This is a genomic window from Pseudobutyrivibrio xylanivorans DSM 14809, from assembly GCF_900141825.1.
In the GTDB taxonomy this organism is placed as follows: Bacteria; Bacillota; Clostridia; order Lachnospirales; family Lachnospiraceae; genus Pseudobutyrivibrio; species Pseudobutyrivibrio xylanivorans.
In genome coordinates this window covers 1-90,659 of the sequence record NZ_FQYQ01000011.1, presented here as the reverse complement: position 1 = coordinate 90,659, position 90,659 = coordinate 1, and the positions used below count along the sequence as shown (strand labels likewise).

Below are 90,659 nucleotides of genomic sequence, written 5' to 3'. Positions count from 1 at the left end.
CAATGTCATTAAGTTAAGATGAATCAATTGAGATCTCTATACCAGAAATGGTATAGGGGTCTTCTTTTTTATAAATATATGTTGACATAACAAGAGAAATATGTGGCCGCTTTCGCTACTGATGTTTTTAAGGTAGCGAAAGCGGCCCTTGTAATTAAGGGAAAACTTGATTACGAGGAGGTAACATATGAAACCTAAACATGTCAAAAAAATTTTAATTTCAGAGATTGAATCTACCGCTAAGAGTATGTGTAACTATGTAAATAATAAAGAAACTGACTTCATAAGAAATAGGAAATTACCATTCCTGACGATTATCAAATCCATTATTGGTATGGAAAGTAAAAGTCTTACAAATGAACTAATAGATATTTTCCCAAATGTTGAATCTTTGCCGTCTGCATCTGCTTTTGTGCAGCAACGACAAAAGATTAAGGCAGAAGCATTTAAAGCTATTTTTAATGGTTTTACTAATAAGTTGATGTCGGAAGATAGTAACGATATGGTAATTCTTGCGGTTGATGGTTCTGATATACAAATACCGACCAATTATGATGATAAAAGCTCGTATTATCCAGGTGCTAATGGGCAAAAGCCATATAATCTTCTGCATTTGAATGCGCTGTATGATTTAAATAAGCACATATATGCAGATGCATTAATACAGGGAAAACGAAATCTAAATGAACATTTAGCATTACAACAAATGGTAGATAAATCAAATATAGATTGTGCTCTCATCATAGCTGACAGAGGATATGAATCTTATAACAGCATGGCACATATACAGGAAAAGGGATGGTTCTTTCTAATTCGTATAAGAGATGGAATATGTGGAATAAAAGCAGGTTTTGAATTACCTGAAGAGCCTGAATATGATGTTAGTATTGAATTAAACCTCACTCGCAAGCAAACGATTGAAACAAAAAAATTGTTTAAAGACAGAAATCATTACAGGGCACTTCCTGCAACCACACCGTTTGACTATCTTCCTTCTATATCTAGGAAAAGTGACCCTACTAGATTTTATAAGCTTTATTTTAGACTTGTACGTTTTGAAATTAGTGATGGAATATATGAGAGTGTTGTAACAAACTTAGATTCATTGAAATATCCGCCATCAAAACTTAAAGAATTGTACGCAGAACGCTGGGGAATAGAAAGCTCATTTAGAGACTTAAAATACACAATAGGAATGCTTAATTTTCATTCAAAAAAGGTGATGTGTATTCATCAGGAAATCTATGCCCATTTGATAATGTATAACTTTGCAGAAATGATTACCTCGCACGTAGTCATTGAAAAAAAGCAAAGAAAATATACATACAAGGCGAACTTCTCAGTCGCTGCTCATGTATGTAGACAATTTTTTCAAGGAAAAACAACATCACCTAATTTAGAAACCATTATTGCTAGAAATACAATCCCAATTAGAACTGGAAGGCACCGAGAAAGAAACCTCACAGCAAAAGTATTTCGTGGTTTCTTATATAGAGTAGCATAAAAATAATAATTTAAAAACGCTTTGCTGGCAGATTTATCATCTGTCTATTTGTTATGCTTAAAATGAAAAAACGAGATTGAAGTTTATAGCTCCAATCTCGTTTTCTTTATTTTAGTCTCCACTGCAATGTTAACTTAATGACATTGGGCGTTTGCCAGGCCCTTTTTTAATGTATAAGTATCAGTATTGAATATTAGTTGATATTTCTTTTGCGTTTTAAAGTGCTAACGCATTGTATTTTCACTGTTTTATATAACGAAATTATAGAGAATTCTCCTATTGCGTGATATAATAATTGAGTTTTCGCCCTGCGGAAATTAAATAGAGAATATATTTTATAAATAAGGAAGTTAGTAATGAAAGAAAAGAAATTAGGGCTTATGTCCCTCATTCTGATGATTTTTACATCAGTTTACGGTTTTAACAACATTCCACGTTCTTATTACTTAATGGGATATGCTGCGATTCCTTGGTTCGTAATTGCAGGTATTTTATTCTTCATCCCATTTGCCTTCATGGTTGCAGAGTTCGGTTCTGCATTCAAGGATGAGACAGGTGGAATGTATTCATGGATGTGTAAGTCAGTAGGACCAAAGTATGCATTCATCGGTACATTTATGTGGTACACATCTTACGTTCTTTGGATGGTAAATGTTTCTTCAGGTATCTGGGTACCAGTTTCAAACGTCATCTTTGGTGAAGATACAACATCAACATGGTCATTATTTGGAATCGAGTTTTTATCTGGTTCAAGACTTCTTGGTCTTATGGCTGTATTGTTCTTCATTTTCATCACATACTTTGATTCAAAGGGTATTGATAAGATTAGTAAGGTAACATCTATTGGTGGTACAGCAGTTCTTACTATTAATATCATGGTAGTAGTTGGTTCAATCGTTATGATTATCGCTCGTGGTGGCCAGCTTGAGCAGCCATTTGCAGGTATGGAATCACTTAGAGTTCCTCTTAATGTTGCTTATCAGGGTAGCCCAATCATGATTCTCTCATTTATCGTATATGCGTTATTTGCATATGGCGGAATCGAGGCTGTTGGTGGTCTTGTTGATAAGACAGAGAATCCTAAGAAAAACTTCCCTAAGGGAATCATCATTGCAGCTATGGTTATCGTAGTAGGTTATGCATCACTTATTATGCTTGTTGGTTCATTTACAAATTACAGCGAGGTTCTTGGTGCTGATACAATCACACTTGGAAATGTTTCATATGTAATTATGTCAAACTTTGCAGCAGCATTTGGTAAGGTGTTTGGTGCAACTGCAGCTACACAGGTTGCTCTTGCTCACGGCTTTGCTCGTGTTTACGCGCTTATTATGCTTCTTGCACTTGCAGGTGCTTTATTCACACTTGTTTATTCACCACTTAAGCAGATTATCGAAGGCACTCCAAAGGAACTTTGGCCAGGTAAGATGGGTGAAATCGAGGCAGACGGAATGCCAAAGAATGCAATGTGGGTACAGTGTACTATCGTTAGTGTAATGATTCTTCTTGTATCATTCGGTGGCGATTCGATGCAGAAGTTCTTCGTTATTCTTACAGCAATGGTTAACGTTGGAATGACAGTACCTTACATGTTCATTTCATTCGCGTTCCCTAAGTTCAAGAAGCTTGATGGAATCGATAGAAGCTTTGTAATTTTCAAGACACAGAAGTCAGCAAACATTTGGGGATATGTAGTTACATTAACACTTCTTTTTGCTAATGTATTCGCTATTATCCAGCCAGCACTTGATGGTGATTTCAAGACTACATTCTGGTCACTTAGCGGCCCTGTAGTATTTGGTCTTGCTGCTTGGATTATCTACACAAGATATGAGAAGCGTGTTGCTGAAGGCAAGATTGAAAAAGAGGAGACTGAGACAGTAGCTCAGCCAGAATAATAGATATTCTTTTTATCAGAATAGTTCAATGCAGATATTCATTAAGAGTATCTGCATTTTTTATTAAAAAAACAAATGTGATATTTGCAAAGCAAAATCTATACGGTTATAGTATATGAAAGATTAAGCACAATGATTTTTAGAAGAGGTACATAATGAAGCTTATAAAACGATTTATTCCCTATTACAAACCATACATTGGAGTATTTATTTTAGATTTGATATGCGCTACAGTACTTTCAATCATAGATTTGACATTCCCTCAGTTCCTGAGAATCCTGAGAGCTACACTTTTCCTTGAGGCACCAGAGGTCATCCTCAGCAGGCTTGGAATTATAGCTGCGCTCTTACTTGCAATGTATATAGTAAGAAGTGCTTGCAGATATTATGTCAGCTACCAAGGACATATGATGGGGGCAAAGATGGAGTCGGGAATGAGACGGGAGCTCTTCGAACGTTATGAGGCATTCTCATTTTCATATTATGACAATCACAACACTGGCGAGATGATGAGCAAGCTGGTATCAGATTTGTTTGATATTTCAGAGCTGGCACATCACGGACCTGAGAACATTTTCATATCTGTAATAAAGATAATAGGTTCGCTGATTCTTCTTATGAGAATTAACGTTCCAATGACTAGCTGCCTGATGGTAGTAGTATTCTTTATGGCGATATTCGCTGTGAAGCAGAATAAAAAGATGCGAGCAACATTCGCGGATAACCGTAAGAAGATTGCTGGAATTAATTCGTCACTACAAGATACTCTCGGTGGAATCAGAGTGGTAAAATCATTTGCTGGTGAGGATATTGAAAGAGAGAAATTTGATAAGAGCAATATATCTTTCCTTTCATCTAAGAAGCAGAATTACATCCTCATGGGAACCTTCAATGCTGGTAACAGCCTCTTTGAAGGACTAATGTTTATAACCGTTTTAGTTGCAGGAGGATACTTCATTGCAAAGGGACAGCTAACAGGTGAGGATTTGGCAATCTACGCCCTCTATATAAATATCTTTATCAATCCTGTAAATGTTCTTGTGGAATTCACGGAGCAGCTACAGAAGGGACTGGCAGGATTCGAACGATTCATACAGGTTATGGATACAATGCCAGAGATTGTCGATAGCAAAGATGCTAAAGAGCTTAAAGATGTAACAGGTGTCATTGACTTTAAGAACGTATCCTTCTCATATGAGGAAGAGGAAACAGTTCTTGAAAATATCGACCTTCATGTGGATGCAGGAAAATCAGTGGCTATCGTAGGCCCATCAGGCGGAGGAAAGACTACACTCTGTGCACTAATACCAAGATTCTATGATGTTACAGGCGGACAGGTGTGCATCGATGGAGTGGATGTAAAGACCGTTACACAGAAATCACTTCGTTCATATATTGGTATCGTGCAGCAGGATGTTTATCTGTTTAATGGAACCATCAAAGAGAACATCGCCTACGGAAAGCCTGACGCTACAATGGAAGAAATCATAGAGGCGGCAAAGAACGCTGACCTTTTAAACTTCATCGAAAGCCTTCCAAATGGATTTGATACAGAGGTAGGCGAGCGAGGTACACGACTTTCAGGAGGACAGAAGCAGCGTATCTCTATATCACGAGTATTCCTTAAGAATCCACCTATTCTTATTTTGGATGAGGCAACAAGCGCCCTTGATAATGAAAGCGAGCGCTACATTCAGGAGAGCTTGGATAAGCTGGCAGTGGGAAGAACCACTATCACAATCGCCCATCGTCTATCTACAATCCTTGGAGCAGATGAAATCATCGTATTAGATGGTGATGGAATCAAGGAAAGAGGAACTCATAAAGAGCTCATCAAAGAGGGTGGCATTTACGAGAAATATTACAGGATGCAGCTAGGTGCAATATAGAAGCCGTGCGCAACAAAAGTTGCTCAAACACTAATAAAAAACTTTGTGTATTAACTGAAATAAGATATTGAAAAATGGGTATAATCTATTGTATTACACCCTGTTTTATTATAAAATTTTTGGTTAGAAAACGTTTTAGCTATTTTCAAGAGAGCAAAAGTATTTCACATTATAAAGGAGTAAGAAAATGGTAGCATGGAATAATTTTGATAAGCTTGAATCTTACAAGACTCTTCAGGGGTTGAAGAATCAGGTAGAGCTTAAGTCAGTTATGGCTGGAGCAAACGGTGCAAAGCGTGTTGCAGAGTACTCAGTTCCAATGTCAAATGGTATGGCATACAACTTCGCTGCAAAGCAGGTTGATGATACTGTTCTTGAAGCACTTCAGGGACTTGCTGACGAAGCAGAGCTTATCGACAAATACTCAGCACTTTTCAATGGAGAGGTTATTAATACAGGGGAAAAGAGATTAGTTCTTCACCAGCTTACACGTGGTCAGCTTGGCGGGGATGTTATTGCTGATGGGGTTAACAAAAGGGAGTTCTATGTTAAGCAGCAGGAGCGTATCGCAGAGTTCGCTAACAAGGTTCACAATGGTGAAATCGTTAACGAGAAGGGCGAGAAGTTCACTACAGCTGTTCAGATTGGTATCGGCGGATCAGACCTTGGTCCTCGCGCTATGTATCTTGCTCTTGAGAATTGGGCAAAGGTAACAGGCACATTCAAGATGGAAGCTCGTTTCATTTCAAACGTAGATCCAGACGATGCTGCATCAGTTCTTGCTGGTGTTGATGTTGCTCACTCAATTTTCATCCTCGTTTCTAAGTCAGGTACTACACTTGAGACACTTACAAACGAGTCATTCGTTAAGGACGCTTTAAAGAAGGCTGGACTTGATGCATCTAAGCACATGATTGCTGTTACATCAGATGCTTCACCACTTGCAAAGTCAGCTGATTACCTTGATGCATTCTTCATGGATGATTACATCGGTGGACGTTACTCATCTACATCTTCAGTAGGTGGCGCAATCCTTTCACTTGCATTTGGTCCAGATGTATTCGCTAGATTCTTAAATGGTGCAGCAGAAGAAGATAAGCTTGCTCGCAATGTAGACGTTCGCAAGAACCCTGCAATGCTTGATGCTCTTATCGGTGTTTATGAGAGAAACATTCTCGGTTATGAGACTACAGCAGTTCTTCCATACTCACAGGCACTTAGCCGTTTCCCTGCTCACTTACAGCAGCTTGATATGGAGTCAAACGGAAAGAGTGTAAACCGTTTCGGCGAGCCTGTTGATTATGTTACTGGCCCAGTTATCTTTGGTGAGCCAGGTACAAACGGACAGCACAGCTTCTATCAGCTTCTTCACCAGGGAACAGATATCATTCCACTTCAGTTCGTTGGCTTCAAGAAGAGCCAGATGGCTACAGATGTTGTTATCGAGGATAGCACATCACAGCAGAAGCTCTGCGCTAACGTAGCAGCTCAGATTATGGCCTTCGCTTGTGGTAAGGATGATGATAATAGAAACAAGTACTTCGAGGGTAACCGCCCATCATCAATCATCGTTGGTGATCAGCTTACACCTGAGACACTTGGTGCACTCCTTGCACACTTCGAGAACAAGGTTATGTTCCAGGGATTTGTATGGAACCTTAACTCATTCGATCAGGAAGGTGTTCAGCTTGGTAAGACACTTGCAAAGAAGGTTCTTTCAGGTGATACATCAGATGCTCTTGCAGCTTATGCAAAGCTTCTCGATATCTAATATTCGAAGTTATTAAATATTGCTAAAATTTGGCTACTTCTTCTTGAAGTAGCCCTTTTTTTTAGATACTATATTTCAAGAGTAAAAAATAGCTGTAGCCAGCAGTAAGATTGTTAGCATAACAGCGAGAGGTAAAAGATGGAATATGTAGATAAAGAACAAGAGCAGGTCACCAAGACCTTAAAGGGTGAGAAAAAGAAGCTTTCCCAAATGTCCTTTGGACAGAAGCTGGAATATATATGGGAGTACTACAAGCTACATATATTAGTGACATTATTAATAATCGGAGCTATCACCTGGGGTGTTCATCACGCACTTACCTATGTTCAGTACAAGTTTTATGGAATGGTTATTAATTCCAGTCAGTATGATGAAAAGGTTGCCAAGGAAATGCATGATGTGCTGAAAATGGAAAAACACGATGGCTTCAGCCTTTCAGGAGATTTTTATACATATGACGATGTAAATATGGGCGGCTATGGAAATAAGCTTGATATTTATATTATGACTGGTCAGCTTGATTTTGCTTTTACTGACGAAGTGGGAGTTAAATATCTAGTAGATATGGGTGTTGTTCGAGATTTAAAAACAACGGCACCAGATAAGCTTTTGGATTTGTGGACCAGTGAAGGTCGATTATACAATGTAGATGTTACAGATGATGACGGCATAACAGGTAATTATGATGTGGCCGTAGATATCACAGGTACGGGAATTCAGGAATACTTTGGACTTGATGAAAAGATGAAGTATTTGATGATAGCAGATTTGAGTGGAAGCGAAGAATACTTACAGAACTTCTACGATCTTATATATAAAATAGAAAAAGGAGAATAATTTTGGGTAGATTTTTTAATAGTAGATTTTTTGACAGCATTACAAAAATTACAGATATGCTGATTATAGGCTTTTATTTTTTGATTTGTTCTATTCCTATTTTTACAATTGGAGCCAGCCTTACAGCACTTTATTATGCGATTCACAAATGTGTTTATAGGGGCAGAGGCTACACATTAGAGTTCTTTCATTCATTTAAGGAAAACTTCAAGCAGTCTACATTATCATGGCTTATCTTTATGGTGATGTTTGGAATCCTTTCAGGAGATATTTATATCACCAAAAATGTTATCAGTCACGATAGCCCATTTGCTGGAATGTTTATTTTCTTTACAGTGTTGCTAGTGGTTACTATTATTTGGGCGATTTATCATTTTGCTTACATTGCACGATTTGCGAATGGATTTAAAGAATCCTTTAAGGTATCAGCAATATTCATGATACTTAATATTGGTTGGAGTATCGCTATACTTGGAGTTTTGGTACTTCTTGGTCTATTAGTATATCGATTCCCAATTTTCCTGTTATTCCTTCCAGGCATGATTGCGTCATCAGTTCATCCTATTCTTGAAAGAGTATTTCGCAAGTATATGTCTCTTGAGGATATAGCAAAAGAAGATGAATATTAGAGTAATATTATAAACAAGCAGTTCTAAAGATATTGCCAAAAATAGACAGTTCTTGCCAAACATATGAAAACTAATTGACCTTATATAGTTTTCATGTTAAATTACCTCCTGTTGAAAAACGTTATATAAAATAATTATTTATATAACATATAGATTAGGAAGGTTTAATTGATGCAGGCAAAAGAAAAACTAGAAGGCTTTATCGAGAATATTTCAGATTCCGAGAAGGAGGCTTTATATAGAGCATTATTAAAATATAAAGCTAAGAAGGACGTATATAAACTGCTTCAAGATAGATTACCAGCTATGATTGAGGGCGCAGAAAATGAAATGCTATTGACATTCTGCGAAAAAATTGCTGATATATATGCATACAGTAATCACACAGAGGAGGAGGCAAGCTACTGGCTTAGCCTTGAGGATTTAATCCGAAATCACTGTGATGAGTTATTTGAGGTATGTAACGCAGCATAGAACATCATAGACGGAGGGCTTTTATGGAAGATAAGGTTACTTTTACTATTGGGAGACAGAAAAACATCGCTTTAATTGCTCACGATGGAAAGAAACAGACTCTTGTAAATTGGTGCGAGTCAAACAAAGATATTTTAAAAAATCATTTTCTTTGTGGTACAGGTACAACAGCCCGCTTGGTATCCGAGAGGACAGGTCTTACTGTAAGAGGCTATAATTCAGGCCCTCTTGGAGGAGATCAGCAAATCGGAGCAAAGGTAGTGGAGGGAAGAATAGATTTAATCGTATTTTTCTCGGATCCACTTACAGCACAGCCACATGATCCTGATGTTAAGGCTCTTATGAGAATTGCACAGGTTTATGATATTCCAATCGCCGTTAACAAGGCATCGGCAGATTTCATTATTAAGTCAATACTCATGGATGAACCATATGACCATGACGTAATAAATATGCAGAAGCATATTTCTGACAGAGTAAATTTCCTATAATCTCAATACGACTGCAAGACTGAAAGGTTTTGCAGTTTTTTTACTTTATAGGAAATTACTCTGTAATATCCTATAAAGTAAAAAACAAGCTTCGCTTGAAAGATGTGTCTCGCCGGCATAGGAAGATAATTGCTTTCAGCAATTGCCGGCTCGCACTACTGGAGTTTTGCAAAGCAAAACTCTTTCTTGTTTATAAAAATAATGAGCAAAAAAATTTATTGACACTAAAAATACACCGTGCTATAACTGTATTAGAACAGCTGATACAGTTATAGCAAACACTGTGAGGAGGTACTAGCTTGATTCAACTAAATTATAGGGATTCCAAGCCTATATATGAGCAAATAAAGGATGGCCTTAGACGCCTGGTTGTGTCAGGGGCAGTTCGAACTGATGAGAAGCTGCCAAGTGTCAGGGAATTAGCCACCAGCTTATCCATCAATCCAAATACCATCCAGAAGGCTTATAGAGAGCTGGAGCAGGAAGGGTACATTTACACAATAGCAGGTAAAGGCAGCTATGCCGCAGAAAGAGCGGACGTTGCAACTGGGAGGAATGAAGAACTTATGAAAGAATTCGATGAGATAGTAAAAGAACTTCTGTATCTGTGCCAGGATAAGGATATCCTTATCAGAAGAATTGAAGAGATAGCGAAGGGAGGGGCAGCGAGTGATTCAGGTAAGTAATGTTACTAAGAAATTTGGAGACTTCATTGCCCTTGACGATTTAAATATGCATGTAGAGAAGGGTGCCATTTATGGTTTGGTAGGGCCTAATGGTGCAGGTAAGTCTACAATAATTCGACACCTTTGTGGTGTGTATAAGCAGGATGCTGGTCAGGTTCTTATTGATGGACAGCCTGTATATGAAAACCAGGCAATCAAGAGTAGATATGCGGTTATTCCAGATGATGTCTTCTTTTTTACACAGGCCAACACCTTGGATATGATGAAATTTTATAAAAACATGTATCCACGTTTTGACGAGGCACTTTTTAAGAAGATTATGGATTGCTTTCCAGCAATTAATCCTAAGAAGATGGTTCGTAGCCTTTCAAAGGGTATGCAGAAGCAGGTAGCATTTATGCTTTCTATTGCAGCAAGACCAGAGCTTATGATTTTGGATGAGCCAGTGGATGGTCTTGATCCTGTTATGCGCCGTCAGATTTGGAGCCTTATTATGTCCGATGTTGCGGAGAATGGTCTTACAGTTCTTGTTAGCTCACATAACCTCAGAGAGCTTGAGGATGTATGTGACCATGTGGGTATTATGAACAATGGAAAAATCCTTATCGAGCGTTCACTTGATGAGCTTCAGACTTCCATTACAAAGATTCAGATTGCATTTGAAGGCGACATGCCAAAGCTTCCAGATGATATTACTGTTTTAAAGAAGATTAGTAACGGACGAGTACATACACTTATAGTCAAGGGAGAACCTAGAGCTGCAGAGCAGGCTATCGGTCAGATGAATCCTCTTCTGATGGATGTGCTTCCACTTACCCTTGAAGAGATATTTATTTATGAGCTGGGAGGTGAGAACTATGCAGTCAAAGACATCATTTTTTAATATGGCTTTGTTCAAAAAGAATATAAGCAGAACATGGATTGCAGGACTGTTATATTTCGTCCTCCTACTGTTGATGCTTCCAGTATTTTTCGTAATCAACACAGCCAATATAAATGGAGATGATTGGTACACAAGACTGGGCTACACAATGGAAATGCGTCTTTATGAGCATATGAGTAGTATTCCAACCACCTTTCTAGCTATCATTATTTCCATCATTGTTACAGGAATTACATTTTGGTACCTGTTTAATAGAAGAGATAACTACATGATGCATTCGTTCCCAGTAAGCAGAAGAAGCTTATTTTTTACAGGTATTTTATCTAGTCTTACTGTCAGCTTACTGCCAGTTGTTTTGGTATCCGTTATCATGACGATTGCAGCAGCTGCGCGAGGATGTGATGGACTAGCCTGTATTTGGTACTGGGCACTTATAGTAGCAGTATCCACTTTACTATTTACAGCAATAGCGATTTTTTCATTGATGATTTCAGGGCAGATTATAACGGGAATTATCTTTTATTTTATATTTAATTTCCTTTACCTTATGATGGAAATCGCATTTAGACTTACAGCAAGTATTCTCATTTGGGGACTTTCAGAGGCCATGAATGGTATACAGTATAGAATATGGACTCCAGTACTGTATATCTCAGAAAAAGTAAGAGTCGTATCAGAGGTAGTAACAGATGATAATTATGAGAGAGTAATAAATTTCCAGCATAGCTTCTCAGGTAGTCATCTTCTTGCAATTTATGCAGTGGCAGCGCTAGTTATCACAATTGTAAGCTATCAGTTATATAGATTTAAGAAGCTTGAGACGGTACTCGATTTCATTGCTGTTCCATTTATGAAACCAGTGTTCTCTGTTGGAATGTCTTTCTTTATTTCGATGGTAGCAGGAGCTTTCATTTCAGGAATGGTAGAGGCACTTACATCTCTTTCCTATGACATGAAATATGGAATAGCCATTGTATCAGCTTTGATTTTGGGAGTGATTATATATTTTGCTACACAAATGCTTATAGAGAAGACTTTGAGAGTTTTCTGTGCAAAGAAAGCCTTTGCCTGTGCAATATATTCCCTTGCTGCACTTGGAGTGCTTCTATGCATGAGACTTGATGTGCTTGGTATTGAAAACAGAGTTCCTGCTTTAAAGGACATTGAGTGGGCAGGCATCGAAAACGAGTACGCCATGGTATTTACAGATGAGATGGAGATCGAAGCCTTCAGACAGATGCACCAGAATTTCCTTACAGATAAGAAGGAACTTAGAAATATTAATTACAATTATCCAGATGTGGATGGAAAAACATTCTCTATTCGCTACAAGCTAAAAAATGGAGATATAATCATTCGAAGCTATCCTGTAATCAACACAGAGGCATCAGTGGTATCTTCCGAGTATGTGGCAGCTACACAGCCTATACTTGATTTTATAAATAATCCGGGAAGAATTAAGGAACATATCATTGGAAATATCTGGAATGACTGTGAGATTAAGAGCATGGAATTTAGTACTATAGTAGATGCTCAAGAAAACAATGATTATTACATGGAATACAACGAGTTTGATGAACTATCTACTAGCGAGAAAAAAGCAAAGTACAAAAGGGTATATGAAGCATTCCTAAAGGATATCGAAGCTGGAAAGGTATTCCAGCAGGATTTTGCAGGCTACGAATATAGATACGAGGAAAACCAAAAGGAAATTTTATATAACACCTTTGATTTCGTAATTAGAAACCCGGATGTAGATTATTTCTCTGACCAGGAGACATTCTATGATTCACCTAATGGTTTTTACAGAGAGAATCTACATGAACAGGATATATATGCAAATTTAACTATCAATTGCACAAATACTCTGAAGGCATTGAAGGATGAAGGCTTCTACAACGATGAAAATGAATTAATGACAAATTATGAATTTTCAAAGAAGTATGAAAACTATGGTTACGATTCAGAAGCTATAGAACCAGAAGCAATAGATGCTGAAAGAGCAGAATATATATTCGAAGACCCTGATGGAGATTTAGATCCATTAGAGGCAGTAATGAATTAGCTTATTTCATATTTCTCTATCCGATACAATTCTCAGACCGACCCCGAGGACCTCTCACCCTCGGGGTCAATTTTTTATATTTGGTGCCGATATAAAATGTAACAGAACATTATTCACCAAGAAATTTTGAAAATTTTGTTAAATTTTTTTATTATAGGTATAAAGTTTTACTAAATTGTTCCGATAAATGGAATGTAAGAAGAATAAAAATGGTTCTACAAAAAAGAATAGGGAGGAAAGGAGTGTGGCGATATGCGTATAGAGGCTTACAATCAGGTAGCTCAGCTCTATCAGACATCAAACACTAAAAACACTACACAGGCTGCAAAGACAAATGGAATGGGCCGTGACCAGGTTCAGATTTCATCAACAGGTAAAGACTACCATGTTGCAAAGGCAGCAGTATCTGAGGCGGCAGATATCAGAGAGGATCTAGTTGCGGATATCAAGGCTAGAATCAAGGATGGTACTTACGAAGTCAGCACAGAGGATTTCGCAGAGAAGCTATTGTCTCAGTTCGGAAAAATTTAGTTTAGTGAGGATGAATGCGTGGCTAGTTTAATGGATGAATTGCTCTTAACTATGGATGGTGAAACAGAGCAGTATGAAAAGTTAATTAGTCTTAATGGAGAAAAGAAGGATTCTATTATCCATAAGAAGCTTGACGTACTGGAAGCTATTACCTCTCAGGAGCAAGCCATAGCAGACTCCTTGTTGGAGTTGGAGAAGCGACGCGCCGAATTACTGCGCCATATAGCAGCAGTAATGGGACATGATGGGGAGCAGATTACCGTTTCATGGATGATCGATAATTTGGCGAACCAGCCTGTAGAAAGAAAACAGCTCATAACTGCCAAGGGCAAACTTATGGAAGCAGCTGGCAATGCTCAGATGCTTAATGTTCAGACTCAAAATCTCCTGCGACAGGCGCTTGAGATGGTTGAATTTGATATTACCCTTATCAAAAGTGCAAGACAGGCACCACAGACGTCAAACTATGGCAGGGATGCAGAGACTACAGGAGATTTGTTAGGTAAATCGGGATTTGATGCTAAACAATAGGAAACGGATGTCCTTAAAGATTAGCAAGCTTTAAGGAGGACCTATGGCTAATAGTTTTGGAAGCTTATATGTTGGAGCATCTGGCCTACAGTCAGCATCACATGGATTAAATACAACAGCTAACAACCTTTCGAACGTAAACACCGAAGGTTATGTTCGTGAGCAGGTTGTTTATGAAGATAGAAATTATCAAAAAATAGGTGAAGCCGCAGTGAGTACACAGTATCGTGGACTCGGTGTGGAAGTAGGAACGATCGTCCACGCTCGCGATATCTTTTTAGACAAAGCATATCGAAGTGAGAATGGGCGACATTCTTTTTATGACGCTAGTTCAGAAGCAGTGCAGGAGGTTATCACTCATCTGCAGGAATCTGACGGACAAGCATTCAGGGACGCCATCAAAGATTTTGAGGAGGCCTTTGAAGAGTTTGCCAAAGATCCTTCAGATACTGTTAACCAGAACCTGGTATTGCAGAAGGCTAGCCTTTTTTTATCCCGCGCTACAGCGGTTGAAGATGGATTTGAAGATTATCAGACCATTATCAATTCCAAAATCAGTGAGAAACTTAATCGCATCAATGAGATTGGAAAAGAGATGGTTGAGTTAAATTTAAAAATACAGGCAATTGAGTCAGCAGGTGTCGAGAAGGCTATGGATCTTCGAGATAAGAGGGACCTGCTGATTGATGAGCTTTCAGGACTTGCAAGAATCTCATATCGAGAGGACAACATGGGTGTTGTTCATGTGGAACTGGAGCAGGTGGAATTTATTGATGAGGTAACCTATCATCCAGTTGGAAATCTTACAGATAGAAAGACTGGCTTTGTTACACCTTACTGGCCACATATGTCAGAAATAATTGACCCTGACGATCCAAGTAAGAATTACTACTACCCAATATATGATTTGACTAATGTCAGCGCCGAGAATGACTCAGATATTGGTGAGGTAAAGGCGCTCCTTATGGCACGAGGCGAGACTTGGAGTGATTATAGAAATTTCTATGACGAGGATGGTAACTACATTGGACCGGATGAATATAAAAAGGGTATTGCCAACTCGATTATGATGAATTCAGAGGCAGAGCTCGACACTCTGATTCATCAGATAGTAACCGAAATCAATAATATATACAGCCCAATTATTGCAGTTACAGATGTATACGAAGGCGCTCTTACAGCTACATATGTAGATGAGAATGGCGAGACCGTTACACTTGATGCAAGCAAGGTGCATATTTTAGATAAAGAAAATTGCTCGTTAGGTAGCGACTTGGAATATCCTCCAAGAGAGCTTTTTGTAAGAAGCGCTTACGATAGATTTAAAAACAATTCTCTTATGGATGTAACGCTTACTTATGATGATGGTAACGGTGGTATCCGTGAGGAAGTGGTTCAGGTCTATGTATACAATGAAGAGGATTTAGATGATGCCAACACCTGCTACACATTGAAGAACCTTAGAATGAATGAAGTGTTGGAAAAACAGGAAGCATATCTTCCTCACCTTATGTATAAGGAAAACAAGATAGCAGTCAATCATAATTTGGGCGCAGCCTTAAGTGCTATCTGGAATTCACAGACCTTCAATCTAAATCCTAGTGATACTACACCATGTGGTTACTCAGGATTTTATGTAAAGTGGATTGGAGAAATTGGAAATACAGGTAACGTATATAAGACTACAGCTCAATCACTTTTAGGCACTAAGGAAGAAATCGAGTTTAGTCGTCAGGGCGTTATCGGTGTATCTTCTGATGAAGAGCTTACAATAATGATTAAATATCAGTCAGCTTACAATGCAGCTAGCCGATATATAAATGTAGTAAACGAAATGATTGAACATCTTGTCACATCTCTTGGACATGTTTAATCGATAAATGGCAGGAGGATTTAGCCTATGTCATCAACATTCTTTGGATTAACAATTGCAGCATCTGGTCTCAACACATCGCAGGCGCAGATTAATACCACTGCAAACAATATTTCTAACGTAAATACGGATGGGTATAGCCGTCAGGTTGTAAACACCGTAGCCTCATCAGCCCTTCGCTGTTACCAGAGCTGGGGTACCACCGGTACTGGTGTAGAGGCTGAGTCGGTTACACAGCGTAGAGATTTTTACTATGATGAGAAATATTGGAATAATTCTGCCGCATTAGGTTTCTACGAAAAGAAAGAATACTACATGAAGCAGATTGAAAACTACTTTAATGAGACCAATCTTGATACAGGATTTACCACTATTTATACAAAGATGTTTAATGCTATGAGCACACTTCAGGGAAATCCTGGTGATGAGACAGTAAGAAAGCAGTTTACATCTACGGCAAAGCAGCTTACTGAGTACTTTAACCAATTGGCAACAAAGCTTGATGATTTGCAGAACTCGATTAATGATGAGATTAAAACTGCTGTAGATGATATTAATTCTATTGCAGAAAAAGTGGCTATCCTGAATAAACAGATAAATGTTATCGAGCAGGGTGGTGGACGTGCAAACGAGCTTCGCGACCAGCGCGCGGTTCTGGTCGATAAGCTTTCAAAGATAGTTGATGTAAAGGCAACTGAGGCAAAGGTTCAGAATTCCAATTATCCTGATATGGATACTGGTGCAACCTACTATCAGGTATATATCAATGGTCAGATTTTAGTAGATACATATGAGCACAACACTCTTACGGTACAGTCTAGAGAGCTGGATCAGAATCACAACCAATCTGATATTGATGGATTGTATGAAATTGTTTGGACAGTTGATGGTAACAAATTCAACGCTACGCCTAGTGGATATGGCGGAGAATTGAAGGCAATGTTTGAGGTTCGCGATGGTAATAACAACGAGAATCTTCATGCTGTAGTATCAGGAACTACTGGAGATACTATCACCATCAATAATCCTACAATCACAGATATTAATGAACTGAACATGCCAACACGTGGTTCTCTTGATGTAAATAATAAGGAATACACATACAATGGCTTCTCTTACAATACGGATGAGAATGGAAAGATCACTAACATTACATTTTATCTGAATCAGACACTTACATTGGAGGAGCAGGGCAATCTGATTTCCAAGAAGCTCCAGGTAGGTGATGATGTGGATTACATGGGCATTCCTTATTACCACAATCAGATGAATCTATTCCTGAGAAACTTCTGCGAGGCATTTAACAAAATTGAAATTGGTACAGAAGTTTATGATGCAAATGGAAATGCTATAACAAACATCAATGAAATGATAGCTGGAGCAGTATATGATGCAGCAGGAACTCTTATTGATGATCAGGAGACACTCAACAGCATTATTAATCAGATGGGTGTAGACATTAATGGAGATTTGATGAATGCGTTCTTTATTGCAAGAGATAAGATTGACCTGAGTGTTGAGCATCAGATGAGAGATGACGTTACATCATCTACGATTTACAGTGGCGTTGATGTAAATGACTCTACAAAGAATTATGAATCATATTATCTGCTGACAGCAAAGAATGTTACCATCGCAAAGAAAACTGATAAGGATGCAGGAATATTTGCTACAACAACAAAGGGAAACTACACAGATGGTGTAGATGCAGCTCATCTTGTGACAGATTTGCAGAGATTAAAGGGTGAGACAAAGCTATTCAGAGGCGGTGGCGGTGATTCATTCCTTCAGTGTATATACGCAGATGTCACGGTAGATACACAGGAGTGCAATATTTTCACAAAAAACTTTACCAACATTAAGACACAGATATCTGAACAGAGAATGTCAGTATCAGGTGTTGATGAAGATGAAGAGGCTTTGGATTTGATGAAATTCCAAAATGCATACAATCTGGCATCTAAATGTATATCGGTGTTCGCCGAAATATATGATAGATTGATACTCCAGACTGGAGTCTAGTAATAAGTAGCCTTCCCCTTGAGGGGAAGGGGGACCGCTTTAGCGGTGGATGAGGTGTCACTATGAGAGTTACAAACAAAATGATAATGAACAACGCGTCTTCAAACATTAATAGCACTAAGGAGATAGTCAACACACGAAACAAACAAATGACTTCCCAGAAGAAGATTGACCGTCCTTCTGATGATCCTGTAGTTGCTGTTCGTTCCCTCAGATTGTCTACGACTCTCTCTCAGGTCACACAGTACTATAGCAAGAATATTCCTGATGCCAGCAGTTGGCTTGATGTTACGGAAACATCTCTTATCAACATCAGAAATCTTATGACAGACTGTCGTACACTTGCTGTAAAGGGTTCTACAGATACATATAATGCAGAAGATAGAAGTACAATGATTACTCAGCTTGAAGCTCTCCAGAAGCAGGTGTTTGCTGAAGGAAATGCAGACTATGCGAAGCGTACTGTTTTCACAGGTTATAGAACAAACTGTAATCTTGTGTTTACAGAAGATGAGAATGAGACTAAATATCGAATCAATCAGACACTTACAGCCGAGACAGAAATGGAAGAGCACAGGTACTATGAAGGTGTAACTAAAGTGCCTACTACTACAGGTGGTGTTAAGAATCCATTCCTAGATCCTGCAGACCCTGATTATGATCCGAACATAAAAATTAATGATATGGCTCAGACCAATTTCTATAGAATGCGTCTGAATTATGGAGATATTGAGTCTATCAATAAAATTACGATTAAAGACGCCAAGAATAATGAGATGGCAAGCTTTTCATATTATTCCGGTGCTGGAGTAATAGATGAAGATGAGATAGATGACGTATATAACAGGGATCCAGCTACAGAAGATTTGGTTGAATTACCAGCAAGTGGAGGATTTAATCTAATTTCTTTTGAGGATGAAACCGCTTGGGCAAACACAATTATCACTATTGGCGGTGCTGAAGTGAAGGCCGAAGGTGAAAAGACTGTTCCAGATAATGGAATAATTGTCATTAAAGAAACCGGCGATATTATTTTTGGAAAAGATGTGGCTGCTTCATTGAAAAATAACAATGCTACTGTCGAGGTTCAGTATGATAAGACAGGATTTAAAGAGGGCGAGCTGAGACCTGAATATTACTACAATTGTCAGAAGCGCTACGACCCAAATGATGTGGATAAGAACATTCCATATACAAAATTTAATGAGAATGGCGAGCGAATTTATTTCGATATCGAATATACAGTAGCAGCAAATCAGACTATTAACATTAATACTGAGGCATGTGATGTATTTACAAGTGATATCCAGCGTGATTTAGCAGAGATGATCGATGCTGTAAAACGCACAATAAGTGCCCATGATAAGCTTGATGAAATCACAAAGATGAAGGATGAAACACAATATGCCAGTGATGAATATCAAGAGTATTTAGCTAGTTGGTATGATGCTGTTAAGAAGGAATGTGATTACTTCGAGGATAATTTACAGAAACTATTTAAGACAGAACTTGGCAAAATAGATACATATTATGCTACAATAAGTTTAGGTATTACTGATTTGGGATGTAAGAAGGACTCGCTGAAGCTTACACAGAAACGTGTGGGTGATCAGCAAGAAACTGTACAAGGTCTTCAGTCTACAAACGATGATTTAGATTTATCCCAGATAATCATCGATTATACAGCTGCTTACACCGCATATCAGGCATCGCTTACAGCCGCTGGAAAGCTGGGCGATTCTACGTTGTTGAATTACTTGTAACCAATTATTTCACAAAGGAGAAAGGATAATGCGCGTAAAAACCAGACTATTCGGCGAAATTGAAATTGCTGATGAAAAAATCATCAATCTCATTCATGGGCTTATAGGTTTTCCAGACATGAAGAGATATACTCTCATTTTCGACGAAGAAAAGAAGGACAGAGGCAATATCATGTGGCTGCAATCTCTGGATGAAACAGATTTTGCTATGCCAGTTATGCTTCCACACGTTGTTAAGCCGGACTATGCACCAGCTTTAAACGAGGATTCCTTAGAGCAGCTTGGTGATTTGACAGAAGATAATACTTATGTGCTTGTTACTGTAAGAGTACCTAAGAATCCGAAGGAAGCATCTATCAACTTAAAGGCTCCTATCGTAATCAATACAGACACAAACGTAGGTGACCAAATAATTATTGACGGAAATGAGCCGGTACGATACCTTATTCATGACGCAATACATGGAAAGGATGGTGAGTAGCGATGTTGGCATTAACTAGAAAAACGGGCGACGCTATTATGATCAACAACAACATCGAGATTACAGTCCTTGAAGTTCGCGGTGATCAAGTCAAAATAGGTATTTCAGCTCCAAAGGATATATCAATTTATCGCAAGGAAGTTTACCTTGAGATTCAGAAAGAGAACGAGGCAGCTCAGCAGATTTCAATGGATGATGTTGAAGCACTCAAGAATTTATTATAACCCGCTAGTTACGGCAACAAGCCTTAGTGTTTCTTCGCTCAGCTGAAGAAAGCTTCGCTTAAGAAACCTAAGAGCTTGTTTCCTACTAGCTCATCTAATAAGTTAGTCTTTTGACTAGCTTATTTTTTTTAATATTTTTTGAAATTTGCTATAAACTTTCGCTGGCCTCTGTACGATATAGGAGTTAGAAGACTATAAACCTTTTTATATATATAAAGAAGTTTTAAAGGAGGAGTACCATGAAAATAGGCGAAGTAAGTAGTGCAGTTAGCAACTACCAGGGACAAGGAAGTTCAGCAAAAGCAGCGCCAGTTCAAGCTACACAGCAGAGTACACCAGTAGATTTCGCAACAGCAGCAAAGGAAATACGCGCTAGCGAACCTGAATATAAAGCCCCACAGAATTCAAATCCAGAAGCCGAAGAAGCTGAAGAAAAACAGGTGCAGGCTACTTCATCTTTGAAGGAAGCCATCAGTAAAATTAATTCTGCTCGAGGCAATGCTGAAGCGGTGTTTGGTATCCATGAGGGTACAAACCGTGTAACCATCAAGATGGTTGATAAGCAGACAAGAAAGGTTATCAAGGAATTTCCAGCAGAGGAAACCTTAGACCTTATTGCAAAGGCTTGGGAGCTTGCAGGAATTATGGTGGATGAAAAGAGATAGAAAATAATAGGAGGGATTTTTATGCCTATTAGAATTTCAGGACTAACTTCGGGTCTTGATACCGAGTCCATTGTAGGGGCTCTTGTATCTGCCTACAGTTTCAAGAAAGAAAAATACGAAAAGGCTCAGACTAAGCTCTCTTGGAAACAGGATGCCTGGAAGGATCTGAATAGTAAGGTGTATAGCTTCTATACATCTGTTAGTAATCTGCGCTATAGTTCCAGCTATGTAACCAAGAAAGCCAGTGTTAGCAATTCAAATAAAGCTAAGGTTTCTGCAGGTGGTGAAGCGATCAACGGCACCCAGACTCTGAAGGTTAATTCACTTGCAAAGACTGCCTATATCACAGGTGGTAAGCTTGCAAGTAATATTAGCTCAGACTCTACACTTGCGGCTTTAGGAATTAAAACTGGTACTGATGAGAAAGCGACTATTCAGGTTAAAACTAATAGTGGTGGTACAACCAAAATTGATATAGAAAGCAGCATGACTGTAAATCAGTTTATTTCTAAGTTGAATGAAGCTGGAGTACAGGCTAATTATGATTCCAAGAATCACAGAATATTCGTAAGTGGAAAGCAGTCTGGTGAAGCAGGAGAATTTTCTCTTCAGGCAGATAATGCACTTGGTTTGGATGCGCTTTCAAAATTAGGACTTCTTACAGATTCAGAGCTTAACTCCATCGGAACCACAAGTACCGAAGGTGCAGATTTAATAAAGAAGCAGTATGGTGCTGGAGTTGCTACAGCCAGTGGATTTGCAGAATGGATTAAATACGCAAAGACATATAAAGATATTATCAATAGTGATACTGCTACGGATGAGGAGAAGGAGCAGGCTGAAAACAATCTGAATCTTGAACCAGCTGCCAGAGATGTTGCAAAATATCTTGATGATAAGGGTGTGGACTGGTCTACTTTGACTGATGAGCAGATTACAGCTTACGGCAAGGAAATATATGACAAAGGTGAAATAAATTCAGATTCATTAGCGGCAACAAGAAGTGGATTAGTTGTATCCATTAATGCAGTCAGAGATGCATATGTTAAGTTGGAAAAAGCTAATGCTATGCCTAACGAGACGGCTGCAGAGCAAACAGCTAGAGCAGCAGCCATTGCAGAAGCACAGGCAGAAGTTGATACCGCTCTTGAAGATCCAACAAGTGCAAAATGGGCTGAGTATATTCAGAATACCTTTGGTAGTAAAAATAGTGACACTGATGAAAGCTACAGTAAATTCTGGTCACAGAGTGATAACCTTGCACTTGCAGACAGTGTAATGTACAGAATCGACCTGGCACAGAAGATAGAGTCAGGGGCGATGGACCTGACAAAGGTTAACACAGGTACAAAGGTTGATGGTACTGACGCAGAGATTGTTCTCAACGGTGTTACATACACCAGCAGCACCAATTCAATTACTGTAAATGGCCTTACTGTTGAAGCCCTTGGCGAGACAGCGGAGGACGAAGTATTGTCAGTAACTGTATCCAACGATACAGACGCTTTATATGACAAGATTAAGGATTTCCTTAGTCAGTACAACAGCTTAATGAACGAAATGCAGAAGCTCTACAATGCAGATTCTGCCAAAGACTACGAGCCTCTTACAGATGATGAGAAGAACGAGATGTCCGAAAGCGAAATCGAGAAGTGGGAGCAGAAGATTAAAGATTCCCTTCTTCGTAGAGATACAAGCTTAAGCAGCATCATCTCCACAATGACTATGTCCATGATGAAAACATATGAGATTAATGGAAAGACCTGGTCATTAAGTGGAACACTTGGTATACACACACTTGGAAGCCTGAATGCTGAAAAGAATGAAGGCTATGCATACCATATTGATGGTGATTCAGAGGATTCCAAGACCTCAGGAAAGCAGGATAAGCTGAGAGAAGCTTTGGCAGATGATCCTGATGCTGTTATCGATTTCCTGAAACAGCTTACATCAGGACTCTATAATGATTTGGATGCGAAGATGAAGTCCACATCTGTTAAATCCGTATATACGGTTTATAACGACAAGGAAATGGCTTCGGAATATTCAAATTATTCAAAGCTTATCAAAACCTGGGCTGACAGAGTTACCGACATGGAGGACGCATACTATAAGAAGTTTGCGCAGATGGAGTCAGCGTTGGCTAAGCTGCAGAACAATTCATCTTCAATTACATCAATGCTTGGTGGATGATGAGACTAGTAAGTAAAGGCAGCAAAAAGGATTTACGAGGAGGCGGTTTATATGACACCAATGAATGGGTATGATGCTTACGCAAAAAACAGAATATTAACAGCTAGTCCCGCAGAGCTGACATTGATGCTTTATGAAGGCGCAATTAAGTTTTGTAATATAGCAATTGTGGCATGTGAAAATAAGGATATTGAGAAGGCTCACATTAATATTCGTAAGACTGACAGAATTATCGAGGAGTTTGAACTCACCCTTGATGAAAAATATCCTGTTGCAAAGGATTTCCATGCTGTGTATTCTTATCTTAGGAGCTGTTTAAGACATGCTATGATAGATAAGGATCCAGAAACCTTACAGGAGGTGCTTAAGCACCTGCGCACCATGCGCGACACCTGGAAGGATGTTATGAAGCTCACAGCCAATGGTAAAAAGCTGGATGGGCAGCAGGCTGGATAACACGTAAACGTAACGTGGCTCCTCGTACTACGGGGAGCTATTTTTTTGAAACATTTGTAGCTATCAAGCTCTTAGTGTTACTCAAGCGAAGCTTTCTTCAGCTGAGCGGAGTAATATCTAAGGCTTGAGAGCGTAACAAATGTATGGAGGGGCTTATGGAAAATATGGATTATGTAGTGATGCTACGTGAATCGCTGGAGAAAAAGGTGGACATTTTGGAGGTGCTTCTTATAAGAAATAAGGAGCAGGCAGCCATCCTTCAGGATCCAAATACGTCTCCAGATGATTTGGAGAAGAATATGAATATGAAGGCCGAGCTCATCGACAGGATTGTGATGTTGGATGATGGCTTCGAGCAGCTGTTCAATCGTGTGAAGGCTATTTTAGACGAAGACAGAGATAGTTATGCCGATGAAATTCGACTTATGCAGGATTTAATAAGAAGAATTACAGAGCTTACTGCAGATGTGGAGGCTACAGAATATAAGAATAAGGAATATGCCAAGACCCGCTTCTCAAATATCAAAAAAGATTTAAGGGAAGTGAAGAAGTCAGGTGATGTTGTTTCATCATATTATAAGAATATGATGGCTAATAATAAGGTGGATGAACCAGCTTTTTGGGATAAAAAGAAGTAAATTCAGGGTGATTTGGCTGCATTTAACCCTTTTTAATAAAAATTTAGCACTTTTTTTGTTACTTTTTTTAACGTATTTACGAATACCGCAAATCCTTTATTTTCAAGGCTTTGCGGTATTTTTGTGTCACAGTAAATATAGTGGGAATTATTAGACAATTTAAAGTTTTTTCAAAATAGGGGTAAAGTTTTGTGCAATGGTATCGATAAATAAGGTGTAAGGAACAATTGCAAACAGCAAAAACCTTACAAAATCGAATTCGAATCTTATTAGAAAACAAATTAAATAACCAGGGCCGGACACGGATGTTGGGCTATCAGCAAAAACGGATTTAAATGCTAAAAGGATTTAGCAGAATCTCATGGAGGAATTATTATGGTAGTACAACATAACATGCAGGCAGCTAATGCTTCAAGAACATTGAACATTACAACAGACTCTCAGTCAAAGAGTACTGAAAAGCTTTCAAGTGGTTATAAGATTAACCGAGCAGCAGATGATGCAGCAGGTCTTTCAATTTCTGAGAAGATGAGAAAACAGATTCGTGGTTTGACCCAGGCATCTACAAACGCTTCAGACGGTGTTTCTTCAGTACAGACAGCTGAAGGTGCCCTCACAGAAGTTCATGACATGCTCCAGAGAATGAATGAGTTAGCAGTACAGGCAGCTAACGGAACAAACTCAGAGTCAGATCGTGATGATATCCAGAACGAAATTAATCAGCTTACACAGGAAATCGATCGTATCGCATCTACAACAAAGTTCAACGAGACATTCTTATTAAAGGGCGATATCGGATTAAAGAGAATGTATATCAACGCTCATGATGCAGGTCTTGATGGAACTCTCATTCAGAATACAACAAAGGCTACATTCACAATGGAGTCCCTCGAAGCTGGTGAGAAATATAGAATCGGTGGTATCCAGTACACAATCGGCGCTACAACAAATGAAGAAGCAGCGAAAGCTCTTCATCTTGAAAGCTACTATAAGAAAGGCGCTACAGATACAGATCCAGGTACATGGAGCATTCCAGCCGGCGATACAATTTCAATCGATGGAAAGACCTACACAATCAATCCTGATGGAGTTGGAACAGACGTAGCAAATGCAAAGGTTACAAACGGATATCTCAACAAGCTCATTACTGAAGGCTCAGTTATTAAATACAACGGTAATGAAGTACAGAGATTCTCTACATCATACAACAAAGCAACAGGTATCGACGATGCTAACGTAACACTTATCAAGGCTACAGCAGCATATAACATGATTGCTACTGAGCTTAAGGCAGCATCTTCAGTTGGTGCAACTGATGGAGCAGCACAGCTTGTAGATATGGATGATGCAAATGAAAACGGCGGTGGTGCAGAGTCAGTTTGGGAGAAGGCAGTTATTTCAAAGATTATCGGTGGCGATAGAAAACCTACTAAGGTTACATCAATCAGCTTCACACTTATGAAGGGCTACGTAAATATTCAGAACGCACTTACACTTAACCTTCACGTAGGTGCAGACGCAGCCATGACAAATAAGATTAATGTTACACTTGAAGCTATGAACGCAAAGTCAATCGGTATCAACGGACTTAACGTATCAGATGCAACAGGTAAGGCTGCAACATACGCAATCGACGCAATCGCCGATGCAATCCAGAGAGTATCAGCTCAGAGAGCAGAACTTGGTGCTATCCAGAACAGATTAGAGCACTCAATCCGCAACCTCGACAACGTAGTTGAGAACACAGAAGCTGCAGAGTCTCGTATCCGTGATACAGATATGGCTGATACAATGGTTGAGTACAGCAAGAACAACATCTTACAGCAGGCAGGACAGTCAATGCTGGCTCAGGCTAACCAGGCAACACAGGGTGTTATGAATCTCCTACAGTAACACCTGTTTACAAATACCATAATCTCACTCCCCACCTCATCGAGGTGGGGAAATTACTAAGAAGGACAAATAACTAAGAAAACAATTCTTTCTAATGACACCTCATCAGTCACCTCCGGTGACAGCTTCCCCTCAAGGGGAAGCCTTAGGGGGAAAGAAAGATTTATAGATAGAAAAGAGGTAAGGCTTATGGCATATTTCACAAGAAACAAGATGTTAACAATGGTTTTGGAGCTTTACACAGCGAACACAAGATTCGCACAGGGCGGCACAGGGGATGATGCAGAAGACTTAAAAGTCCTCATCGCCTGCCAGCAGAAAGCATTAGTACTTGGTGAGTACTTAGAATCAATGGGCATGGATTACTCGGACATCGTAGAAAAATTTGAAAACTACTGCAACATGGTTTACGATATAAGTGAAAACCTTAGTGATACAGTTTTAGTAATGGACAGAAAAGCTAGAATCGATCACAAGATTTGCGACATCATTAGTGAGATAGAAAACAGAATAGTAGAAATTAGAAGTATTGATATTTACGACTTTAGAGGATTGGTAGAAGCTCCCGGAGAGAAGCGCATCGTTAGCAATGAAATCAATCGATTGATTGATTCCTGCTTAAGCAGTGCAGGACCACTTGAAGAAGGAGAAGAAATGTACAGACCACTAGTAATCGGAACATACTAATAAATGAACAGTAAGGCTCGTCACAAGACGAGCCTTTATCACTTTAAGGGTGATGAGGTGGAAAAAATGAACAACAAGCCTAAAACCAAATTACTTACAATTTCTTTATTATGCTGTGGCAGACCTGATACAACAGAGCGCTGCCTTAAATCTTTGATGCCTATTCGTGAGGCTATCGACTCAGAGATTCAGGTTGTTGATACTGGATGCTCAAAGGAAACAAGGAAGATTATTGAAAAATATGCTGATGAAATCTTTGAATTTACATGGGTAAAGGATTTTGCAGCAGCCAGAAATTTCCAGTTGGACCAGGCCAATGGAAAGATGTTCTTGTATATAGATGATGACGAGTGGTTCCTTGATACAAAGTATATCATCGAATTTTTCCAGGACCCTAGATGTACCTCCTATAACGTGGGAGGGTATTTCCAGAGAAACTATCTGGATTTTGAAGGTAAGGAGTACGAGGACATCGAGGTTATGAGAATGTGCCGCGTGGATCCTGACGTATGCTTCAAAGGAAAAATCCATGAGTATATATATCCAGGCTGTGGAAACACAATGTTTATGGACGCCAGAGCTGGGCATTTTGGATACGTGTATGAGTCTGAGGAGGAGAATGTAAAACATTCTCTCAGAAATATACCGCTATTGATTGAGATGATGGAGGAGGAGCCAAAGGAGCTGCGCTGGCCATATCAGCTGGCACAGGAGTATAAGGCTATCAAATATAACAAAGAGCTTTTAGATCTTTGTACGGAAACCTATAACAAGATAGCCGATTCGGCAGATGAGGTAGATAAGAAATACCGCGGTAGTTTTGCTTGTGGCATTGTTATTGCTATGGCTAGGCTTGAAATGCTGGATGAGCTGTTGGCATTCTATAAGGAAGTCCAGGAGAAGAAGAACCTGTATCCGCTTCCTATGGCGAAGATTGCATTCTATGCATCGAAAATATATTTCATCAGAGATGAGAACGATAAGTGTGAGGCGGAGATTAAATATTACTTTGACGTATATGAGAAGGTGGGCAATGACCGAGGACTTATGTTTATTCAGGGCGGTATTTTCTCCAACGATACCTTCAATGAGACAAATATGAACCTGATGTACTGCTATGCTATGACCTGTGGCCTGAGAAAAGGCGACTATGGCCCTATGGTTCATTATTACAGAAGAATCTCATGGAATGCAAAGGTGGTCAGACTTAATCGTGGCTTTGTCATGACTCTTATAGCAGAGGCAGCTAAGGTTGGATATAAAAAAGAAATCAGAGATGTTTTGAATAAATTCTTCTCCAGCGAAGGCTTCAGAAATCTACTTGAAAAGTTGATTGATGAGGCTACAAGAGAATTTGATGAGGAAGGACTGCAGAACATAAAGAATGCCTTCAAGACAACAGAAGGTGAGAAGGAAATGAACCTTTACATGGATGTAAGAATCCTGGAGTATCAGATATCATGCATAGAAAACTGGGATAACTTCAAACAGCTTACAGATATTTTGGAAGCATATGCACAGCTGGCTGTAAAGTGGCAAAAGGTGCACGATTTAATGTTTCCATCAGAAAATCCTTCATTCACATTGGCACAGGAAACCAAGCTGGCATGTGATATAAACGATTTCATCGAGTGTGAAGGTACGGACATTCCAAAGGCATTATCATACATTAAGGATATGATTGGAAGACGACCAATTATGAACGCAGCAATAGGTGAGCTTGCGGACATGTACGGTAGAAAGCAGATGCTAGATGCATTGCGAGCCAAAGATCCAGTCAAATTCCAGGAAATGTACAACCTTGAAGATGCTATCCTTCGCCAGATTGCAGAGCTGGATGAAGCAGGGCAGGTGGACGAGGCCGTCGCAACGTACCAAGAGCTTATCATGGCGATTAAGAATACATATGGAGTAGAAACGCTTCACGTATAAATCATTATGCTTGTTAGTGTAACTGGTGGCGCAAAGTATGAAAATTTTAATGTACCGCTGGAAGGCGTATAACTACAAAGATATAAAGTATACCTTCATAAAGTTTGGGTATGAAGTGGAGGAGGTCTATCAGGACCTCCTCAATTATGATGTGGATGAAGAGTTTGCAGAAAAGCTAAAAGGCATAATTCGTAAAGACGTATATGAATTTTTCTTCACAGTAAATTACTTTCCACTGATATCCAATGTGTGTCAGGAACTGGGTTTACTTTATGTATGCTGGAGCTGCGATAATCCGCTGATTTCCATGTACCATAAATCTGTTTTCAATGATGTTAACCGAATCTTTTTATTCGATTTAACTAATGTTGAAGAGTTCAAAGGAATGGGGGCAGACCATATCTATCACCTTCCGCTGGCTGTGGATACGCAGCGCTTGGATTATCTTTTTACAAATGCTACAGGCCTTGATTTATACAAAAATGAGATAAGCTTTGTGGGCTCTCTCTATGAGAAAAATTCCTACGATAAAATGGAGTTTACGTTGCCGGATTACCTTAGGGGATACTTTGAAGCAACCATGGAAGCACAGAAGGATTTGCAGGGAATCAACATCATAGACAGAATGCTTACGCCTGAAATTCTCATGGAGTTGCAGCAGTATTTCGAGCTTGAAAAGTCTGAGGATTCTCTGTCAGATTTGAATTTGATTTTTTCTGTGACGACCCTTGGATTTAAGATTGCTGAAAAGCAGCGAAGAAGTATATTAATAGAATTATCAAAGCACCATGATGTAAGCATCTACACTAATTCCAATGTACATGATTTAATAAGAGTAAACTACAGGGGAAGCGTGGACTATTGGGAGGAAATGCCTAAGGTATTTCGTGAATCCAAAATCAACCTGAATATGACAATTCCAAACATCAAAAGTGGAGTTCCACTTCGTGTATACGATATTCTGGGGGCAGGAGGTTTCTGCATTACAAACTTTCAGGCAGAACTTCCTATGTTTTTTGAAAACGAGAAGCACATGGTATGGTACTACAATCAAAGAGACCTTTTTGAAAAAGTGGATTACTACCTGTGCCATGATGCTGAAAGAGAGCAGATTGCCCGAGCTGGATATGAGTATGTTAAGGCGCACTGCTCTTACGAAGCAAGAATTAATGAGATTCTAGATACCCTTTTCCCTGCTCGTAAAAATTAATTGGTAGTGGATGCTGGGTTTCGTTAAACATTCTGAACTGAGAAGGTGTGTAACCAGTGCTTTTTTTGAAGGCACGGGTAAATGCAGTACTGCTGGCAAAGCCAGATTGGAAGGATATATCTGTAATTGACAGCTCAGGGTTTGACAGAAGAGTTTGGGCATAATTTACCCGTATTTGTTGCAGGTATTGATAAAAGGTGGTCCCTGTATAATCAGTAAATATTCGTTCAAAATGATATTTGCTAAAGCCTGCATATGTAGAGACACTTTCAAGAGTCAGGTTCTCTGTGAAGTGTTCAGAAATATAAGTGCAAACATTACTGAGGGAGATAGCGTTCTTATATGTGGTGTTGGATACGTAATCTGTCTCCTTAAAAAGGTTAATGTTTTTGGCACAGAAGGAGATTAATTTCAACAGTATGGAGTAAATCTCCAACTCATCATATGGATCTAGTTCCGTATATGCGATAACGCTGTCATCCTCTTCGTTATCAGTTGTATAAATTGATGGATCTTTACCGAAATAGAGCTCCATAATCATTTCTAAATATTTACATACCTGGTCATATATTTCTGTAGGGCAGGTGCTTTTCTTTATGTGAATAGCAGGTGCCATCAGATTGAAGGCTTTCTCAATTTCTTTAAGGGAATTAATTCCAGAAAAATCAGCCTGGATATATACTCTGGAGCCAGGAGTCGGCGAAAATATCTCGTGAAGCACAGCAGGACAGATTAGTAGAATATCATCTATATCCACATTATAGGTTTGCGAAGAACAAACTACTTTGTATGGAGCATCCTTTGGCCATATGATTTCTATGTCTGTATGCCAGTGAGGCGGAAAATCTGCATGCAAGCGATTTATAAACATTCGTAGATTGGTATTTATTTTGTGCTGTACCAATTCCTTTGCGCTAGCCGCTAATACTAAATCACTTCTCATATGTAAAAACTCTCCCTTAATAAATGACGAAAATTGCTATATTCTCGCCTGATAATTATAGACATTATAACATAATAGAGTGGTTAAACAACACAAATTGACAGCATTATGACGAAGAAGTGTGTAAAATATATGAACATTAGAAGAATAGTTAGTCAATAATAGCAATTTTTGTAGGGTAAGTAGCAATTATTTATTGGCGGAAAAGCAATAATCATTATACATTTATATTTAAGAGAAACATATCAATGTTTCAGGAACGTGAATACTGTCAGAAAACGTACAACTTATAGTCGAAGGAGGAGGGTATTGTATGAAAAACAGAATCTTGGCAGTTTTATCTGTAGCAGTATTAACTGTTACAACACTTGTTGGTTGTGGAAGCAGTGCCTCAATTGATTCAGCAGAGGTACCTGCTACAGGTCCAGATGAATCCACTACAGGAAAGCAGACAGATGGAAAGAATCTTCCAGAACTTACAACAGAAGAGATGACAATTACATTGTGGGATATTGCTACAGAAGAGCCAGGCAGACCTACACAGGAAGCTGCAGTTGCGCGCTTTATGAAGGATTATCCAAATATTCATGTTGAGCAGGTTCATCAGCAGAATGATAACTATAAGCAGCAGCTTGTTGTTGCCATGAGTTCCGGTCAGTGTCCTGATATGTACGTATCATGGGGCGGTGGTCCAATGGCTGAGTATTATAAGTCAGGCTTTGCAGATGATATCACAGATTTATACAACAAATATGATCATCCTGATTTTATTGATGCAGCTATTGCACAGGGATCGTACAAAGATAAGATTCTTGGAATTCCATTCGGAAGCCTTTCAGGTTGCGATATTTTCTATAACAAGACAATCTTTAAGGACTTAGGTCTTGAGGTTCCAGAAACTATAGATGAGCTTGAGGATGTATGTGCAAAGCTTAAAGAAAATGGTATTACTCCATTTGCTTTAGCAAACTCAGCAAAGTGGACAGGCTCTATGTACTATATGTACCTTGTAGCACGTCATTCTGGAAATGATGAGTTTGATGCTGCTTATACACAGGAAGGTTCATTTGGTTCAGAGGCATTCCTTTTTGCAAGTGATAAGATTCAGGATTGGGTAAAGAAGGGATATTTCCCAGATGGTGTTAACTCACTTTCTCCAGATGATGGACAGGACAAACAGTTACTTTATGATGGCAGCTGCGCAATGATGTTACATGGTTCATGGATGGCAGGAAGCATGTCATCTGATAATGCAGAGTGGTATCAGGAAAATATCGGTGTATTCCGCTTCCCAGAAGATTCAGAAGCTAAGGCTAAGGGCGTTCCACAGGATGTAGAAATTGGTACAGCTATTGGTAACTGCTTCAACTTCAACAGCAAGGGTGATCAGGCTAAGCTTGAGGCAATGTATGTTCTTGCTACACAGTATTACAACGATGATACATACAATCAGATGCAGATGGATAGCTTCCAGACTCCTTCAATCAAAGGATTTGAGAATCAGGTTACAGATCCTAACATGAAGATAATCACAGATGTATTCTTCCAGGCATCAAATGTTCAGCTTTGGTATGATCAGTATCTTCCAGCTTCAGTTACTGAAGTACACAAGAACAGCATGTCAGCTCTATTTGGACTTGAAAAGAATGGCGCTGAAATAGGAGCAGACCAGGATGCAGCAATGAAAGCAGCTATTGAAGAACAATAGAAATGAAAATGCCTTGCCACATAAACAGGCATGAGAATGACTGTCTGCCAGCCATAAGTTGGCAGACAGTTTTTAGATACAGGAGGATATGGCTTTGAAAAATGAGAGTAATACTAGTCTTGCAAATGTGAAGAGAAAGAAGACTGCAGTGGCGGCAGGCGTTTTCCTTCTTCCTGCATTTTTGTTAATCGCAATCTATTTTATTTATCCAATTATTGATACTTTCGTTATTAGTGCCTATAAATGGAACGGAATTTCATCAGCACGTACCTTTGTAGGATTGGAAAATTGGAAAACGCTGATACATGATAAGAATTTTTGGGATGCTTTCGAGCATAACATAATCATTATGGTGTTTTCCATCATGCTTCAGATTCCTATAGGAATGTTGCTTGCAACCTTCCTGGATGCAGGTGGTAAGAAGTTCAATGCATTCAAAATCATATGGTTCTTACCATATCTTATGAGCTCAGTAGCGATAGCGTTTTTGTTTACATATGCACTGGCTACTAACGGTGGTATATTTTCTTCCCTTGCCTCTATTATCAAGGGGACAAAGGTTACCATAGATTTATTGGGAAGATCGCCACATGCACTATTTGCTGTAATTGGTGTAATGGCATGGCAGTATACACCGTTCTATATGGTTTATTTTATGGCAGGTTACGGAAATATTGATACCACTATTTATGAGGCAGCAATTATCGATGGAGCTACAAGAGGTCAGTATGTGAGACTGATTGCAATACCATTACTTGGACCTATCTTTAAGACAGCTTGCACAATGTCGCTTATTGGTTCACTCAAGTACTTCGATTTGATTTGGAATTTAACTCAGGGAGGTCCTGTCAATTCAACAGAGTTGATGGCAACCTATATGTATAAGCTGTCATTCCAGCAGTTTAATATGGGCTATGGTTCTTGCGTGGCTGCAGGAATGTTTATTTTGATTACAGTCATTGCGCTATTATTCCAAAAGGTATTCGTAGTTAAGGAGGATTACTGATATGCAGACTAAGACAGTTGATTACAAAAAAGAAAAAAGAAAATCAGTAATAGCATGGACAATTGCAATCATAATGGCATGTTTTTGGTTGGTTCTCACACTAACACCATTTGTGTTTATGGTATTGAATTCCTTCCGTAAACAGTTTGATATGCTTCAGCAGGGAGTTTTTCATCTTCCTGATCCATGGTACTTTCTAAACTACGTTGAAGTTGTAACCCATGGATTCTTTGGATACTTTTTTAGAAGTGTGATTGTAGTGGCGATTTCACTGGTGCTTATGCTTTTGATTTCAGCATTTGCAGCATACCCACTTGCTAGAATGAAGTTCCGCTTTCGTGGGATTATTTATGCTGGTATTGTGGCGCTGATGTCAGTACCTATGCACGTTACACTTATTCCAGTATTCAAATTGACTACAGATATGGGACTTTACGATAATTTATTCTCGTTGATTGGACCATATGTTACATTTGCGTTGCCTATGTCGGTATTTATTTTGACAGCATTTATGATGACTATTCCTAAGGAGTTGGAGGAGTCGGCTGAGATTGATGGATGCGGCCGCTTCCGTAATTTCTTCAGTATTATTTTGCCTCTTTCAAAGCCGGGACTATCTACATTGGCAATATACAATGGTGTTGCTACATGGAATGAATTTGCTTTTGCCAATACACTTCTTCAGACAGCGTCCCACAAGACATTGCCGCTTGCTTTAGGACAGTTCAAGGGCGAGCATGCGCTGGATATTCCAATCATACTTGCTGTTTTGACACTTTCAGTTTTACCTATGATAATCCTGTTCATCGTTTTCCAGGACAAGCTTGTAAAGGGTATGATGGCAGGTGCGGTTAAGGGCTAGATCATAAATGACATTATAAGAAAGAGGGAAATAATTTTATGATAATTTATGTAGATGCTAATGCAAAACACGATGGCAATGGAACAAAGCAGTTGCCTTTTCGCAGGATAAATGAGGCGGCTAAGATAGCAAAGCCTGGTGATGAGGTAATTGTTGCACCAGGAACATACAGAGAGTATGTAAACCCTGTAAATGCGGGCACTGAAGATAATAGAATAGTATATAAAAGTGAAAAACCTTTGGGTGCTATTATTACAGGTGCTGAGAGATTGACAGGATGGGTTCAGTACAAGGGTGATGTATGGACAGCAACAGTTAAGAATAGTGTCTTTAACGGTTATAATCCATACACCACATTAGTATATGGTGACTGGTATTTTGCTACACCAAACAAGCACACAGGCTGTGTATGGTTAAATGACATGGCACTTTACGAGGCATTAAGTGTGGAGGAATGTCTGGAAGCAAAAGTTTATGAGTGCTCATGGGATCCTGAAAACTCAAAGAAAAAATGGTTTGCAAAACAGGACGATGAAAAAGATGAGACAGTATTCTATGCTAATTTTGGTGGTGCAAATCCTAATAATGAAAATGTAGAAATTACAGTGAGACGTGAGTGCTTCATGCCTCAGGAGGAGGGCGTAGGCTTCATTACAGTCAGCGGCTTTAATATTAACAAGGCAGCAACTACATGGGCACCACCTGCTGCTTATCAGGATGGTATGATAAGCCCTCACTGGAGCAAGGGCTGGATAATAGAAGATTGCGAGATTTGGGGAAGTAAGTGTGCAGGAATTTGCGTAGGAAGATACTTTGATCCAGAAAATAGCAATTACTATACCACAAAGCATGTGAAGAGTCCTACTCAAATGGAAAGAGATTCTGTCTGCCGCGGTCAGTATTATGGATGGTTAAAAGAAAAAATTGGTGGCCACATCATACGTCGAAACAATATTCACCATTGTGAGCAGGGTGGAATAATTGGTCGTATGGGCGGCGTATTTTCTATAATTGAAGACAACCATATTCATCACATTAATAACATGATGGAGCTTGGTGGTGCTGAGATTGCTGGAATAAAAATGCATGCGGCAATTGATGTTATTATGAGAAGAAATCATATACATCATTGTACTATGGGTATCTGGTGTGATTGGGAAGCTCAGGGCACACGAATCACTCAGAATCTACTACATGACAATCAACGTCCGGAATTTGCAGAGCAGCTTGAGGGTGGCATGACCTGCCAGGATATATTTGTGGAAGTCAGCCATGGACCTACACTTATTGATAACAACGTGTTGTTATCTGATGTATCACTTCGTATTGCAACCCAGGGTGTGGCTATGGTTCATAACCTTTGTGCTGGCGCTTTTACCATGGTTGGCGATGGCACTACCTGGAGATATACACCATATCACATGCCTCACAGAACTGAGGTTATGGGATTTATGACTATACTCCACGGAGACGACCGTATTTACAATAATATTTTCATTCAAAAATGGCCTTCAGATGACCTTGTTCTTTTGAATGATTCACAGCCAGATAAAAAGTATGTGGAGAACAGAAAGGTAGGAACAGATTGTTTTGACGAGTATCCTACGTATGATGAATGGTTGCCACAGTTTGATATGGAAGAAGAGCATCCTAACATGATGAAGCATGATCCATATCATTTCTCACATCTTCCGGTATGGATTGATGGAAACGCTTATTTTGAAGGAGCAAAGAGCTGGAAAAAGGAGAAGAATTTCTTTGTTGATGATTCAAAGAAGGTGCATGTAGATGTTGTGGAAAAGGATGGAAGCTATTTCCTTGATACAAATATTTATGAAGTTTTGGGCGACTTCAGCGCTGGAATGATATCTTCAGATGTTTTGGGAAAAGCATTTGAACCTCAACAGAGATTTGAAAATGCTGACGGAACGCCTATCACATTCGATAGTGATTACCTTGGAAATCATCGCAGCTTAAATGTGATTCCAGGACCATTCGCAACAAAAGAAGCTGCCAAGGGGCAGCTCTATAGCAAACTAACAATAGAATAAAAACAATAAAATAAAAGTAATAAAAAGGGGCCGTTCCGATGTGAAGTGAACGCCCCTTTTTATAATCCATAGTTCATTAACATTCCTGAGTAAGCGCTTGTGGCATATGGTGCCGACAGGCTCTTTCCAGGATTCTTATATTCTACAATAGCTTTATCAACGTAAGCCATCGGATTAATGGAAGCCTTTGAGGCTGCCCTGCTGATGGCTGCTTTTAATTCATTGAGAACTGTGAAGGCTTCAGCTCTGTCTTCACTGTTTATAATCTCTGAAAGCTGAGCTTCGTTAAGAATGAGGTGCCCAACTTCGTCGATGTGGATACCTGCATACTCAAGGCTGCTTTGCATACCCTTTGCAATAGAAGAAATCTCATTTAAAAGAGTACGATTCTGATGAATGCCGTTGTATTTCAAGCCTATGTTAATCATTCCGTTGTAGCTGGTAAGCAGCTGGCTGACACCATCGGTAAGGGCTTCTGTATCGTTCATAAGTCCTACTGTGACCTCTCCATTGGAAGGTGCTTTTAGTGTGAGCTCATAAGCTTTGTTAACGGTGAAGGTATTGGACATAGATGAGTGGTCAACACCGTTTAATGTAAAGTCGGAATTAACTGGCTCCTGAATAGTTCTGTCTATACCAAGTAGATTCAGCTCTTTCCAAGAAATATTAGATGAAATATTGAAGAGAGTAGTGTTGCCTTCTGGAAGGCCTGTGGCCTTGGATGTAATCTGTATAGCATTCTCTCCATTGCTGCTGGTCATCAGTGATGCGTTTAATCCAACATCAGAGCTGTTAATCAGACGGATAATCTTTTGCTGAACTGACTGGTTAGGCTCGCCAGCATTAACGTTGAACTGGAATTCATAAGAATGATTCTTAATATCCAAATCAAATGAATACTGACCTTCCTCGAAGTTATGCCCATCTGCAGGAAGGAAGTTGCCCATGTTAACCTGTGGAGTGGCTAGTGACCTAACGTCTATCGTGAAATCATCTGCTGGGGTAGATTCGTCACCGACAAATTTTGCGTCGACTGAACCTGGATTAGAAGATGAAGCGATTCGCTTGTTAAGGATATCTTCGATGCTATCGCCGGCAGAAGAGAGATTAGAAACAGACATCGACATAGAGTTAGCGTTCTCTTTGATATCAATCGCAAACTGACCCATGTCCTCTGTGTCCTTTATCTTGTACAGAGGAGCGTCCTTATTGGCTTTCACTATTTTATTGTATGTGTCGCGTAACTCACTTTTCTTATGGGATTCATAACGAGAGCCTATGTTTTGGCCATAGGTAGTCATGAAATAGTTGTACGCTGCGTCGATGCGTGCCATGAGACGTCCCTCCTTTCTTCCTTGATAAAATAACCTTCGACAATCCTTTGCCTAAGCCGGGACATAGATATCGATACTTATAGCTACTATCATAATACCATACAAATAAAAATCTGTAAACATACTAGATTCTGTAATATTTTCAGACAATTACGCTAGATATAGAAATAGAAAAAGTTGGTTACGCTCTCAAGCCTTAGATAATAAAAGGCTAGTTACGGTCTCAATCCTAAGATAATACTCCGCTCGGCTGAAGAAAGCCTCGCTTAAGTATTACTTAGAGATTGATACCTACTAGCCTATCGTAATTTCTTGTATAAAGATAAAATGTTTTCTAGATAACTTGATAAGTTATCAAACGTTGAGGATTTGATAATCGCAGATTCTGATTTGGAGCTATATAACGACGAATCGGAGAGTAACGAGCTAATCGCATCTACGTATTCTGATGTTTCGTTACATATGTAGCCGCAGGTGTCGTTTACGATGCCTGGGAGGCCGCCGACTCCGGAGCAGACAACAGGGATGCCGAGGGTCATGGATTCAAGAGCTACTAGCCCGAAGCCTTCGAAGATAGATGGCATCAGAAGAACCTTAGTGTTCTTCATGTATTTGTAAACGTTGTCCTGGAAGCCTTCAAAGCTTATGGATAAACCGTGACTTGCGGCGTATTCCTTACATTCATCGAGAAGCTCTCCGTTGCCTACCATTCTAAAGATGAGATTATCTCTATTAGGAAGGGCTTCGAAAATCTTGATGGCGCCAAGAGGATTCTTGGCTGGATTGAAGCGTCCTACATAAAGCAAATCTGAAACAAATTCATCATCAGAATCGCCAGCTGCATCCAAAACAGTCTGTGCAGAAAATGGATTGCCAAGCACATTTACAGGACACTTCAATTTAGAAGAATAGCAATATTCCTTCTCAACAGCCTCTGAAACAGTGATAATCTGGCTGAACCATCTGCTTGCAAACAGATATGAAATTGTATTTGGATGTAATGGATTTTTAAGCCATAGCGGATTGCAGTGTAGATGTGAAATCACTGGAATCTTGCCCTTTACAGCAAGGCCGCAAAGAACGCTGGCGGTGAAATCGTGAGCGTGGAGTGCTGTAGGATGAAACTTATCTACAGCTGCTTTGATAGTAGCTACATCAAGCTTATCGATGCCGTAGTAGCAATCATAGAGACCGATAGATTTGAGCTTGTCTTCAATAGGGCCGTGAGGAGCCATATAAATGAACTCCTCCTTGTCTGAAAGCCCGTTGATTATTTTACATACAACATTTTCCGCACCGGAATAAATGTTGGATTTGATTACATGTAAAATCATGAATTATTCTTCCCCCGAAGCCTGATATCTTGTTGTGGTGCTGCCGTACTCATAAGTATCAATGAATTCGTTAATCTCCTTGAATGACTTTGGAAATTCCATCTCGAACTTCTCTGCGATAGCTCCATTGTAGAGCTTTACAGCGTCATCAGAATCACCTGAACCAATCTTAATAGAAGAAATCTCATCACCGTTAAACACCTTAACAGCCTTCTTACCTGCGGCATAGCCTAGTGTGTAAGGATCCTGGAAAAGTGTAACAAGTGTATTTTTCCCAACTTCTGTATCACCAGCAACTACAGTGACACCAGCTTTTGTTGTAATATCTCCGATAATATCCATCTCGCCTGAAAGCGAGCTGCCGAAAGGAATATAGATGGCAGAACACTCACTGCAAACTTCTGTAATAAGCTCTTCAAGAGTAGGAGCAGCTTCCTCCTCATCCTCTGAAGCCTTTGAAGTCTTGTTATCTTTTGAAGCCTTTTCTTCGGTAGCGTTAGATGCATCATCTTCCTCAGCTTCTGTTTCAGTAGCTGGAAGAACCTTGCCGCCTGTCCAGAATTCAGAAACTAAAGCAACTCGTGTAGATGAAGTAGAGTTAAGACCTGGATCCTCATCAGTCTCTCCAAGAGACACAACCATGTTGTCCATACCCTGCTTAGCTGAGAATGCAACATATTTGCTGGCTGAGAGAGCAGTGGAATTCTGGTCCTCGTTGTTGACAGTGGTGTCCGCAGGAGAAGGGATTAAATACTCCTTCCAAGGGATACCTGCCTGGTTTAAGTATGCTTCGAAGATTTCGTTCTGGTAAATGGCATCTGTATCCTCAGCTGAGAAAAGAATACCAACAGTCTGTAAATCCTTAGTGGCCTCAATCATGAGTGAAACCTGATCGACAATGCTAGGCTTGCTGCTGACACCAGTAACATTTGTGCCAGTAGTCTTGTCCCAAGACTTACCATTAAGGCTGGCGATTCGAAGGGTACCCTTGAAATCGATGATGCCTGTGGCAACGATTGGAATAATATCTGTACCTGATTTAGCAGAAAGAAGAGTGGATTTACCGGCTGTGAAAATCATATCTGGTGATTTTGAAATAGCACGGGCTGTAAGCATATCACTGGTGTTCTCTTCATCAACAGTAGCAGTGGAAATTTTGAAATGCTGCTGGCCAAGGTAGTCTGTAAGGCAATCTGTAAAGCCCTGTAATAAAACCTGATTATAGGTATTGTCTTCTGATAAAAGTGCTGATATATTATAGCAATACGAATCATTATCTGATTCATCTTTTACCTCATTAGCAGGCTGCGAGTCAGTCTTTTTTCCACATGCGGTCATGGAAAATGCCATGGTTGCTATTAAAATCAAACTTAAAAATCGTTTCTTCATATTAAAATTCCTTTTTTTAATTGTTGTTACTATTCACAGTAACATCTTGATTATATATGCAGTAATTTATTTTTTTCAAGGAGTATTGAATGTATTTACATATAAAAGGTATTATAGCCCCCTTGTTAGGTGTATTGTATCCAAAACGATGCGTGGCTTGTGACAAAGTTTTATTAAAAATAGAAAAAGAAATGGGTTTTTGCGCCTCCTGCAGTAAAAAAGTGAAGCTGGTGGGGCCAGTGTTCTGTATGAAATGTGGCACGCCACTGGCGGATGACAGGGTAGAATATTGTAAGGACTGTCAGGGCGCGACCAGGGCTTTTATTCAAAACAGGGCAATCTATCAGTATGCGGGAGATATGAAGGATGCCATGTATCGATTTAAATATGGAAATAGAAGATGCTATGCAATGACCTTTGCTGCCCACGCCCTTCATTATTATAGAAACTGGATTAACGAAAAGGGGATAGAGGCAATTGTTCCCGTTCCTATGTATAAGCCAAAGGAAAAACGCCGTGGATATAACCAGGCGGCAGTGTTTGCCCAGGCTTTAAGTCAGGTTACAGGGATTCCGGTGGCAGAAGAAATTGTGCAACGAGATAAAGATACTGAGGCAATGAAACAGTTAAATGCTTTAAAAAGAAAGAAAAATCTGTTAAAAGCTTTTAGTTTGACGAAAAATGATGTACAATTTAGAAAAGTGCTATTAGTTGATGATATTTACACAACTGGAACAACAATGGATGAGGTCGCTAAAGTGCTTAAGCAAGGGGGAATAGACCAGGTTTATGGCATGTGTGTCTGCATCGGAGAGGTGCAGTAAATTAGGAGGTATCATCTATGGAGGTGCGTAACTGTAAAACTTGTGGAAGGTTATATAATTATTTAGGCGGCCCTAATATTTGCGAGGCTTGCCGCGCGGATCTTGAGAAAAAGTTCCAGAATACAAAGGAATACATCAGAGAGAATCCTCGTGCCAATATTCAGGAAATTTCTGAAGCTAATGAAGTAACACCACAGCAGATTCGCCAGTGGATTCGTGAAGAGCGCCTTCAGTTTGCCGATGATTCTCCAGTTGGTATCGAGTGTGAGATTTGCGGAGCAACTATCAGAACGGGTAAGTATTGTGAGAACTGTAAGAATAAGACGGCTGACGCTTTGGCTAAGTCTATTGAAAAACCACAGGCTCCACCACCTGTACAGAAACCTAAAAAAGAAAATAAGATGCGTTTTATCCAGTAATAAACTAAAACTATACATACACCTGCCGGCATTCGCCGGTAGGTGTTTTTTTTAGAAACTGTTTATGCTATACTGATTCTGAATTACTAGGTGTAGAAGACAGAGGATAATTGTTTATGATAAATGAAGAGCGCGTTAGGCATATGACTGTCATGGCCATTTTCGAGAAGGAAATGGGCCCTGAATACCAGCCAATGCTTCGCTATTCGAAAAAAGAATATATTGCACTTCACGGCTGGGGAGGCTTCATTGCAGGCACTCTCTTCTACGGTGTTATATATGCAGCCATTGTTTTATATCTGGTTAGCAACGTTCTTGAGAATATCACAACTATGTACATATTAATGATAGCTTTGGCAGGGCTGTTAGTTTACGCGGCCTACATAATTATTCATGTGCATTCGGCCAGAGCACGGGCAAGCAAGCGTTACAAACGCGGCAAACGCCTTATCAAGGAGCTTGGAGTTAAATACTCAAAGCTTAATCATATGTACGAGGCAGAGATGCAGCAGACTAAGCCATTTCTTGCCAGAGATTACGACGATAAAAAAGGACTAGAGGAATTCTAAATGAACGCTTTTATTAGATTACGAGATGATATACGAAGATTTGTACTTTCTCGCGAAATGCTTTTCTTAAAAATATGGAGTGCCCTTGTGGCATTTGTAGGTCTCATGTGTATCAGAGCCAATTTTGGTCATAACAAGCATGTGAGTCAGCTTTGGGTTTCTATTATTATCGCTATCATCTGCGCATTTTTCCCTATTCAGGGTGTGTCGCTCGTTCTTACAATTGTATTACTTATAGATTTAGTCTCACTTTCACCAATGGTTGCTGTTGTGGCGCTTGGTATGGTGGTAGTGGGTTACCTTGTTTGTGCTTATTTTAGAAGCAAAGTTACGTCTAATATGGTTACAGTGCCAATCTGCTATTCCTTTGGCGCGCCATATGTCATGTCGTTGGGCGCAGGCCTGATGTCAAATATTAACGAGCTCACATCGGTTATTTGTGGCTCAGTTATCGCGTTTTATCTCCATGTTATTAAGGATAATACTACTGCGATTGTGGATGAGACTTCCGATGTTTCAGTATTTTCACTGATTCAGGAGCAGATGTTGCAGAACCGCCTGTTCTGGTTCTTCATCATCGCCATGGTTGCCATGTTTTTGGTGGTTTATATGCTACGCCAGGCCAGCATAAATATGTCCTGGATGATAGCAAATGCAGCTGGTGTTGCTGTTGAATTTATCATCATGCTTGCAGGATATCTTCTCGCCAGCCAGAAGGGCGCAATTCCAGGGCTCATCTTAGGAAACATTATCGTATTTGCGGTAGGTTTTATCTTGAATTATTTTGTATTGGATTTGGACTACTCAAGAATTGAGAAGGTTCAGTTTGAGGATGACGATTATTACTACTATGTTACAGCGGTTCCAAAGATTCGAATTGCAGAAGAAGACAAAGAAGTAAAGAAAATATAAAACATCCCGTATAGGGTAGAAGGAAGGAATTCGGTGGTTGATTTTGTAAACGCTGTAGATGCATTCATCGATGACTATTTCAATGTAAATATTCCAGATGTTTCCATCACAGATGTAATCGAGGTTTTTATAATTGCATATTTTATGTACCACCTGTTGGTTTGGGTTAAGAACAGCCGCGTCTGGATGCTTATCCGAGGTGTGCTGATTATCATGCTGTTTTTCCTGGTGGCAGCTGTTTTCCAGATGAACACCATTTTGTGGTTAGGCGAGAAGCTGGTTTCAGTTGCAGTGACGGTGCTTATCGTGGTATTCCAACCAGAGCTTCGTCGAGCACTGGAGCAGATTGGTCGTCGTAAGATCACATCTCTGTTCACGTGGAATATTTTAAAGACTGGTGCCAAGAAATTTGACGATTCTACTATCGTTGGTCTTGTTACAGCCTGCTATGAAATGGGGGCAGTTAAGACAGGTGCACTTATCGTTGTAGAAAAGGATATGCAGCTTACAGAGTTTGAGCGTACAGGTATTGGCATTGATGCAGTAGTCAGCAGACAGCTGCTTATCAATATATTTGAAAAGAACACTCCTCTTCATGATGGAGCGGTTATCGTCCGCGGAGACAGAGTTGTTTCAGCTACATGCTATCTGCCACTTTCTGATAACATGGCCCTTTCAAAGGACCTTGGAACCAGACACAGAGCGGCAGTTGGTATCAGTGAGGTATCTGATTCACTCACCATTGTTGTTTCCGAAGAGACTGGAACAGTTTCTTATGCTCGTGAAGGACGCATCGTTCGTGATGTAAAGGAAGACGAGCTTATTGCAGAGCTTAAGCGTCTCCAGAATCCTGAAGAAGCAGTTGAGGCTTTCACAAAAACTGAAAAGGAGGGCAAATAAATGCAGCAGAAAATAATTAATGCCCTCACCAAGGACGTAGGATTAAAAATTTTAGCTATCATATTCTCATTCCTGCTATGGCTTGTTGTGGTAAACATCGATGATCCTAAGCAGACAAGAACATTCACGTCGGTTGTTACAGTTACCAACGAGGATGTGCTTACTCAGGCTGGTAAGCTTTACGAAATCAAGGATGGCGTTAATACAGTCAGCTTCCGAGTTACGGCAAAGCGTTCTATCATTGAAAAGCTTTCGCCTTCAGATTTCTCTGCTGTAGCTGATATGAACAATCTGGAAAACAGTGAGCGTGTGCCTGTTACAATTGCAGCGAAGTCATATGTTAACTACATTACTATTTCCAGCCGTCAGAATTATCTCTATGTAAATCTTAAGGATCTTACTACAGAGAGATTCCTAATTAACGCACAGACTACTGGTGATTTGGAGCCTGAGCTTGCAGTAGAAGAAGTGACCTGCAGCCCTACAGTCATTACTGTTACGGGTCCACAGGATATTGTTAATAAGATAGAATCTGTTGTTGCTTCTGCAAACATCACAGGTGTTACAAGCAACTTCACAGAAAACGTTATTCCGAAGTTTTACGATGCAAAGGGCGAAGTAGTAGATACATCTTCACTTAATATGTCAGTATCTACAGTCAGCGTCAGTGTTTCATTCGTAAATACGAAGGCAGCAGACATAGTGGTTAAGACCAGCGGCATCCTGTCGCCTGAGCTTACCCTTGGAAGTATAAAGACAGATCCAGCATCTGTAATGATTATTGGTGAACCTAGCGCACTTAATGAAGTGAGCAACATCACCATTCCAGAAACAGTTATCAATCTGTCGAACCTTACAGGCTCATTCACCACATCAGTAGATATTTCAGCTTATCTACCGGATGGTGTTCAGCTGGCAGAGGGCACCTCTTCTAAGGTTGCTATCTATGTCACTATGGCTAATGAAACAGCGTCTACGATTACTGTGCCGGCAGAGAACATAGAACTTAGAAATGTTCCTGAGGGACTGGCAGTTTCGTTGGATGTAGAAAAAATTACTGTTGATGTATTTGGAAGTGAAAGTGCTTTAGCCGGTCTAAAGGCTGAGGATGTTAAGGGCTACATTGATTGCTCTAATCTCAGCGTTGGCGAAGGTCAGAATGCAGTTTTACAATTTGAGAACCTTGAGGGAATCACCGTACAGAATACATCAGTTACAGTCACAGTAATCGAAGCAAAGAAAGAATAATATTTGATTACAGTGAAGAAAAAGAAATGAGGATTAATAATAATGGGAAGATTATTTGGAACAGACGGAGTCAGAGGAGTAGCTGGCTCTGAGCTTACAATAGAGCTTGCTCGCTCACTTGGACAGGCAGGAGCTTATGTGCTTACTAAGGAGGCAAGCCACCAGCCTACAATCATCGTAGGATGCGACACACGTATTTCTGGTACAATGCTTGCATCTGCACTTATGGCAGGTATCTGCTCAGTAGGCGCTAACGCAGTTTATGTTGGAGTACTTCCAACACCTGCAATTGCTTACCTTACTCGTAAGCACAAGGTTGATGCGGGAGTTGTTATTTCAGCCAGCCATAACCCAATGGAGTTTAACGGAATCAAGTTCTTCAATGGAGATGGCTTCAAGCTTTCAGATGAGCTTGAGGATGAAATTCAGGCTCTTATTGAAGCAGATATGAAGGGCGTAAGCCTTCCTACTGGCGCAGAGATTGGAAAGATTGAGTATCGTTTCGACCTTGGTCGCGAGTATGTAGATTTCCTTAAGAAGACAGTTCCACTTGATTTATCAGGATTAAAGATTGTTATCGACTGTGCAGAGGGTGCTTCTTATCGCACAAGCGTTGCTTGTCTTTCAGAGATGGGCGCAGAGCTTATTACTCTTCACAACAATCCAGATGGAACAAACATCAACAGCAACTGCGGAAGTACTCACATGGACGAGCTTAGAGCTCGCGTTGTTGCTGAGAATGCACAGATCGGTCTCGCCTTCGATGGTGATGCCGACAGAATGCTTGCGGTAGATGAGAAGGGACGCCTTGTAGATGGCGACCAGATTATGGCTATCTGCGCCAAGCATATGAAGGACAAGGGTACTCTTAAGAAGGATACCTGCGTTGTTACAGTAATGACAAACCTTGGTTTCACACTTATGGCAAAGGAACAGGGCATCAATGTAGAGGTGACTAAGGTAGGCGATAGATATGTATTAGAGAACATGCTTGCTAAGGGTTACAATATCGGAGGCGAGCAGAGTGGTCACGTTATCTTCTTAGACGACAACACCACAGGTGATGGACTTCTTTCAGCACTTCACCTTCTTCGTGTTCTTGTGGAGACAAAGAAGTCACTTTCAGAGCTTGCATCTATCATGGATGTATTGCCACAGGCACTTGTAAATGCAAAGGTGCCAAACCACAAGAAGGAAAGCTACATGGAGTATCCTGAGATTGCAGCAGCAATCGCAGAGCTTGAAAAAAAGTTCGCAGGAGAAGGTCGTGTACTTATCCGCCCATCAGGCACAGAGCCACTTGTTCGTGTTATGATTGAGGGCAAGGATCAGGCAGAGATTGAGAACGATGCTAAAGCGTTAGCGGAGTTAATCACAAGCACAATGTTGTAATTGGGGATTTTTGGGATTTTAGAGAATAGATATGGTTTCACAAAAAGTAAAGATTAAGAATGCCACAGGTTTGCACCTGAGACCAGCGGGACTACTTTGCGAGATAGCCATGAAATATGGGTGTAAAGTCACTTTTCACACAAGTGACAACTACGAAGCAAATGCAAAGTCAGTATTAAGTGTACTTGGTGCATGTGTTAAGAGTGGTGAAGAAGTTGAGATATGCTGCGATGGGGCAGACGAGATAGATGCTTTAGCAGATCTCGTTAGTTCAATTGAAGCAGGATTAGGAGAGTAGTAAAAATAGCCTGTAGGAGACAAGCTCATATATTTCTTAAGCGAAGCTTTCTATAGCTGAGTGTAGAAATCATATGGCTTGTTACCGTAACAGGCGAGAGATATATTAGGAGGACAGAATAATGTTGAACTACAAGCGTTACAAAGCGAACCCAGTGTTACAGTTTCCAGAGCGTACATGGCCTGAAAAGCAGATCACAAAAGCTCCAATTTGGTGCTCAGTTGACCTACGTGACGGTAATCAGGCTCTCGTCGAACCAATGTCGGTTGACGAAAAAATGGAACTATTCGACCTCCTAATTAAGCTAGGCTTTAAAGAGATTGAAATTGGCTTTCCCGCAGCCAGCCAGATAGAATTTGACTTTTTAAGACAGCTTGTCGCTGAGAATAAGATTCCTGATGATGTAAAGGTTCAGGTACTTTCTCAGTGTAGAGAAGAATTAATTGACCGTACCTTTGAGGCAATCAAGGGTATCAAAAATGTAATTTTCCATATTTACAATTCCACATCTACTCTTCAGCGTGATGTTGTTTTCAATGCTGAAAAGGAAGAGATCATTGAGATTGCAAAGAAGGGTACACAGATGGTAAAAGACCGTCTGGACCGCTTCGATGGAAATTTACAGTTGGAGTATTCACCAGAATCATTTACAGGTACAGAGGTTGAGTTTGCACTTGATATTTGTACAGCAGTGCAGGATACATGGAACAAAGCAACAGATGCACCAATCATCTTTAATCTTCCTGCAACTGTTGAGATGAATACACCAAATGTTTACGCAGACCAGATTGAGTGGATGAGCACACACTTCAAGGACAGAGAAAACATCATCCTTTCAATTCATCCACATAACGACAGAGGTACAGGTGTTGCTATTACAGAGCTTGGACTTCTTGCAGGCGCAGACCGTGTAGAGGGAACACTTCTTGGAAACGGTGAGCGTACTGGTAACGTAGATATTCTTACAATCGCTTACAATATGTTCTCACAGGGTGTTAACCCAGAGCTTCACCTTGAGGATATTAAAGAAATCGTTGAGGTTTGTGAGCGAGTTACCAAAATGCCTACAGATGCAAGACACCCATATGCAGGTGAGCTTGTGTTTACAGCATTCTCTGGTTCACACCAGGATGCTATAAATAAGGGCGTCCGCGCTATGAAGGATCGTCAGAACATGTACTGGGAGGTTCCATATCTTCCAATCGATCCTGCAGATATCGGACGTATGTACGAGCCAGTGGTTCGTATCAACAGCCAGTCTGGCAAGGGTGGCGTAGCCTTTGTTATGGATACAGTATACGGCTACAAGCTTCCAAAGAAGATGCAGCGTGAGTTCGCCGATGTTGTTCAGTACATTTCTGAAAAGCAGGGCGGCGAGGTTACACCACAGCGTATTATGGAGGCATTCAAGTCTCAGTATCTTGAGAACAAGGAGCCACTTACACTTGAATACGTTGTTATTCAGGATAGCAAGGACACAGACGATACAGTTGCAGTTCTCGACTTCAGCTACAATGGTGAGAAGTTCCATTCAGAGGCAGAAGGAAACGGACCTATCGATGCTGTTAAGCTTGCAATCAAGCAGTGCATACCAGAGCTTGAGTTTACACTCATCGACTACACAGAGCATACACTTGCTCAGTCACAGGGTTCTGGAGCTAAGGCTGCAGCATACATTGAAATGCGTGATGAGCGTCATGGCAACACAACATTCGGTGTTGGCGTAAGCTCTAACATCACAAGAGCATCTATCCGCAGTTTATTCTCTGCGTATAATAGATTAATAGCAAAAGCAAAAGACTATGTATAAATACCCTAAGATTCATAATTCTTTAGAATTCTTTAGTATTTTAAGCTAAGAGAATAAAGTAATATAAGGATTATGAATGTTAAAGGAGAGAGAAAGGATTAATAAGAAATGAGAACTTATTTAGTAACAGGTGGAGCGGGATTCATCGGCTCAAATTACATTCACTACATGTTTAAGAAGTATGACAACGAGATTAGAATCATCAACGTTGATAAGCTTACATACGCAGGTAACCTCGAGAACCTTAAGGACATCGAGAACCGCGATAACTACACATTTGTAAAGGCTGATATCTGCGATAAGGAAGCTATCAGAAAGATCTTCCAGGAGAACGATATCGACCGTGTAGTTCACTTTGCAGCTGAGTCACACGTAGACCGTTCAATCGTAAACCCTGAGGTTTTCGTTCAGACAAACGTACTTGGTACAGCTGTAATGCTTAACTGCGCCAAGGAAGCTTGGGAGCTCGAGGATGGTTCATTCAAGGAAGGAAAGAAGTTCCTTCACGTTTCTACAGACGAAGTTTACGGATCACTTCCAGATGATGATAACGCATTCTTCTATGAGACAACACCATACGATCCACATTCACCATACTCAGCTTCAAAGGCTAGCTCAGACATGCTTGTAAAGGCTTACATGGATACTTACAAGTTCCCTGCAAACATTACAAACTGCTCTAACAATTATGGCCCTTACCAGTTCCCAGAGAAGCTCATTCCACTTATTATCAACAATGCGCTTCAGGGCAAGGATCTTCCAGTATATGGTGACGGAAAGAACGTACGTGACTGGCTCTATGTAGAGGATCACGCTAAGGGAATCGATATGGTTCAGGAGCAGGGCAAGCTCTTCGAGACATACAATATCGGTGGTCACAACGAGAAACAGAACATCCAGATTATCCACATCATCCTTGATACACTTCAGGAGATGCTTCCAGAGGGAGACCCACGTAAGGAGCTTGTTTCAGAGAAGCTTATTAAGTACGTTACAGACCGTAAGGGTCATGATAGAAGATATGCTATCGCACCAGACAAGATTAAGGCTGAAATCGGCTGGTATCCAGAGACATGCTTCGAGGAAGGTATCAAGAAGACTATCGCTTGGTTCTTTGAGCACGAGGATTGGATGAAGAATGTAACATCTGGTGATTATCAGAAGTACTATAACGATATGTATTCAGGAAAATAATTGGTTTAACGACAACATCGATTAGACTAGAAGTTTTGGGAGATGATGAATATGAGAGGAATAATTGAGGGCATAAGGTTTTTCTTTGCCACAAATAAGGTAGCTAGAATTGCTTTGGCTGCTGTTGTGGGCGCATCTGCACTCGGTGCTGGCGGAGCAGGAATTTATGCAATCTTAAATGATGACGTCGCACCAGAAGAGGTAGTTGAAGAGGTGGAAGTAGAAGAAGAGGCAGCAGCCGAGGATGTCTACATTCCAGCTTTCAAGAACATAGTCCTCACAAGTGAATCCCTTGAAAAGGATTTAACAATTTACATTTCAGATACAGAAGACAACGCTATCACAGGTGTGCCTTTCCAGATTAAGCTTATCAAGCCATCCGACGCAGAGAATCTTCAGAGCTCTATCGATGAGATAAAGAAGATTGATGCAGACATCAAGGAGATGGCTGGCGGAGCTTTAGGTACAGAAGAGGCAGAAGATACTGAAGAAGTTAAAGAAGAGACAACAGAGGAATCTACTGAGGAGACAGCACAATCTGATTCAGAAAAGATTCTTGCCTTACTCGAATCAAGAAATGTAGATATTACAGTAACTGACGAGAATGGAGAAGTTGTTGATACTCAGAAGGGTCGCATCAAGGATGACCCACTTTATCAGCTTATTCTCGATAAGGAAAGTGCTATTCAGTCATATGCTATGGCTGTAAAGCAGGTAGAAGGAACCATCTACACTGATGATGATCAGGATGGTGTTATTTCTGAGAAAGACATGGAGCCAGGCGATTATGTAGCCTGCCTCATGTATGATTTTGATAATCAGGAGATTTATGAGCCTACAGATTTTGCACCTACAGTTAATGTAAAGGATAAAGTAGAATTCAAGGTTCAGAAGGAAATCAAAAAGCAGATTAAGAAGGATGTGGCAGCCGAGGATAATCAGCCTAAGGAAGCAGCTCCTGTTGAGGCGGTTCTTAAGGATACCGTGGAGTATGTAGCTTCAAGCAAGGTTGAAAACGGCGGCTCAGCCAAGGGAATTAAGGGCTCTGAAATTGCAGCGCCTAAGTCTACAAAGGGCTCAAGTAAGGCTACTAAGAAGGGCAATGGCGTAACTTCTGTAGTTCATAAGCTTAAGCAGGAAGTTAAGAACTTCAATATCACTGTTATATATAAAGCAGATGATAAGGAGCTTGGCAAAGAAACAGTAGCCGTTCCACAGAATACAGATAAAACATTTGAAGCTAAGACATTTGATGGTTATACACTTACTTCAGATAAGCAGCAGACGGTAAAGGCTGATAAGGACAAGACTATTGAGTTCAAGTATAAGAAGAATGAGCCATCACCTAGTCCAACTACAACACCAAGTGTTAGCCCAAGTCCAACAGCTACACCAAGTCCTACTGCTACTCCGTCTCCAACATCTACACCGGAGCCAACAGCAGAACCTACTAAAGAACCAACTAAGGAGCCAACAGTGGAGCCTACAAAGGCACCAACAGCTTCGCCATCACCTTCACAGGATCCAACTCCTACTCCACAGGATGATGCAGCATGGTTCTATACAAATCGTCCATTAGCAGTTTCCATGAATATCAACAGATTCATGGCTGCTAAAATTGGAAAGAGAATAGCTGCAAACACAGCTACAGAGGAAAAAGCTTCACTTGATATGAGTTACTCTAATGGTGTGTTTACAATCACAGCTACAGCAAATGTTGGTTCAGTAACAGTAAATGGAACAGCTGTCACAATGAAGGATGGCAAGGGCACATTTACAGTTACAAAGGATGGAGATTACACACTTGCAGGTGTACCAGTCTGGAGTGATAAGATTGCAGCTACAGATGCTGAAAAGCTTAGCGTTACCTACACAGTTTCAGGCTATGGCACAGCATCTACAGAAAGACTTAAGGATAAGGAAGGTCACGAGCTTTTCCTTGATGAGGCTCTTACAAAGCCTGCTACAGCAGCAGATTTTGCAGCAGACAAGACTTTCTACTTCAAGGCTCCAACATATGCATATTATGGATGGCAGTCAATTAATGGCGTAAGCTATTTCTTCGATAAGAACGGAAACAAGGTTACAGGTGAGCAGGTAATTCAGGGTGTTAAGTACAACTTTGGTCCTGACGGAGGCCTTCTCGTAAAGGGTAACGGTATCGATGTTTCCAAGTATCAAGGAAATATTGATTGGAATCAGGCTAAGTCAGCTGTCAGCTTCGCAATTATCCGTTGCGGATACCGTGGACAGACTGATGGACAGCTTCACGAGGACCCATATTTCTACAAGAACATGAAGGGTGCCAAGGCGGCAGGCGTAGCGACAGGTGTTTACATCTTCTCACGTGCTGTCAACGAGGCAGAGGCTGTTCAGGAAGCATCTATGGCTGTTGCTATGGCAAACAGTGCAGGAGGATGCGCATATCCAATCTTTATAGATATGGAAGACACAGCAAGAGGCGGCGGTTTATCGGCTGCACAGCGTACAGCTATCGCAAATGCCTTTATATCTACAGTTCAGTCATCAGGCTACAAGGCCGGTGTATACTGCAGTAAGAACTGGATGAATAAGAGAATGAATGCAGGCGGAATCAACGGTTCTGCATACATCTGGATTGCACAGTACAACACATCTTGTACTTACAGTGGTAAGTATTCAATGTGGCAGTATTCATCAAAGGGTTCAGTACCTGGTATTAAGGGTCACGTAGATATGAATAAATCGTTCTTCTAATGGAAAGATTATATGAATAATACAAATACGATAGAGACAAACAAAAAATTATTCCGCTTCGTAAGTAGCGTGGTTTTAGTAGTAGTACTAGCCACGCTCTTTGGCGTTATGTGGTACATGAGATTTCAGTACCTTATGAATCCATACACACGATTCCTTGGCAAAGGAAATTATCTGATGATAGGACTTTATATGGTTCTCACCATCTTGATGATTAATACCTTCAAGGGCTTTGGCATTGGTACAGGACGTATTTCTATCCTTACCATGTCACAGGCTATTGCTATGGGACTTGTAAATGTTTTGGAATTCTTCATTTTGATTTTGATGACAAGAATCAAAGCATTGATGTGGATTACACTTGCTTATGTAATCGTACTTACGGTGGCAGATGCAGTGGCAGTGCTGTTTGTTACTTATTTCAGTACAAAGATTTACAGAAAGATTTTCCCACCATTTTCTATCCTCAATATTTTTGGCGGGTATGAGAATGATTTGGTTTGGAAGATGAATCAGCGTGCTGACAAGTACAGCATCACTGGTGAAATCAGCTGCAGAGAGCCAATCGAGAAGATTACTAAAGAGCTTGATAATTATGATGCTGTGCTTATCAACGACGTACCAGCAGAGACAAGAAACGATATTATCAAGGCATGCTTTGCTACAGGCAAGAGAGTATATTTTACACCAAAGATTTCAGATATTCTTATCAAGGGTTCTGATGAGGTAAATCTTTTCGATACACCACTTTACCTTTGCAAGAATGTGGGAATGGACGGAATATCAGCAGCAATCAAGCGTGCAGGAGATATTGTAATTTCAGGTATTGGAATTATCCTTACTTCTCCAATTATGCTTGTTACAGCTATACTTATCCACAAATACGATGGCGGACCAGCACTTTATAAACAGACACGCTGCACCATCGGTGGAAAGGAATACAAAATCATGAAGTTCCGTTCCATGATTATGGATGCCGAGAAGGATGGCAAGGCTCGTCTTGCCAGCGTAAATGATGACAGAATTACACCTATCGGTCACTTTATTCGTGCCACAAGAATTGATGAGCTTCCACAGTTCTTCAATATATTCCTTGGCGATATGTCAGTGGTAGGACCTCGTCCAGAGCGTCCAGAAATTATCGCTGAATACGTTAAGGAAGTGCCAGAGTTTGCTTTCAGAACACATGTAAAGGCTGGTCTTACAGGCTACGCACAGGTTTACGGAAAGTACAACACCACATCATACGACAAGCTGAAGCTTGATATGATTTATTGCGAGAAGTGCAGTGTGCTTCTCGACATACAGTTAATACTTATGACTTTAAGAGTCATATTTACAAAAGATGCCACAGAAGGTGTGGCCGAGGGAGAAACTAACGCTAATGTCCACAAATAAGAAAGCGCTTATGCACGCCCATACGGCGTACATGGTGACTCAGTTTAATATCGATAACATAAAGATTTTGCAGGATTTAGGTTACACTGTAGATGTGGCCTGTTGCTGGAAAGATGAAGATAGTGCACTTAGTCCAGAGGCTATGAAAGAACGCAGAAAGAAGCTTGATGATTTGGGATGCCGAGTTATTGAGCAGGCTAGTATGCGAAAGATTTTCAACATAGGTGAGCTTAGAAAAGCATATTTGGAGCTGAAAAAAGAGGTAGAGGCAAACCAGTACCAGATTGTTCACACCCAGTCGCCAATCGGTGGTGTTATCTGTAGATTGGCATGCAGAAGAGCCAGAATGATGTATGGAACCAAGGTAGTTTATGCAGCCCACGGTTTCCATTTCTTCAAGGGAGCACCACTTAAGAACTGGCTGGTGTACTACAATGTTGAAAAGTATTGTTCAAAATTCACTGACCTGTTGATAACTATCAACAAAGAGGATTACGACAACGCCAGAAAGTTCAATGCCAAGCAGGTGGCATACATTCCTGGTGCAGGAGTGGATACCCACAAATTCGTGGCCAGCGAGGACGGCAGAGCCCGTGTCCGCAAGGAACTTGGAATAGATGATGACACAATCGTCCTTCTATCGGTAGGAGAGCTTATTCACAGAAAGAACCATGGGGAGGTTCTTAGAGCTCTTAAAATCATGAAGGACAATGGCACGCTTCTTACACCTGACAGTGATGAGCGAGTTCAGCCTAAATATAAGATTAAATATCTTATTGCTGGACGAGGCAAAATCCAAAAGGAATTAGAGGAAAGCATCAAGCACCTTGGTTTGCAGGATTATGTGCAGCTTCTTGGATTTAGAAGAGATGTAGCAGATGTCTTTGCAGCTAGTGATATCTACGTGTTCCCATCTCATCAGGAAGGACTTCCTGTGGCACTTATGGAGGCTATGTCAGTGGGAATGCCAGTGGTTTGCTCAAAGATTCGAGGCAACATCGATTTGATTCAGGATGGAGAAGGTGGATATCTTTTCGATGCGAAGGATGCCAAGACATTGGTTGCAGCTCTTAATAAAGCCCTCGTAGATAACGAGGACAAGCGTCACGAGATGGGACAAATCAATGTCGAGACAATGAAAGAGTTTGATAAAGAGAAGGTTAATGAGATCATGAGGGGGATTTATGATAGTCTTACACATATCTAAGTCAAACAAATACTCTGGCATGGAGAATGTTGCTATAAACATTATGAAATCTATGCCAGATGATATACGTTGTGTGTATCTGACAGCTACAGGTTCAATAGAGACAAAGCTGTTGGACAACAATATTGAATACATCGGCATGGAAAAAATTGATGAGAAGGCCATCAAGGAAGTCATTGATGAGCTTCATCCTGATATTATCCATGCCTATGAATATGATGTGAGTCTCATGTGTACAAAGGTTACAGATGAGATTCCAATCATCAGTCATTTGTACTCTCTTCCAAAGTGGGTAGAGCGAATTGGCCCAAAGGCAGTTGTGTATGGTGGAGCCTGCAAGAGCTTTGCCAAAATAATTGTTCCTAATAGTGCAGTGCTTGAAAAATCATGGTTTAGGGACAAGATGGAAGACAGGACTGTTGTGCTTGGCGTTCCATTTAATGCAGTGGCTATCTTTGAAAAGGGATATGTGGCTGCTACTGAAATGACAAAGGAGAAGTTGGAAGGCTTTAAATCAGACCTGCTTTTTGTGGGTTACCTTACAGAGGATAAGAACCCTCTGGAATTTATAAAGATTGTAAAAGAAGTTAGTAAGAATCACCCTGATGTCAAAGCGACTATCGTAGGTGGTGGAGATTTAGGAAGCGAATGTCTGAAGCTTATTACAAAGCTTGGGCTTTTGGACAACATAAAGATGGCGGGAATGCAGCATAACCCATACATCTATATGAATCAGACAAAGATACTTGTGGCACCTTCCAAGTTCGAAGGATTTGGAATGGCGGCTGTAGAAGCTATGGCCTTTGGAAAGCCTACACTTACCAGTAAGGTGGGCGGATTTATGGTCACAGTGGATGATTGCTGCGGTAAGATTTGCGGAAATGACAAGAAGCCAATCGACAGAGAAGCTTTTGTTTCGAATATAGAAGAGCTCCTGACTAACAGCGAGATTTATCGAATGAAGTCTGACGGAGCCAGAAAGCGCGCCAAGGCTTTGAATAACTTTGACGCATACATGGAAGAAGTAGTTAAGATTTATGAGGATGTTTACAAAACTGTTAAATAAGCTGAAAAATGCAGATTTCATATTGGTGACACTTTCCACCGTTGCATGTTCAGCAATGTCATTTATATTTAGCGTATATAATAAGTCACTGGTAAGCTCACATTTACTGGGAATATACCAGACCTGTTTGCTGGCAATGACATATATGAATTACGCTCAGTTTGGCGTGCTCAATGCCTATAATAGAGATTATCCACAGGCGCTTGGCCGCAGGGATATGGATGAGGCAGGAAAGCTTAAAAATACAGCAATGACCTTTATGCTTTTGATTTACGCAGCTATCTTTGTTGTGTTTGAAGCATGGGTATTGATTTATTATCGCGGCAGCATCGGAACAGAATCAGACGGTGCAAGATATGCATTTGGTTATGCCATGTGTCCTATTCTCATTCTCCTAAAGAGCTTTGATGATATGTCAAATGCCACAGTAAGAATGAATGGACATTACAATAAATCAGCAATCATCGGATTTGTCCGCACTTTGCTGGCACTTGGTATTGGTGTGCTTGCTATCAACGTGGCAGGTTACTATGGCCTTTATGCCATGACACTTTCATCTGCAGCTCTTGGAATCATCATGTTTAGAAATGATGCATTCAAGGGAGCCAGATTACAGTTCGACTGGCCTTATATGAAGCTGATGATATTAGGCGGATTACCACTGCTTATTAACAGCCTCATTTGGACAATCGTTCAGTCAGTTGATAAATTTGTTATCTTAGGATTCTTATCTACAGATGATTTGGGTGTGTATTCAGTACCACTTATGGGATTTACTACCATGGTGCTGGTGCCACAGACAATATCACAGGTATTTTATATAAAGGTTTCACATTTATATGGAGCCCATCAGGATGAAAAGGAGCTTCTGGATAAGGCTGGATACTTCACCAGCATTACAGCACTGATTTCTGGTGCAGCTTGCCTTTTCGTTTTCTATGTAATGCCTGTATTTGTACATTATTTCATGCCGATGTACACAGATGGAACAGCAGCTACACAGATACTTGTTATTGGCGTGGCAGTATATTCCACAACAATGCTTTATGGAAATATCTTCAGCGTACTTAAGCTGAATAAGTCATTGATTGCAAACTCAGTTGCACTTTGTATTTTCAATGTAATCTTCTCAAGCGGCCTGGTGCTGTTTGTAGAAAGAAGCATTAATATGGTTGCAATCGGAACAGGACTTTCCTATGCGCTGTATTCTTTGATGTTGATTATTAAGCTTTCCAGAAGGTTTAAGTATTCCTTCAGCAAGCTGTTAATAAGAAGCTGGGGACCAGCAGTAGCGCTGATTGTTCCAGGCCTAATAATATATTTGTTACTACTATAAAAGAGGTATATAATTGAAAACGACTTTATTCATCGGCTGTGTGGAGAGCTCTTACGTGTTGCTAGAAGCAATGCTGGAGAAGGGCTACAAGGTAGATGGTATCATCACCATGGAAAGCTCAGCCATCAACTCAGACTTTAAATCACTTGTACCACTTGCAGAAAAATACGGAATTGATTACATCTGCACAAAGAATGTTAACGACGAGGAGACAGTAGGATTTGCAAAATCCAAGTCACCTGATGTAATATATTGCTTCGGCTGGTCTCGCCTCATTGGAAAAGAACTTTTATCTCTTCCAAAGTATGGTGTAGTAGGTTTCCACCCAGCAGCTCTTCCATGTAATAAGGGAAGACACCCACTTATCTGGGCGCTGGTGCTTGGGCTTAAGAAGACTGCATCCACATTTTTCATTATGGATGAGGGGGCAGATACAGGAGATATCATCAGCCAGAGAGAGGTCATCATCGATGAAACTGATGACGCTCAGGATTTATATAACAAGGTTCTTGATGTGGCAAAGGAGCAGGTGCTTACCTTTACAAAGGAATTTGCAGAGGATAGAGTGAAGCCTGTAAAGCAGGATCCTAATGCAGGAAATACATGGCGTAAGCGTGGCCGCATGGATGGACAGATTGACTGGAGAATGTCAGGACACGCTATCTACAATTTGGTTCGAGGACTTACACATCCTTACGTAGGTGCCCACTTTATGAATGGGGACCAAGAGGTAAAGGTTTGGAAATGTGAGTACGAGCTCACAGATGAATATGCAAACCTGGAGCCTGGTAAGGTATTGAGGGTGAATTCACAGACAGATTTCGTCATCAAAGCATACGATGGAATCGTTCATATATTAGACAGCGACGCTGTCAGCTTAAAAGAAGGAGATTATCTCTAAATGAAGGTAATGGTTATTTCACCACATCCAGATGATGAGACACTGGGCGCAGGTGGAACACTTTTAAAAATGAAGTCAGAAGGTCATGAGATTTACTGGCTTAATATCACAAACATGAAGCCGGAGTATGGCTACACACCAGAACGAATCGCAGAGCGCAACGGGGAGATTCAGAAGGTAAAGGAGACTTACGGTTTTGATGGCTTCTACAACCTTGAGCTGGAGCCAGCAGGGGTTGATAAGATTGACTTAGGAAAATTCATTCCTATGCTTAAGGAAGTTTTCGAGGAGGTAAAGCCAGAGCTTTTACTTCTTCCATATCAGCATGATGTTCACTCAGATCACCGTGTGATTTTCGAGGCTGCATACTCATGCACAAAATCTTTCCGTGCACCATACCTTAAGACTGTTCTTGCTATGGAGATTCTTTCAGAGACAGATCAGGCTATGCAGGAAAATGGCTTCGTGCCAAACGTGTTCGTGGATATTACAGATTACATCGATAAGAAAATCGAAATCATGAACACATACGAAAGTGAAATTACAGCCCCTCCATTCCCTAGAAATGCAGAGGCTATAAAGGGCCTGGCTGCCTACAGAGGAGCCACAGCCTACTATAAATATGCGGAGGCTTTTTATCTTATTAAGAGCCGCTTAGATTAGGAGAGCATAAATTGTATACTATTTGTTTTATGGCAAGGCATCCATTTAACGATTTTTCCCCTGCCGTTTATAAAAAGATAAAGGAAAAATTCGATTCGGATGTTAAAGGTGTGTTTATCACCTGCGATAAAAAAGAGTCAAAATATATCTATGATAAATTTGGTAAGGATGAGGTTGTTGTATGCGACATGTCATCCTTTATGAATGAGCACTGGGATGAATTTACATTAGAGAAGCTTGCTGAGTACGAGAAGAAGTATGATGCAGCTCCAATGTGGAAATACATCTACACAGACAGATTTTTAATCTATCGTGATTATGATTATTGTGTGCATACTGCAGCAGGATTGATTGCCTTCTGGGAGTATGTTTTCACTACATATAAAGTAGATTTCTTCTATGATGAGGTTATCGCTACATTCCTTACATATGCAGCTTACCTTGTTGGTCAGAAGACTGGCACAGGCTACTACTCACTTATGTTTATGAGAGCCTGCGGCAAGGATCTTACTCATCATTACATTTTAAATGATCCATTTGAGAAGATTTACAACATGCCAGAGAACTACGCTGATATCCCAGTTACTGAGGAGCAGCGTGCAGAGGCAGAGGCTTTCCTTACAAAGTTTGAGGAGAAGCAGTCGAAGCCAGCATTCATGCAGTTTTCAGGTAAGAAGCCAAAATGGAAGGCTAAGTTTTTTATCCTGCCATTATTCTATATTAGACAGAGATTTTTCAATCCACATACAAGGGACAAGGGCTCATACATTTATTACAAGGCCTATGAAGCTACAATGGACCCAATCAAGTGGTATTTCAGATATCAGAAGGCTAAGAAGTATTTCAAGAAGGCTGATTACAGCAAGAAATTCGTATACTTCCCACTTCACCTTCAGCCGGAGGCCACCACAATTGTATGTGCACAAAAGTACGAAAAGCAGCTGTATTTCATCGATAATTTGGTGAAATCTTTGCCAGCAGATACTGTACTTTATGTTAAGGAACATTATTCATTCCTTGGCATTCGTCCAAACAGCTTTTATGAGCAGTTTAATCAGTATCCAAATGTAGTCTTAATCGACCCATGGGAGGATTCACTGAAGCTCATCGATAAGAGTGAATGTGTTGCTACACTTACAGGTACAGCAGGACAGGAAGCAATGCTTCTTCGTCATCCAGTATTTATGAGTGGTGACATTGTTTACACTGGGGCACCTGGTGTTATGCACTTGGAAGAGGTATTTGGAAATTACGAGAGCGCCATGGCAAGCTACAAGCAGCCTAGCCGCGAGGATATTATCCAGTACCTGGCAGTTTATATGAGCTGCGCTCGTCCAGGAAATACATACGTAATGTCGGAAGACCGCTTAAAGGATGAGAACATCTCATTAGTAGCGGAGTCAATGTATAAATATTTTAAGGAGATGAAACATGAGTAAAGTTTTAGTTACAGGCTCAGATGGATTTATAGGTTCTCACTTAGTTGAGGAATTAGTTAAAAAAGGCTATGAAGTAAAAGCATTCGTATATTACAACAGTTTTAATAACTGGGGATGGCTCGATACACTTGATAAGAGCATCATGGATCACGTAGAGGTATTCGCTGGAGATGTCCGCGACCCTAATGGTGTCCGCGAGGCTATGAAGGGATGCGACGCAGTATTCCACCTTGCAGCACTTATCGCCATTCCATTTTCTTATCACAGCCCAGATGCTTATGTAGATACTAATATCAAGGGAACTCTTAACATCCTTCAGGCTGCAAGAGACCTTGGCACAAAGCGTATTCTTGTTACATCTACATCAGAGGTTTATGGAACAGCTCAGTACGTGCCAATCGATGAGAAGCACCCATATCAGGGACAGTCACCATATTCTGCTACAAAGATTGGTGCAGACAGACTCGCAGAGTCATTCTATCGTTCATTCGATTTACCTGTTACAATCGTGCGTCCATTCAATACATTTGGACCACGTCAGTCAGCTCGTGCGGTTATTCCTACAATCATCACACAACTTCTTGCAGGTAAGGAAGAAATCAAGCTTGGCAGCCTTACACCAACACGTGATTTCAACTATGTAAAGGATACAGCTAATGGTTTCATCGCTATGTACGAGAGCGACAAGACTATTGGTCAGGAAATAAATATCGCAACACAGAAGGAAATCTCTATCGGACAGCTTGCTGAGGAGCTTATCCGTCAGATTAATCCAAACGCAAAGATTATCTGCGATGAGGACAGACTTCGTCCAGAGAAGTCTGAGGTTAACCGTCTTCTTGGCTCTAACGAGAAGATTCTTCAGCTTACAGATTGGAAGCCTCAGTACACATTCGAGCAGGGATTAGCTGAGACAATCGAGTTCCTTCGTCACAACTTAGATAAGTATAAGGTAGATATTTACAACATTTAATTATGGAAAACGTTTTTATTAAAGAGACTGACACAATTTTACAGGCCATGAAGACCTTTGATGAAAGTGCCCGCAGAACTGTTTTCATCGTAGATGAGAATATGAAATTAATCGCAGCACTTTCTGAAGGTGATGTGCGCCGTTTTATTCTCTCAGGTGGAGATTTAAACAACGAGGTAAGCACTATTGCAAATTATCATCCACGTACCATGAAAGAGGATGACAGGGATGAAGCAAAGGAATTCCTCAGCCGTCATAATATCGAAGGTGTTCCAATTGTAGACGAGAATGGCATCGTTAGAGATACCATCTTTTGGAGTGCAGGAAAGAGAACAAGACAGAGCGACCTTTCAGTGCCTGTTGTTATGATGGCAGGAGGAAAGGGTACACGTCTTTATCCATACACACGAATCCTTCCTAAGCCTCTTATCCCAGTTGGTGAGAAGCCAATTGCAGAGATTATTTTTGATGGCTTCGCAGAGTACGGAATCAATCGTATGATTATGATTGTTAATCATAAGAAGAACATGATTAAGTCATACTTCGGTGAGGTGGAGAAGCCTTACACAATCGAGTACGCAGATGAGGATACACCACTTGGTACAGGTGGAGGTCTTGCTCTTCTTCGTGGAAAGCTTGATGAGACATTTATTCTTACAAACTGCGATATCCTTATTGAGGATGACTATTCAAAGATTTATGATCATCATAAAAAAGAGGGCAACGTCATTACTATGGTTTGCTCTCTTAGAAATTTCCAGGTAGCTTACGGCGTCGTAGAGTTTGGTGAGCATGGAAATATCACAGATATGAAGGAGAAGCCAGAGTTTAGCTTCTTCACAAATACTGGTATTTACATTGTAGAACCAGAAGTGTTCGATTACATCAAGGATGGCGAGTTCATCGGATTCCCAGATATCATCAACCGTATTAAGGATGATGGTAAGAAGGTAGGCGTATATCCAATCAATGAGAATTCATGGATGGATATGGGTCAGCTTGATGAGCTTAACAAAATGGAAAGTCGACTTAGAGGAAAGTAATCTCAAAAGGGGAATATTTTTGGAAAAAATAAAATCATATTTTTCGGAAATGAATAAAGAAAAGGCATTAAAGCTTGCTGCTGTAGTTCTTGCAGCAGCAACAATTATTTTTGGTGTGTACTTTTACTTTGCCAACTGCTTTAATGCAGCGGCTACAAAGCGAGTTAATTTCTACTATGGAATTATTTTCATAGTAATGTTCGCAATTACGATATACACACTAAGATTATTAATACTGGATAAGAAGTGGAATTACCCAAGATTGTTCGTAATTACAGCAATTGCATGGACATTCTGTATGCAGTTTGTTATGCCACCTATATCTGGTGTTGACGAGGTGGAGCATTACTACAGTGCGTACCATTGTTCAAATATTATGATGGGAATGAAAGACCATAACTTGGGGCTTGATCAATATCATGGAATGATTTGGACTGATGATACATTCTTCTATATGAGAGCGGAAGATTATTACATGATGCCATATTTGGATGTTACATTCCCTTATCAGTATGCAGTTCTTGCAAATGGAACATGGATTAAGCATGCAGAAGATTTGCAGGACAATGTGGAGGTTCACAACATCGCGCCGACAAAGGCATCCAGATATTTGGTATCAGGTTTCGGAATTACTATCGCAAGACTGTTAGGATTTGGTTTTGCAGGAGTAATATTTATGGGACGTTTTATGAATTCATTGTCCCTCATCATTGCAGGATGGATTGCACTGAAGCTACTTCCAGTAGGTAAGCATCAGTTTTTTGCATTCGCAATGTTCCCTGCTGTAATTAATCTTTGCAGTTCATATTCATATGACAACATGAGTATCCTATTCTCATTAGCACTTCTTACATTGTGTCTGTATTATAGTCAGCCACATGTAAAGCTTCATGCGTGGGATTTGATTATTCTTGGCGGATGTGTTGTTATGCTCATCCCTAACAAGATAGTTTATGCATTATTTGCTATTTGGATTTTTGCCATTCCAGTAAAGAAGTGGTGGTCAGATGTAGTGCTCAGCAAGAAATGGTATGAATATTGCATCTTAGGTGTCATCGTTGCTGGAGCTGTTGTTGTATTTGAAAAAGTATTAGTGAAATATTATTGGCGAATTTATAGTCTTGTTTTTTGGTCACGTAATGAAACGGTTTCTGAGGTTGATCCTTCAAGACAGGTTTGGAGCTGGGAGTATTTCCAAAACCATAAGCTTGAGACATTTAAGTTTGCATGGGATGGAATCAAGGTGGATTTCTGGTACAACATCAAGCACGTTGTCGGTAGTGAATTGGGACACGTTATGCTAAATGCAAAGGTTCCAATGGCTTGTACAATTGTTATTCTGGTTCTTATGATTGCAAGTATTATTATGATTAAGGGCAATCGTATTAAGAAGTGGCAGTATGTGGTTCTTGGTTTAGGATTATTTATCTGTCTTCTTGCTATTTTCATCGGATGTATGACTAGATTTACACCTGTCGATAGTCAGCGTATTCAGATTTCATATAGATATCTGATTCCGCTATATATGTCTTTATGCATCATACTTGGTACGGATGCAAAGGAAAATAAGGTTTCACTAGCATTGATTTATATACAGAATCTTGCGCTGGTGTTCTCAATGTGCGGGCTTTTATATTTCTTATTCCATTTGCGCGATGGAATGGGCGCTCCGTTCTAATAAATAATTAATAGAGAGAATATATGAAAAAACATATTTTGATAGTATGCCAGTTCTTTTACCCAGAGCCATTTCGTATAAGCGATATAGCTTTTGAGTGGGTAAAGAGAGGCTATAAAGTAACTGTGGTGACAGGTTTACCTAATTACCCAGAGGGTAAGGTATATCCTGGTTATGGATTATTTAAAAAGAGAAGAGAGATTATCAATGGGGTGGAGGTAATTCGTATCCCTGAGATACCAAGAGGACATAACAAGTTTGGCTTAGTTCTCAATTATTTCAGCTTTCCATTCTTTGGTTTCTTCTGGAATTTATTTACAAAAATTGAAGCGGATGAGGTATTCATGCTGGAGACTTCTCCGATGAATCAGTGCAAGGTAGGCGTGGCATATGCAAAGAAGCATAAGGTGCCATGCTACTTGTATGTTCAGGACTTGTGGCCTGAGAACGTAGAGATGATTACAGGAATCCACAGCCCAATCGTAATAAAGCCAATCGAGAGAATGGTTAGAAAGATTTATAAGGGCTGCACACATATCTGGGGCACCAGCCCAAGCTTTGTAGAAGCGATTCGTAAATACGTAGATCCAGCAGAGCATGATAAGGTCAGCTTCTGGCCACAGTATGCAGAGGAATTCTATGAGCCAAAGCCAAAGGTGGAGCACAAGGGATTTAATGTAGTCTTCACAGGAAATATTGGTCAGGCTCAGGGCTTGGAAATCCTTCCAGAGGCGGCAGCTATCCTTCGAAAAGAGGGAGTAAAGGATGTTCGTTTTACTATCGTAGGAGATGGTAGAGCTCGTCATTCCTTTGAAGATAGTATTACAAATGCTGGTGTGTGGGATTTGTTTGAATTTAAAGGAAGAGTGAAGGCTACTGAAGTGCCAGATATTTTGGCTACAGGAGATGCAGCGTTTCTTTCTTTTGCAGATGACGATATATTTGCAAAAACTATTCCTGCAAAGCTTCAGTCTTACATGGCATGTGCAATGCCTATCATCGCCTCAGCCAAGGGCGAGACAGTTCGAGTAATTAATGAAGCTGAGTGTGGACTTTGCTCAGATATCGGCGATGCCGAAGGCTTAGCAAAGAACATCATCAGAATGAGAAGTATGCCAAAGCAGTATATCCAGGAAATGGGTGAGAATGCATACGCATACAACAAGGAGCACTTCGAGAAGAAGAAGTTGATGGATGAGATAGATGTATATTTTAGATAAAAGGAAGCCTTTCCTGACGGAAAGCCTTTGATAGAAATGGTTTTCGCCATAGATAGCAAACTTCTATGTAAACTATTTTACATAGAAATTCATTGATTTATACTTAACAAGAGGATGTTTCTTGCATGAGAAAAATGGATTCTTTAGGTTTAAGTGAATGTAGATATCAAGCAAAATTATTTGAAGCTTCTATAGATAATACTGAATGTAGTTCAAAGATATTCATTCGAAGGTTTATGAATTCAGATGTTGCGTTTAGAATGGATAAAAATGGTATCATGTTTGAGGCTTTAGATATACACGATGCAATTGATGAAGTAGAAGAACAATATGGTGTTAGTTCTTATGGTGTTGATCAATTCACCAGAGAAGAACTACATTGGATTGGATATATATATCGCTATTGGGCATATATAAGCGGCAAAAGTAGTAAGCAAATATACAAAATAGCTAAACCAGAATATTTAAGAAAATTATATTTTCCGTATCATTCATTAGATCCTTACCAAGCTATCGAAAGAATAGCAGAAGAACAGGGTGAGAGTCTGGAGAATGACTATGGTGATATAGCAAAGGGTGTTATAATATTGCGTAAGGTTCGCAATAAAAGTAAAATGACTGGAGAGAATAAATGATGAAAACTGCATTTGCTACAGTTATTTACAAGCAGGCTAGGCAGTATTTAGAAGAATTTCTAAGCTCAGTTGATAGACAGACTGATAAGGATTTTGATTTATTATTGGTTAATGATAATTACAATAGTAATGAGTTAGAAGAAATTCAAACTATACTTGAATCATTAACAGTAAATTACAAGATATTAGATATAAGCCAGCAAAAGTTATCTATCGCAGGAACCAGAATAGAAATGCTGCAGTGTGCCAAGGATTTAGGATATGATTTAGTAATACTTGGGGATGCAGATGATACTTTCAGCTGTAATAGAGTAGATAAGTACAAAAAGGCATATTGGAAAAATAGAGAGGTTGCATTCTTCTACAACAAATTAATATTTGATAATTGCAAAGATGTTTTTAAGACAATGCCGAAGCGAATTGAAGGCATAAAAGCTCTATCACAGTGTAACTTTGTTGGCTTGACATCATCTGCAATTAATATGAAATCTAAGGTTATTACCCAGGAGTTTATTGATTCCTTGAAAGAAAGTGATAGTCCTGTATTCGACTGGTATTTATTTTCTAGGATAGTCTTAGATAATGGAATAGGTGTTTATGTTGAAGATACCGAAAGTATATATCGTATTTCTGATAATAACATGGTGGGTGTTTCCAGAGATGTTAAAAAGGAATATGAAGTTAAAAAGGTTCACTATTCTAATCTTGCAAAAAAAGATAAGTACTATAAAAAATTACTAGAAAAATTGGAAGGATTAGATATAAATAAATTAACAGAAAATCCAAATCACCAGGGATACTGGTGGAGTGATATTCAAATGGAGGAATAAACATGAGATTTAATTATCAGGCAATGGTTGAAGGAAATCAGAGACCATATATTATTGCAGAGCTTGGCGCTAATCACAATGGTGATATGGAGCTTGCCAAGACACTTATCAAGACAGCAAAGGAGTGCGGTGCTGACGCTGTTAAGCTTCAGTCATGGACAGTAGATGACCTCTTCTCAAAGAAGAAGTACGAGGATAACTATTTCCTCGGAGATGACTACAGAAACCGTACAGACTATACATTAAAGTCAGTTATGGAAGCTTACGCTGTTTCTAAGGAGCAGCACGTTATGCTTCAGAAGTACTGTGAGGAGCTTGATATCGACTTCGTATCTACACCATTCTCTATGGCTGGTGCAGATTTCCTTGTTGATGAGCTTCACGTTCCATATCTTAAGGTTGCATCACTTGATGTAGATAACATTCCATTCCTTAGACACGTTGGTAGCAAGGGTGTTCCTGTAGTTATCTCAACAGGTCTTACAGGCATGGATGATGTTTGTGCAGCAGTACAGGCTCTCGAAGAGGGCGGCTGCCACGAGATTGTTATTCTTCACTGTGTATCTATGTACCCACCAAAGGATGAGAACGTTAACCTTAACAACATAGACATGTACAACATGGTATTTGATTATCCAGTTGGTTACTCAGATCATACAATCGGAACAGTTGCTCCTATCATGAGCATCGCAAAGAACGTATGCATTATCGAGAAGCACTTCACAATGGATAAGAACATGGAAGGTTGGGATCACAAGGTTAGTGCAGATCCTGCAGAGCTCAAGGTTATTTGTGATGCTGCACGTCAGGGTTACAACATGCTTGGTAACTACCACAAGGTAGTTGTTGAGGATCAGAACCGTCGTGACGAGTTCAAACGTTCAATCGTAGCTAAGCACGACATGCCAGCAGGCCATGTGCTTACATTCGAGGATCTTGATTACAAGCGTCCAGGTACAGGAATTTCTCCTAAGTACTACGAGGCTCTTATCGGACGTGAGCTTAAGCATGACGTAAAATATGATGATATCTTCACATGGGGAGACTTCTAAAATGATAGCTTTTATTCCAGCCCGAGGCGGAAGCAAGGGCGTTCCTGGAAAGAACATAAAAGAGCTTTGTGGCAAGCCACTTATCGCATATACGATAGAGGCCTGCAAAAAGGCAAAGCATATTGATAGAGTCATCGTCACAACAGACGACGAAGACATTGCTCGCGTGGCAAGAGAGTATGGCGCAGAGGTTCCATTCATGCGTCCAGATTACCTGGCCAGCGATACAGCTTCAGCTGTAGATGTGTACATTCATGCAGCAGAGTTTGTAATGAATGAAACAGGCGAGAAGCTTGAAAAATTTATGGTGTGCCTCCCTACAGTACCTTGCAGGGACGAGCATCATATTGATGAGGCTATTGAGAAGTTTGAGGCTGATAAGTCTACAACTCTCATTTCATTTACAGAGGCGGAGACACCACCAGGATGGTATCACGTGGTAGATGAAAATGGTCGCGTAAGCAATGCAGGTTTTGGTGCAGCAGGTTCTAATATTGCAAACCGCCAGACCAACGCCACCTTCTATATTCCAAATGGAGCTATCTATATCCTTGATTATGAGCTACTTAAGGAAAAGAGAACATATTACTGCGATAACACCACTACCTACGTGATGTCACGTGAGGATTCAGTGGATATAGATTATCCGATAGACTTTGAAATAGCTGAATTAATGATGGAGAAAAAACTTGATAATAATTAGAGCATTAGCCTTTCTGCTTTTATTCACGGTGATTCCGTTTGCAGTGGGCCGACTAATTACATACAGAGCCCGTAAGGGATTGATAGTAGATTATCTCGTAGGTTTCTTTGGAAACCTTGGGATATTTTACATATTGTACTCTATCATTACATGGATACAGATTTGGATTACTTTTGTGTGGCCTGTCACAGGCGCATTTACCATATTGCTTAGGTTTTATTTTGCAGTAATGAGCCTGCTTATTATTTTGTGGCTGATTCTTGATAGAAAAGCTATTTTTCATCCTTTTAAAAAGATGAAACCAAGAATCAAGGATTTAGGAGCAAGGGTAAAGGCAGATAAGCTTACTGTAGTTTATGCATTGGCATTTGCAGCAGTATTATTCATTCAGATGTACATGGCATATGGATATGAGATAAATGAGTGGTCTTATGATGATTATGATTATGTAGTTTCCAGTCAGGATACTATATCATCCGACACGCTTTCTTATGTGAACATTATTGATGGCTCAATGCCAGCAGTTGCTGAAAAGAGAGCAGTATCCTCTTGGAATACATACATTGCCATGCTCGCAAAGGTATCCTCATTTGAGGTTACTACAGTATGTCACACAATCCTGCCTGTATTATTTATCGCATTGGCATATTTAGTATATTTTTACATTGCCAGATTTTTATTTGCTAAGACAGAAGACAGAATGATATTTATGCTCATTCTGTCATTTGCATATATATTCGGATTGTATTCCCATTATTCTGTTTCATTCAGATTGTTGGGGGCGGTATGGCAGGGAAAGGCCGTATTAACAGTTATAGCAGTTCCGTTTTTTGCTATGTACCTATTCTCAGCTTATTGTGGAAAACTGCGAAATGGGCTTATTTTGCCGATTATAGCAGTATCATTGGGAGCTAGCTCCCTTACATCACTTGCCACAGTGTTTATTCCGATTGTTGCAGTGATTGTCTGGGTATCAATGTGTGTATACCATAGACGAATTTATGGAATCAGATACTTGATTGCAAGTCTGGTTGGTCCAGCGTTTTTAGGAATATATTATTCCTTAATATGGATGCTCCAGCATGATATGTCTGGTTCAGAAGATAAGTATTTCCCATTTAGAAAAAGTAATGAATGGTGGTTCAAATGGTTCAAAGAGAATATTTAATAGGTATCACTAAGGACTATTGGAATAATTATGGCTATGCCTCATTGTTCGTTCTTGCTCTTATAGGGATACTTGTTTTTGAAAAAGAAAAGATCAAGCGTTATGCCTATCTTTGGTATTCGCTTGTGACTATATTAGTAATTTATAATCCGATTTCTCTTATGATTTTCAGGAGATTTTTGGAGCCATCCACATTTGACCAGTACTATCTTAGATTTTATGGGCTTGTGCCTATAATGATTGTGATAGCTTACGGTGCTACACTCACAGTTAAGAAGCTGACAGGTGTAAAAAAGCTTGTAGCCACTGCGGCTATTTGTATTGCTATAACATTTCTTGGACACAGTATGTATTCCGAAGACTGGTTTACAAAGGCGGAGAACCGCAATAAGGTTCCTCAGGATGTGGTTACAATCTGTGATGTGTTTGCAGATTATGAAGGCGATAAAATAAGAATAATGGCTCCGTTGGATGTGGCTGTATATCTCAGACAGATGGACAGTCGTTTTTCCATGCCATACAGCAGGGCGATTCCAGATGAAGCCTACGAGCTTACAAATGCAAAGCCAGACCCATCAAAGGTAGTGGAGTATGCAAAGGAAAACAATGTTGATTACGTGGTAGTTGCAGCAGTAGAAAATGTTTTATACAGCTATCTGAACTACGGATTTACATTATATGGTCGTACAGCTAATTACGCTATACTTCAGCCAAACGACCCAACATGGCTGCTCACAGAGTATGAGGACAAATCAGGCGATCAGGGCTTAGCCTATACACTTAAAAATCTTGAAGATGGCACATTTATCGTAATAGACGGTGGCAATGCCGGAAACGAAAAACAGATGCGTGATGTCATAAAAAAGAATGGCGGTACAGTAGATGTCTGGATTCTTACTCATTACCACAAGGATCACATAGATACATTTAACGCTATCTATGAAAACCCAAAGGGTATTGAGATAAAGGATATATACGTTACGCCACTTGATTCAGAGACTTTCTACAGTTTGAATCTTCAGGAGTGGGATGATGTAGATACATATAAAAAATTCCAGGAGATAACAGAGGGCGCTGAAAATATTAATTATGTAAAGCGTGACCAGGTGTTGGAATACTCCGATGGATTGAAGATTACCTTCTACAATGCCATGGATGACATTGTATTGAATTCAGAGGGAAGAGAAGATATTCCAAACAACGACTCTCTGGTTTTTAAGATTGAAACTGATAAGCGCAGTGCACTGATTTGTGCTGACGCTCACAGCAGATATATAGCAGAATATTTAGTAAAAACATATGGTGAGAAGCTGGATGCAGACATCCTTCAGTGTGCTCACCATGGAAACAATAGTATGCCTGAGGACACTGGCTTCTATGAGGCGGTATCACCTGAGGTAGCGATATTTGACGGACCAGATTGGCTCATCACAAGTCCTGAATATACAGCCGGAGCACTGGCTGCATATCTGAAGGAATTGGGAGCGAGAGTTATTTGGTATAAGACAGCACCAAACGTGTTTGGGCTGTAATTAGGAGACTTGATAATAATGGAGTTCATTAGGAAGAATAAAAAGATTATCTCAATAATCTTACTTGCCTTAATTCTTTATATTAGATGCGATTATGGCGTAACAAAAAGCTATGCTGTGGCAATGAATCTTGTGGTTCAGGCTATCGGATTTGTTTACTGCCTTATTCTTACAAAGGACGATTTTCAAAAGACAAAGAAGAGTATTTTTAACTTAGCTATATTGTGGTTGATATTGTTCCAAGTGGTTCAGTTTGTATATGGACATTTCAAGTTGTTTACACCTACTGATTACTATAGTGTTCAGTATACAATTCTTACTGTGTTACCAGCACTCTTGTGTTATGAGATAGTATGGCACAATAGAGATAATATGTTTGAAGTATTATCGCCTGTTGGTGCACTAGTAATTTTTGCTACATACATCACCTCTATAAAGTACGACCATTTATGGGGGGATATGATGCATGGAGAGTTCTATAGAGTGGGTGCCGTTCCAGGAGGAACAGATATTGATACAGGAAATCTGTATTTATTAATGCTTATTCCAATACTCTATTCAGTTATAGTTTTACGTAAGGTTAAGCCTAATATTATTCCAGCATTAGCTGGTATAATTGGAATAGTTTTGGCGGGATCAAAATCTTCATTTGTTCCACTTGTGCTTGTTATAGCAATTATGTTATTAGGCACTGCAAAGAATGCCAAGGATGTTAAAAAGTATGTAGCTATTTTAGTGGGATTAGGAGTAGTAGCTACAGTTTTAGTACTGACTATACCTATGCTTTATGACATTTTGGGAAAACGTATAGTAGAAGTATTTACAGCTTTTGGAAATACTGAATTTGATTTACATACAAGTACAGGTCAAAGAATGGCCGTAATGGATGCTTTCAAAAAACACTTTTGGGAGAGTCCTTTATTTGGTCATGGTTTCTATTCATTTATCACTATGCCTTATTCTCAGCTGGAAGAATACAGAGAGGGCACAGAGATAATGTACAGACATATCCAAACTCATATGAACTTTATGGAATTGCTGTTTAGCTTTGGAATATTTGGATTTGTTATGTACTACTGGTTCCCAGTAAAACTAATTATCGATACAATCAAGGTGCATAGTAAAGAAGCTAAAATAGTATGCATTTCGCTTTTAGTATCCATATTATTTATGGACTTAGGACTTGATATGTTCTTTAAGTATATGACACCTTATTATACATATTTATTAATCTATACTTTTTTGAATAATAACTCGGAGGAAGGCTAGATGGAATTTCCACAAAAAAAATATATTCCGGTATTACTAATTGCTCTATTAACACCACTAGTAGGGCTGTATATATATATGATGGTATGGGGAGTTGGATTTAATGAAATATCTGTTCCTTGTACAGACTGGAATGATGAATTTTATTATTACAAGATGATTCAAGGCATGGTTGATTATGGAATACCACAAGGATATTTTGGATACAATGAAAGTCATGCAATTATAGGAAATTTGGGTGGTTGGAGTGTAGCCATGCTTCTACCATATGCATTTATTGGTAGAATCTTCGGTTGGAATTATATGACTCCAATCATTATTAATATCGTTTTATGGATGTTTGGATTAGGATTATTTGCTATTGGACTTAAACCGACTGTAAAACAAATGTTGATTGTAAGTGCAGTATGGTTGAGCTTTGCAATTAATATTAGATATATGCTTTCAGCAACTCCAGAAGCCTTGGTTAATGTTTTATTTTTGATTTATGCGATTGGTTGTATTAGTTTTATTAGAAATCAAAACAACAAAACTTGGTTAATATTAGCGGATTTTTCTTTGGTTTGGTTGACATTAATTAGAGGTTATTATGTGATATTTGCCGTTATTCTAATGGCAGCCATATATAAAGAAAATAAAAAAATTGATGTAAATTTTTGGAGTCAGTTAATAGTTGCTTTAGTAGCAGCTATTGGATTTGTTTGTATCGCCCACTTTATGTTTGCAGCATATTTTACACCGGATATAGCAATTGATACTTTGATTAATCCAAAAGCATTAGTTAAGAAGAATCTGATATGTTTGATTGAGAGTTTAAAATACATAAAACAATGTATTTTAATGCAATCGATGAAAGGATCATGGTACCTTTTATATTTCCTCTCTATTATTTACTTAATATATAGGTGTGTGATAAACAAAGATATTGTAAATTATTCTTTACTTCTTGCGTGGCTTGGACTTTTGTTTGCGATGTGGACATTATATAGACCAGAAGAAGGCTGTAGACATTTCATGGCAGCCATATTAGTGTTGGCTATGTTTTTGCCATTATATGAAAATAAAAAAATAATAATTGGAATTTGTGTTGTTGTTTTTCTTTATACAACTTGGCTATGTAAAGAAGAGTTCTACATGAGGCTTATACCTGAGGATGCTAATCAGATAGCAGCTCTTGAAGATGGACAAACAAAATTAGACGAGGTAATGAAGCTTGGAGATAATGAGTGGGATAATACAGTAATTTTTACTCGAATAACATATTTCAACGACTTATATGCAATCCCATCAGGATTTGGAATCAACTGTTGTATAGATGATTATGTTCGCGAGCATTTTGATGAGCTAAATAGTAAATACATAGCGTATAGAGCAGGTGGAGATTTAGATGATTTTTTAGCAGAAAGATGTGAATTGGTTGCTACATATGGAACAACTAATATGTATAAGATTAGATAAAGTTGGAGTGTAAAATGCTTAAGATTGAAAAAAAGATTTCATTTGTAATACCTTGTTATTATTCACAGGATACAGTCTCAGATGTTGTAAGAGATATATTTACTGAATTTCCTAGGGAAGATTACAATATTGAGATAGTTTTGGTAAATGATGGTTCTAAGGACAATACTTATAATGTATTGAAATCTTTAGCTGATCAGGATAGTCGAGTGGTTGTTATCAACTTGTCACGAAACTTCGGACAGGATGGAGCTACAATGTGTGGCTTCACTCATGCAACAGGAGATTATATTGTAGCATTAGATGATGATGGACAAAATCCTCCTTGCGAAGCTCATAAATTACTAGAGGAAATAGAAAAAGGTTATGATATAGTTTTTGCAAAATATCATGAGAAGAAGGATTCTGCCTTTAAAAAGTTTGGTCATAATTTAAATGGTTACATAGCAACTACTTTAATTGGGAAGCCAAAGGATATAGAGTTAAACAGCTATTTTGTAATCACATCATTTGTGCGAGATCAAATGATAAAATATCAGGGAGCTTATCCTTATATTTGGGGACTTATGCTTCGAGCTACAGATAATATGGCAAATGTGTATGTAGAGCATAAGGCTAGAGAGGTTGGCGAGAGTACTTATACTCTTAGAAAATTAGTAGGACTGTGGTTTGATGGAGTTATATCCTTTTCAATAAAGCCACTTAGAATTACATCAGTGCTTGGTGTTGTTGCGACCATTCTGGGATTTTTATTGGCAATTGTAATCATAATTAAGACGTTGATTTATGGTGATGTCGCTGGATGGACATCATTAATAGCCACCATCCTTATTCTTTCGGGAGTACAGATGTTAATGCTTGGAATGCTTGGGGAATATGTTGGAAGAAATTTCCTTAATAATAACAATTCTCCCCAGTACATAGTGAGGGATAAATACATCAAGGAGCAAGACTAGTGAAAAATAAGAATACTGTTAGAAAAATTGAAAGCTTCATAGAGTTGGTAGTACTGACATTAGTGTACCTATATTTTTACTGGACCTACATTTTTAACTGGGATTATTTTCATCCTATGTGGGGTCGTGGAAAGTACGTCTTTATGGGCGTTTATTTCATATTGAACCTTGTAATCATACATTTATGTGAAGGGTTTAAATATGGAATACTCAGAATAGCAGATGTACTTTTCTCACAATGGATTGCTATATGCATTGTAAATGTAGTTACATATTTGCAGCTTTCCTTGATGGCTAACGTAATGATTCCAGTAGGACCAATGGTTGGTCTTACCCTTACAGATTTTGTAATATCTGGAGTATTTGTTTTTATATTTTTTGCAATCTACAATCGTTTTTCAAATGCCAGCAAGCTTCTGATGGTATATGGAAACAAGGAATCAGTATCCCTGAAGTTAAAGATGGACACCAGAGAAGATAGTTATAACATCAAGAAAATCATTAGTGTAGATGAGGGACTTGAGAACATATTCAAAGAGCTTGAAAACTATGATGGAATTGTAATTTCTGATGTAAGTGCTGAGGATAGAAATGATCTTTTAAAGTACTGCTACATGCATGAGATTCAGACATATATTACACCTAAGATTTCAGACGTAATCATTGGCGGTGGAGAGGATATTCATCAGTTTGATACTCCTCTTGTTATGATTAACACTACAGGTCTTACACCTGAGCAGGAGCTTGTTAAGAGATTCTTCGATGTGATACTTTGCGTTATTGCAGCAGTAGTTCTTTCACCGCTGATGCTTATTATCGCAATTGCGATAAAGCTCGAGGACCATGGACCTGTATTTTATAAGCAGGCAAGAGTTACAAAGGATGGAAAGATTTTTGACATCCTTAAATTCAGAAGTATGGTAGAGGATGCTGAGCAACGTCCAGCCACAGATGACGATGATAGAATCACAAAGGTGGGACATGTTATTCGTGCTACACGAGTAGATGAGCTTCCACAGTTGTTTAATATTATAAAGGGAGATATGTCGATAGTAGGTCCACGTCCAGAACGTACAGAGCACGTGGAGAAATACACAGCGGCAATACCTGAGTTTGAATTCCGTAGCAAGGTAAAGGGCGGCCTTACTGGTTTTGCTCAGATTTACGGAAAGTATAATACATCAGCTTACGATAAGATTAAGCTTGATTTGATGTACATCGAGAACTACACATTTTTATTAGATGTAAAGCTTGTGCTTATGACAATCAGAATTCTTTTCAAGAAGGAAAGCACAGAAGGCTTTGATAAAGTGGTGTCTGCTGACGAAATTTTAGCTTCACTTGAACAGCAGAAGGATAATGGAGATGAGTAATCACTAATGAAAATACTTCATATAGCGCTTGCGTCCCATTTTACTGAAGGGATGCTGTACCAAGAAAATCAGATGATAAACTGCCAAATGGCAGACGGTCATGAGGTTACTATTATCACAGATGTATTCCATTATGAGCATGGTGAATTAGTAAAGGGACCAGAGGAAGATACCATTTTGGAAAGTGGAGCCCGTTTAATCAGACTTAAATGGGATAGGATTTTTTTTAGCGATTTGTGGACGGAAAAAATTCGTAAAGCTCACAAGGTGAAGAAACTCCTTAAGGAGATTCAGCCAGACAGTATCTTATTTCATGGGCTCTGCGGATACGAGATTATGACTGTAGCAGACTACTGCAAGAGTCATCCAGATTGTTTGTTTTTTGTAGATTGTCACGCTGATTACAGCGGTTCAGCTAAAACTTTTTTAAGTAAGAATTTCTATAAATTTATACATGGTCATTTCATATCAAAGGCAGCACCTGAGGTAGATAAATTCTTCTATACAGGTGAGGATATGCGATATTGGATGAATGATTTATTTGCAATCCCAGTTGAAAAACAGGAATTCTTGGCTCTGGGAGGTACAATATATACTGCACAGCAGCAGAAAGATGCACGCATAGAAATTATAAAAAAATATGCGCTGCCTCAGGATGCCATCATAATGGCGCACTCGGCCAAAATACTTGACGAAAAAAGTCGAACAAGAGAATTGATAAATGCGGTACGAAAAAATAGAGATCCTAGGTTAGCACTCTTTATATTTGGTACTATTTCAAAAGAGATGAATTTGCTTCTTCGTAATCTTATGGAAGAGGATGAACGAATTCATTTCATGGGATGGAAGGTAGACAAGGAGATAGAAGAGTTCCTGGCTGGAGTGGATTTGTATTGTCAGCCTGGTGGATATTCTGTAACCTTCGAGACAGCCATGTGCTGTGGCTGTGCGAATATGACATATCCTATGGAGAATTACACTAACGAGAACTACTCTGACTGTAACTTTGAAAACTATTTCTTCGTGGAAAACGAAGATGATATGGTAAAGGTGTTTACAGATATTACTGATAATGTGCAGGTGTTGGAGCAGGCTAAGGCAAAATCATTCTCTTTCGCCCGCCTGAACTTCGACTATGCTGTAATTTCAAGAAGAATATATACACTATGAGAGACTTAAAAGACAAAAATATTTTAATAATCATGCCTCAGTTCTACTCTTATCAAACTAAGATGAGAGAAGATTTAGAGAGCAGAGGAGCCCACCCACATTTTTACAATGAGGAACCAGATAAGACTCAGTTCCTTATTCTAAAAAATCTTGGTGATATCTTCCATAATGAGAAGATATTTGATGGCTTCAATAAAAAATTAAAAAATAAGATTTTATCTGAAATGCCAGAAGAAGGATATGACTATTTTCTTGTAATCAGAGGAAATGTTCTTTCAGAGCAGACTATCCACGAGCTTAAAAACAAAGCGCTGAAGTCTACAGGAAAATCTATTTACTATTCATGGGATTCATTTAAGAATCTTCGTCATAAAGGTGAAATCGGACGCCTTTTCGATTGGAGAGGCACTTTTGATTCAGTGGATGCAAAGGAATCAAAGCTTGATTATAAGCTTTTACCTTTGTTTTATTCGGATGAATTTGATGCCAATAGGCTTCCCCTTGAGGGGAAGCTGTCTGCGGAGCAGACTGATGAGGTGTTTGATTATGTCAGTGTCTCTGCTTTCTTCCCATTCCGATATCGTTACTTCAAAGCTTTCAAAAAAGCTAACCCAGATAAAAAGCTTTGCCTTAAAATATATTTAGACCCAAAGGTCTATCGTGGTAAAAAGCTGAAGGATCCAAAGCTCGTGAAGGATTTGGATATGGACATCATCAGTTTTGAGCCATTCTCTCCTGATGAAATCAGAGATATGGTGAAGAACTCCAAGGCTGTCCTTGATTTAGCCCATGAACAGCAGCAGGGCTTGACAATGCGTACAATGGAAACATTGGGAATAAAGAGAAAACTAGTCACAAACAACATATATTTACGTGACTATGAGTTCTATAATGAAACTAATGACTTAATCTTTACGGACCTTTCTTCAAAGGCTGACAAAGCTGAGCAGACTGGAGATTATAGTGAATTTATTCTCCCTGGTGAAGAGTGGCTGAATAAGCCTTATTTAGAAAATGAAGAAGTAAGACAAAAATATAGTATCCACGCATGGATAGATAATCTTTTTAATTAGCCTTCCCCTTGAGGGGAAGGGGGACCGCGATAGCGGTGGATGAGGTGTAAATATGAAATACTTAGTAACAGGTGCAAATGGCTACATCGGCCAGGGCGTTGTAAAGACAATGCTTGATTTAGGTGCAGAGGTTGTAGCCACAGATTTCCATACAGATGAAGTAGATGAGAGAGCAAAAAGAATTGATGCTGATCTCTTCACTTTGGATGACCCATATGGCTATTTTGAAAAGCCAGATGTGGTAATCCATCTTGCATGGCGCGATGGATTTAGGCATGCATCAGAGAATCATATGAAGGACTTACCTAATCACTATTCTTTTATTGAGAAGATGTGTAAGGCAGGCATCCGTAAGATGTGTGTCATGGGCACGATGCATGAGATTGGATTTATGGAAGGCTGCATTAAGGCAGATACTCCATGTGCTCCACAGTCACTTTACGGTATTGCAAAGAATGCACTCAGACAGGCTACGGTCCTTGCATGTAAAGAGAACAATGTAAAGCTACAGTGGCTACGTGGTTACTACATAGTAGGAAACACACACAGAGGCTGCAGTATTTTCTCTAAGCTTACAGCAGCTGCAGAGGCTGGTGATGAGACATTCCCATTTACAACAGGACAGAATCAGTTTGATTTCACAGACTATGATTTATTCTGTGAGCAGGTTGCAAAGGCCAGCATGCAGGATGAAGTGCTTGGTATCATCGAGTGCTGCACAGGTAAGCCAATGAAGCTTGCAGACCGTGTTGAGAAGTTTATTACAGACAACGGCTACAGCATTAGCCTTGCCTACGGTACATTCCCAGATCGTCCATACGATTCAAAGGCAGTATGGGGCGATTCACGCAAGATAGACAAGATTTTAATGAATTGGAGATAGAAAGAGGCTTCCCCTTGAGGGGAAGCTGTCAGCTTTAGCTGACTGATGAGGTGGAAAAATGAAACCAACTTTATATATAGTTATACCTTGTTACAATGAAGAAGCAGTATTACCTATAACTGCTCCACTTTTCTTGGAAAAGATAAAAGAATTAGTTAGCCTAGACAAGATTGCAGATAAATCCCGTGTTATGTTCGTAAACGATGGTTCAAAGGACAACACCTGGAAAATCATCAAAGACCTTGCAAAGCAGGACGAGCACTATATCGGTATTACACAGAGCCGAAACCGAGGCCACCAGAATGCAGTTCTTGCAGGTCTTATGGAAGCAAAAGAGTTTTGTGATATCACTATCTCTATTGATTGTGATGGTCAGGATGATATCAATGCCATGAATGAAATGGTAGATGCTTATGCTGATGGTTGCGAAGTAGTTTATGGTGTTCGTAGCAAGCGTGACACAGATACATTCTTTAAGAGATTTACAGCAGAGAGCTTCTATAAGCTTCTTAACAGCATGGGTGCTGAGGTAGTCTATAACCATGCCGACTATAGATTAGTATCTAGTCGTGTCCTCAATGAATTTGCTAATTACAAAGAGGTAAATATTTTCCTTAGAGGAATGTTCCCACTTGTTGGATTCAAGAGCACAAGCGTATATTACGAGCGTAATGAGCGTATTGCAGGAGAGAGCCACTACCCACTTTCGAAGATGCTCAGCCTTGCATTTGACGGTATTACATCGCTTAGCATAAAGCCAATCCGCACGATAACAGGCTTTGGTATTTTTGTAGCTTTAGTAAGCTTAGGCCTTATTATCTATTCACTTGTTCAGCATTTTGCAGGAAATACTATGAGTGGCTGGACAAGTACTATGATAGCGGTTTGCTTCCTTGGCGGAATTCAGCTTATTTCGCTTGGTGTCATTGGAGAATACGTTGGCAAGACCTATATGGAGACAAAGGCAAGACCTAGATACATAATTAGTGAAAGAACTTATGACAAATAACATAAATGGAGAATGGTAAATGAAAAAGAAATGGATTGGTTGTCTAATTATTATATTTGAATTATTTATGACAGTTCTTTTGGCGTATAAGGCGTCTAAACCAAATGAATTGATTCATACTTCATTGGATAATTGGCAATCTTCCTTTTTTAAATTTCAGGATGGAAGTTGGCAGATGAAGGATGAATTTGACCATGATGCCAATACTATCGATTTAGTTGGTCCATTTATTACTGTTGGAAGAGGCAGTTATGACGTTATTATAGAGTATTCTGCTGACAAGGATGGAACTGTCGTTATCAATTCTGGTGCAAAAAATGCTGACAGATTACTATCTAGAGACTGTGATCTTAAAGCAAATGAACATGTAACAAATATTTGTTTTGAAGCTAAAGAAACGGTTGAAAATCTTGGGATTGGAATTTTCTATGGAGGTAGTGGCTCCATGGAAATTAATAATATCACTATATATAGAAATCGAGATATGCAGAAAAGGTGGTTGGCAGAGTTCGTCTTTTTTGCGTTATTTTTTAACATAGTATATTTAAAGAGAGAATGGTTATATAAAAACAAGAAGTTAGTGGCTTCAGTTTTATCAATTACAATACTTGCATCAATGCCTATATTCTCATGGGGACATGGATTAGGACATGATCTTGAATTCCACTTAATGAGAATCGAAGGAATAAAGGAAGAATTGTTAGCTGGACATTTTCCAGTACGTATGCAATCTCTTTGGAATAGCGGATATGGATATCCGGTATCTATTTACTATGGAGACTTTTTGTTATACTTCCCAGCACTTCTCAGAATAATGGGATTCAGACTGCTGACAGTTTATAAAATCAATGTATTTATTATGAATTTATGTACATCGATTTTTAGTTACTTGTTAGGAAAACGACTATGGAAAAAGGATTATATTTCTCTAGCATTTTCGGCAGCATACACTTTAGCTACATATAGAATTGTGTGTGTGTTTGTTAGAAGTGCATTAGGAGAATACTCTGCTATTATGTTTCTTCCAATTCTTGTGCTAGGAATATACGAAACATATTTTGCAGAAGACTATGAAAAAGACAATAAGAAGTTTAATCATAGAGGTGCAATCTATATTACAATTGGAATGACTTCAATCATTACATCCCATATTTTAAGTACAGAAATGATTTGTATAGTCCTTTTAGTTTTTGTACTTATTTATTGGAAGAAAACTATTAAGAAAGAAGTAATATGCACTATTGCAGTATCTATTGTATCCACTATCTTGTTAACGATATGGTTTACCGTGCCATTTATTGACTACTATAAAAACGTTTCTGTAAACATTAATAAGACAGTTGATGGAGGTCTTTATATACAAAAATATGGTGCATTTATAACTCAATATTTTGCTGTATTTAAGACTCTTTTTGGTGGTGGAACCAGTGATATTATTTCAATGCGTCCATCAGTGACTCCAGGGTTATTATTAATGACAACGCTTTTATTGGGAATTGGTCTTTGGGTTAACGATAAAGCCGATTCTATTATGAAGAAATTGATAATTTCTTCTGTAGCGTTTCTTTTTATAGCTTCAAATATATTCCCGTGGGATGTGTTAAGTGGAAATAGAATTGGAAATTTATTAGTGCAGATCCAATTTCCTTTCAGATATTTAACATTTGCCTGTATGACAATGACATTGTTGTTTGGATACATTGTTGCACACTATGACGGCAAGGAAGATATGATTAAGAAAAGTGTATATGGATTATTATTCGTTGCATTTTTTATTCAGGTTACATTTGACATTAGTAGTTATGCTAATGATGTTGTTAGTATTTACAATCCTATGTACATTACCGACTTGTCAATGCAAAATGTTACAGAGTATTATCGTGCAGGAAGTGATTATAAAGAGCTTGCCTTTGAGGTAACTGGACAAGGGATGGATAAAGGCTACCTTGTAGAAAATAAAGGAACTGATTATGTTTTTGAGATAGAAATGGTTGACTCAGGAAAGGTAACGCTTCCTATTATGAACTATAAGGGATATATAGTATATGATGATAATGGAAATAGATACGATATTTTTGACGGAGAACAAAAAGAGATAGCGATTACATTATCAGAAGATTTTAGTGGGTACTTGTATGTCTCATTTGTTGAACCGTTTTATTGGAGAATAGCAGAAATAATTTCTATATTATATTTGTTTATTTGTATTATTTTTCTTTTTAAAAACAAGGGGAAGATTTTTGGGGAATAATGTTGCGAAAAAAACTTAGTGACAAGAATAAAAATTTTAGATTAGTTGTATTTATAGGTCTGTTTTTAACAGGCCTAATAGCTGTTTTCTTTTATGCTGCATTGACTGGAAATGATAATCAAGTATTTACGGATGTTGTTATGGAGTTCACATCCGCACAAGGTTCCAATAAAAGTGCAGAGAGAAATATGTTTTATATATTCTCAATTATTGGAGTGTTAATATACACACTTTGCTATATTAAAATAAAAGAAAACTTAGTTTCTAAGAATGAAATAAAAAGCAGTGTATATGCACTTACTACATTACTTGTGCTTATAGGGATAAATTATTTGGTTCATCAAAAATTAAGCGTTTTACTTTTGGCAGGTCTGTTAATCTATATTGTTGCAACGTTAAAAGATGAATCATTAGTGATTAATGCACTGAGTTTTTATATTATTTCTATTTATGCAACATGCGGTTTGTATAGATTATATGTAAGTGCCGGTGGAAATAACGATATAAAGATAATATATCCTACAATATTATGTATGTTGATTACACTAGTTATAGTTTTAATTAGTAGTGATAAAAAACTTCTTTTAAAAGGTATTCTATTTTCACAGGCTTTAGTTCCATTATTGTTGTTAGTGTTTATAGCAAATAAATATATAGAGAATACTGGAAGCGTTACTACTGTATCAATTCCCAAAAGGGCTTCTTTTTTTATTATTGTCTTAATACTGTTGTTTGAGATAGAAGCTATAATAAAAATACGCAAAAATTTGTTATCTTTAGATTCACTTAATAGCATCTTGACATACGGTACGTGTGTTTCAATAATGACCTTTAATAGATTTAGTGGGAGCGGATCGATAGCAGTATTTGATTTTCATCATACATACGAAAATGTAATTGGTTTTTCACAAATTTTCCAATTAGGACAAAAACCATTCGCAGATTATATCCCGGTTTCAGGTATGTATTCTGTTTTACATGGATTTGTGTTTTGGTTTTTTGGCCATGGATTAGAAACCTATTATTATTTATCTACAAATATCTATTTTTTGATGATTATCTTAATAATTGTTTTCCTACTTAGAAAGCAGTTTGCAGCAGAGTGGGTATTGTTAATATCAATATTATTTGTTGTAGAAGATTATAATAGAGTAGCCTTAATTGTTCCGGCTATTTTATTACTTACATGGCCAGATTTAATAGCTAAGAAGAATTTGTGGCTAAAAGCATGGCTTTTATCAAGTTATGTTCATGGATTATATTATCCTGTTTTCGGAGCAGCTGTTTGTATAGCCTTTTTACCACTTGGAATATGGCAGATTTATACTTATGTCAAATCGGGTGATTTATTAGTAGATATTAAAACTACGAAGTTTTGGGCTTGGTGGATTATATGCTTTCTTCCAATTCTTGCAGGAACAAAATTGTTGTTAGGCACGCTAAAACATATGCTTGCAATGGGAAAACAAACAATTTTTGCAGATGGTGTGGCAAGATTTGGGCAAGTGGCTCCAGATGATTTTTTTCCTTATATATCGAATATGTCAGTTAGGGTTATGATATATTTATTACTTTCTTATATGGTTCTGATAACCATTGTTTGGATATCATTTGCTCTATTTCTTAAGTGTGGAGATATAAAATTTGGAAAAAATATTAAAAATCCAGTAGCAGGTTATATATCCATTACTGTAGCAATAATGTTTTTAATAGCATTTAGTTATACAGTAGTAAGATTTGATCATTTGGAGCTATATTCTAGAAATAGTGGTATTGTTAAAGCTGCATTTATTGTTTTTCTCATTATAGTGTATAGGTATATACCTAAAGGAGATAAAATTTCAATATGGTTATTGGCATTTTCAATAGCATTATTGTCTTTTGCTTCAGCGGAAGGATTTTGGAAAATTGATTCTGACTCAAAATTATCAGCAAATTATCAGGTTCCAGCTGACTATATTCGTGTAAATGACACAAGTGTACATTTGGGAGATTGTTTTATCGCTCCTGATGGTTATGAATATATTAATCATTTTAATGATGTGACAAGTATATATGATAAAAATAGATCATTCTTGGGAATTGTTGAGAATTTTGGACTATTTTATTTTTGTGATATAAAAGGTGATTCTGTTATGGAAATCACCAATACTATAAGAGGATATGGAGCGGCTAAGGAAACTATAGATATTCTCAAAGAAAAACATTCTATAGTAGGTCGATATGTTAATTCTGATAGTAATTATTATTTGTATCACTGGCTTTTAACTTCGGGAGAATATATTTGGGATGATAATGCACGTTTATTTCTTCCTAACGAGGGAATGTATTCTAAAGAAAAAGTGTTAGAACTGAATAAACCAACAGATATTTCATGGGGAGACTTGAACTTGGAGAAAACACCAGGCTCGTGGGGATCTTCAATGGAATCACTTAAGAATATTTTTTCTGAAGTCGAGTTAGGACATCAAATAAAAAAGCTAGATTGTAACTATGAAGTTAGTTTTGAAAATGAGATTGATGGAGATGAAGCTGACTTTATTTATTTAGATTTTGGAGATTTAACAGCCAATTATAAATACCAATTATTCTTTTGTGATGATGAGATAACTCAAGAACCAAGAGGAATATTTAAGTACATATATAAACGTGATTATAATCCAGATACGGATGTTGAGGTTTCTTGGGTTGATGATTTGGGGAGATATCAACAGATAAGCTGCAATATGGATGAAGGAAAATTACTTATTCCGCTGGGTGCAAGAACTGGTTGGTTATTAAATAAGCATGATGGGATATCTATTTCTATTTATGGTGATGATAGTGTGATATCTAATATAAATCTAAACGAAATAAAATTTTTGAAACTCAGAGAAGTAAATTAGTTCGTTTGTTTTCACTATGGAGAAAGTTGGAATGATTGAAAAGTTATATTCTGATGTACAGAATTTAAAGAAAAAGAATAGTAAAGCATGGCCATATGTATATAAGGTTAATAAACTGTTGGTTAATATCTTTTTTCCGATAATACAGAGTTTCAATCATAGTATTGGTGTTGATGATAAGAATAACATTATAGTATCTTTGACAACGTACCCTGCTAGGATTAATACAGTTGGAGTTACTATCGAATCACTTTTAAATCAGTCCTATAAACCTAAGAAGGTTCTATTGTATTTATCTAAAGAACAGTTTCCTGAAGAGTTAAATGAATTACCTAAGAAATTAGTTAAGCTGCAGAAAAGAGGTCTTGAAATAGTATTTGTTGAAGATGATTTAAAACCACATAAGAAATATTATTATGCATTGCAGGAATACCCTAATGATTTAATTATCACAGCAGATGATGATATTTTTTACCCAGAAGGACATATTGAGAGACTTGTTAGCACATCAAAAATGTTTCCAAACGCTGTAATTTGCAATAGAAGTCATAGAATTACAATGACTAACGATTTACATGGTTTTGAACCTTACAATTCCTGGAAAGAAATTTTAACTGATGCGCCTGATGAGCTGACTGTTCCAATAGGTTGTAATGGGGTATTGTATAAAAGAGAATTCTTTGATGAAGAGCTTTTTGATATTGAAAAAATCAAGAAGAACTCACTGTACACGGATGACTTATGGCTTAAGGTGATGGAATTAAATAATGGCATAAAGGCATATAATTGTGTGGAAGAACCATTAGTATATTTTGATAATATATTTAATAAGAACACGGGGCTATGGCATACAAATGCTTCGGAGCAGAACAATAGAAATGATGAAGTGTGGAATGAACTTGTTAAAGAATATAGATTATTCGAAAAACTATCGAATAAATAGATTATCCGTTATTCAGTCGAACGAGGATTTATATGGGGGTATGATATGAGTTATACATCTTGGACCTATTATGTAATGATAGTGGGTTTACTTATAATTTATTATATATTGCCTAAACGAATCAGATGGATATGTTTATTTGCAGGTAGTATTTATTTCTATAAAAAATTATTGGTTTCAAGAGAACAGCTTTTTATTTTTGCTTTATCAGTAGCAACAAGCTATTTGGCAGGAATGATGCTGGAAAAAATTAAAAATACAGATATAAAGAAAAGAGCCATACTTATAGCGGGTATAGTTATTTCTGTAAGTCCTCTGCTAGTAGAAAAGTTAGGTCAATTAATTAATGGTAAACCTATAAATAACATAGGTAGCTTCTCATTTATAGTTCCAGTAGGACTATCATTTTATTCTCTTCAAATAATCGCATATCTAGTAGATATTTATAAGGGCAAGATTGAAGCTCAAAAAAATCCATTGAAGTATGCGCTATTTATCACTTTTTTTCCACAAATTATTCAGGGACCAATTCCAAGATATGGACAAATACAGTCGGAATTATTTGATGGGAATGAGTATAGTTTTGAAAACATAGTTAAGGGGATTCAACTGGTAATTTGGGGCTTGTTCCTTAAATTTATGATTGCAGATAAGGCGGCGATTGTGGTTACTCCTATTTTTGAAAACTATCAAGGATATTCTGGATTTTTCTTGTGGGTAGCAGCAATTCTATATAGCTTCCAATTGTATACTGATTTTTTGTCATGTACAACTTTATCTATTGGAGTGGCAAATATGTTTGGTATACATCTATCCAGCAATTTTAATCATCCATATTTTTCTGAATCTATAAAAGAATTTTGGAGAAGATGGCACATGTCATTGAGCTATTGGCTAAGGGATTATATATATATTCCTCTGGGGGGTAGTAAGAATGGTCGCCTAAAAAAATGGCTTAATGTTATTATTACCTTCCTTATAAGTGGTTTATGGCATGGCGGTGGCTGGAAATTTATTATTTGGGGCTTATTACATGGAGTTTATCAGATAATAGGTGAAATAAGATTCCTTGTCATGAAGAAGATGAATATCACTCGAAAAGAACATCAGCATGATCAAATAGAGAGATGTATAAAAAAGATAGGAACATTTTTTCTTGTTATGATAGGCTGGGTAATATTTAGAGCTGAAACCCTACCTGATGCAATTGAAATGATAAAAAAAATGATAAGGGTTATTAATCCATGGATATTATTTAATGATTCGTTATTAGGACTTGGATTAGGATGGAAAGAGTGGGACGTATTATTTATGTCTTTACTAGTATTATTATTCGTAAGTACAGCTCAAGAAAAAGGACTTATAATTCGAGAATGGATTTGTGAACAAAATATTTTTATTCGATTTAGTATTTATTTGATTGCAATATGGATAATATGGATATTTGGAACGTATGGATATGGATATGATGCTAGAGACTTTATTTATGGGGGATTTTAGAGTTCATGAAACACATTAAAAATGCCGTAAAGTCTTTAATATTTTTGATGATATTAGTCGTATCATTATTAAAGATTAATCAGATACTTGAGCCTAAGTATCTTTTGCTAAATAGTAGATGGCCTTCAACATCAACCTACAAGCAATTTTATAAAATGGATGAGAATAGCATAGATGTTTTATTTTTAGGCTCAAGTGTTGTCGCAAACGCATTTATTCCACAAGAAATATATAATAACTATGGAATAAGAAGCTATAATCTGGGAAGTGAACAGCAAAGCATATTTATAAGCTATTATTGGCTCAAAGAGTCACTTAGATTTCAAAAGCCGAAGGTTGTTGTGTTGGATTTGAAATTTATGTGTGATTTGCATAGTGATTGTCCTATAAACATGGAAGAGGGGTTGATTAGAAAGAGCCTAGATCCTATGCACTGGTCAAATGTAAAAAAAGAAGCCATTCATGAGTTATGTAAGTTAGACTCGACTCAATCAGAATTGAGTTACTATCTGACAAATTTACGATTTCATAGTAGATGGACTGAATTACAGGAATATGATTTTGACAAAAGTATAATCGAATATTCTCCACTAAAAGGATATGCTCCTTTAACAATTGATGGTCCAGATTTTTACAAAACATATAATCAGTCAGATGCAACAATCAGTATGGAGTTTCATCCATTAATGCAAGAATATTTGGATAAGATAGTAGAGTTATGCAATGATAACAATATTCAACTAGTGCTCATAGATTTGCCTGGAAATGAAATGAATGATGCTATAAATAATACTCACGTAAAGTATGCTAAGCAGAATAATGTTAGTTATTATAATCTCTGTGGTACAGAATATTTTGAAAAACTAAATGCTGTTTTACCAGAAGATGGAGTCGTGAATCATCAAAATTACTTAGGTGCAATAAAAACAAGTAATTTTATAGGTGGACTGTTACGAGATACTTATGGCATAGCTCCAGTTGAAGATCAACAATATGAAGACACTAAAGAATACTATTTAGAAATTATTGATAGTTTGCGTTTAAGTAAAATAGCTGATCCAGAAGAATATATAAATGCTATTAATAGACCATACTATGCAGTGTTTATGTCTTCCTATGGAGATGCTGCCAAAGGAATCAGTGAAGAAATGCTTGATGAAATGGCAGGGTTGGGGTTGACGCCTGTTGATGGTATACCACCGGATTTGTCATTTGTTGCAGTAATAATTGGTCAATCTGTTGAGAAAGAAGTTTTTTCTACAAAGGAAATCAATTATATAGGAAGCTTTAGAGGTGGGCATACCGTTTATTCTATAAATAGTAATGGAAATGAGATTTATTCTTCTAGCTCTATAATGATTGATGGGCAAGAATACTCACCTAAAGATTTAGGACTTAACATAGTAGTATATGATCTTAATACGTTAAAGGTAATAGATGTTGTGACAATTTTAAAAGGTGAAATTCAAAGATAAAGAAGAGCTTAATACTCATTAGGAGTATTAAGCTCTTCTTATGTTTAATGGTGAAATACAGACTTGAAAAATTGTAAACGGTAAATAGTGGGTACCTCGTTCCATTTGTTCGGATTTGAGATAATTCTATATAACAACTATGGATTGTATGGAAACTATGGACATAGTTCTCATACAAGTCATAAAACCCGAACATACAGGAGGATACTCATATGAAAAATTCAGCTGCCTTAAAAAGACAGATGCGTTATCAGCAATGGGTTGAAGAAGTTAAAGACTTCAATTCCAGACCCAAAGACATGACAGTTCGTGAATGGTGTGCCCTTCACGATATTAAACCACCAACCTTCTATGATCACATGCGACGAGTTCAGGACTATTTCGCAAGTCAGCTTCAGACTACAGATGAATCTAA

General features: G+C 38.8%; 75 protein-coding genes and 1 pseudogene. 72 read left to right on the top strand and 4 right to left on the bottom strand.

Features of this window, described 5'->3' with window-relative positions; translation table 11 throughout:
- The first annotated feature begins 187 nt into the window (after window positions 1-187).
- From BUA88_RS09560 to BUA88_RS09430, 26 genes are all read left to right on the top strand, one after another.
- The gene (locus BUA88_RS09560; RefSeq protein ID WP_072916781.1) at window positions 188-1,504 is read left to right on the top strand and encodes an IS4 family transposase; all 1,317 of its coding nucleotides are present in this window, start codon (window positions 188-190) and stop codon (window positions 1,502-1,504) included.
- Window positions 1,505-1,860: 356 nt separating this feature from the next.
- A complete protein-coding gene (gene yjeM / locus BUA88_RS09555; protein ID WP_072916776.1) occupies window positions 1,861-3,402 on the top strand; it encodes a glutamate/gamma-aminobutyrate family transporter YjeM in 1,542 nt (513 codons plus the stop codon).
- Between the two features lie 155 nt (window positions 3,403-3,557).
- Complete coding sequence (locus BUA88_RS09550) at window positions 3,558-5,291, top strand: ABC transporter ATP-binding protein (protein ID WP_072916772.1); 1,734 nt, start codon at window positions 3,558-3,560, stop codon at window positions 5,289-5,291.
- Window positions 5,292-5,478: 187 nt separating this feature from the next.
- The gene (locus BUA88_RS09545) at window positions 5,479-7,062 is read left to right on the top strand and encodes a glucose-6-phosphate isomerase (RefSeq protein WP_072916768.1); all 1,584 of its coding nucleotides are present in this window, start codon (window positions 5,479-5,481) and stop codon (window positions 7,060-7,062) included.
- 138 nt (window positions 7,063-7,200) lie between these two features.
- On the top strand, window positions 7,201-7,899 hold the full coding sequence (locus BUA88_RS09540; RefSeq protein ID WP_072916763.1) for a hypothetical protein: 699 nt from the start codon (window positions 7,201-7,203) through the stop codon (window positions 7,897-7,899).
- Window positions 7,900-7,901: 2 nt separating this feature from the next.
- On the top strand, window positions 7,902-8,528 hold the full coding sequence (locus BUA88_RS09535; RefSeq protein ID WP_072916759.1) for a YesL family protein: 627 nt from the start codon (window positions 7,902-7,904) through the stop codon (window positions 8,526-8,528).
- Between the two features lie 171 nt (window positions 8,529-8,699).
- Window positions 8,700-9,002, top strand: a complete 303-nt coding sequence (locus BUA88_RS09530) for a hypothetical protein (RefSeq protein WP_072916755.1) — start codon at window positions 8,700-8,702, stop codon at window positions 9,000-9,002.
- Between the two features lie 23 nt (window positions 9,003-9,025).
- The gene (locus BUA88_RS09525; RefSeq protein WP_072916752.1) at window positions 9,026-9,493 is read left to right on the top strand and encodes a methylglyoxal synthase; all 468 of its coding nucleotides are present in this window, start codon (window positions 9,026-9,028) and stop codon (window positions 9,491-9,493) included.
- A 299-nt stretch (window positions 9,494-9,792) separates the two neighbouring features.
- Complete coding sequence (locus BUA88_RS09520; protein WP_072916748.1) at window positions 9,793-10,179, top strand: GntR family transcriptional regulator; 387 nt, start codon at window positions 9,793-9,795, stop codon at window positions 10,177-10,179.
- A complete protein-coding gene (locus tag BUA88_RS09515; RefSeq protein WP_072916742.1) occupies window positions 10,163-11,062 on the top strand; it encodes an ABC transporter ATP-binding protein in 900 nt (299 codons plus the stop codon). The genes BUA88_RS09520 and BUA88_RS09515 overlap by 17 nt, the downstream gene beginning before the upstream one ends.
- Window positions 11,037-13,127, top strand: a complete 2,091-nt coding sequence (locus BUA88_RS09510; RefSeq protein ID WP_072916736.1) for an MFS transporter — start codon at window positions 11,037-11,039, stop codon at window positions 13,125-13,127. Before BUA88_RS09515 ends, BUA88_RS09510 begins: the two co-directional genes overlap by 26 nt.
- A gap of 252 nt (window positions 13,128-13,379) precedes the next feature.
- The gene (gene flgM, locus BUA88_RS09505) at window positions 13,380-13,658 is read left to right on the top strand and encodes a flagellar biosynthesis anti-sigma factor FlgM (RefSeq protein ID WP_072916732.1); all 279 of its coding nucleotides are present in this window, start codon (window positions 13,380-13,382) and stop codon (window positions 13,656-13,658) included.
- A gap of 18 nt (window positions 13,659-13,676) precedes the next feature.
- Window positions 13,677-14,189, top strand: a complete 513-nt coding sequence (locus tag BUA88_RS09500; RefSeq protein WP_083572471.1) for a flagellar protein FlgN — start codon at window positions 13,677-13,679, stop codon at window positions 14,187-14,189.
- 43 nt (window positions 14,190-14,232) lie between these two features.
- The gene (locus BUA88_RS09495) at window positions 14,233-16,062 is read left to right on the top strand and encodes a flagellar hook-associated protein FlgK (RefSeq protein ID WP_072916727.1); all 1,830 of its coding nucleotides are present in this window, start codon (window positions 14,233-14,235) and stop codon (window positions 16,060-16,062) included.
- A 27-nt stretch (window positions 16,063-16,089) separates the two neighbouring features.
- A complete protein-coding gene (gene flgK / locus BUA88_RS16505) occupies window positions 16,090-18,084 on the top strand; it encodes a flagellar hook-associated protein FlgK (protein ID WP_083572470.1) in 1,995 nt (664 codons plus the stop codon).
- 62 nt (window positions 18,085-18,146) lie between these two features.
- Window positions 18,147-19,847: a flagellin N-terminal helical domain-containing protein gene (locus tag BUA88_RS09480; RefSeq protein ID WP_072916722.1), complete on the top strand. Its 1,701-nt coding sequence runs from the start codon at window positions 18,147-18,149 to the stop codon at window positions 19,845-19,847.
- Window positions 19,848-19,875: 28 nt separating this feature from the next.
- On the top strand, window positions 19,876-20,328 hold the full coding sequence (gene fliW / locus BUA88_RS09475; protein ID WP_072916718.1) for a flagellar assembly protein FliW: 453 nt from the start codon (window positions 19,876-19,878) through the stop codon (window positions 20,326-20,328).
- Between the two features lie 2 nt (window positions 20,329-20,330).
- Entirely contained in the window at window positions 20,331-20,552 is a 222-nt protein-coding gene (csrA, locus tag BUA88_RS09470) for a carbon storage regulator CsrA (RefSeq protein WP_072916714.1), read from the top strand.
- A gap of 239 nt (window positions 20,553-20,791) precedes the next feature.
- A complete protein-coding gene (locus BUA88_RS09465) occupies window positions 20,792-21,217 on the top strand; it encodes a flagellar protein FlaG (RefSeq protein ID WP_072916710.1) in 426 nt (141 codons plus the stop codon).
- 21 nt (window positions 21,218-21,238) lie between these two features.
- A complete protein-coding gene (gene fliD / locus BUA88_RS09460) occupies window positions 21,239-23,410 on the top strand; it encodes a flagellar filament capping protein FliD (protein ID WP_072916706.1) in 2,172 nt (723 codons plus the stop codon).
- Between the two features lie 51 nt (window positions 23,411-23,461).
- Window positions 23,462-23,866, top strand: a complete 405-nt coding sequence (gene fliS, locus BUA88_RS09455; protein WP_072916702.1) for a flagellar export chaperone FliS — start codon at window positions 23,462-23,464, stop codon at window positions 23,864-23,866.
- Between the two features lie 155 nt (window positions 23,867-24,021).
- Window positions 24,022-24,504, top strand: a complete 483-nt coding sequence (locus BUA88_RS09450) for a hypothetical protein (RefSeq protein WP_083572469.1) — start codon at window positions 24,022-24,024, stop codon at window positions 24,502-24,504.
- 375 nt (window positions 24,505-24,879) lie between these two features.
- Complete coding sequence (locus BUA88_RS09445) at window positions 24,880-26,397, top strand: flagellin N-terminal helical domain-containing protein (protein ID WP_072916695.1); 1,518 nt, start codon at window positions 24,880-24,882, stop codon at window positions 26,395-26,397.
- Window positions 26,398-26,586: 189 nt separating this feature from the next.
- Window positions 26,587-27,084, top strand: coding sequence for a hypothetical protein (locus tag BUA88_RS09440; protein WP_072916691.1), 498 nt, complete (start codon window positions 26,587-26,589; stop codon window positions 27,082-27,084).
- 66 nt (window positions 27,085-27,150) lie between these two features.
- A complete protein-coding gene (locus BUA88_RS09435; protein WP_072916687.1) occupies window positions 27,151-29,016 on the top strand; it encodes a glycosyltransferase in 1,866 nt (621 codons plus the stop codon).
- Window positions 29,017-29,053: 37 nt separating this feature from the next.
- Window positions 29,054-30,226, top strand: a complete 1,173-nt coding sequence (locus tag BUA88_RS09430; RefSeq protein WP_072916683.1) for a CgeB family protein — start codon at window positions 29,054-29,056, stop codon at window positions 30,224-30,226.
- On the opposite strand, the gene BUA88_RS09425 is transcribed toward BUA88_RS09430, so the two are convergent.
- Window positions 30,183-31,169 (bottom strand): helix-turn-helix transcriptional regulator, encoded by a 987-nt coding sequence (locus tag BUA88_RS09425; RefSeq protein WP_072916678.1) that lies wholly within the window; start codon window positions 31,167-31,169, stop codon window positions 30,183-30,185. The two genes, BUA88_RS09430 and BUA88_RS09425, sit on opposite strands and share 44 nt — an antisense overlap.
- Window positions 31,170-31,482: 313 nt before the next feature.
- Between BUA88_RS09425 and BUA88_RS09420 the strand changes: the two genes are divergently transcribed.
- From BUA88_RS09420 to BUA88_RS09405, 4 genes are all read left to right on the top strand, one after another.
- Window positions 31,483-32,877 carry an extracellular solute-binding protein gene (locus BUA88_RS09420; RefSeq protein ID WP_072916674.1) on the top strand — a complete coding sequence of 465 codons (1,395 nt, stop codon included), beginning with the start codon at window positions 31,483-31,485 and terminating at the stop codon, window positions 32,875-32,877.
- A 94-nt stretch (window positions 32,878-32,971) separates the two neighbouring features.
- Window positions 32,972-33,883, top strand: a complete 912-nt coding sequence (locus BUA88_RS09415) for a carbohydrate ABC transporter permease (protein ID WP_072916804.1) — start codon at window positions 32,972-32,974, stop codon at window positions 33,881-33,883.
- A gap of 1 nt (window position 33,884) precedes the next feature.
- Window positions 33,885-34,745, top strand: coding sequence for a carbohydrate ABC transporter permease (locus BUA88_RS09410; protein ID WP_072916669.1), 861 nt, complete (start codon window positions 33,885-33,887; stop codon window positions 34,743-34,745).
- Window positions 34,746-34,783: 38 nt separating this feature from the next.
- Window positions 34,784-36,796, top strand: coding sequence for a right-handed parallel beta-helix repeat-containing protein (locus tag BUA88_RS09405; protein WP_072916665.1), 2,013 nt, complete (start codon window positions 34,784-34,786; stop codon window positions 36,794-36,796).
- A gap of 59 nt (window positions 36,797-36,855) precedes the next feature.
- On the opposite strand, the gene BUA88_RS09400 is transcribed toward BUA88_RS09405, so the two are convergent.
- The 3 genes from BUA88_RS09400 to BUA88_RS09390 all read right to left on the bottom strand — a co-directional run bounded on the left by BUA88_RS09400 (window position 36,856) and on the right by BUA88_RS09390 (window position 40,853).
- Window positions 36,856-38,130 carry a hypothetical protein gene (locus BUA88_RS09400; RefSeq protein WP_072916661.1) on the bottom strand — a complete coding sequence of 425 codons (1,275 nt, stop codon included), beginning with the start codon at window positions 38,128-38,130 and terminating at the stop codon, window positions 36,856-36,858.
- A 299-nt stretch (window positions 38,131-38,429) separates the two neighbouring features.
- Window positions 38,430-39,464: a glycosyltransferase gene (locus BUA88_RS09395; protein WP_072916659.1), complete on the bottom strand. Its 1,035-nt coding sequence runs from the start codon at window positions 39,462-39,464 to the stop codon at window positions 38,430-38,432.
- 3 nt (window positions 39,465-39,467) lie between these two features.
- Window positions 39,468-40,853, bottom strand: coding sequence for an ABC transporter substrate binding protein (locus BUA88_RS09390; RefSeq protein ID WP_083572467.1), 1,386 nt, complete (start codon window positions 40,851-40,853; stop codon window positions 39,468-39,470).
- Window positions 40,854-40,942: 89 nt separating this feature from the next.
- Between BUA88_RS09390 and BUA88_RS09385 the strand changes: the two genes are divergently transcribed.
- The 42 genes and pseudogenes from BUA88_RS09385 to BUA88_RS09180 form a co-directional block, all read left to right on the top strand.
- On the top strand, window positions 40,943-41,677 hold the full coding sequence (locus BUA88_RS09385; RefSeq protein ID WP_072916653.1) for a ComF family protein: 735 nt from the start codon (window positions 40,943-40,945) through the stop codon (window positions 41,675-41,677).
- Between the two features lie 17 nt (window positions 41,678-41,694).
- A complete protein-coding gene (locus BUA88_RS09380) occupies window positions 41,695-42,096 on the top strand; it encodes a flagellar protein (protein ID WP_072916650.1) in 402 nt (133 codons plus the stop codon).
- Between the two features lie 116 nt (window positions 42,097-42,212).
- Window positions 42,213-42,665, top strand: a complete 453-nt coding sequence (locus tag BUA88_RS09375) for a hypothetical protein (RefSeq protein ID WP_072916647.1) — start codon at window positions 42,213-42,215, stop codon at window positions 42,663-42,665.
- Window positions 42,666-43,577: a hypothetical protein gene (locus BUA88_RS09370; RefSeq protein ID WP_072916645.1), complete on the top strand. Its 912-nt coding sequence runs from the start codon at window positions 42,666-42,668 to the stop codon at window positions 43,575-43,577.
- 33 nt (window positions 43,578-43,610) lie between these two features.
- Window positions 43,611-44,477 (top strand): diadenylate cyclase CdaA, encoded by an 867-nt coding sequence (cdaA, locus tag BUA88_RS09365; protein ID WP_242939604.1) that lies wholly within the window; start codon window positions 43,611-43,613, stop codon window positions 44,475-44,477.
- Window positions 44,478-45,725 (top strand): CdaR family protein, encoded by a 1,248-nt coding sequence (locus BUA88_RS09360; protein WP_072916641.1) that lies wholly within the window; start codon window positions 44,478-44,480, stop codon window positions 45,723-45,725.
- Window positions 45,726-45,767: 42 nt separating this feature from the next.
- Window positions 45,768-47,117, top strand: coding sequence for a phosphoglucosamine mutase (gene glmM / locus BUA88_RS09355; protein ID WP_072916638.1), 1,350 nt, complete (start codon window positions 45,768-45,770; stop codon window positions 47,115-47,117).
- Between the two features lie 31 nt (window positions 47,118-47,148).
- Window positions 47,149-47,415 (top strand): HPr family phosphocarrier protein, encoded by a 267-nt coding sequence (locus BUA88_RS09350; RefSeq protein WP_072916635.1) that lies wholly within the window; start codon window positions 47,149-47,151, stop codon window positions 47,413-47,415.
- A gap of 121 nt (window positions 47,416-47,536) precedes the next feature.
- Window positions 47,537-49,225, top strand: a complete 1,689-nt coding sequence (gene leuA, locus BUA88_RS09345; protein ID WP_072916632.1) for a 2-isopropylmalate synthase — start codon at window positions 47,537-47,539, stop codon at window positions 49,223-49,225.
- A 108-nt stretch (window positions 49,226-49,333) separates the two neighbouring features.
- Complete coding sequence (gene rfbB / locus BUA88_RS09340) at window positions 49,334-50,419, top strand: dTDP-glucose 4,6-dehydratase (RefSeq protein WP_028247399.1); 1,086 nt, start codon at window positions 49,334-49,336, stop codon at window positions 50,417-50,419.
- A gap of 51 nt (window positions 50,420-50,470) precedes the next feature.
- On the top strand, window positions 50,471-53,155 hold the full coding sequence (locus tag BUA88_RS09335; RefSeq protein WP_072916629.1) for a GH25 family lysozyme: 2,685 nt from the start codon (window positions 50,471-50,473) through the stop codon (window positions 53,153-53,155).
- Between the two features lie 12 nt (window positions 53,156-53,167).
- A complete protein-coding gene (locus BUA88_RS09330; RefSeq protein WP_072916625.1) occupies window positions 53,168-54,553 on the top strand; it encodes a sugar transferase in 1,386 nt (461 codons plus the stop codon).
- On the top strand, window positions 54,540-55,760 hold the full coding sequence (locus BUA88_RS09325; protein WP_159430885.1) for a glycosyltransferase family 4 protein: 1,221 nt from the start codon (window positions 54,540-54,542) through the stop codon (window positions 55,758-55,760). The genes BUA88_RS09330 and BUA88_RS09325 overlap by 14 nt, the downstream gene beginning before the upstream one ends.
- A complete protein-coding gene (locus BUA88_RS09320; RefSeq protein ID WP_072916621.1) occupies window positions 55,738-56,826 on the top strand; it encodes a glycosyltransferase family 4 protein in 1,089 nt (362 codons plus the stop codon). Before BUA88_RS09325 ends, BUA88_RS09320 begins: the two co-directional genes overlap by 23 nt.
- Window positions 56,804-58,162, top strand: coding sequence for a lipopolysaccharide biosynthesis protein (locus BUA88_RS09315; protein ID WP_072916618.1), 1,359 nt, complete (start codon window positions 56,804-56,806; stop codon window positions 58,160-58,162). Before BUA88_RS09320 ends, BUA88_RS09315 begins: the two co-directional genes overlap by 23 nt.
- 13 nt (window positions 58,163-58,175) lie before the next feature.
- On the top strand, window positions 58,176-59,063 hold the full coding sequence (locus BUA88_RS09310; protein ID WP_200798859.1) for a formyltransferase family protein: 888 nt from the start codon (window positions 58,176-58,178) through the stop codon (window positions 59,061-59,063).
- Window positions 59,064-59,726 carry a PIG-L deacetylase family protein gene (locus BUA88_RS09305; protein WP_072916614.1) on the top strand — a complete coding sequence of 221 codons (663 nt, stop codon included), beginning with the start codon at window positions 59,064-59,066 and terminating at the stop codon, window positions 59,724-59,726. It begins immediately after the preceding gene.
- An 11-nt stretch (window positions 59,727-59,737) separates the two neighbouring features.
- Window positions 59,738-61,165, top strand: coding sequence for a capsular polysaccharide export protein, LipB/KpsS family (locus BUA88_RS09300; RefSeq protein ID WP_072916610.1), 1,428 nt, complete (start codon window positions 59,738-59,740; stop codon window positions 61,163-61,165).
- Window positions 61,158-62,138, top strand: coding sequence for an NAD-dependent 4,6-dehydratase LegB (locus BUA88_RS09295; protein ID WP_072916606.1), 981 nt, complete (start codon window positions 61,158-61,160; stop codon window positions 62,136-62,138). Before BUA88_RS09300 ends, BUA88_RS09295 begins: the two co-directional genes overlap by 8 nt.
- 2 nt (window positions 62,139-62,140) lie before the next feature.
- Window positions 62,141-63,181 carry a sugar phosphate nucleotidyltransferase gene (locus BUA88_RS09290; protein ID WP_072916602.1) on the top strand — a complete coding sequence of 347 codons (1,041 nt, stop codon included), beginning with the start codon at window positions 62,141-62,143 and terminating at the stop codon, window positions 63,179-63,181.
- A gap of 19 nt (window positions 63,182-63,200) precedes the next feature.
- On the top strand, window positions 63,201-64,859 hold the full coding sequence (locus BUA88_RS09285; RefSeq protein ID WP_072916599.1) for a DUF2142 domain-containing protein: 1,659 nt from the start codon (window positions 63,201-63,203) through the stop codon (window positions 64,857-64,859).
- 23 nt (window positions 64,860-64,882) lie between these two features.
- Window positions 64,883-66,079, top strand: coding sequence for a glycosyltransferase family 4 protein (locus tag BUA88_RS09280; RefSeq protein WP_072916595.1), 1,197 nt, complete (start codon window positions 64,883-64,885; stop codon window positions 66,077-66,079).
- A 125-nt stretch (window positions 66,080-66,204) separates the two neighbouring features.
- Window positions 66,205-66,714, top strand: a complete 510-nt coding sequence (locus BUA88_RS09275) for a hypothetical protein (RefSeq protein ID WP_072916592.1) — start codon at window positions 66,205-66,207, stop codon at window positions 66,712-66,714.
- Window positions 66,711-67,544 carry a glycosyltransferase family A protein gene (locus BUA88_RS09270; protein ID WP_072916588.1) on the top strand — a complete coding sequence of 278 codons (834 nt, stop codon included), beginning with the start codon at window positions 66,711-66,713 and terminating at the stop codon, window positions 67,542-67,544. The genes BUA88_RS09275 and BUA88_RS09270 overlap by 4 nt, the downstream gene beginning before the upstream one ends.
- Before the next feature lie 2 nt (window positions 67,545-67,546).
- Complete coding sequence (locus BUA88_RS09265) at window positions 67,547-68,596, top strand: N-acetylneuraminate synthase family protein (protein WP_083572462.1); 1,050 nt, start codon at window positions 67,547-67,549, stop codon at window positions 68,594-68,596.
- Window position 68,597: 1 nt separating this feature from the next.
- On the top strand, window positions 68,598-69,299 hold the full coding sequence (locus BUA88_RS09260; RefSeq protein ID WP_083572461.1) for an acylneuraminate cytidylyltransferase family protein: 702 nt from the start codon (window positions 68,598-68,600) through the stop codon (window positions 69,297-69,299).
- Entirely contained in the window at window positions 69,286-70,467 is a 1,182-nt protein-coding gene (locus tag BUA88_RS09255; RefSeq protein ID WP_072916585.1) for a DUF6077 domain-containing protein, read from the top strand. The genes BUA88_RS09260 and BUA88_RS09255 overlap by 14 nt, the downstream gene beginning before the upstream one ends.
- Entirely contained in the window at window positions 70,446-71,999 is a 1,554-nt protein-coding gene (locus BUA88_RS09250; RefSeq protein WP_072916581.1) for a ComEC/Rec2 family competence protein, read from the top strand. The genes BUA88_RS09255 and BUA88_RS09250 overlap by 22 nt, the downstream gene beginning before the upstream one ends.
- Before the next feature lie 18 nt (window positions 72,000-72,017).
- Entirely contained in the window at window positions 72,018-73,268 is a 1,251-nt protein-coding gene (locus BUA88_RS09245; protein ID WP_072916577.1) for an O-antigen ligase family protein, read from the top strand.
- On the top strand, window positions 73,269-74,726 hold the full coding sequence (locus tag BUA88_RS09240; RefSeq protein WP_072916574.1) for a hypothetical protein: 1,458 nt from the start codon (window positions 73,269-73,271) through the stop codon (window positions 74,724-74,726).
- Between the two features lie 14 nt (window positions 74,727-74,740).
- Entirely contained in the window at window positions 74,741-75,682 is a 942-nt protein-coding gene (locus BUA88_RS09235) for a glycosyltransferase family 2 protein (protein WP_072916572.1), read from the top strand.
- Window positions 75,682-77,055, top strand: coding sequence for a sugar transferase (locus tag BUA88_RS09230; RefSeq protein ID WP_072916569.1), 1,374 nt, complete (start codon window positions 75,682-75,684; stop codon window positions 77,053-77,055). The genes BUA88_RS09235 and BUA88_RS09230 overlap by 1 nt, the downstream gene beginning before the upstream one ends.
- A gap of 6 nt (window positions 77,056-77,061) precedes the next feature.
- Complete coding sequence (locus tag BUA88_RS09225; protein ID WP_072916565.1) at window positions 77,062-78,225, top strand: glycosyltransferase family protein; 1,164 nt, start codon at window positions 77,062-77,064, stop codon at window positions 78,223-78,225.
- Window positions 78,222-79,298, top strand: a complete 1,077-nt coding sequence (locus BUA88_RS09220; RefSeq protein ID WP_072916561.1) for a WaaS/CpsH family glycosyltransferase — start codon at window positions 78,222-78,224, stop codon at window positions 79,296-79,298. Before BUA88_RS09225 ends, BUA88_RS09220 begins: the two co-directional genes overlap by 4 nt.
- 52 nt (window positions 79,299-79,350) lie before the next feature.
- Window positions 79,351-80,181, top strand: a complete 831-nt coding sequence (locus BUA88_RS09215) for an NAD-dependent epimerase/dehydratase family protein (protein WP_072916557.1) — start codon at window positions 79,351-79,353, stop codon at window positions 80,179-80,181.
- A gap of 58 nt (window positions 80,182-80,239) precedes the next feature.
- A complete protein-coding gene (locus BUA88_RS09210) occupies window positions 80,240-81,190 on the top strand; it encodes a glycosyltransferase family 2 protein (RefSeq protein WP_072916554.1) in 951 nt (316 codons plus the stop codon).
- Window positions 81,191-81,209: 19 nt separating this feature from the next.
- Window positions 81,210-83,441: a glycosyltransferase family protein gene (locus BUA88_RS09205; protein ID WP_072916551.1), complete on the top strand. Its 2,232-nt coding sequence runs from the start codon at window positions 81,210-81,212 to the stop codon at window positions 83,439-83,441.
- A complete protein-coding gene (locus BUA88_RS09200; RefSeq protein WP_072916546.1) occupies window positions 83,441-86,326 on the top strand; it encodes a hypothetical protein in 2,886 nt (961 codons plus the stop codon). Before BUA88_RS09205 ends, BUA88_RS09200 begins: the two co-directional genes overlap by 1 nt.
- 31 nt (window positions 86,327-86,357) lie before the next feature.
- Entirely contained in the window at window positions 86,358-87,269 is a 912-nt protein-coding gene (locus BUA88_RS09195) for a glycosyltransferase (protein ID WP_072916542.1), read from the top strand.
- A 45-nt stretch (window positions 87,270-87,314) separates the two neighbouring features.
- Window positions 87,315-88,769, top strand: coding sequence for an MBOAT family O-acyltransferase (locus BUA88_RS09190; RefSeq protein WP_072916539.1), 1,455 nt, complete (start codon window positions 87,315-87,317; stop codon window positions 88,767-88,769).
- Window positions 88,770-88,774: 5 nt separating this feature from the next.
- The gene (locus BUA88_RS09185) at window positions 88,775-90,244 is read left to right on the top strand and encodes a hypothetical protein (RefSeq protein ID WP_072916535.1); all 1,470 of its coding nucleotides are present in this window, start codon (window positions 88,775-88,777) and stop codon (window positions 90,242-90,244) included.
- 212 nt (window positions 90,245-90,456) lie between these two features.
- A pseudogene (locus BUA88_RS09180) lies at window positions 90,457-90,659 on the top strand (hypothetical protein); the annotation flags it as partial.

What these genes read in the sequence shown, in the direction of transcription:
- glmM (WP_072916638.1), top strand. Translation starts at nt 45,768, where the DNA reads ATGGGAAGATTATTTGGAACAGACGGAGTCAGAGGAGTAGCTGGCTCT.
- BUA88_RS09525 (WP_072916752.1), top strand. Translation starts at nt 9,026, where the DNA reads ATGGAAGATAAGGTTACTTTTACTATTGGGAGACAGAAAAACATCGCT.
- BUA88_RS09530 (WP_072916755.1), top strand. Translation starts at nt 8,700, where the DNA reads ATGCAGGCAAAAGAAAAACTAGAAGGCTTTATCGAGAATATTTCAGAT.
- BUA88_RS09290 (WP_072916602.1), top strand. Translation starts at nt 62,141, where the DNA reads ATGGAAAACGTTTTTATTAAAGAGACTGACACAATTTTACAGGCCATG.
- BUA88_RS09510 (WP_072916736.1), top strand. Translation starts at nt 11,037, where the DNA reads ATGCAGTCAAAGACATCATTTTTTAATATGGCTTTGTTCAAAAAGAAT.
- BUA88_RS09545 (WP_072916768.1), top strand. Translation starts at nt 5,479, where the DNA reads ATGGTAGCATGGAATAATTTTGATAAGCTTGAATCTTACAAGACTCTT.
- csrA (WP_072916714.1), top strand. Translation starts at nt 20,331, where the DNA reads ATGTTGGCATTAACTAGAAAAACGGGCGACGCTATTATGATCAACAAC.
- BUA88_RS09335 (WP_072916629.1), top strand. Translation starts at nt 50,471, where the DNA reads ATGAGAGGAATAATTGAGGGCATAAGGTTTTTCTTTGCCACAAATAAG.
- BUA88_RS09375 (WP_072916647.1), top strand. Translation starts at nt 42,213, where the DNA reads ATGATAAATGAAGAGCGCGTTAGGCATATGACTGTCATGGCCATTTTC.
- BUA88_RS09330 (WP_072916625.1), top strand. Translation starts at nt 53,168, where the DNA reads ATGAATAATACAAATACGATAGAGACAAACAAAAAATTATTCCGCTTC.
- BUA88_RS09200 (WP_072916546.1), top strand. Translation starts at nt 83,441, where the DNA reads ATGTTGCGAAAAAAACTTAGTGACAAGAATAAAAATTTTAGATTAGTT.
- BUA88_RS09220 (WP_072916561.1), top strand. Translation starts at nt 78,222, where the DNA reads ATGAGAGACTTAAAAGACAAAAATATTTTAATAATCATGCCTCAGTTC.
- fliS (WP_072916702.1), top strand. Translation starts at nt 23,462, where the DNA reads ATGACACCAATGAATGGGTATGATGCTTACGCAAAAAACAGAATATTA.
- BUA88_RS09225 (WP_072916565.1), top strand. Translation starts at nt 77,062, where the DNA reads ATGAAAATACTTCATATAGCGCTTGCGTCCCATTTTACTGAAGGGATG.
- BUA88_RS09370 (WP_072916645.1), top strand. Translation starts at nt 42,666, where the DNA reads ATGAACGCTTTTATTAGATTACGAGATGATATACGAAGATTTGTACTT.
- BUA88_RS09325 (WP_159430885.1), top strand. Translation starts at nt 54,540, where the DNA reads ATGTCCACAAATAAGAAAGCGCTTATGCACGCCCATACGGCGTACATG.
- BUA88_RS09495 (WP_072916727.1), top strand. Translation starts at nt 14,233, where the DNA reads ATGGCTAATAGTTTTGGAAGCTTATATGTTGGAGCATCTGGCCTACAG.
- BUA88_RS09240 (WP_072916574.1), top strand. Translation starts at nt 73,269, where the DNA reads ATGGAATTTCCACAAAAAAAATATATTCCGGTATTACTAATTGCTCTA.
- BUA88_RS09315 (WP_072916618.1), top strand. Translation starts at nt 56,804, where the DNA reads ATGTTTACAAAACTGTTAAATAAGCTGAAAAATGCAGATTTCATATTG.
- BUA88_RS09465 (WP_072916710.1), top strand. Translation starts at nt 20,792, where the DNA reads ATGAAAATAGGCGAAGTAAGTAGTGCAGTTAGCAACTACCAGGGACAA.
- BUA88_RS09185 (WP_072916535.1), top strand. Translation starts at nt 88,775, where the DNA reads ATGAAACACATTAAAAATGCCGTAAAGTCTTTAATATTTTTGATGATA.
- BUA88_RS09235 (WP_072916572.1), top strand. Translation starts at nt 74,741, where the DNA reads ATGCTTAAGATTGAAAAAAAGATTTCATTTGTAATACCTTGTTATTAT.
- BUA88_RS09360 (WP_072916641.1), top strand. Translation starts at nt 44,478, where the DNA reads ATGCAGCAGAAAATAATTAATGCCCTCACCAAGGACGTAGGATTAAAA.
- BUA88_RS09480 (WP_072916722.1), top strand. Translation starts at nt 18,147, where the DNA reads ATGAGAGTTACAAACAAAATGATAATGAACAACGCGTCTTCAAACATT.
- flgK (WP_083572470.1), top strand. Translation starts at nt 16,090, where the DNA reads ATGTCATCAACATTCTTTGGATTAACAATTGCAGCATCTGGTCTCAAC.
- BUA88_RS09560 (WP_072916781.1), top strand. Translation starts at nt 188, where the DNA reads ATGAAACCTAAACATGTCAAAAAAATTTTAATTTCAGAGATTGAATCT.
- BUA88_RS09210 (WP_072916554.1), top strand. Translation starts at nt 80,240, where the DNA reads ATGAAACCAACTTTATATATAGTTATACCTTGTTACAATGAAGAAGCA.
- BUA88_RS09245 (WP_072916577.1), top strand. Translation starts at nt 72,018, where the DNA reads ATGGAGTTCATTAGGAAGAATAAAAAGATTATCTCAATAATCTTACTT.
- BUA88_RS09250 (WP_072916581.1), top strand. Translation starts at nt 70,446, where the DNA reads ATGGTTCAAAGAGAATATTTAATAGGTATCACTAAGGACTATTGGAAT.
- BUA88_RS09430 (WP_072916683.1), top strand. Translation starts at nt 29,054, where the DNA reads ATGAAAATTTTAATGTACCGCTGGAAGGCGTATAACTACAAAGATATA.
- yjeM (WP_072916776.1), top strand. Translation starts at nt 1,861, where the DNA reads ATGAAAGAAAAGAAATTAGGGCTTATGTCCCTCATTCTGATGATTTTT.
- fliD (WP_072916706.1), top strand. Translation starts at nt 21,239, where the DNA reads ATGCCTATTAGAATTTCAGGACTAACTTCGGGTCTTGATACCGAGTCC.
- BUA88_RS09420 (WP_072916674.1), top strand. Translation starts at nt 31,483, where the DNA reads ATGAAAAACAGAATCTTGGCAGTTTTATCTGTAGCAGTATTAACTGTT.
- BUA88_RS09385 (WP_072916653.1), top strand. Translation starts at nt 40,943, where the DNA reads ATGTATTTACATATAAAAGGTATTATAGCCCCCTTGTTAGGTGTATTG.
- BUA88_RS09270 (WP_072916588.1), top strand. Translation starts at nt 66,711, where the DNA reads ATGATGAAAACTGCATTTGCTACAGTTATTTACAAGCAGGCTAGGCAG.
- BUA88_RS09295 (WP_072916606.1), top strand. Translation starts at nt 61,158, where the DNA reads ATGAGTAAAGTTTTAGTTACAGGCTCAGATGGATTTATAGGTTCTCAC.
- BUA88_RS09540 (WP_072916763.1), top strand. Translation starts at nt 7,201, where the DNA reads ATGGAATATGTAGATAAAGAACAAGAGCAGGTCACCAAGACCTTAAAG.
- fliW (WP_072916718.1), top strand. Translation starts at nt 19,876, where the DNA reads ATGCGCGTAAAAACCAGACTATTCGGCGAAATTGAAATTGCTGATGAA.
- BUA88_RS09435 (WP_072916687.1), top strand. Translation starts at nt 27,151, where the DNA reads ATGAACAACAAGCCTAAAACCAAATTACTTACAATTTCTTTATTATGC.
- BUA88_RS09450 (WP_083572469.1), top strand. Translation starts at nt 24,022, where the DNA reads ATGGAAAATATGGATTATGTAGTGATGCTACGTGAATCGCTGGAGAAA.
- BUA88_RS09445 (WP_072916695.1), top strand. Translation starts at nt 24,880, where the DNA reads ATGGTAGTACAACATAACATGCAGGCAGCTAATGCTTCAAGAACATTG.
- BUA88_RS09395 (WP_072916659.1), bottom strand. Translation starts at nt 39,464, where the DNA reads ATGATTTTACATGTAATCAAATCCAACATTTATTCCGGTGCGGAAAAT.
- BUA88_RS09440 (WP_072916691.1), top strand. Translation starts at nt 26,587, where the DNA reads ATGGCATATTTCACAAGAAACAAGATGTTAACAATGGTTTTGGAGCTT.
- BUA88_RS09265 (WP_083572462.1), top strand. Translation starts at nt 67,547, where the DNA reads ATGAGATTTAATTATCAGGCAATGGTTGAAGGAAATCAGAGACCATAT.
- BUA88_RS09190 (WP_072916539.1), top strand. Translation starts at nt 87,315, where the DNA reads ATGAGTTATACATCTTGGACCTATTATGTAATGATAGTGGGTTTACTT.
- BUA88_RS09320 (WP_072916621.1), top strand. Translation starts at nt 55,738, where the DNA reads ATGATAGTCTTACACATATCTAAGTCAAACAAATACTCTGGCATGGAG.
- BUA88_RS09400 (WP_072916661.1), bottom strand. Translation starts at nt 38,130, where the DNA reads ATGGCACGCATCGACGCAGCGTACAACTATTTCATGACTACCTATGGC.
- BUA88_RS09280 (WP_072916595.1), top strand. Translation starts at nt 64,883, where the DNA reads ATGAAAAAACATATTTTGATAGTATGCCAGTTCTTTTACCCAGAGCCA.
- BUA88_RS09550 (WP_072916772.1), top strand. Translation starts at nt 3,558, where the DNA reads ATGAAGCTTATAAAACGATTTATTCCCTATTACAAACCATACATTGGA.
- rfbB (WP_028247399.1), top strand. Translation starts at nt 49,334, where the DNA reads ATGAGAACTTATTTAGTAACAGGTGGAGCGGGATTCATCGGCTCAAAT.
- leuA (WP_072916632.1), top strand. Translation starts at nt 47,537, where the DNA reads ATGTTGAACTACAAGCGTTACAAAGCGAACCCAGTGTTACAGTTTCCA.
- BUA88_RS09305 (WP_072916614.1), top strand. Translation starts at nt 59,064, where the DNA reads ATGAAGGTAATGGTTATTTCACCACATCCAGATGATGAGACACTGGGC.
- BUA88_RS09425 (WP_072916678.1), bottom strand. Translation starts at nt 31,169, where the DNA reads ATGAGAAGTGATTTAGTATTAGCGGCTAGCGCAAAGGAATTGGTACAG.
- BUA88_RS09410 (WP_072916669.1), top strand. Translation starts at nt 33,885, where the DNA reads ATGCAGACTAAGACAGTTGATTACAAAAAAGAAAAAAGAAAATCAGTA.
- BUA88_RS09350 (WP_072916635.1), top strand. Translation starts at nt 47,149, where the DNA reads ATGGTTTCACAAAAAGTAAAGATTAAGAATGCCACAGGTTTGCACCTG.
- BUA88_RS09215 (WP_072916557.1), top strand. Translation starts at nt 79,351, where the DNA reads ATGAAATACTTAGTAACAGGTGCAAATGGCTACATCGGCCAGGGCGTT.
- BUA88_RS09390 (WP_083572467.1), bottom strand. Translation starts at nt 40,853, where the DNA reads ATGAAGAAACGATTTTTAAGTTTGATTTTAATAGCAACCATGGCATTT.
- BUA88_RS09195 (WP_072916542.1), top strand. Translation starts at nt 86,358, where the DNA reads ATGATTGAAAAGTTATATTCTGATGTACAGAATTTAAAGAAAAAGAAT.
- BUA88_RS09380 (WP_072916650.1), top strand. Translation starts at nt 41,695, where the DNA reads ATGGAGGTGCGTAACTGTAAAACTTGTGGAAGGTTATATAATTATTTA.
- flgM (WP_072916732.1), top strand. Translation starts at nt 13,380, where the DNA reads ATGCGTATAGAGGCTTACAATCAGGTAGCTCAGCTCTATCAGACATCA.
- BUA88_RS09260 (WP_083572461.1), top strand. Translation starts at nt 68,598, where the DNA reads ATGATAGCTTTTATTCCAGCCCGAGGCGGAAGCAAGGGCGTTCCTGGA.
- BUA88_RS09405 (WP_072916665.1), top strand. Translation starts at nt 34,784, where the DNA reads ATGATAATTTATGTAGATGCTAATGCAAAACACGATGGCAATGGAACA.
- BUA88_RS09205 (WP_072916551.1), top strand. Translation starts at nt 81,210, where the DNA reads ATGAAAAAGAAATGGATTGGTTGTCTAATTATTATATTTGAATTATTT.
- BUA88_RS09275 (WP_072916592.1), top strand. Translation starts at nt 66,205, where the DNA reads ATGAGAAAAATGGATTCTTTAGGTTTAAGTGAATGTAGATATCAAGCA.